The sequence below is a fragment of the Bacteroides stercoris ATCC 43183 genome (assembly GCF_025147325.1).
GTDB lineage: Bacteria > Bacteroidota > Bacteroidia > Bacteroidales > Bacteroidaceae > Bacteroides > Bacteroides stercoris.
Genome location: NZ_CP102262.1, coordinates 3,863,183 through 3,978,525, shown reverse-complemented (window position 1 = coordinate 3,978,525; position 115,343 = coordinate 3,863,183). Strand labels below are relative to the sequence as shown.

General features: G+C 46.5%; 79 protein-coding genes and 1 tRNA gene (2 of these 80 running past the window's edge). 36 read left to right on the top strand and 44 right to left on the bottom strand.

Annotated features, from left to right (window positions below):
- The 5 genes from NQ565_RS16855 to NQ565_RS16835 all read left to right on the top strand — a co-directional run.
- On the top strand, window positions 1-881 hold the 3' end of the coding sequence (locus tag NQ565_RS16855) for a hybrid sensor histidine kinase/response regulator transcription factor (RefSeq protein WP_040316213.1). Its footprint begins 3,160 nt before the window's first position; the window shows 881 of its 4,041 coding nt (coding positions 3,161-4,041); its start codon lies beyond the left edge, outside the window; its stop codon occupies window positions 879-881.
- A gap of 33 nt (window positions 882-914) precedes the next feature.
- Entirely contained in the window at window positions 915-2,042 is a 1,128-nt protein-coding gene (locus NQ565_RS16850; protein WP_040316248.1) for an aldose epimerase family protein, read from the top strand.
- A gap of 23 nt (window positions 2,043-2,065) precedes the next feature.
- The gene (locus NQ565_RS16845) at window positions 2,066-2,518 is read left to right on the top strand and encodes a cupin domain-containing protein (RefSeq protein WP_005657291.1); all 453 of its coding nucleotides are present in this window, start codon (window positions 2,066-2,068) and stop codon (window positions 2,516-2,518) included.
- A gap of 248 nt (window positions 2,519-2,766) precedes the next feature.
- A complete protein-coding gene (locus NQ565_RS16840) occupies window positions 2,767-5,964 on the top strand; it encodes a SusC/RagA family TonB-linked outer membrane protein (protein WP_005657290.1) in 3,198 nt (1,065 codons plus the stop codon).
- 22 nt (window positions 5,965-5,986) lie between these two features.
- Complete coding sequence (locus NQ565_RS16835; protein WP_005657288.1) at window positions 5,987-7,654, top strand: RagB/SusD family nutrient uptake outer membrane protein; 1,668 nt, start codon at window positions 5,987-5,989, stop codon at window positions 7,652-7,654.
- On the opposite strand, the gene NQ565_RS16830 is transcribed toward NQ565_RS16835, so the two are convergent.
- A complete protein-coding gene (locus tag NQ565_RS16830) occupies window positions 7,645-7,812 on the bottom strand; it encodes a hypothetical protein (RefSeq protein ID WP_005657286.1) in 168 nt (55 codons plus the stop codon). The two genes, NQ565_RS16835 and NQ565_RS16830, sit on opposite strands and share 10 nt — an antisense overlap.
- Window positions 7,813-7,862: 50 nt before the next feature.
- Here NQ565_RS16830 and NQ565_RS16825 point away from each other — a divergent pair, with 50 nt between their 5' ends.
- The 3 genes from NQ565_RS16825 to NQ565_RS16815 all read left to right on the top strand — a co-directional run bounded on the left by NQ565_RS16825 (window position 7,863) and on the right by NQ565_RS16815 (window position 11,964).
- Window positions 7,863-9,155, top strand: a complete 1,293-nt coding sequence (locus tag NQ565_RS16825; protein WP_005657284.1) for a DUF4995 domain-containing protein — start codon at window positions 7,863-7,865, stop codon at window positions 9,153-9,155.
- Window positions 9,156-9,173: 18 nt separating this feature from the next.
- The gene (gene hepC / locus NQ565_RS16820) at window positions 9,174-11,174 is read left to right on the top strand and encodes a heparin-sulfate lyase HepC (RefSeq protein WP_005657283.1); all 2,001 of its coding nucleotides are present in this window, start codon (window positions 9,174-9,176) and stop codon (window positions 11,172-11,174) included.
- Window positions 11,175-11,328: 154 nt separating this feature from the next.
- Window positions 11,329-11,964, top strand: a complete 636-nt coding sequence (locus NQ565_RS16815) for a cytidylate kinase-like family protein (RefSeq protein WP_005657281.1) — start codon at window positions 11,329-11,331, stop codon at window positions 11,962-11,964.
- 116 nt (window positions 11,965-12,080) lie between these two features.
- Here NQ565_RS16815 and NQ565_RS16810 read toward each other — a convergent pair whose 3' ends face one another.
- On the bottom strand, window positions 12,081-13,742 hold the full coding sequence (locus NQ565_RS16810) for a putative transporter (protein ID WP_005657279.1): 1,662 nt from the start codon (window positions 13,740-13,742) through the stop codon (window positions 12,081-12,083).
- A gap of 265 nt (window positions 13,743-14,007) precedes the next feature.
- Here NQ565_RS16810 and mutA point away from each other — a divergent pair, with 265 nt between their 5' ends.
- Window positions 14,008-15,906 carry a methylmalonyl-CoA mutase small subunit gene (mutA, locus tag NQ565_RS16805; RefSeq protein ID WP_005657276.1) on the top strand — a complete coding sequence of 633 codons (1,899 nt, stop codon included), beginning with the start codon at window positions 14,008-14,010 and terminating at the stop codon, window positions 15,904-15,906.
- Between the two features lies 1 nt (window position 15,907).
- The gene (scpA, locus tag NQ565_RS16800) at window positions 15,908-18,055 is read left to right on the top strand and encodes a methylmalonyl-CoA mutase (protein ID WP_005657274.1); all 2,148 of its coding nucleotides are present in this window, start codon (window positions 15,908-15,910) and stop codon (window positions 18,053-18,055) included.
- A 249-nt stretch (window positions 18,056-18,304) separates the two neighbouring features.
- Here scpA and NQ565_RS16795 read toward each other — a convergent pair whose 3' ends face one another.
- From NQ565_RS16795 to NQ565_RS16765, 7 genes are all read right to left on the bottom strand, one after another.
- Window positions 18,305-20,269, bottom strand: a complete 1,965-nt coding sequence (locus NQ565_RS16795; protein ID WP_005657272.1) for a heparinase II/III domain-containing protein — start codon at window positions 20,267-20,269, stop codon at window positions 18,305-18,307.
- Window positions 20,270-20,285: 16 nt separating this feature from the next.
- Window positions 20,286-21,554: a DUF4995 domain-containing protein gene (locus NQ565_RS16790; RefSeq protein ID WP_005657270.1), complete on the bottom strand. Its 1,269-nt coding sequence runs from the start codon at window positions 21,552-21,554 to the stop codon at window positions 20,286-20,288.
- Between the two features lie 162 nt (window positions 21,555-21,716).
- Window positions 21,717-22,406, bottom strand: coding sequence for a DUF6250 domain-containing protein (locus NQ565_RS16785; protein WP_005657266.1), 690 nt, complete (start codon window positions 22,404-22,406; stop codon window positions 21,717-21,719).
- 194 nt (window positions 22,407-22,600) lie between these two features.
- A complete protein-coding gene (locus tag NQ565_RS16780) occupies window positions 22,601-24,010 on the bottom strand; it encodes an alpha-L-fucosidase (RefSeq protein ID WP_005657265.1) in 1,410 nt (469 codons plus the stop codon).
- A 245-nt stretch (window positions 24,011-24,255) separates the two neighbouring features.
- Complete coding sequence (locus NQ565_RS16775) at window positions 24,256-26,736, bottom strand: DUF4962 domain-containing protein (protein ID WP_005657262.1); 2,481 nt, start codon at window positions 26,734-26,736, stop codon at window positions 24,256-24,258.
- A 551-nt stretch (window positions 26,737-27,287) separates the two neighbouring features.
- Window positions 27,288-29,387: a BT4734/BF3469 family protein gene (locus NQ565_RS16770; protein WP_005657260.1), complete on the bottom strand. Its 2,100-nt coding sequence runs from the start codon at window positions 29,385-29,387 to the stop codon at window positions 27,288-27,290.
- A complete protein-coding gene (locus tag NQ565_RS16765; protein WP_155817347.1) occupies window positions 29,384-29,713 on the bottom strand; it encodes a hypothetical protein in 330 nt (109 codons plus the stop codon). Before NQ565_RS16765 ends, NQ565_RS16770 begins: the two co-directional genes overlap by 4 nt.
- A gap of 173 nt (window positions 29,714-29,886) precedes the next feature.
- Between NQ565_RS16765 and NQ565_RS16760 the strand changes: the two genes are divergently transcribed.
- On the top strand, window positions 29,887-30,495 hold the full coding sequence (locus tag NQ565_RS16760) for an HU family DNA-binding protein (RefSeq protein ID WP_005657257.1): 609 nt from the start codon (window positions 29,887-29,889) through the stop codon (window positions 30,493-30,495).
- A gap of 154 nt (window positions 30,496-30,649) precedes the next feature.
- Here NQ565_RS16760 and NQ565_RS16755 read toward each other — a convergent pair whose 3' ends face one another.
- The 15 genes from NQ565_RS16755 to NQ565_RS16685 form a co-directional block, all read right to left on the bottom strand.
- Window positions 30,650-31,225, bottom strand: coding sequence for a hypothetical protein (locus NQ565_RS16755; protein WP_005657256.1), 576 nt, complete (start codon window positions 31,223-31,225; stop codon window positions 30,650-30,652).
- Between the two features lie 21 nt (window positions 31,226-31,246).
- The gene (locus tag NQ565_RS16750; protein ID WP_005657253.1) at window positions 31,247-32,926 is read right to left on the bottom strand and encodes a RagB/SusD family nutrient uptake outer membrane protein; all 1,680 of its coding nucleotides are present in this window, start codon (window positions 32,924-32,926) and stop codon (window positions 31,247-31,249) included.
- A gap of 12 nt (window positions 32,927-32,938) precedes the next feature.
- Window positions 32,939-36,103, bottom strand: coding sequence for a SusC/RagA family TonB-linked outer membrane protein (locus NQ565_RS16745; RefSeq protein ID WP_005657252.1), 3,165 nt, complete (start codon window positions 36,101-36,103; stop codon window positions 32,939-32,941).
- Between the two features lie 117 nt (window positions 36,104-36,220).
- Complete coding sequence (locus NQ565_RS16740; RefSeq protein WP_005657249.1) at window positions 36,221-38,725, bottom strand: DUF4962 domain-containing protein; 2,505 nt, start codon at window positions 38,723-38,725, stop codon at window positions 36,221-36,223.
- A gap of 348 nt (window positions 38,726-39,073) precedes the next feature.
- Window positions 39,074-43,105: a hybrid sensor histidine kinase/response regulator transcription factor gene (locus tag NQ565_RS16735; RefSeq protein WP_005657247.1), complete on the bottom strand. Its 4,032-nt coding sequence runs from the start codon at window positions 43,103-43,105 to the stop codon at window positions 39,074-39,076.
- A gap of 141 nt (window positions 43,106-43,246) precedes the next feature.
- Complete coding sequence (locus tag NQ565_RS16730; protein ID WP_005657245.1) at window positions 43,247-45,805, bottom strand: DUF4962 domain-containing protein; 2,559 nt, start codon at window positions 45,803-45,805, stop codon at window positions 43,247-43,249.
- Between the two features lie 126 nt (window positions 45,806-45,931).
- The gene (locus NQ565_RS16725; RefSeq protein ID WP_005657243.1) at window positions 45,932-47,650 is read right to left on the bottom strand and encodes a DUF6562 domain-containing protein; all 1,719 of its coding nucleotides are present in this window, start codon (window positions 47,648-47,650) and stop codon (window positions 45,932-45,934) included.
- 42 nt (window positions 47,651-47,692) lie between these two features.
- The gene (locus NQ565_RS16720) at window positions 47,693-48,703 is read right to left on the bottom strand and encodes a DUF6562 domain-containing protein (RefSeq protein ID WP_005657240.1); all 1,011 of its coding nucleotides are present in this window, start codon (window positions 48,701-48,703) and stop codon (window positions 47,693-47,695) included.
- A gap of 14 nt (window positions 48,704-48,717) precedes the next feature.
- Window positions 48,718-49,497 (bottom strand): DUF3575 domain-containing protein, encoded by a 780-nt coding sequence (locus tag NQ565_RS16715; RefSeq protein WP_016661818.1) that lies wholly within the window; start codon window positions 49,495-49,497, stop codon window positions 48,718-48,720.
- Between the two features lie 13 nt (window positions 49,498-49,510).
- Window positions 49,511-52,129 (bottom strand): DUF4962 domain-containing protein, encoded by a 2,619-nt coding sequence (locus NQ565_RS16710; RefSeq protein WP_016661817.1) that lies wholly within the window; start codon window positions 52,127-52,129, stop codon window positions 49,511-49,513.
- A 168-nt stretch (window positions 52,130-52,297) separates the two neighbouring features.
- Window positions 52,298-53,983, bottom strand: coding sequence for a RagB/SusD family nutrient uptake outer membrane protein (locus tag NQ565_RS16705; protein ID WP_040316208.1), 1,686 nt, complete (start codon window positions 53,981-53,983; stop codon window positions 52,298-52,300).
- Window positions 53,984-53,996: 13 nt separating this feature from the next.
- Window positions 53,997-57,182 (bottom strand): SusC/RagA family TonB-linked outer membrane protein, encoded by a 3,186-nt coding sequence (locus tag NQ565_RS16700; RefSeq protein WP_005657232.1) that lies wholly within the window; start codon window positions 57,180-57,182, stop codon window positions 53,997-53,999.
- Between the two features lie 274 nt (window positions 57,183-57,456).
- On the bottom strand, window positions 57,457-59,676 hold the full coding sequence (locus tag NQ565_RS16695) for a glycosyl hydrolase family 95 catalytic domain-containing protein (RefSeq protein ID WP_005657228.1): 2,220 nt from the start codon (window positions 59,674-59,676) through the stop codon (window positions 57,457-57,459).
- Between the two features lie 24 nt (window positions 59,677-59,700).
- The gene (locus NQ565_RS16690; RefSeq protein WP_040316246.1) at window positions 59,701-62,331 is read right to left on the bottom strand and encodes a DUF4962 domain-containing protein; all 2,631 of its coding nucleotides are present in this window, start codon (window positions 62,329-62,331) and stop codon (window positions 59,701-59,703) included.
- A 44-nt stretch (window positions 62,332-62,375) separates the two neighbouring features.
- Entirely contained in the window at window positions 62,376-63,764 is a 1,389-nt protein-coding gene (locus NQ565_RS16685) for a sulfatase family protein (RefSeq protein ID WP_050759563.1), read from the bottom strand.
- 381 nt (window positions 63,765-64,145) lie between these two features.
- Here NQ565_RS16685 and NQ565_RS16680 point away from each other — a divergent pair, with 381 nt between their 5' ends.
- Window positions 64,146-66,299, top strand: a complete 2,154-nt coding sequence (locus NQ565_RS16680; RefSeq protein ID WP_005657222.1) for a DNA topoisomerase 3 — start codon at window positions 64,146-64,148, stop codon at window positions 66,297-66,299.
- 63 nt (window positions 66,300-66,362) lie between these two features.
- On the opposite strand, the gene NQ565_RS16675 is transcribed toward NQ565_RS16680, so the two are convergent.
- On the bottom strand, window positions 66,363-67,715 hold the full coding sequence (locus NQ565_RS16675; RefSeq protein ID WP_005657219.1) for a dipeptidase: 1,353 nt from the start codon (window positions 67,713-67,715) through the stop codon (window positions 66,363-66,365).
- A gap of 52 nt (window positions 67,716-67,767) precedes the next feature.
- Entirely contained in the window at window positions 67,768-68,844 is a 1,077-nt protein-coding gene (aroC, locus tag NQ565_RS16670; protein WP_005657216.1) for a chorismate synthase, read from the bottom strand.
- 369 nt (window positions 68,845-69,213) lie between these two features.
- Between aroC and NQ565_RS16665 the strand changes: the two genes are divergently transcribed.
- Window positions 69,214-71,040 (top strand): PCMD domain-containing protein, encoded by a 1,827-nt coding sequence (locus NQ565_RS16665; protein WP_005657213.1) that lies wholly within the window; start codon window positions 69,214-69,216, stop codon window positions 71,038-71,040.
- A gap of 490 nt (window positions 71,041-71,530) precedes the next feature.
- Here the strand turns inward: NQ565_RS16665 and NQ565_RS16660 are convergent, their stop codons facing one another.
- Together NQ565_RS16660 and NQ565_RS16655 are read right to left on the bottom strand one after the other, a co-directional pair.
- Entirely contained in the window at window positions 71,531-72,316 is a 786-nt protein-coding gene (locus tag NQ565_RS16660) for a porin family protein (RefSeq protein WP_005657211.1), read from the bottom strand.
- 9 nt (window positions 72,317-72,325) lie between these two features.
- A complete protein-coding gene (locus NQ565_RS16655) occupies window positions 72,326-73,459 on the bottom strand; it encodes a PCMD domain-containing protein (protein ID WP_005657209.1) in 1,134 nt (377 codons plus the stop codon).
- 166 nt (window positions 73,460-73,625) lie between these two features.
- Between NQ565_RS16655 and NQ565_RS16650 the strand changes: the two genes are divergently transcribed.
- Entirely contained in the window at window positions 73,626-74,906 is a 1,281-nt protein-coding gene (locus NQ565_RS16650) for an L-cysteine desulfidase family protein (RefSeq protein ID WP_005657207.1), read from the top strand.
- 149 nt (window positions 74,907-75,055) lie between these two features.
- Here the strand turns inward: NQ565_RS16650 and NQ565_RS16645 are convergent, their stop codons facing one another.
- The gene (locus NQ565_RS16645) at window positions 75,056-75,619 is read right to left on the bottom strand and encodes an FKBP-type peptidyl-prolyl cis-trans isomerase (RefSeq protein ID WP_005657206.1); all 564 of its coding nucleotides are present in this window, start codon (window positions 75,617-75,619) and stop codon (window positions 75,056-75,058) included.
- 496 nt (window positions 75,620-76,115) lie between these two features.
- On the opposite strand from NQ565_RS16645, the gene ilvD reads away from it, so the two are divergent.
- From ilvD to ilvC, 5 genes are read left to right on the top strand one after another with little or no spacing between them, the layout of a single operon-like run.
- Entirely contained in the window at window positions 76,116-77,918 is a 1,803-nt protein-coding gene (gene ilvD, locus NQ565_RS16640) for a dihydroxy-acid dehydratase (RefSeq protein WP_040316205.1), read from the top strand.
- Window positions 77,919-77,956: 38 nt separating this feature from the next.
- Window positions 77,957-79,651, top strand: coding sequence for a biosynthetic-type acetolactate synthase large subunit (ilvB, locus tag NQ565_RS16635; RefSeq protein WP_005657202.1), 1,695 nt, complete (start codon window positions 77,957-77,959; stop codon window positions 79,649-79,651).
- Window positions 79,652-79,678: 27 nt separating this feature from the next.
- A complete protein-coding gene (ilvN, locus tag NQ565_RS16630; RefSeq protein WP_005657201.1) occupies window positions 79,679-80,242 on the top strand; it encodes an acetolactate synthase small subunit in 564 nt (187 codons plus the stop codon).
- Window positions 80,239-80,988, top strand: a complete 750-nt coding sequence (locus NQ565_RS16625; protein WP_005657199.1) for an acyl-[acyl-carrier-protein] thioesterase — start codon at window positions 80,239-80,241, stop codon at window positions 80,986-80,988. Before ilvN ends, NQ565_RS16625 begins: the two co-directional genes overlap by 4 nt.
- Before the next feature lie 52 nt (window positions 80,989-81,040).
- Window positions 81,041-82,084, top strand: a complete 1,044-nt coding sequence (ilvC, locus tag NQ565_RS16620) for a ketol-acid reductoisomerase (protein ID WP_005657197.1) — start codon at window positions 81,041-81,043, stop codon at window positions 82,082-82,084.
- A gap of 189 nt (window positions 82,085-82,273) precedes the next feature.
- Here the strand turns inward: ilvC and NQ565_RS16615 are convergent, their stop codons facing one another.
- Window positions 82,274-84,169 carry an AAA domain-containing protein gene (locus NQ565_RS16615; RefSeq protein WP_005657195.1) on the bottom strand — a complete coding sequence of 632 codons (1,896 nt, stop codon included), beginning with the start codon at window positions 84,167-84,169 and terminating at the stop codon, window positions 82,274-82,276.
- 132 nt (window positions 84,170-84,301) lie between these two features.
- On the opposite strand from NQ565_RS16615, the gene NQ565_RS16610 reads away from it, so the two are divergent.
- The 6 genes from NQ565_RS16610 (at window position 84,302) to NQ565_RS16585 (ending at window position 92,217) form a co-directional block, all read left to right on the top strand.
- Window positions 84,302-86,545 (top strand): aconitate hydratase, encoded by a 2,244-nt coding sequence (locus tag NQ565_RS16610; RefSeq protein ID WP_005657193.1) that lies wholly within the window; start codon window positions 84,302-84,304, stop codon window positions 86,543-86,545.
- Window positions 86,546-86,548: 3 nt separating this feature from the next.
- Window positions 86,549-87,730 carry an NADP-dependent isocitrate dehydrogenase gene (gene icd, locus NQ565_RS16605; RefSeq protein WP_005657192.1) on the top strand — a complete coding sequence of 394 codons (1,182 nt, stop codon included), beginning with the start codon at window positions 86,549-86,551 and terminating at the stop codon, window positions 87,728-87,730.
- Window positions 87,731-87,737: 7 nt separating this feature from the next.
- Window positions 87,738-89,081: a citrate/2-methylcitrate synthase gene (locus NQ565_RS16600; protein ID WP_005657190.1), complete on the top strand. Its 1,344-nt coding sequence runs from the start codon at window positions 87,738-87,740 to the stop codon at window positions 89,079-89,081.
- Between the two features lie 223 nt (window positions 89,082-89,304).
- Window positions 89,305-90,075 carry a DUF1295 domain-containing protein gene (locus tag NQ565_RS16595; protein WP_005657188.1) on the top strand — a complete coding sequence of 257 codons (771 nt, stop codon included), beginning with the start codon at window positions 89,305-89,307 and terminating at the stop codon, window positions 90,073-90,075.
- 38 nt (window positions 90,076-90,113) lie between these two features.
- Window positions 90,114-91,337, top strand: coding sequence for an NADH:flavin oxidoreductase (locus NQ565_RS16590; protein WP_005657186.1), 1,224 nt, complete (start codon window positions 90,114-90,116; stop codon window positions 91,335-91,337).
- A gap of 40 nt (window positions 91,338-91,377) precedes the next feature.
- A complete protein-coding gene (locus NQ565_RS16585; RefSeq protein WP_005657184.1) occupies window positions 91,378-92,217 on the top strand; it encodes an SDR family oxidoreductase in 840 nt (279 codons plus the stop codon).
- Window positions 92,218-92,409: 192 nt separating this feature from the next.
- On the opposite strand, the gene pfkA is transcribed toward NQ565_RS16585, so the two are convergent.
- The 3 genes from pfkA to cmk all read right to left on the bottom strand — a co-directional run bounded on the left by pfkA (window position 92,410) and on the right by cmk (window position 95,027).
- A complete protein-coding gene (pfkA, locus tag NQ565_RS16580; protein WP_005657182.1) occupies window positions 92,410-93,390 on the bottom strand; it encodes a 6-phosphofructokinase in 981 nt (326 codons plus the stop codon).
- A 67-nt stretch (window positions 93,391-93,457) separates the two neighbouring features.
- A complete protein-coding gene (locus NQ565_RS16575; RefSeq protein WP_005657180.1) occupies window positions 93,458-94,321 on the bottom strand; it encodes a 4-hydroxy-3-methylbut-2-enyl diphosphate reductase in 864 nt (287 codons plus the stop codon).
- Window positions 94,322-94,337: 16 nt separating this feature from the next.
- Window positions 94,338-95,027, bottom strand: a complete 690-nt coding sequence (gene cmk, locus NQ565_RS16570) for a (d)CMP kinase (RefSeq protein WP_005657178.1) — start codon at window positions 95,025-95,027, stop codon at window positions 94,338-94,340.
- Between the two features lie 269 nt (window positions 95,028-95,296).
- Between cmk and NQ565_RS16565 the strand changes: the two genes are divergently transcribed.
- The 9 genes from NQ565_RS16565 to NQ565_RS16525 all read left to right on the top strand — a co-directional run bounded on the left by NQ565_RS16565 (window position 95,297) and on the right by NQ565_RS16525 (window position 101,279).
- Entirely contained in the window at window positions 95,297-95,983 is a 687-nt protein-coding gene (locus NQ565_RS16565; protein ID WP_005657177.1) for an energy transducer TonB, read from the top strand.
- A gap of 97 nt (window positions 95,984-96,080) precedes the next feature.
- A complete protein-coding gene (locus tag NQ565_RS16560) occupies window positions 96,081-97,055 on the top strand; it encodes a polyprenyl synthetase family protein (RefSeq protein WP_005657176.1) in 975 nt (324 codons plus the stop codon).
- Window positions 97,056-97,074: 19 nt separating this feature from the next.
- Window positions 97,075-97,782 carry a hypothetical protein gene (locus NQ565_RS16555; protein WP_005657175.1) on the top strand — a complete coding sequence of 236 codons (708 nt, stop codon included), beginning with the start codon at window positions 97,075-97,077 and terminating at the stop codon, window positions 97,780-97,782.
- Window positions 97,779-98,558: a TatD family hydrolase gene (locus NQ565_RS16550; protein WP_005657174.1), complete on the top strand. Its 780-nt coding sequence runs from the start codon at window positions 97,779-97,781 to the stop codon at window positions 98,556-98,558. Before NQ565_RS16555 ends, NQ565_RS16550 begins: the two co-directional genes overlap by 4 nt.
- Window positions 98,559-98,720: 162 nt before the next feature.
- Window positions 98,721-98,808, top strand: a tRNA-Ser gene (locus NQ565_RS16545).
- An 80-nt stretch (window positions 98,809-98,888) separates the two neighbouring features.
- Window positions 98,889-99,698, top strand: a complete 810-nt coding sequence (locus NQ565_RS16540; RefSeq protein WP_005657173.1) for a MotA/TolQ/ExbB proton channel family protein — start codon at window positions 98,889-98,891, stop codon at window positions 99,696-99,698.
- A 5-nt stretch (window positions 99,699-99,703) separates the two neighbouring features.
- Window positions 99,704-100,189: a hypothetical protein gene (locus NQ565_RS16535; RefSeq protein ID WP_005657172.1), complete on the top strand. Its 486-nt coding sequence runs from the start codon at window positions 99,704-99,706 to the stop codon at window positions 100,187-100,189.
- Between the two features lie 35 nt (window positions 100,190-100,224).
- The gene (locus tag NQ565_RS16530) at window positions 100,225-100,815 is read left to right on the top strand and encodes an ExbD/TolR family protein (RefSeq protein ID WP_005657170.1); all 591 of its coding nucleotides are present in this window, start codon (window positions 100,225-100,227) and stop codon (window positions 100,813-100,815) included.
- The gene (locus NQ565_RS16525) at window positions 100,815-101,279 is read left to right on the top strand and encodes an ExbD/TolR family protein (RefSeq protein WP_005657168.1); all 465 of its coding nucleotides are present in this window, start codon (window positions 100,815-100,817) and stop codon (window positions 101,277-101,279) included. Before NQ565_RS16530 ends, NQ565_RS16525 begins: the two co-directional genes overlap by 1 nt.
- 95 nt (window positions 101,280-101,374) lie before the next feature.
- On the opposite strand, the gene NQ565_RS16520 is transcribed toward NQ565_RS16525, so the two are convergent.
- Both NQ565_RS16520 and NQ565_RS16515 read right to left on the bottom strand, forming a co-directional pair.
- Window positions 101,375-101,908, bottom strand: a complete 534-nt coding sequence (locus NQ565_RS16520) for a GNAT family N-acetyltransferase (RefSeq protein WP_040316198.1) — start codon at window positions 101,906-101,908, stop codon at window positions 101,375-101,377.
- 25 nt (window positions 101,909-101,933) lie between these two features.
- Window positions 101,934-103,211, bottom strand: coding sequence for an IgA Peptidase M64 (locus NQ565_RS16515; RefSeq protein WP_040316245.1), 1,278 nt, complete (start codon window positions 103,209-103,211; stop codon window positions 101,934-101,936).
- A 189-nt stretch (window positions 103,212-103,400) separates the two neighbouring features.
- Between NQ565_RS16515 and NQ565_RS16510 the strand changes: the two genes are divergently transcribed.
- Complete coding sequence (locus NQ565_RS16510) at window positions 103,401-103,877, top strand: Lrp/AsnC family transcriptional regulator (RefSeq protein WP_005657160.1); 477 nt, start codon at window positions 103,401-103,403, stop codon at window positions 103,875-103,877.
- A 9-nt stretch (window positions 103,878-103,886) separates the two neighbouring features.
- On the opposite strand, the gene NQ565_RS16505 is transcribed toward NQ565_RS16510, so the two are convergent.
- The 6 genes from NQ565_RS16505 to NQ565_RS16480 all read right to left on the bottom strand — a co-directional run bounded on the left by NQ565_RS16505 (window position 103,887) and on the right by NQ565_RS16480 (window position 108,246).
- Window positions 103,887-104,375: a dihydrofolate reductase gene (locus NQ565_RS16505; protein WP_005657158.1), complete on the bottom strand. Its 489-nt coding sequence runs from the start codon at window positions 104,373-104,375 to the stop codon at window positions 103,887-103,889.
- Window positions 104,376-104,426: 51 nt separating this feature from the next.
- On the bottom strand, window positions 104,427-105,221 hold the full coding sequence (locus NQ565_RS16500; RefSeq protein ID WP_005657157.1) for a thymidylate synthase: 795 nt from the start codon (window positions 105,219-105,221) through the stop codon (window positions 104,427-104,429).
- 72 nt (window positions 105,222-105,293) lie between these two features.
- On the bottom strand, window positions 105,294-106,484 hold the full coding sequence (gene cls, locus NQ565_RS16495) for a cardiolipin synthase (protein ID WP_259301204.1): 1,191 nt from the start codon (window positions 106,482-106,484) through the stop codon (window positions 105,294-105,296).
- A gap of 223 nt (window positions 106,485-106,707) precedes the next feature.
- Complete coding sequence (locus NQ565_RS16490) at window positions 106,708-107,034, bottom strand: DUF5056 domain-containing protein (RefSeq protein WP_005657152.1); 327 nt, start codon at window positions 107,032-107,034, stop codon at window positions 106,708-106,710.
- Window positions 107,018-107,566, bottom strand: a complete 549-nt coding sequence (locus tag NQ565_RS16485; RefSeq protein ID WP_005657150.1) for an RNA polymerase sigma factor — start codon at window positions 107,564-107,566, stop codon at window positions 107,018-107,020. Before NQ565_RS16485 ends, NQ565_RS16490 begins: the two co-directional genes overlap by 17 nt.
- On the bottom strand, window positions 107,563-108,246 hold the full coding sequence (locus tag NQ565_RS16480) for a DUF6249 domain-containing protein (RefSeq protein WP_005657149.1): 684 nt from the start codon (window positions 108,244-108,246) through the stop codon (window positions 107,563-107,565). The genes NQ565_RS16485 and NQ565_RS16480 overlap by 4 nt, the downstream gene beginning before the upstream one ends.
- Window positions 108,247-108,392: 146 nt before the next feature.
- On the opposite strand from NQ565_RS16480, the gene NQ565_RS16475 reads away from it, so the two are divergent.
- A complete protein-coding gene (locus NQ565_RS16475; RefSeq protein ID WP_005657147.1) occupies window positions 108,393-109,871 on the top strand; it encodes a methyltransferase RsmF C-terminal domain-like protein in 1,479 nt (492 codons plus the stop codon).
- 16 nt (window positions 109,872-109,887) lie between these two features.
- On the opposite strand, the gene NQ565_RS16470 is transcribed toward NQ565_RS16475, so the two are convergent.
- The 3 genes in view from NQ565_RS16470 to NQ565_RS16460 are tightly spaced (at most 57 nt apart) and all read right to left on the bottom strand, a layout consistent with a single transcriptional unit that may run on beyond the window.
- On the bottom strand, window positions 109,888-111,117 hold the full coding sequence (locus tag NQ565_RS16470; RefSeq protein ID WP_005657145.1) for a TolC family protein: 1,230 nt from the start codon (window positions 111,115-111,117) through the stop codon (window positions 109,888-109,890).
- A 57-nt stretch (window positions 111,118-111,174) separates the two neighbouring features.
- On the bottom strand, window positions 111,175-114,321 hold the full coding sequence (locus tag NQ565_RS16465; RefSeq protein ID WP_005657143.1) for an efflux RND transporter permease subunit: 3,147 nt from the start codon (window positions 114,319-114,321) through the stop codon (window positions 111,175-111,177).
- 11 nt (window positions 114,322-114,332) lie between these two features.
- Window positions 114,333-115,343, bottom strand: partial view of an efflux RND transporter periplasmic adaptor subunit gene (locus tag NQ565_RS16460; protein ID WP_005657141.1) — the 3' portion only. It continues 216 nt past the right edge of the window; 1,011 of the gene's 1,227 nt are visible here — the last part of the coding sequence; its start codon lies off the right edge, out of view; the stop codon is at window positions 114,333-114,335.

The window sequence follows — 115,343 nt, the reverse complement described above, 5'->3', positions numbered from 1 at the left end:
CGGAGGAACTTGCGGAGAGCAAGGGAGAGATGGAGGAACAGCGTGTCTATTCGACAAATGCGCATGAGGTTTATACCGATGATGTAGAAACGGAAGTGGCAGAAGCCGGTGAAAAAGAGGCGGGAAGCAGGCATGGAACAATTCTTATAGTGGAAGACAATGAGGAGCTGCGGCGGTATTTGTTCAACGGTCTGTCCGCTCAGTTTAATCTGATAGAGGCGGAGAACGGGCAAAAGGCGTTGGAGGTGCTTAAAGAAAATGACGTAGACCTGATTCTTTCGGATGTTATGATGCCGGTTATGGATGGAGTCAAACTTTGTAAATCGGTGAAACAGAATTTGAGAACCTGTCATATACCGGTGTATCTGTTGTCTGCCAAGGTCGATATAAAGTATCAGTTGCAGGGGTTGCAGGTAGGTGCGGACGATTACATACCCAAACCGTTCTCGATGGATGTATTGATAGCAAAGATTTTGAATATGCTGCGTACCCGCTATCGTATTTTTGAGCATTATTCCAATGCGGCAGAGATAGAACCGGAGAAGATAGCAAACAATGCCATGGATGAGGAACTGTTGAGGAAAGCGATTGCTGTCGTGGAGAAAAACATGAGCAATGTGGAGTTCTCAACGGAGCAGTTTGCCAGCGAGATGAATATGAGCCGTTCCAATCTCCATTTGAAGTTGAAGGCTATAACAGGAAAATCGGCCATTGATTTTATTCATAAAATACGTTTTAACCGTGCTTGTCAGTTATTGAAGGAAGGTAAGTATACGGTTTCCGAAATCAGTTTTATGGTGGGATATAATACTCCTTCTTATTTCTCCGCCCGTTTCAAGAAGTATATCGGTTGTCTTCCTACGGAGTATGGAAAACAGTGATGTATGTATCATTTATGGAATATTATTATGAAGATGTATTTTTTTTCTCCCTTTCTTCTGATACTTGTTCATTCATTGCTGGTATCATGCAGCCGTACGGGCACACCCGGCTTTACGATAGCGAGGGAAGACAGTTTGCGGTATGAAGGCAAGACAGTTGAACTGTTCAGAATGACTAACAGGAATGGAATGACGGTTAAGGTTACCAATTATGGGGCTTCTTTAACATTTGTTTCCGCTCCTGATAAAGAGGGCGTTTTTGCTCCGGTAGTTTTAGGACTTGACAGCTTGCGATATTATCTGGGCAGACAACCCAAGCTTGGTGCTACGGTAGGGCGTTATGCAAATAGAATAAGGAATGCGGAACTTGTTTTGAATGACCGGGTCTATTATCTGGATAAAAACAATAAAGGGCATTCCATTCATGGTGGCGTCAAGGGATTTCATACCCGGGTTTTTAATACGGATACGTCCTATGTGGTGAAGGATACGGCAGTGATTCGCTTTAGTTATCTGAGCCCTGATGCGGAAGGGGGATTTCCGGGAAATCTGAATATATCGTTGGCTTATAAATTGACGCATAACAATGAAGTGATTCTGGATTACAGGGCATCGACCGACAAGCCGACTGTGGTTAATCTGACAAATCACAGTTATTTCAATTTAACGGGGTGTAAGGAGTCTGTACTGAACCATTATTGTATGATTGACGGGGATTCGATTACACCGGTTGATGCCGCAGGTATTCCTACCGGAGAACTTATGGCGGTGGCGGGTACGGAATACGACTTCAGAACCTTGCAGCCGCTTGGCGGGCGCATTGGAGAACTTAAAAAAGGATATGATACCAATTATAAACTCAATAAGCAGCCGGGAACTTTGGCGCTTGCAGCTAAAATTGTAGAGCCGGAATCCGGTCGGGTACTGAAGGCGTATACCACCGAACCGGGTATACAGTTCTATACTCCGGCAGCTAATCTGGACTATCTGAAAGGGCATGGCAAGCAGTCATATGGGCGGTATTACGGATTTTGTCTCGAAATGCAACATTTTCCGGATTCGCCTCATAATCCGCATTTTCCGACTACCGTGTTGCTGCCGGGAGAGACTTACCGGCAAACCACGGTCTACAGATTTGAAACATTATCCGAAACAGAATAAATTATTTAATTAAAACATTGGTTATGAAAACGAAAAGCTGGAAAAAGTACATGTGTTTAATGGGTATTTCACTTATGATGATGCCGGCTGTCTGCGCAATGCAAACGGCTGAAGGCGGAAATGGGGACAATCCCGTTAAAAAAACGCGTAGCACTACTTTTATTAGTGGAGAAAAGGCGTGGGAACCCGCAGGAGAAGGCGTGACCCGGCAGATTATGGGGTATGACGGACAGGTAATGCTGGTAAAAGTGAAATTTGAAAAAGGAGCGATAGGTACTCCTCATACTCACTACCATACCCAAACCACTTATGTGGCAAGTGGAAAGTTTGAGTTTACGGTGGGGAATGAGAAGAAAACGGTAAAGGCAGGTGACGGTATTTACATCGAACCTGATATTTTACACGGATGTGTCTGTCTGGAACCGGGGGTACTTATAGACTGCTTTGCTCCAATGAGAAGTGATTTCTTGAAATGAGTTTTGTATTGATGGGTATTTGATTTTATTAACAGATTTACAAATCTCTATCCCAAAAGGATAACCCCCTTTGTACATAGCTGTAGGGCTATATATTGTACAAAATTACTCTGTATTATACAAAATTGATATTTGGAAAGTGTAAAAGTGTAACGAATGAAAACAATACTTTTACACTTTTTTTAGCATTTGCAGTAAGTTTGCCCTCGAAAAATTATTTCTAAAGTAGAACCTTAGATTTATTTATTATGTACAAATTAAAAGAACTGTTTTTAATGTTTATCCTCGCCTTTGTGAGCATATCCGCATATGCGCAAAGTCTGACCGTTACCGGTAAGGTCATTGATAGTGAGGGTTATGAAGTAATCGGTGGTAGTGTTACCATTAAAGGCGCCGCCGGCGTTGGAACCGTTACGGATGTAAACGGTAACTACTCCTTAAAAGTAAATGACGCATCCAAAGATGTACTCGTCTTTTCGTACGTGGGTATGACTTCCCAAGAAGTAAAGGTCAATGGTAAGAATGTAATCAATGTAACGTTGAAGGCTGATGCCGTGTTACTGGATGAAGTAGTAGCAATCGGTTATGCCACGGTTAAGCGTAAGGACTTGACTGGGTCTGTGGCATCGGTGAACAGTAAGGAACTTTCCAAAGTGCCGACAAGTGATATTACCCAGGCATTGGCAGGACGTATGGCCGGTGTACAGGTAATGCAGAGTGAAGGTGCGCCGGGAGCTTCTATTTCGATTCGTGTCCGTGGAGGTATTTCTATTACACAGAGCAATGAGCCTCTTTATATTATCGATGGTTTTCCCAGCGAAGATGGTATGTCTACGCTCGACCCTGCTGAAATTGAGACTATCGATATTTTGAAGGATGCGTCTGCTACGGCTATTTATGGAGCTCGTGGTGCTAACGGCGTTGTAGTTATTACTACAAAAAGTGGTGGTAAAGAAAGCAAGGCTACGGTAACTTTTGACAGCTATGTCGGTTTCAAAAAAATAGCCAAGAAATTGGATGTTCTTTCTACGGCAGAGTTTGCAATGTTGGATTATGAACGCCGTGTGTACGATGCTACTACTCAAGAAGATTGGGATAAGGATATTACGGCTTTTGAAACATTGTACGGAAAATATAGTGATATCGGAACTAACTATTCCAATCGTAAAGGGATAGATTGGCAGGATGAAACGTTGGGGCGTACTGCGTTGACTCAAAACTACCGTGTAGGAGTTTCCGGTGGAACAGATAAGCTGAATTACAACTTGGCATATTCTTACTATGATGAAGAGGGTGCTATGGTGTATAGCGGTAATAAAAAACATAACATATCATTCAATATGAATCATAAATTGAATGACCGTTTAAGTGTTAATGCCCGTGTCAGCTATGATCAAATGAAAGTTTATGGTATGGGTACTTCTGAAGGTGGTGACCGTTTTAACAAGATGCAGCATATTTTGCAGTATCGTCCTATGATAGGAATTGGAGGTACAGATGATTTGCTGTTAGGAGATGAAGACCCGATTTTTGTGGACGATACCGGTAATGTAATGCAGAATCCTCTGCTTTCTGCTGCTGAAGAAACCAATGATCGTGAGTATCGTACTTTTCAAGCCAATGGTGGCTTTACTTTAAAGCTTTTTAAAGGATTTTCGTTCCGCAATACAACAGGTATGCGCTACCAGACACGTCGTAATGATATTTTTTACGGTGATAAGTCTATAACGGCAAAGCGTTCCAGTATTAATGGAAGCATTCAAAATCTGGAGAACAGCAGTTTCCAAACATCAAATGTCTTGAATTATACTTGGTCGGGTAAAGGACACGATGTAACAGCCATGGTTGGTCAGGAATACGTAAACCGTTGGAGTCGTAATTTCAAAGCGGCAGCCGCCAATTTCCCGAACGATGATATTGGTTTAGGCGACCTTTCACTGGGATTGCCGACAGCTGTTTCATCTGCTGAAAATTATGATGACAAGCTCCTTTCTTTCTTTACACGTGTTAACTATGGCTTTAAGGATAAATATTTGTTTACCGCTTCTTTCCGTGCAGACGGTTCTTCTAAATTTGGTAAGAATAATAAGTGGGGATATTTCCCGGCTTTTTCTGCAGCCTGGCGTTTGGGAGAAGAAGAATTTATTAAGAATTTGAATGTTTTTTCGGATTTGAAAGTTCGTTTAGGTTATGGTATGGCTGGTAATAATCGTATAGACAGTTATCTGAGTCTGGCAGTATTGAATTCCGTCACTTATCCTAATGGTGATTCTACTCAATCAGGCTATGTACCCAAGCAGATTCCTAATCCGGACCTTAAATGGGAAGCTAACAAGACATTCAATTTCGGTCTTGATTTTGGTTTCTTCAATCAGCGTTTGACTATTTCTCCCGAATTTTATATCAATCGCAGCAGTAATCTGTTGCTGAGTGCAAAATTGCCAACATCGGCAGGTTATGACAGTATGGTCATCAATGCCGGTGAAACAGAAAATAAAGGTATTGATTTGACTATCAACTCAACTAATATTATGACCAAGAACTTTACTTGGAATACTTCTGTAACCTTATCGCACAATAAAAATTCTGTAAAACAGTTGACGGGAGAAGAAGTGCAACTTTGGGAAGCTAATTTCGGATATAGCCAAAACACACATATTATCGGTATAAACCAACCGTTGGGGCAGATGTACGGTTATATTACAGAAGGCTTGTATCAGGTGTCTGATTTTGATTATGATGCAACCACCCAAACTTATACATTGAAAGATGGCATTCCTTATGCAGGCGATAAAGCCAATGTGAAACCCGGTATGTGGAAATTTAAGAATGTAGACGGTAGCGAAGACAATAAAATAACAGAGGAAGACAAGACTGTTATTGGTAATGCGTATCCTAAATTTTATGGCGGTATCAATAATACATTCACTTATAAAGACTTTGATTTGAGCATTTTCTTGACTTACAGCTTTGGCAATGATGTACTTAATGCAACTAAGTTGACTAACACAAAGACAGCTTTGCAGAATAAGAACGTTTTGGCTGCGGCCGATTCTCATAATCGCTGGGTTTTAGTGAATAAGTCAGGTGAATTAATTACCGACCCTCAGGAAATGGCTGAGATTAATAGAGGTAAGACCGTTGCCGCTATCTATGATAATGAAGTTGGTGATACTTATATTCATTCTTGGGCGGTAGAAGACGGTTCCTTCCTGAAACTTAGTAATATCACTTTAGGATATACTTTCCCGAAGAAAATAATCGAAAAGATAGGTATCAGTAAGTTACGTCTTTATGCAACAGGTTCTAATTTATTAACTTGGACTAAATATTCAGGTTTCGATCCGGAAGTATCCACAATGGGTAACGGTTTGACACCGGGCGTTGACTTCGGTGCTTATCCTAAAAGCCGTTCATTTGTTTTCGGTATTAATTTAGCTTTCTAATGAACCTCAAAAAGAAAATACAATGAAAAAATATAAAACAATTGCGCTTGGCGCACTGATTGCAACTGGATTTGCCTCTTGTGAACTGACAGAAAAACCAACTTCTTATTATGAGAAGGATACCTATTTTCAAACAGCCGACCAGGCAAAGATGTCAGTCGTGGGGATTTATGACTGTTTGGCTACAAACAACCATTACGGACAGTTTGAAATGGCTATGCCGGCGTCGGATGACACTTATTATATACAAGGTACTGGTACAGACAATACACGGCGTGATATAGCACATTATATGGTGAAACCGACGAATACTTGGATTGCTGATTTATGGAAGTACAAATATATGGGAATAGACCGGGCTAATTTTGCTATTGAAGGCATTGAAAATATGGCTGGGTATGAAGAAGATACTTCTTTGAAAGAGCTGGTGGCCCAGGCTAAATTTTTACGTGCATTTTTGGCTTTCGATTTAGTGAAATATTGGGGAGATGTTCCATTTAAGACCGACTACACCGCTGGATATGAAAGTGCCTTTAATGGTCGTATAAGCCGTGAGGAGATATATGATTATATTATTGAAGATTTGGACTTTGCGAAAGAAAATCTTCAGAAAGGGAGTGCTTCGCTTTCACCGGAGATACCTTCGCAGGGAGCTGCTCATGCAATGCTGATGCGTGTTTACTTGCAACGGGCAGGTTATAGTTTGCAGCAAGACGGTAGTTTGAACCGACCGGCCGACGACAAGAGAAAGGCCTATTTTGATGCTGTAATTGCCGAATGGACTGCTTTCCAGAATAAAGGTTATCATAACTTTCACCCGGGCGGTTATTTGAAGTTGTTCCAGGGTTATTCCGGAGGAGTTTTGAATTCGATGGAAAATCTGTGGGAGATAGCTTTTAATCCGACAGGAAGTGGTTATAAGGATAATTCCGGTACTTGGGCTACGTATAATGGTCCTGCGGTAGAAGCGCCGGGCAAGGGTGCTCCTGCTGAATCAATGGGGCGTGCCAACGCGTTCTTCCGTGTGTTACCTGTCTGGAAAGATTTCTTTGAGGCAAATGATGAGCGTAGAGATGTAATGGTATGTACTTACCAATATAAATGGGATGCCGATAAGAAAGCACATAAGTTGGTTGAAAATAAGAAACTGACGGATTGGTATCCGGGCAAATGGCGTAGGGAGTGGATGCCGAAAGGCTTTGTAGATCCTAATAATACAGGGGTAAATTATTGTCCGTTGCGTTATGCTGATGTGGTATTGATGGCAGCCGAGGCTTATAATGAGATTGGCAATACTCCGGAAGCCTGGAGGTTATTGAATGAAGTAAGACATCGTGCCGGAGCTACTGAAACCAATTCATTGCAGGCATACAAGACTGCACAGCCTAATCTCTATGAACTTCCCTATTTTAACAGCGGTGATGAGGCAGACAATTTCCGTACTGCTCTTTATTGGGAACGCGGTTTTGAACTGGCTTTTGAAGGTCAGCGTAAATATGACTTATTACGTTGGGGTATTTTGGGTGATGCTTTAAAATTATTCCAAAGCAAAATGGATAAATCGCTAAAAGGCAAATATGTTGCAGGCGACAAATTTATAAAAGGCAAACATGAACTGTTTCCTATACCTTTGGGCGAGTTGCAGGCCAATCCCGCTTTAAAAAATCAGAATAATCCGGGTTATGAATAAATAGGTATTATTGCCATAAATGGCAGGATGCAATGTCCTGTTTGAAATGTTGAAAGATGTTTCGGAGCTGGTTGAAAATAGTAAGCCTGTTTTTTATCAGCTCTGTTAAACATCTTTTCTATTTCAAAGCTATATGATGTTGTATTGCCGGTTGCCATGTGGTGAAATTTTATGAGATGATTGTGGTAAATAGAAACCTTTATAAAAGATGAAGAAAATATCATTATCTTGTTTTATTGCTGTTGTCGCATTATGCGTATTTTCTGGCTGCTCTCCCAAACAACCGGAAAAAGATTATACCTGGCTGAAACAGGGAATAGAAACGGCTGCGTTACAATTGAAATTTACCGTGGCTGAAATCGGAGATTCAATCCGGTTGCCCCGTTCCATCTGGACGGGCTATGACACGGACTTTTTATGTCGTCAGCTGGATAAGAAACAGTTGACAGGCAAAGACTCTGCCCGGCTGAAACCCATACATGATAATTTGGGCTCCCGCCGTTATTGCTTTTCCATTTACGATTGGACAAGCGGTTTTTTCCCCGGCAATCTTTGGCTCGCTTATCAACTTACCGGCGATGAAAGCTTGAGGGAAAGCGCTGTGAAGTTCACTAATTATCTTTATCCGCTGCGTGAGTACAAAGGTACGCATGATATAGGTTTTATGATGAATTGCAGCTACGGTAACGCCAATCGTTTATCTCCTGCCGACAGCGTCCGCAGTGCATTGATACAAACAGCGGATAACCTGTGCGGCCGTTTCAATCCGGAGATAGGCTGTATCCGTTCCTGGAACTTCGGGAAGTGGAATTTCCCCGTTATCATAGACAATATGATGAACCTGGACCTGCTGTTTTATGCCACTCGCCTGACCGGTGATGATAAATATAAGGAGCTTGCCTTGACACACGCACGGACTACGATGAAAAATCATTTTAGAGATGATTATTCATCCTACCATGTAGTCAGTTACAATAACGATGGAACGGTGGAAAAAAAGTGCACGCATCAGGGAAAGAGTGACGCATCGTCATGGGCGCGCGGACAAGCATGGGGATTATATGGCTACACATCCTGTTATCGCGAGTCTAAGGATGTGCAATTTTTGCGGCAGGCCGAAAATATAGCCTCGTTAATCATGCGGCGCGTAAAGACGGAAGATGCAGTTCCCTTGTGGGATTATGATGCGCCCGACACGCCTCAGACGCCTCGTGACGCATCTGCTGCCGCTATTACCGCTTCCGCCCTGATAGAACTGAGCACGCTTGTTGAAGACGGACAAGCCTATATGGAGTATGCCGGGAAGTTGCTCAAAAGCCTTTCGTCCGACGGGTATTTGGCAAAACCGGGAACCAACCGGGGCTTTATACTGATGCATTCAACGGGCTCATTGCCGAACGGCTCCGAAATAGATACGCCGCTCAACTATGCCGATTATTATTATCTGGAGGCATTGCTCCGTTATATGCAGGTAAAAGAGATTGATTATAAGCATATTTAAATTCATTATTACCATATCATGAAGACAATAAGATACATTTTTAGCATTTTCTTGCTTATGCTTGCTGTTGTTGCAGACGCACAGCAACTAAGACAGGAGGCTTTTGAACTGATAAATTTGGATTATCCGGGTTTGGAGAAAGTAAAAGCGGCATGCTCCCGGCAGAAGTGGGAGGTGGCGGCACAGGAACTGTTGAATTATTACCGTAGCCGTACCGGTATTACACATCCGGATATAGACTTGAAAAAACTCACTATATCCAGGGAAGAACAGAAATGGGCGGATGATGCTTTGGAGCATACCTTCTTTGTACATAAAGGCTATCAGCCTTCCTACAACTACGGCAAAGATATTAACTGGGAGTACTGGCCGGTAAAAGACAATGAGTTGCGTTGGCAGCTTCATCGTCATAAGTGGTTTACGCCTATGGGCAAGGCATACCGTATCTCCGGAGATGAGAAATATGCAAAGGAGTGGGTACATCAATATATAGATTGGGTTCAGAAAAACCCGCTGGTGAACATGAAGCAGGATGAGTTCGAACTTGTCAGTGCCGGTGAGGTAAAGGAAGATGCCGACAATGTATATTTTGCATGGCGGCAACTGGAAGTCAGCAACCGTTTGCAGGACCAGACCTGCCAGTTCCTTTTGTTTTGTTCCGCATCGGCGTTTACTCCGGAGTTCCTGACCGAGTTTATCGTCAATTATCACCGCCATGGCGTACATCTCCTGAAAAATTATTCTGCAGAAGGTAACCACCTGCTGTTTGAAGCCCAACGTATGGTTTATGCCGGTGTTTTCTTTCCGGAACTGAAAGATGCCGCCATTTGGAGAGAAAGCGGAATCAATATCCTGAATCGTGAAATCAAGAAGCAAGTATACAATGACGGCGGACAGTACGAGCTGGATCCCCATTATCACCTTGCGGCAATCAACATATTCTGCAAGGCCTTGCGCATGGCAGATTGTAACGGTTTCCGCAATGAGTTTCCGTCGGAATATCTGGATACGGTCAAGAATATGATCGCTTTCTATGCCAACATTTGTTTCCCCGACTATACCAATCCTTGTTTCAGTGATGCCAAGTTGGGCGATTATCAGGCAGAACTTGCCAACTACCGCGATTGGCTTGCATTGTTCCCCGACTGCGATTGGATACGTTATTATGCGACAGAAGGGCGTGAAGGCGCTCCTTTCCCTTATCTTTCCCACGGGGCATTGACATCCGGTTTCTTTACTTTCAGAAACGGTTGGAAGCAAGATGCAACGGTCATGGTAGTTAAAGCCGGACCTAAAGGAGAGTGGCATTGCCAGCCGGATAACGGTACTTTCGAACTCTGGTTCAACGGCAGGAATCTGTTTCCCGATACCGGTGCATACGTCTATGCCGGAAGTGCCGAAGTGATGAAACTGCGCAACTGGTTCCGCCAGACACGTGTACATAACACCCTGACCTTGGACGGATGCAACCTTGAAACCACGCAGTCCGTAACCGGATTGTGGCAGCCGGAAGGTAAGGAGCAGATACTGGTAACGGAAAATCCCGGTTATAAGGGGTTGAAACATCGTCGTACCGTTTTTTTTGTGGACCAGGCCTATTTTGTAATAGTGGACGAAGCCACAGGTAATGCCAGAGGAACCGTGAATTTGAATTATCATTTCCGTGAAGGTGCGGTAAACGTTGATGCGGAGAAGAATATGGTGACTACGGCTTATGAGGGTCCGAGTAATGTGAAGTTGCAATGTTTTCCGGAAAAAAGCGCGTCTTTAAGAGCGGAAGAGGGCTGGCGTTCCACTGCCTACCGTCAGCGCGTAGCCCGTACTTCGGTAGCTTTCGATACCAATAAGGATGATGCGGAGGCCGTGCGCTACATAACGGTTATCTATCCGGTGAAGGATGTTGCCGCTTACCCGGCACTTGAAGCAAAATTCCTGAACAAAGGTTATGATGAGAAAGGGGTTGAGGTCGAAGTTTCCGTCAACGGTACGGTACGTCGGTTGGCATCGCGGCTGAACTGAATCATGAATGCGGCAGAATGTTTTAAGGCAGACAGTTGCTTTGTGAACAGTAACCGTCCTGATATACAGGAAATGGATTTATTTTCATTATTTTGATATTTAATGGAAGAATACCTATATTTGCTATCTGCAAAACAGATAGATTAAATAAAGTATGGACAATAAATTTATAGTAAATATAGGTCGCCAGTTAGGCAGTGGCGGACGGGAAATCGGAGAGAAGCTGTCTGCCCGGCTGGGTATTGACTTCTACGACAAGGAATTGATTAACCTTGCTTCCGAAGAAAGCGGATTATGCCGTGAATTCTTTGAAAAAGCCGATGAAAAGGCTTCGCAGGGAATTATAGGCGGTCTGTTCGGGATGCGTTTCCCGTTTATCAGTGACGGGGCTATGCCGGCTGCCAACTGTTTGAGCAACGATGCGTTGTTTAAGGTGCAAAGCGATGTGATACGGAAACTGGCTTCCGAGAAATCCTGTTTGTTCGTAGGGCGTTGCGCCGACTACATTTTGCGGGATAATCCGCGTTGCGTCAACATCTTCATCTCTGCTTCGCGCGAGGATCGTATAGCCCGTTTATGCCGTCTGCACTCTATTTCGGAAAGTGCGGCGGAAGAGAAGATGAACAAAGCGGACAAGCGGCGTGCCGAATATTACAACTATTACAGCTATAAGACATGGGGAGCGGCTGCTACCTATCATCTTTGCGTCGATTCGTCCGTATTGGGCATTGACGAAACGGTCGGCTATATAGAAGAGTTCGTAAGGAAGAAACTGAAACTGTACGAATAAACGCTATGACCATTGCAAATGAAATCGGGAAGAATTTTACTGCCATCCTAACGGAGATTATAGTAAAATTCTTCCCGATTTTATTGATAAGAGCCTGAAAGTTCCTTGAACTGATTTTACATCATTGCCAGCAATATCATCTGTCCGGCGAGGATGCGCAGGAACATCGTCAGCGGATAAACCGTAGAGTAACCTACCGACGGAGCGTCATTGCCCGATGCCTGGTTGGAATATGCCAATGCGGGTGGGTCGGTGTTACTGCCGGCAATCAGTCCCATCAGCGTGAAATAATTGACCTTGCAATAGAACCGGGCAATCATACCGATTATCAGCAACGGGATGGTGGTAATCAGGAAACCGTAGCCTACATACGCCAGACCGCTTCCTTCCACGACCGTCTGTACAAAATGCTCACCTGCCTCTATGCCTACGCTGGCAAGGAAAAGTACGATACCTATTTCGCGCAGCATCAGGTTGGCACTCATGGTGGTATACGTTACAAGATGCATCTTATGTCCGAAACGTCCGATAAGGATAGCTACCACCAGCGGACCGCCCGCCAGACCTAATTTCACCGGTGTCGGCATGCCCGGAAATGCGATGGGAAGGCTGCCTAACAGGATACCGAGGAAGATACCGACGAAGATGGTAACGATGTTCGGCGTATCCAGACGTTTCAATTGGTTGCCCAGTACACCGGCCACACGTTCCACCGCATCCTGCTGGCCTACAACCATTACACGGTCACCCACCTGGAGCACCAGGTTGGGATCGGCAAACAGGTCCATACCCGAACGGTTGATACGTGTCACGTTAACTCCGTACATACTGCGGAAGTGCATGCTTCCAAGTTTCTTTCCGTTGATTTCCGATTTGGTCACCAGAATACGGCGTGAGACCATCGGAGTGTCCTGCTTCTCCCAGTCCACTTGAATCTCCCTTCCGATAAAGGCGGTAACCGCTTCGGCGTCTTCCTCGGAACATACGATGAACAACTGGTCGCCGATGTGGAATTCCGTATCCTGGTTCGGAATGCTGACGTGACCTTCGTGACGGATGCGCGAGCATACGAAAGAACGTCCCAGAAAATCTTTCACCTGAATCAGCTTTTTGCCGTCGATAGCCTCATTGCGCACTTCCAGATGCAGCATATGCGGCATGTGCTTCATGTCCGTTTCTTGCGTATTAAGTTCCTCCTCTTCTTTTTTCAGGTTGATGCGGCAGATATAACGCACGGCGATAATAGAGCCGATGATGCCGACCACACCGAGCGGATAGGCGCAGGCATATCCCAATGCGATGGGGTCTCCCGTATAATTCAGCTGGTTCAACGCTTCCTGAGCCGCACCCAGACCGGGAGTGTTGGTTACGGCACCGTACAGGATACCTACTATCATCGGCAGGTCTATATTTCCATCGATGAAATAAATGCCCAGTGCGACCACTATGTTCAGTGCCACAATGCCCACGGCAAGCATGTTCAGCGTCATACCCCCTTTCTTGAAAGAGGAGAAGAACGACGGCCCTACCTGCAGACCGATGCAGAATACAAATAAAATCAAACCAAATTCGCGGATGAAATGTAAGATGTGTATTTCACCTGTAAATCCGAAATGTCCCATCAGAATACCGGTAAAGAGGACAAACGTCACTCCCAGCGATACTCCGAAAACTTTAATCTTGCCCAGCAGCACCCCCACGGATATAACGAATGCGTACAGGCAAACGATATGTGCGACGGATGTCGGGTCCCAAAGAAGACTTTCTAACCAATTCATAGTACCTTATTTATTGCTTTTTAAAATTTTGCGCAAAATTACTTAATAAAGGGGAGCTGGCAAAGGGTTTTCTTTTCTTTTTGTAATACCAGCTTTGCAAAAGCAAGGTATCTATGGAGGGATGCCGGGAATAAGGATGGACATAGTGTTATCCGTAAGTGCAATTTTCCCTAAAAAGCCTTTTTGTTTGAAGTATTTCCTTATATTTGCAAGTCTCTTGATGACAAAATGAATACTATTCATCTATTTTAATTTTAAATAAACTATGGCAGACAGTAAAGAAAAACTCTTCTCGGACTTTTCTCCGGTTTCTACGGAACAGTGGATGGAGAAAGTAACCGCAGACTTAAAGGGTGCGGACTTTGAGAAAAAGCTCGTTTGGAGGACGAATGAGGGATTCAAGGTAAAACCTTTCTATCGTATGGAAGACCTTGAAGGTTTAAAGACCACGGATGCTCTTCCCGGTGAGTTCCCTTATCTTAGAGGTACAAAGAAAAACAATAATGAGTGGTTCGTCCGTCAGGAAATAAAGGTGGAATCTCCCGAAGCAGCCAATGCCAAGGCGTTGGACATTTTGAACAAGGGTGTCGATTCACTCTCTTTCCACGTGAAAGCCAAAGAACTGAGTGCGGAGTATATCGAAACTTTGCTGAAAGACATCTGTGCGGAGTGCATAGAGTTGAATTTCTCCACCTGTCAGGGACACGTGGTGGAATTGGCACAACTTCTGGTCGGTTATTTCCAGAAGAAAGATTATGACCTCACGAAGTTGCAAGGCTCCATTAACTACGATTATTTCAACAAGATGCTTGCCAAAGGCAAGGAAAAGGGCGATATGGTGGCTACTGCCAAGGCTCTGATTGAAGCTACCGCCATGCTTCCGAAATACCGCGTCCTGAATGTGAATGCGCTGACGTTGAACAATGCCGGTGCATATATCTATCAGGAATTGGGCTATGCGCTGGCTTGGGGTAATGAATACATGAACCAGCTGACCGATGCCGGACTGCCGGCAGCTTTGGTAGCCAAGAAGATTAAGTTCAACTTCGGTATCAGTTCCAATTATTTCCTTGAAATAGCAAAATTCCGCGCTGCCCGTATGTTGTGGGCCAATATCGTGGCTTCCTATAACCCGGAATGCCTGCGCGACTGCGAAAACAAGGGCGAACATAACGAATGCCGCTGTGCTGCCAAGATGAGAATACATGCGGAAACGTCCACTTTCAACCTCACTTTGTTCGATGCGCACGTAAACCTGTTGCGTACGCAGACCGAGGCTATGAGTGCCGCTCTTGCAGGCGTTGACTCCATGACGGTCGTTCCGTTCGACAAGACGTATGCCGTTCCCGATGAATTCTCCGAACGTCTGGCACGCAACCAGCAGCTGCTCCTGAAAGAGGAATCGCATTTCGACAAGGTTATCGACCCGGCTGCCGGTTCTTACTACATCGAGAACCTGACCGTGGCTATTGCCAAGCAGGCTTGGGAGCTGTTCCTTGCAGTGGAAGAAGACGGCGGTTTCTACGCATCCGTAAAATCCGGCAAGATACAGGCTGCCGTGAACGAGAGCAATACGGCCCGCCATGCAGCCGTTGCCAAGCGTAAGGAAGTGCTGTTGGGTACTAACCAGTTCCCGAACTTCAACGAGAAGGCGGGCGACAAGAAACCGTTGGAAGCTTCTTGCTGCTGCGGCGGACACAGCACTTGCGAAAAGGATGTTCCGTCACTGAACTTCGACCGTGCAGCCAGCGAATTTGAAGCGTTGCGTCTGGAAACGGAAGCGTCCGGCAAGCGTCCCAAAGCATTTATGCTGACTATCGGCAACCTGGCTATGCGTCAGGCACGTGCCCAATACTCTTGTAACTTCCTGGCCTGTGCCGGATATGAAGTTGTTGACAACCTCGGTTTCCCGACCGTAGAGGAAGGTGTGGAAGCTGCAATGGCGGCTAAAGCCGATATTGTGGTTCTCTGTTCGAGCGATGATGAATATGCGGAATATGCAATTCCCGCTTTCAAGGCCTTGAACGGCCGCGCCATGTTCATCGTAGCCGGCGCTCCCGCTTGCATGGACGAGCTGAAAGCGGCAGGTATCGAGAACTTTATCCATGTTCGTGTCAACGTTCTGGAAACATTAAAGGAATTCAACGCTAAACTTTTGAAGTAAGATGAGAAAAGATTTTAAAAACTTAGATATATATGCCGCTTTCCAGCCCGCCAATGGTGCTGAGTGGCAAAAGGCTAACGGCATCAAAGCCGACTGGAAGACTCCGGAACACATTGAAGTGAAGCCTGTTTACACCAAAGAAGACCTCGAAGGTATGGAACACCTCGACTATGCGGCAGGTATCCCGCCTTATCTGCGCGGTCCGTACTCTGTAATGTACACCTTGCGTCCGTGGACTATCCGCCAGTATGCTGGGTTCTCTACTGCCGAGGAGTCCAATGCTTTCTATCGCCGTAACCTGGCTTCCGGACAGAAAGGTCTGTCCGTGGCATTCGACCTGGCTACTCACCGCGGCTACGACCCCGACCACGAACGTGTGGTAGGCGACGTCGGTAAGGCAGGTGTGTCCATCTGTTCACTGGAAAACATGAAGGTGCTCTTCGATGGCATTCCCTTGAACAAGATGTCCGTGTCCATGACCATGAACGGTGCGGTGCTTCCTATCATGGCATTCTACATCAATGCCGGTCTGGAGCAAGGCGCCAAGTTGGAAGAAATGGCGGGTACTATCCAGAACGATATTCTGAAGGAATTCATGGTGCGTAACACCTATATCTATCCGCCTGCATTCTCCATGAAGATTATCTCCGATATCTTTGAATACACATCTCAGAAGATGCCTAAGTTCAACTCTATCTCTATCTCCGGTTACCATATGCAGGAAGCCGGCGCTACGGCGGATATCGAGTTGGCTTACACCCTGGCCGACGGTCTGGAATATCTTCGTGCAGGTGTTGCCGCAGGTATCGACATCGATGCATTCGCACCGCGTCTGTCATTCTTCTGGGCTATCGGCACCAACCACTTCATGGAGATAGCCAAGATGCGTGCCGCACGTATGTTGTGGGCGAAGATTGTGAAACAGTTCAACCCGAAAAACCCGAAATCACTCGCATTGCGTACGCACTCCCAGACTTCCGGCTGGTCGCTGACCGAGCAGGACCCGTTCAACAACGTGGGCCGTACCTGTATCGAGGCTATGGCTGCCGCTTTGGGACATACCCAATCCTTGCACACCAACGCTTTGGACGAGGCTATCGCATTGCCTACCGATTTCTCTGCACGTATTGCACGTAATACGCAGATTTATATCCAGGAAGAAACTTACATCTGCAAGAATGTCGACCCGTGGGGCGGTTCTTACTATGTAGAGTCTCTGACCAATGAGCTTGCGCACAAGGCTTGGGAGCTGATTCAGGAAATCGAGAAGCTGGGCGGTATGGCGAAGGCCATCGAAACCGGTATCCCCAAGATGCGTATCGAAGAGGCTGCCGCACGCACGCAGGCACGTATCGACAGCGGTTCGCAGACCATTGTGGGTGTAAACAAATATCGTTTGGAGAAAGAAGCTCCTATTGATATTCTTGAGATTGACAATACGGCTGTCCGCCAGGAACAGATCCAGAACCTGAAGATATTGAAGGAAGGCCGTGATGAGGCTGCTGTGCAGAAAGCACTCGATGCCATCACCAAATGTGTGGAGACGAAGGAAGGCAATCTGCTGGAACTGGCAGTGGAAGCAGCACGTGTCCGTGCCACATTGGGCGAGATTTCGTATGCTTGCGAAAAAGTTGTAGGACGTTATAAAGCAGTAATCAGAACTATTTCAGGCGTGTATTCATCAGAAAGTAAGAACGACAGCGACTTCCACAGAGCTTGTGAGTTGGCTGAGAAATTTGCGAAGAAAGAGGGACGTCAGCCCCGTATCATGGTAGCTAAAATGGGTCAGGACGGTCACGACCGCGGTGCCAAAGTAGTGGCAACGGGTTATGCCGACTGCGGTTTCGACGTAGATATGGGACCGCTGTTCCAGACTCCTGCCGAAGCTGCCCGCGAAGCGGTGGAAAACGACGTTCACGTAGTGGGTGTTTCTTCATTGGCTGCCGGACACAAGACATTGGTTCCGCAGATTATTGAAGAACTCAAGAAGTTGGGCCGTGAGGATATTGTAGTGATTGCAGGCGGTGTGATTCCCGCACAGGACTATGATTTCCTTTATAAGGCCGGCGTAGCTGCCATCTTTGGTCCGGGTACTCCGGTGGCAAAGGCTGCTTGCCAGATTCTTGAAATCCTGTTGGATGAGGAATAATCCGCAACGATAAATGTTAAAAAAAGGACGGTGTGCGTTTGCATATCCGTCCTTTTTTCTTAATCTGTGTTATAAAACATACTTTTTTTCTTGGATAATTTGCAGATTTAGCAAATGTCCGTATCTTTGCAATGTGTTTTTCATAGTATTAGATTTAAGGTTAACAAAGGTTGGAGTACAGCGGTACTCCTTTTTTTATGCCCGTACGTCAGGATGAACTTAGGGGAGAGATTATGAAATCAATGATTATCAATCGTTCAAGGTCTTATGATACTGAGCCTTCCTTATCACCAGTTTGCTTTCACCGGAAATTTGTTGCGACACAATTGTGAAACGGATGCGCGTCAGCTTTTTCCGGTTCCAGGAGTGGATTAATTTCGGATCGGTCAGTTCGACGGTATCCGTTGCGGGCGATAAGAGTTTTTTATCGTATTCCACTTTGAACCTACCTGCCTCTCCTGTCAGAGTAATGTTTTTGTTGCGGTCGATTTCGACTTCGCAGCAGGTCATCAGGTTTAATACACTCGGTTCGTTGCATGCCGAAAGTTTCCATTTGTCGGTGATTGTGAAATCCTTTTTCCTGTGCAGCGTATAGTTGCGAATCCAGCTTTTTACATTTGCTTCCTGCGGATAGGCACGGGCAATGTCCACCTGGTAGGATACGGTTTTGGCGGTGGCTTTGTATTGCTGGTTGTGTGCGGCAAACTCCCGGCCGTTCTTCTGCGGGGTTCCGTTGATGAGGGGTAGGTTGTGATAATCGGACTGCATGGTCCATATCGTGTACCGCTCCGGTCCGAAAGTCTGTCGGGTATAAGTACCTACGCCTGCATCGATAAGCACCGGCAGGGCATTGTAGTAAAGGATGCACGACCCCACATCGTTGTGGTTATGGCTTTCCTGATTGTTTCCGCCTTTCGCTGCGAAGAAGAAGCCGTCGCTTTTGCCTTCGGTGTCGCGTGCCACGCAGATTTGGGTGTCTTTAAACCAATAAGTGCCGGTAAGCGGTTCGCCTTGCGGATGGTCGATGATGTCTTTGTACATAAAAAGCTCGTCCAGGGCAGAAGCGAAATATCCGTTTACCCCGTCCTTGAAACTTTGGTTTTGCTGTGCCATGAATGAGGCGAATTTCATCATGGCGGGGTCTCCGGTCAGTTCGCCGTACCGGTAGAGGATACCCGGGCTTGGACTTACTTTGGGTGCGGAGTCGGCGAAGTTTACAAAATAGTTGTCGCCGATGTGTACCCGGTAAATGTATTGCGCCATATTGCGCAGGAGGGGAGCGTTGAATATGTTCACCTTGTTTCCGGTTACTTTAGCCAGCAAATCCAGAAACTTCAGGGCATAGCCGGAAGCCCCGCTCCAATAGGTGGGACCCTCGTCGCAGGCTCCGTCCTCGTGATACATGCTGAAAAAGAAATCAGTGGATTTCATCAGCTTCCAGACTCCTTGCCGCACACGTTCCGGGTCTTTCTCTATCAGCATCAGGGCTTGCAGCACGTTGTAGTTAATCCACGGATTCCAGTTATTTACCTGCTGGCCGCCGAATCCCATCCACCAGTAATCATCCCGTGCGAAGTAGGGGTTTATCAGGTTTCTGTTGACTTCCTCGATAATCCGTTCGTTAATCAGCGGGCTCACCTTGTCGAATTCGTCTTTCAGGAAATAGTAAGTCCATGCCATTTGCGCGCCGATGTCGGCCACTACCAGTTCGATGGTCGGTTCATGCCTGTCGGGCAGTCCGGAGCGGTCTTTCTGAAAGCCGAGGTGTGCCGAGTGTATCCAGGACGTCTCGCACAGAAACCATACACCGTCTATGATAGCATCCATAAATCTGCCTTGTCCCTCTACCAGTTCTGCGAGGGTCAAGGCTTGCAGGGCTTTGTGGTTGGCGCGTCCGGTGCGGATTTCGCCGGTGCGCTTAAAGGCAAGGTAGTCGGAGGCAAGGTCCGGTTTCCATTCGTGTTTCAGGGCGCGTTCGCCGTTCCTGATGATAAGCTCCCTCATTTCGGGGGCTGTTTTCTCTTTCCAGGATTTACGGTCGGTATAGGCGGGATAGTCCACCCAGCTTTGCCGGTAGCGGAGTACATTGCCCAATTCCTCATAGGAAACGGTCTGTTCAAGAAGATGCCTTTCGGTTGCGTGGGCGGGAAAATTGATACAGACAGTTGCGATACATAATGAACTTGCCAGTAACAGGCTTTTTATTTTTGACATTTGCGGAATGTATTCTTTACCCTTTATTTTTCAAATCGATGTATCTTTTTAATGCTTCCATATAGTAGTAATCCGCGTAGTTCAGCGGTACGTCTATTTCAGAGCCATGCGGCAGTGAGCCGGTGGAATGCATCAGCACGTAACCTTGATTGCTGCCTTTGGCTGCCAGATATTTCGGACCGGACAAGTTTTTCAGGATTGTTTCGGCATAGTCGGAATATTTTTTGCCGTCGGGCACAAATGTGCTGAGCTCCAGGAAGGCAGATGCCGTGACAGCCGCGGCAGACGCATCACGCGGAGTCTTTTCACCTGCCGGGGCATCATAGTCCCAGTAAGGAATCAGGTCGTCCGTCTTTACACGTTCCATAATCATGTCTGCAATGTGAACGGCTTCCTGCAGGAAAGCCGTGTCCCGGGTTTCGCGATAGCAGGAAGTGTAGCCGTATACTCCCCACGCTTGGCCGCGCGACCAGGCCGATTCTGCATTTTTACCCTGGTGTGTCTGTTTGATTTCCACGCTTCCGTCATTGTTATAGCTGACCACGTGATAGGAGGTGTAGTCCGGACGGAAGTGGTTTTTCATAGTGGTTTGTGCATGCTTTACAGCCACATTCTTATACTTCTCATCTCCTGTCAGCTTATATACGTTGAACAGCAGGTCCAGGTTCATCATATTGTCAATGATTACGGGGAAGTTCCACGCACCGAAGTCCCACGAGCGTATACAACCGATTTCCGGGTTGAAACGGGCGCACAGATTATCCGCTGTTTCTACGAGTACGGCTTTAATGGTGTCGTTAGGGGCGAGGCGGAGGGCATTGCCATAGCTGCAATTCATCATAAAGCCCACGTCATGGGTACCTTTCAGCTCACGTATCGGGTTCAGGATGTTGGTATATTCGATGGCACGTTTTTTCAACTCTTCATCACCGGTCAGTTCATAGGCATACCAAAGGCTTCCGGGGAAGAACCCGCTGGTCCAGTCGGCAATGCCGCAAAGACGTTTTTGTCCTAATTGCAGGGCTTCGGGATTGGGGTGTAAAGAGTCGATGTATGCTTTGTTCTCGCGCTGCAACTGAGTATCAAGAAAGTTTACATCATAGCCGGAATATATGGAACGTGGGAACTTGTTTGTTCCGGAGAGTTCCTCGGCGGTTGATTTCAACTGATAGGAAGCGGCATCGAGTGCGTTGCTTATCCAGGCTTCTTTCTGGACCGGAGTGTTTTTGCAGCCTGTCATGCCTATGAGCAGAGCGGTTGCAAGCAACAGAGAGTTTCTTTTCATATCAGTAAGTATTTAGTGATTTTTGTTCACCGGCAAAAATATGGATATTCGTGAAATATCCTGTGCAGGATTGTTGAAAGGTGTTTGGGTGTAGTTTAAAGGTATGTTACTTTTGTCGAATACTGTTTTAATTCTGTATTTTCTTGGGTGAAAGCATTGCATTTACCTCTTCAGGCTTTTTACCTGAAAGCCTGTAAATAGTGTGTGGTTTTCCAATAGGCGGAGTCCGAAATATCCGTCTCCCTCATTCTTTTTAACCGGCAGTCGGAACAGCTCCTCGCCGTTGACACTGTAAGTTGTGATTCCTTTTTCCACACGGATTTTGATGTCGTACCATTTATTGGGAATCAGCAAGTGCGCCTTGTCCGTATATTCTTTGATTACGGGGCGGGCTATGGCATCACTGGTATCCGCCGCTTTGGCAAAGTACTGGCGGAAACGGGTAGTGGAGTTGTGGTTTCCGCCATATCCCACATAAAACAGGCTTAGTGTTTTATAATGTTGGAAAATTCCGTTTCGCCATTCGCTGCGTGCGAAGAGATTGTCGGGGTATTCTGGGTCATTGGCGCCCCAAAAGCAGTTCAGGTCGCTGAGGCGGTCGTATTTTCCGCCTTGCATCAGCATCTTCACACGATAGCCGATTTCATAATCACCGGTAAGGCGTTGGTTGTACCAAAGTGTAAGACCGTCGGGTGCGGTAATTTCCAGCGTATCGCTTGATACAAGGATTTTTACTTTTCCGGAGTGGTCTTCGATGGTCCAGTTCTTTAAAACGACCTGTGCCTGAACCGTGAAAGGAAGTAACATCAGTACACTTCCCAATAGTAATTTGTGAAAAGAGCTTTTTGTCATAAATATTACTTTAGTTTACAGTTGATATTCAGATAGTAGTTACAAGTAACACATAAGATGAAATGCTTCATGTTGGGTAGTGATTGTCATCTTCTTTATAATCTGTATCTTTTCTTTTGACAAAGATAACCAAATATTTATAAATGATATATTACTTTAATTCCTGAAGCTGTGTTAGGACGTGGATATATTGCCTATTTTTTCACTCTAAAGCTGAAAGCTAATGCTTCATTTTTTAATCCTTGTGGCAATATAACTGTTACTTTTCCGTTTTCACAAGTGTATTTTACCTGTTTCCCGTTTTGCAGTAATGTCATTTTGCCACTTGGTTCATTACCTTCCCATTCAATGCTTGCCGGAAGTTTTTCTCCTTCGGGAAGCGCATAAATGGCATATAGTGTTTTTCTATCCTTATTGGCGGTGAACCATACATTGCCATAATTGTAGTTGGGAGTGATACGGGTTGCATAAATAGCTTTTCCGTTTTTCCTTAGCCATTCTCCTATCTGTTTCAATCTTATGATTGCTTCTTCTTCAATGACGCCTTCACCGGTAGGACCTACGTTCAAGGCTAGGCAGCCGCCTTTAGCAGTAATTTCTGCTAATGTATTGATAATCCGGTTGACGGATTTGTATTTAGGAGTTGGGTTCCAACCCCATGAATTTGCCAGTGTGATGCAGCTTTCCCATGGGTGTGTCTGTTGTGTTTTGGGTACATTTAGTTCCGGTGTCTGATAATTTTCATTTCTTCCGGGAATCGTTCTGTCTACGGCAATCAGTCCCGGTTGTTTTTTGCGTGCATTATCTACGATTTCATCCAATTTGATGTCTTGTCCTTTGTCCTTTCTGACCCAACCGCCGTCTAACCAAAGAATATCTATTCTGCCATAGTTTGACATGAGCTCGTCAATTTGATTGGCGGTGTATTGTTGATATTTAGTCCATTTTTCAGGATATTTTTGGATGTCATAGTTTGGATTACGGGTTGGAGTGGAAAGCGCAGGATCCCAATAATATTCACAGTGCCAGTCCGGTTTGGAAAAGTAAGCACCAATCATAAAACCTTGTTGACGGAAAGCATTGAACAGATGATAGGCTACATTTTTGTATTTCCCGTTTTTATAAGGACCTTGTGCAATGTTATAATCTGTATATTTAGAGTCGAACATACAGAAACCGTCATGATGTTTGGTCGTAAATATTAAATATTTGAATCCGGCATCTTTCATGATGGCTGCCCATTCCGTCGGTTCGAATTTGGTAGGATTAAAAGATTCTGCTAATCCCCAATACCATTTTTTGAAGTCACCATAAGTGGCTCCCGGGAGTATCTTTTTTCGGCGGTCGGTAAATCTATCTTCTGAGCATAAAGCCCATGACTCTGAGATACCGGGCACCGAGTATATTCCCCAATGGAACATGATACCGAATTTAAGGTCTTGCCATTGTTCTAATTTTTTCAGCACTTCAGGATCGGTGGGCCATTCATATTCTTTTGAAATTCCGTGTACGAATCCATGTTCTTTGGTGATAAAGTTGTTTTGTGCAAAGAGTGTAACAGACAGACAGGTTCCTGCAATTAAGGATAAAAATCTTTTCTTCATCGTAGATAAGTGTTTTTTTTGATATAGATTAATAATAATTTATGTGCAAAAGTAACGGGAACTTTGTAGAACGAAGTGCGCTAGTGTTGAAAGGACTTGCATTATTGCCTTGTTCTGTTTTGAATTTGTTTGATTATATTTCAAAAACGTCTAATATCGATTATTATTATTTTCATGACTGAGTTTTAAATATAGATGGGATATGTTTTGAAATCACATTGGTATAGTTATCATTATGTGTATTCTTACCATTTTCCCATTGTCTGTATTCTCTGGTCACTCATTTCCTGAGTTTCCCATTTTCCATTAATACTATCAAACAGGACAGAAGCGTCTTTCTCTTTACACGAATAAGTCTCTCCATTTATTTCCGGTTTTTTGTTTCCATAACTGAATACTGCATTGTTCCGGTTATTACGGATGTACAGACGCCCCGGACGCTTTGCATCCAGTTCGGCTTCGATAGTCCATTCACCGCATCGGAAAGCATTGCCTTCTTTCATGATTTGTACTGCCTGCATACCATCGGCTTCAACCTGAATAATGGTAAGTATGCGGTTGCTCTTGCTCGGTCCGAAGCTTGCAGTAAGCGACCAGGGAGCAGTGAAGTCCTCACCACGCTGGGCGTCTGCGTCATTCGGAGGCGCTGCAAATTTATCCGTCTGGGTAATAGTCGCTTTTTGCCCACTAAACAGTTGGGCAACAGAAGTGAATCCTTTTTCTTTGTTTACGGTTGTGAGCGTGGCTGTGACTGGATTTATATCGAATTTTACAGGACTATGCAGCAACCAGTCCCAATGTACCTTTTCACTGGCTTCCAGTTCGTCGTAGATAACCACCTTGTTGGGATGCAACAGAAAAATATGACGGCGGTATTTCTTCAATGGCGTTTCACCGAAACCGTTTTCTGGAGTTTGTGTCAGGTGATACTTCTTGAAACTGTTTTTCCACAGGCGGATGTCACTGATGCCACAGTATGCCGCCGAGGCGTCCCCCAAGGCATAAGAGATATTGTCGCCGTTGAACATGCGCACAATGTATCCGTAGGCATCGGGCGTAAAAGGTTGGCCGATACCGTTTATTAGTAGGGTGTTATGGGCGCGGGTATTGCGATAAGACAGCAGATTATGTGGATCGGAAAAATTCATATAATGGCCTACGGCATGGTAAACCGCTTCCCCGCCATAATGCAGATTGAACGCATTCTGATTGGAGTGCGTGTGGTTGCCCGAACCGAAAGGGCTGGAACGGAAACTTAGGCTGACATTCTTTTTTAAATCTCTCAAATTGCTGTTGGCTACCATTTCACCGCAATCTCTGAACCAGACAGCCTTTGGCGCATCTGCCGGCAGTTCGCAATCGGCAGGACGTTGCTTGCCGGAGGCAAGACGGTAAAGGCGGGTTTCAGATTCGGTATTGTATCGGTTGTTAGCGGCTGAATACCAGGCGGCATACGGGTCATTGGTGGTGCGGGCCAGAAAATCGGCAAAGGCACTTCGGATACGCAAAGGCTTGCCGTTCCTTTTTTCGTGCCCGTCGCCGAATCCGGCACTTAAGGAACCCGGAAGCCAGGTATACGCAGTACCGATTCCTGCATTTTTATACCAGGGATGTTGCAGAAAATCAAATCCGGTGAGATAACTGAATAGTGTGGGAAGATAACACAGACTGACAGCGTTGGCGCTGAAATAGTTGGCGCCATTGTGCCATGCCCCGTCGCGATTGAAACCTGTACCCGGTCCGCGTGTATTCCAAAGTTCATAATAGTATTCCAGGTATTCTTTTGCAGCAGGATATTTGTCATACATCACTAACGAGGCTTGTAAGAAACGGCGTATTTCGAATTGCCAGATGTGTTCATCGAAAAACATATTCTCAGTACGTCCCAAAAGGCGGTCCTTATAATAGAAGTCCAGTACCTTCATCACAATTTCTTCTATCCTCTGGCGTTCCTGAGCCGTAAAGCGGTCATAAAAATTCTCATAAGTAGCCGCCAATAAGTAGACCAGTTCGCCAGCCTTGAAGTCGTTGCCCATAAAATTCTTTGTCGGATTCTGTTTCAGCAGACAACGTACGTTGGCCAGCATTTTCTCTACATAAAGATTGTACTGTAACATCTGATAGGCAGTGTTCAGTTTATCAAAGTTTTCAGACATGGCAAAAACATGCTTGTACGGTTGCGTATCGGTGCTGAAGTCCATGGCAAGCGCACTGCGGGCATCGTCAATCATCACTTCAAATTCCGGATTGGAACGTACATTTTTCCGTGCATCCTCCAACCGGTCATTCAGAAAGCAATAGATACGCGGACTGTTTTTAGGAATGTTGTTCAGGAATACTTCGAACGGAGGAGTTGCAAACCGTGGAGTGCTTTCTTCTACAGTAAAACTGTATGTCTTGCTCCAAGGCATCTCTTCACCGGTCTTGCTGACCGAACGGAAACGCCAGTACCAGAGTCCTGTGTCCAATATTTTATGCGGATTGAACATGCACCAGGGCACTGGCTTGGATAATATGTCATTGTCCCCTTTAAAGTTCTTGTCCTGCGAGAGGTTGAATTGTAGATAATCCGACTGTTTCATACTTGGCGGTACCAATAATGGTGCTGGGTTCAAATAGATAATATTGTCTTGTTGCGGATAGGGAGCTTTTCGTAACGGATTATTGGCATATGCAGGTATTAACAACACGCATAATATCCCGATTACTGCGAGTCTTGTTTTCATAATCTTGAAATTTTATTTTTTAATGGTCTACTGACTTTTGATTTTTATAACTTATAGTCCAATATTTTCTTTACTCCATCCAGTGTTACTTCCACTTTCAAAGAATTTTTGTTTTCATGATATGCAATTTTAAATCTTTGTATGTTAACAAAGTTACGTGATAATAGTAGAAAGCCTTGTCGGTACTGTTTAAGATTTTAATATTGTGGTTTATAATACTTATACTTTCGTTTAAAGTACTTTTGATTTTGTTTAGTTTGCAGGATATATCTCGCTTTTATTCATGTTGGGTCGGATATATCTGTTGTCAGAGGTTGTTAGTTTGAGGAAATATATAGATGAATCATGTGAGCGGTTGCTTCAGGTGTGCCTTTTTGTTGAATTCCGAGTCATAAGGCAGGAGATGAGAGTTACTAATGGAGTGAAGTGAAATTTGCTCATCACTCGTCACTTTTAATATAATCCATTAAAAATAAGATTGTTATAGAGTGATAATAACGTGATGAGGAGTGATGACTGAAAGTTAGTCATCACTCCATAAATATGAAATATTATAACTTGACAATTCGATACACAACTCCCTTATTGGTATGTTTACCTTCTATATCGTTCTTTTTCAGTATCCTTCCGAAGTATTTTGCATACCCTTCTGTCAGCTTCGTTGTACCGTTTTTTGCATGCAGAATTTCCAAAATCTGTATCGGCGACATCCATTCTCCCTCTTCCCCTTCTTGTGGTAAACGGAAATGACAATGGAACAACTGTTCAATCGGACTGATTTGCTCGAATTCCCGGTTATTTTCTTTCAAAACGGCTTCATCCTTGTCATTAAACCAGTATCTTTCACCGCTGCGTATCGCTTGCATGGCTTGTGCATACAACTGGCGGTAGTTTATCGTCACGTTCGTATCAATGGGGGCAGTCACTTCCACACATACAAAACGGCGGCTGCCGCTGCTGTCCGTCAGCAGGTCTTTGTGGTTGCTCGTCCCGATGAACGAGGCATACCGCCTTATCTCCTGGATACTGCTTCCGTAGGGCTTGCGCAGGTTGGCAACGGGCTTTTGCAGAAGGTGTTTCAGAAAGCCTTGCTGATGGATGCTCACCTGGTCGAACTCGTCGATATTCACCAGCAGAAAGCGCCCCAGGTACATTTCCGCATCGCGTTTGCTGCCAAAATCCAGACTGTCGGTATAGCCGAAGCGGAGTTCGGGAGGAAGGATGATGCGGCAGAAAGTGGACTTGCGGTAACCCTGTGCACCTATCAGTAGCGGTGATGTGCTGTTGGCGTGCATCCTGTTGCCCAGTCCGCGCCAATGCGCCACCATGTTCAGAAACCAACGGTAGAACAGCTCACGCCAATACGGATTGTTGCAGGGAACAAGTCCGGCAAGCGCACGGATGCGGTCTTTGCCGTCCCAACGGCCTACGCCGCACAGGTATTCTTCCACCGGATTGTACAGCGGCACGCGGTTAGAGGTCAGGTAGCGGTTCACGTCTCTGTCCCACACACGCAATCCCTCTTGCAGGGCATCCATAGCCACGCTGTTGCGCGCTCGCTGGTCCATTACATGAAAATAGAAGTGGATGGAGTCGCGTTGGCGATATTCCAAATCACCCATTAGCTGGTTGTACCGGAATTCGTAACGGCGTTCCATGAACTCGTTCAGTTTCAGCATCGTGTCCTGTTCGGGAGTCAGTACGGATTTTCTGCCGAATCCCCGGCACTCGCGGTAGAGATTGTGCAGTGCGGTGCGCACCGTCTGTTCGTCTGCCTGCCGTCGGTAGTGCATCATTACCTGCCGGACGGCTTCCTCTTCGGGGATACCGCTTTTGAAGCATTGCTCGCCTATGGAGATGAGTAGCGGGTGAAAATCATCCCGGTCGCGCTGCCAGTTCTCCACTTCGTCCAGCGCACGACCCAGGACTGTTTCAAACAGCAGAGTGAAAGTTTGCGAGGAGTCGAATCCCGGCTGCAACCGCTTTAAAGGGTTGTTTTCTGCCAATTTTCGTTGGTTGAATGTCCGCTCGCCGGGCATCGTCACGGGTTGTTCGAGACAGAAAGGCACGGCATCGGGAGCAAAGTAAGGCGTTTCGTCCAGCGTCATGCGGAAAGTATCGGCAGGCGAGGGCTCTTTCAACGTTACGGGAAACGGAAGCAGGGGTTGGTAACATTGTACCGCCATGCGGTAAGCATGTGCATGGAACAGGCTGATTTCTTCTTCCCGTTGCGGAAGTTTGCCGTTCGGCAAGGCAAACAGCGCCCATATCTTCACGCTCCGTCCGCTGCTTCCTGCGAAAGCTGCATAGGTTTGGGGAAGGAGTGCCGCCTGTTCTTTCACCAGTTCCGCTTCGGACATGCCGGACAGTCCGCCTACCTCCAGCAGTACAATACCGTTGTAGCGTTTCATCCGCCGTTCGCCCTCGCGGCTGCGTCCGTACTCCATAGCGGGGCATATGCGGGGAAGCTTGTCGATATGTCCGTAGGTTCCGCCGCTGCCATGGCTTGTATATTCGAGCATGGTGCGTAATGCACTGACATGTCCGGGCTTGGTTTCCGACTTGATTTTGGTAATAAATGCGGCTGTATCGCAGGTGCTGATACTTTCCGTGCCCGCGTCACGGTTTTCCTTGATAAAGGTTATTCTCATTCCGGTGTTGGTTGTTTGGAAAAATTTAGTGGAGATAAGAGCGTTTCTCTTAGACTCTGCAAGATACGCATAAAACGGGCTGGAAGCAAGCAAATCCGCCCTTTTGTTTTAAGATTTTTGCCAGTATTTATCTCCGGAAATAAATGGAAATAATCGGAAAACAAACCGTTGAAAACTTGACTTTTCCTGATGGATTTTGTATCTTTACAAGGTGTAAAACCCCGTTTTGCAATTGCGGGCCGAAGAGCCTTCATATGCGGGCCCCACAGCCCGCAGCCGGCAACCGCCGGGCCTGCAACTGCAAAACGGGGTTTTACTGTAAGCATAACGGCATTTTGCATGGTCCGGACAAATAAAAACAACGAAGCAAAACGTTGTTTATCTTCCAGCTTTTCCCGAACGGACCGCGGAGAATATCCGAATTTATGCGGCCGAATGGCGTAAGCTACCGATACAACAGGATTTTCAATTATTACATAACTAAAAAAACAGAACGACAATGGCAGCAGAGTATGATTTCCAGAGAAAGCCCAACCCGAAAGGAGACGGCGAATTACAACCCATGTATCCCCGCATCGTGAACAAGGGGACTATCACCGGCAAACGTCTGGTCAGCGATATTTCACAGGCAACCAGTTTTACTCCCGGAGACGTAGAGGGAGTGCTTGCGGCATTGGAAAGCCGCATTTCCTATTACCTTTCCGAAGGGCATCATGTACAGTTGGGCAATATGGGGTATTTTTCGGCGGGACTGACAGCACGTCCCGTCATGGACAAGAAGGAAATCCATGCGCAGACGATATTTTTCGGCAAGGTGCATTTCCGCGTATCGCCCGGCTTCCGGAAACAGTGTGCAGGATTTGTGGAACGTGTAAGGGCAGGGTATGGCTTCCGGCACAGTGAGGACATCAGCGGTGCGGAACGTTACCGCAGACTGTGCGCGTTTTTGGATGCAAATCCATTCATTACGCGCAAGGATTACAGCGGAATTACGGGACTTTTGAAGAACAAGGCGTTGAATGACCTCAATTTACTGGTGGAGAAAGGTATTTTAACAACATTGGGGCAAGGGTCGCATAAAGTGTATGTAATGGCTATAAATCAATGAGTTAAAGTAATATTGAGGATAAAAATTTAAAAAAAACAGTGACGACCGGTATTCGGTCATCACTGTCATAACGCTTCTTATAACCAATTAATAATCTTGATTATAGGCGGTTAGCTATAAAAAAACGTGTGATGAGAGAATAATCATTAATAGATTATTCTATGATTACTGTAACACGATAATTTTCAGACATTGCCCGTACTTCATATTCATCCGTTTTAATAATGGAAGTGGTTGTGACATCAGTTACATCCATTTTTTTGTTAGGATCAAAAGTCAGTACATGGAAAGACCCTTTTTTACCGTTCAAAGCTTTTATATATATGTTTTGTACTCCTCCTTTTGCATTTGGCCAAATCATCTTATAGGCTCCTGATGCATCCGGGGTTAATTCATTACCGTCTTTATCAGTGACAATATAGTCTGTTCCGCATATCAGGGGTGTTTTGTCGGAAATCGCAGAAGTATAATAATATACTTCGGGACTATATGAACGGACAAACTTGCTGTAGAATTGTGTAGGTATGGCAAGTGTCTCTCCTTGCTTTACTGTGTAAGTAACATCATTCCCTACCGGGATAGTTCCCCATTTTTCAAAACAATAATAGTAAACATGAGCCAATGCTGGGTCTCCATCTTCCCATTCTTCATGCGATTTATCACAACTGCCTAAGAGGCAACACATTGTAAACAGTAGCAAAAAGGATATTTTATTTTTTAATGTTTTCATATCATTTATTCTTTTAATTTATTATTTCCAATATGGATTTTGTTTAATATTTCCATTAGATGTAGCAATCTCGTAACTTGGAATAGGATATAAATAGTCACGCTGAGGATCGAATTTACGACTGTCAGCTTCCTCTATTACATAAATATTAGCTTGATCGTACACTTTCACTTCGTTGTAAGCACCATTTGCATCTGTAAATTTATAACCCAGCTCTTTGGCAGTTTTGGCACTTTCATCGGGATTGAACAGAATACCCAACATTGTTTGGGGAAGTACTTTTTCTGCTGTTTTCCAACGAATTATGTCATCATAGTGTATGTTTTCATCAATGAATTCGACAATACGCTCTCTTCGAATTTCGTCTAACATGTTCAATTGATGATCAGATACGAATCCATTAGTTAGTTTCGTATTAAATCCGGAACGTTTTCTAATATAGTTGACAGTAGCTTCCAATTGGTCATCACTGATTTTTCCATTATATTCATAAAGTGCTTCAGCATATGAAATCAAGATTTCGGCATAACGAATATGCATTTTATCAACGGTTTCTTTAGAATTAGTATCATACTCTTCCTGCATATACCCTTTCTTGATGGGATACCCATAGCCGCTGTGGTTTACGTTATCAAAGGGTAAGTATTCCGCATTCTTGAAAGATATTTCTTTGTAGGAAAATACGGTCATTTCCAAACGGGGATCACGATTACTGAATATGTCATCAAAATTGGTTTCTTCTTGATAATGAACCGAAACTTTTCTGGGTAATCCGTCGATGTATAAAAAGTTATCAATCATTTGGCGTGTTATGGTTGCTTGTCCGGCTTTTGAGCTACATTGGTTGTGCCATGTAATTGCATTGTTAACTCCATTTGGTCCATACACTTTTACAAAGATGTTTTCTTTATTTTGGCGTCCTTCGCCATCAAAATAAAACAATTTCTGGAAGTCAGGATAAAGGTCGTGTTTATTTTCCTTAAACATAGTCTCAGCTGCATCGATAGACTTTTTCAAGTGACTTTGGCTGTCTCCTTCCGTTAAATTGTGATACTTGATATAAGTGCCCTCATAGAGTCCGATACGTACAATCATTGCCAGTGCAGCAGAGCGGGATACACGTCCCCAGTTTGCATTATCTGCCAGTTTATCAATATCGGGAAGCCATTGTGCTGCAAAATCCAAATCTTTATAACATTGTTGTATGACAGCTTCGCGTGAATCCCTGCCTTTCTTTATTTCTGGGTCACTGGTATTGTTGAAGACTTTCAGAATAAGTGGCACGTCGCCATATTTCTTTACCAAGTCAAAATAATAGAAGGCACGAAAAAAATGTGCTTCTGCTAACCAGCGGTTTTTTGTCGTTTCGTTGATATCTATATTCTCTCCCTTGACAATGATGTTGTTGCAGACGCCTATCTTGTTATAAGGATCAGTCCACTCTTTATCAGTTTCCGGGATACTGCGATTTCCGGAAGAAATCTCATCGGGAGTATTTCCTATTAATTCTTCCGAACGCAAATCATGTCCTCTACCCGTTAAGAAGCCCGGCAGATCAATATATAAACGATTACAAGCACCTCTCAAGTCGGCCTCACTTCTCCAAAATTTGACATCGCTTAATGTCGTTTCCGGTTCTCTGTCTAATGAACAACTGCTGACTAATAGAGCACCGATAAGCAGTAAAAATATATTTTTCATCGTAGTGTATTTTTAGAATGTAACATTTAAACCTAAAGTCCAACTGCGGAAGAAAGGATACATACCTCTGTTGGCGTTGCTTTCGACTTCCGGATCCATCACTTCCAGTATATCGGAAATTTCGAATAAATCTTGTCCGGTTACATAAACCCTTAATTTTTCCATATACTTCTTAGAAATAGGAATTGTATATCCTAATGTTACATTTTTCAAACGGAAATAAGATGCATCCTGTATCCATCTGTCAGCTGGTTTAGAATTGAAGTCATCTCCTTTATATTGATAAAGACGCGGCCAATAGGCATTAGGATTTTCTTCTGTCCAATAATCACGGTGAATAGTCCAGGGCATTTCAGCGTCATTGGCTATCGGAAACATTCTTCCATTCAATACCAGGTCGCGTTTTCCTACTCCCTGGAATATGAGTGACAAGTCAAAACCTTTCCATTGTGCCGCTAAGTTTATACCATAGAGGAAACGGGGTGTTGTGTTTCCTAACATAACCAAATCACCGGAATCTTCGGGGCTGCCGTTTCCTACTCCAATCTTATGATCAGGTTTTCCTTGGGCAACATATTTTACGTCTCCACCGCTGATAATACCATCTTGGAATGATTCATATCCTGGATGATCGGCTTTATATTGCAAATATTCTTCACGGCTGGACCAGAAACCATCGGTTTGATATCCCCAGATAGTATTGATAGGATAGCCTTCCAACAATTTTACAACACCGGCGTTTACTACGCTGGCTCCATCATATTTTAACAGTTCATTTTTGCTATCTGAGATATTGAAACCGATTTGATAGCTGAAGTCTTTAATTTGGTCTCTCCAGTTGATATTAAAGTCCCAACCCCATGTTTTGAGTTTACCTACATTCATATTTGGAACATTAATTCCGATCTGATGAGGCAATTGAAGTGCGGATAACATATCGTTATTAAACTTCCAGTAATATTCGAAACTACCGGTTAGGCGGTTATTGAGAAGTCCGAAATCAAGTCCGATATTAGTAGTTTCTACGGTTTCCCATGTTTTGTCTTCAGATGCCATGCTGCTTTGGTAAAGCCATTTTTCACCTTGATAGCTTGCCGGTATATCTTTCTGTGAATAGGTTATCAAGGGAATATAGTCGTATAATCCCAAAACGGCTCCATTACCAAGCTGTCCCCAAGACATTCTGAGTTTTAAATTGCTGACCCAATCAAGGTTAAACCACTTTTCTTCGTTAACACGCCATGCTGCAGAAACAGAAGGAAAAGCTTTCCAACGGTGTGAGGGGGCAAGACGTGAACTGCCGTCATAACGTACATTGGCTTCCAGCAAATATCTTTCCTTGAAGTTGTAGTTTATACGACCGAAGTAAGACATCATGGCCCAAGTGTCAATCTGATCGGCTAAAATGCTATTGGTAGCTTTGGAGGTATCATAATAGTTGAAAGAGAAAAAATCATTGGATATCATGTTGTTGGCTGTTCCTTTGATTTGATTCATCCGATAATTTTCGTATGAACTACCTGCCAATATATTAAAGTTGTGCTTCTCCTTTAGGTTGAAACTATAATTTATGGTAGCTTCCAGCAAGTCGTGGTATTCTTTATATTGAGATTTGTATAGTGAGTTAGGAGAATTGGTTGTTCTACGTACATCACCTACATAATTATAATAAGTCAATGTTCTCTTATAACTCTCCTGATGATAGTATCCGGCACGGCGCGAAGCGCTTAAATTGATGCGTAGATTCTTGATAAAATCCTTGATAGTCAATTGTGCTTTACCTGTATATGACTCGTATTCAGTTGATTTTTCCCCACCGTTTTTCATAATATCAATAGGATTATCTTGTAAGTCGCCATTATAAGGGCTGGGATAATTCTCTGCTTCCGGTTGGTAAATGGGTTGCCGGCCACGGTTTTCATATAACAGTCTGAAGATTTCTCCTGCACCGAAAGAGTTTTCGGACATGTCATCGGCATTATATTGTACATTAACTCCTAAGTCAACATATTTATTGAGTTTAGCATTTAATTTGGCTAATAAATTGTATCGTTCATAGTCGTCCGGACCATATTTCAATAAACCGTTTTTATAGTAATAGTTGGCAGATAACATGTAATTTATTTTATCTGTTCCGCCACTGACCGATACGGAATGATTGTGCTGCAGAGTACTGTTTTTAAGACCTTCGCCTAACCAGTCTACGCTGTCGAACAAGTCCCAACGTCCATTGCCTAATGGACGATAATTGAAGTTGGGATTGCCAATCCATGATGATTTCTCGGCATTCCACTCCGGGCCACCCCTTGGAATTCTCGTCCTATTAATGAAATCTTGTTCTTCCCATGCAGGAACACGTTCCGGCATATTACCAGGAATATTGAATGATACATAACCATTGTATGAGATTTTGGGCTTTCCTTCCGTACCGTTTTTGGTTGTAACCAAAATTACACCTGCTGCTGCCCGTGCTCCATAAATAGCGCAGGATGCTGCATCCTTCAATACGGAAATAGATTCGATGTCATCAGCATTTAACATGGACATATCACCCTCTACTCCATCAATTAATACCAAAGCTTTAGTATCGTTGACAGAAGAGTAACCTCGAATTTGAACTCCGGTTCCTTCCGCACCCGGTTGTCCGCCACCGCGTGTAATGGTAACACCGGGCATTTCTCCTTGTAATGCAGAAAGGACATCGGTAGAAGGCTTACTTGCAATCTGCTCTCCTTCAATTGCTGATACAGAACCTGACAAGTTAACCTTTTTCTGGGTTCCATATCCCACAACTACAACTTCGTCTAACAGCTCAGTATCTTCTTTCAATGTAATAATAAACTCGTTTTTACCTTTTACTGGAATTTCTTGAGTTGTATATCCGATAAAAGATACGACAAGTATTCCATTTTCAGGAGCGTCAAAACTAAATTTTCCGTCCATATCGGTAATGCTACCAATGGTAGTTCCTTTTATGGATACATTAGCACCGACAACAGGACCGAAATTGTCATTTACCACGCCTGAGATTCTTCTGTTCTGCAAGATGCTCTCAACGGATTCCGTTTCTCTCACTAAGGTAGACTTATTTGTTGTTGCATAACTGTGAATGCAACAAGCACTAGTCAATAACGAAAGCATTAGCATTCGTTTCATGTGATTTTTTTTGTTTTTCATAATACTTTAATTAAAAAATGCTTCTTTCATGTTATACAGTTTAAAAAATACATATTCAATAAGTGACCCCAAAAAAGGGTTTCGTCTATAGAGTACGCTTTAATTAGTAAAAGCTTGCTATTTTATTTTACCGGTAATTTGTGCGGGACAGTCTTGCATTTCCCGCACTTCCCATACTCCGTTAAAACTGTCGTATAATACGGAAGACTGTTTCTCTTTGCGTTCATATACCTTTCCGTTGATTACCGGTTTTTCCTTTCCGTAACTGAAGGTGGTTTCTGTTTCATTATTCCGGATGTAGAGGCTTGCCGGACGTCGGGCATTCAGTTCCGCTTCAATCTTCCAGTCGCCGCATTGGAAACTGTTGTTGTTGCCGCGTTCTATCTCTATTATCCGGTTACCGTCTGCCTCCACCTGGATGATGGTGAGGATACGATTGGCCTTACAAGGTTCATAGCTGGCCGTCAGCGACCAGGGAGCTGTGAAATCTTCACCGCGTACGCCTATTTTCTTGTTGGGTTCGGCTGCAAATTTATCCGTTTGGCCGATAGTACATTTCTGTTCGCTGAACAGGCGGGCGACAGAGGTATATTTACTCTTTTTGTTACGGGTGGTCAGGGTCGATGTCGCCTCGTCTATTTCGAATTTTACCGGGCTGTGCAGCAGCCAATCCCAGCTGACCGCCTTGTCGGCTTCAAGCTCGTCATAGATAACCACAATATTGGGATGCAGCAGGAATATATGACGGCGGTATTTCTTCAGGGGAGTTTCTCCAAAGCCGTTTTCCCGCGACTGTTCAAGTTTATGATTGGCGAAGTTTTTCTGCCACATGGGGTATTCGCTGATGCCGCAATAGGCGTTGGATGCATCTCCCAGGGCATATGATATATGCTCTCCGTTGAACATGCGTACTATGTTTCCGTATGCACGCGTGGTGAATGGCTGGCCGATACCGTCAACCAGCAGGGTGTTGTGGGCGCGTGTATGGCGGTAGGACAACAGATTGTGCGGATCGGAAAAGTTCATATAATGGCCTACTGCATGATAGATGGCTTTGCCGCCGTAGTGCAGGTTGAAGGCGTTTTGATTGGAATGTGTGTGGCTGCCGGAACCGAACGGGCTGGAACGGAAGCTGAGGCTGATATTGTGTTTATAGTCTTTCAGATTGCTGTTGGCTATCATCTCACCGGTATCCTTAAACCATACGGCTTTGGGGGCATTTGAGGGTAATTCAGCCTTTCGGGGGCGTTGCAGGCTGCATGCCATGCGGAACAGACGTGTTTCGGATTCCGTTTTGTAACGGTTGTTGATGGACGAATACCAGGCTGCATAGGGGTCTCCGGTAGTACGTGCCATGAAGTCGGCAAAAGCGCTGCGAATGCGCAGGGGCTTGCCGTTGTTCTTCTCATGTCCGTCGCCGAAACCGGCGCTCAACGAACGGGGCTGCCAACTGTATAGCATGCCAAGACCGGCATTTTTATACCAGGGATGTTGCATAAAGTCTGTCTTCGTAAGATAACCGAACAAAGTGGGGACATAAGCCAGGGTAACGGCGTTGGCGCTGAAATAGCTTGTGCCGTTGTGCCATGAGCCGTCGCGGTTGAAACCGGATGCCGGAGCACGCGCCGTCCACAATTCGTAGCTGTATTCCAGGTATTCTTTGGCAAGCGGATATTTATCGTACATCACTAATGCCGCTTGCATGAAATGGCGAAATGCGAACTGCCAGAAGTGATTGTCGAAGATGTGGGTTTCTTCGTTTCCTATCATGTGTTTCTTGTAATAGAGCGAAAGGATGTCCATGATGATGCCTTCTATCTGTTTGCGCTCTTGCGGTGTGAATCGGTCATGACAATTTTCATAAGTGCATGCCAGTGTATAAATCAATTCTCCTGCGTTGAAATCGTTGTTGATGACTTTCGGGTCGGGTTCTACGGCCAGCAGGCAACGTACGTTCTGTACCATCTTTTCTGCGTATACGTCCAGTTGCAGCATTTGGTAGGCTGTATTCAGATTGTCGCATTCGGCAGCCATACGGGTGATTTGCCTGTATGGTTTGGTATCATTGGTATAGTTTGAACTGAGTGCATTGCGTGAGTCGTCAATCATGTTCTCGAATTCGGGATGGGAGCGTACGTTCTTGCGTGCTTTCTCCAGATTATCGTTCAGAAAACAATAGATGCGGGGATACGTTTTGGGGACATTACTTAGAAAGACATCGGCTTCGGGAGTGACAAATTGAGGAACACCGTCCGTTACGGTAAAACTGTAGGTTCTGCTCCAGGGAAATTCTTTGCCTTCTTTGCTTACAGAGCGCACGCGCCAATACCATGTACCGTTTTCCAGTATCTTATGCGGATTGAACATGCACCAGGGTTTGGGTTGAGATAAAACAGTGCTTGCATCCGAAAAGTCTTTGCTTCTGGAAAGGTTGAATTGCAGATAGTCTGATTGCCTGGTGCTTTGGGGAACCAATAGCGGTGTGGGATTTATATATAAAGTGTGTCCGTGCTGCGGATACGGGGTTTCCCGTACATTTTCGTGTATGCGACTGACATTTCCAGCCTGTGCAGTAATCAGTGTCAGGCAGAATGCCATGAGAATAAAAAGCTGTCTTTTCATAATTATATTGGTCTTAAAATGATTCGAAGCTAACCGATGCAAAGGTATCGGGTTGGAATGAAAACAGCTTATAATGGCGTAGAGCAAATTGTTGCTTGCGTATAAAGTGCTTGCATTTCTGTACAAAACACTTTCAAATTTGTATAAGTAAATAAAAGAATGTGTGTCAAAACTAAAATCTGCTTACTATTTGTTTTTTTTAGGCACGGATTACACGGAAAACACGGATTCACAGATTTTCTTTATTCTTTTTCTGTGAAATCCGTGTAATCCGTGCCTAAAAGAAATCGTCAAGTGTATTTTGACACATCCCCTTTTAAGATTCGTATGTTAAGTATGTCCGGATAACTATTTCCCGTATTCCGACGGCAGGCAGCCGAAGTATTTCTTAAAGCTGGTTGCGAAATAGGACGGGGTGTTGAAACCGACTATTCCACTGATTTCGGATACGGTATGCCGGCCTTCCTGTAATAGTTTGCATGCCTGGTTAAAGCGCATTTTACGGATAAAATCGTTGGTTGATTCTCCAGTCAGTGCTTTCATCTTGATGTGCAGGTTGGAACGGCTCATGCACATTTCACGTGCGAAGTCGTTGGTAGAGAATTCCACATTGTCCAGGTTTTTCTCTACAATGGCCATTGCCTTTTTCAATAGTTCTTCATCCAACGGATTGAGCGCTACTTTTTCGGGCTCTATTTCCAAAGAGTGCGAATAATGCTCAATAGCCCGGTGGCGCGTACGGAACAGGTTCTTGATTTTCGCAGCAACCATTGCCATTGAGAAAGGTTTGGGGATATAGTCGTCCGCACCCACCTGTAATCCTTCCAACTGCTCTTTCAAATCGGTTTTGGCAGAGAGTATGATGACCGGTATATGACAGGTACGGAGACTCTGTTTTATCTGTTTGCATAACTGCAACCCGTCCATGACAGGCATCATGACATCGGTCAGTATAAGGTCTGTATCCTGTTCCTTTAGGATGGCCAATGCTTCCTCACCGTTGCTTGCCTGCAATATATGATAACTTTTGCCCAATTCTTCACAGAGGTATTGGCGGATATCGGTATTGTCCTCTGCAATCAGAATGGTTTCTTGGCGTTGTTCCTCTTTGACTGTTGTCTCTTCCGTGATTTCTTCCTCTTCCGTGTCGATAACATACATATTCCGGTCGTTGGTGGTGTAGACTCGCTGCTCTTCTGTGGAGTCGGGTGCTGTCTGTCTCTCTTCCGGAAGATATGCCGACTCTTCTGTCGGGAGATAGACGGAGAAAGTGCTTCCGGCACCTTCTTCGCTTTCCAGTTCGATGCGTCCGTGGTGCAGGTCGACAAGCCGTTGCACCAATGACAATCCGATACCACTGCCTAAATGCTCGTTGTCTATCTGGTAGAAGCGTTCGAATATTTTGCCTTGTTTGTCGAAAGGAATGCCGTCTCCCGTATCTTTGACCTGGAGAAGCAATTCATGGTTCTCTTCTTTCAATGTAACGGTGATGCTTTTGCCTTCACCGGTATATTTAAAGGCATTGGACAGCAGGTTGTTTACGATAAGCTCCATGTAATCCGGGTCGCATAGAATCTCACGCCCTTCCGCGTTGGAGTGGAGGTTGTAGGCTATCTGCTTGCGTTGTGCCAGACGTTCGTAGAACGAGAAATCTTTTTCGATTACGTTATGTATGGGATTGGGCCTGACTTTCAGATTGAATACGCCCAGTTCGGCACGGCGGTAGTCCATTAGCTGATTAACCAGATGCAGCAGGCGGTTGGTGTTTTTTTGTACATATTCCAACTGTTTGTGTAGCCAGCGGTCGCTTACTTTATCCAGCATTTCCTGTACCGGAGCCAGAATAAGGGTAAGCGGAGTACGCAATTCATGGGAAATGTTGATGAAAAAGCGCAGTTTCATTTCATTCACCTCTTTCTGACGCTCTTTATCCATACGTTCCATTTTCAGCTGCGCTTCCATGCTTTTGCGCATCCAGAAGTAGCGGAATATAAAGACTGTGACGGAAACAAAAGCGGTGGCGAATAGCAGGGAGGCCCACCATGTCTTGTACCAGACGGGTAGTACCACGATTTCCAGTTCGGTAGGTGTCTCATTCCATTTGCCGTCGCTGTTGGCGGCTTTTACAAGGAAATGATAAGTTCCTGCCGGCAGGTTGGAATAAGATACGGTACGTAGGACATTGGAATAGTACCAATCCCGGTCATAGCCTTTCAGCATATAGGCAAATGTGTTCTGATTGCCCGATATATAGTTTGACACGACAAAATCAAGCGAAAACATGGATTGCTTGCTCGATAATGTGATGCTCTTCGTATTGCTGATGCTGTTCTGTAGTATTCCGGTGCCGTCGTTGGGGAAAACCGTCTGATTGAACAGATGCAATTTTGTGATAAGGACCGGAGGAGTATAGGGATTGTCTACTATTTGTTCCGGGTGGAATGTGGTAATGCCGTTGATGCCGCCGAAGTACATTTGTCCTTCTGCGGTCCGGTAATAGGCATTGTTGGTAAACTGGTTGCTTTGCAGTCCGTCATTGTTGGTGTAGTTGCGGAATTTTTCGGTTTCGGGATGAAAACAACTCAGTCCTTTGTTGGTGCTCAGCCACAGTTTGCCGTACTCGTCTTCCAATATTCCATGGATGACGTTATTGGGAAGTCCGTCGGCAACGGTATATTGCTTATATTCTTTCCGGGCTTCGTCAAAACGGAAAAGTCCGCTTCGTGTTCCTATCCAGAAAATTCCGTTATACGCTTCGTAAATGACATTGATAGCTTTATGTTTTATGGGGCATGCCTTTGGCAATAGGGGGCATACCGATAGTCCGTTTTCATGTTCCGTATATATGTCCAGTCCCTTTTCTCCGCTCAGCCAAAGACGTTGTTTGCTGTCGCGCAGGATATATTTGAATTCGTCCAGACCTAAAGGCTGTCCGTTGCTCAGGGAGGTAACGGGAGTGAATGTCTTTTGCCGGGGATTGAAACGTAGAAGATCCGACATGCCGGTCAGCCATAAATCACCGTTGACAGCCGGTTCTATATCGTACAGATTTCTCGTTTCCCTGCTATTGAACGTTTCGATACGGCCGGAATTGCGGTGCAGGATACTGAGTCCGCCGGTATGAGTACCGATATAGACCAGATTCTGGGTATCATCTATATATATGGCTTTTATGTCATTGGAAGCCAGTCCTTCTTTCTGCGTGTAATTTGTAATTTGATGTGTTTGCGGGTTGTAGTAGTTTATGCCGCCGTTGTTGGTACCTATCCAAAGTCCTTTTTGGGAGTCCTCTTTAATACATTCAATGGTATTGTGGCTCAGCAAACTCCCTTTTGTTACAGGCAGGATGCTATGAAAACGGTTCTTCAACGGGTGATAATAGTTTAACCCACCGTAGTATGTGCCTAACCACATTCCTTTTTGAGAGTCCATAAAGATGTCACGGACGGATGTTTGTGAAAGGCTGCCGTTGATTTCCGAATTGCTGGTATAGTTGTCGAAAGAATCGGTTGCTTCATTGTAGATGTTCAAAGAATTGATGCTGCCTATCCATAGGACGTTTTGGGAATCGAGTGTCAGTGAGCGGATGTAGTTGGAACTGATGCTTCCTTTTTTTCCGGGAATATGGACGTAGTTGGTTATTTCTTTGCTTTGCGGGTTGATTTTGTACAGTCCGTTTCCCTCTGTTCCTATCCACAGGCAGATTGGGGATTGTTGCAGAATGGCGAGAATCTGTTTGCCTTGCAGTTCATCAGGCATTATATGTTCAAGGGTGTTGTGTGGAATCGAGTAGATGAATATTCCTTGATAACTTCCTATGTATATATTGTCTCCTTGTCTGGAGATGGTTGTGGGAGACACGGATGAGAGCGAAGGATGCAGGGGAGCGTTTGAGAACCGGCGGGTTTCGGTATCAAAAAGCAGAAGTTGCTTGTCATTACCGTCGGTGAACAGAAATAACCGGTGTTCATCGACTTCCACGATATTGGTAATTGGTGTGTTCTTTTTATTTTTCTGATAGGTATAATTATAGAATTTATCCTGTTCTGCATCATAGAGTGACAACCCTTCTTGTGTGCCTGCCCATAGCCGTCCTTGCGAATCGGTTGTGCATACCCTGATTATATTGCTGCCGATGCTGTATGGATTCTGTTCGTCATTTTGGTATACGGTAAAATCGTAACCGTCGTATCTGTTCAGTCCGTCGTAAGTGGCAAACCACATATTGCCCTGCTTATCCTGAGTGATGTCGAAAACTGTATTTTGCGACAGTCCTTCGTTTACTCCGAGGTGAATAAAATTTATGCGGTTGGCAATTTGAGCATGAAGTGGAGATATGAATGTCCAAAGCAATGCGAGTAATAGAACGGGTTTCATCATGGTTTATTAACGCGTAAGGTTGTTCTTATACAACAAAGATACGAATAAATCTTCATTTTTACCGGAGATTTTGTAAAAATGAAGATTTATTATCAAGCGGAATGCAGTATCATCAGTATGCGATTGTTTCGTCTGTTGCTGTCAGCGGGTTATACGGGTGGATGCAGGCTGGTAGTCTGCTTGTTCCGTAACGGTGTAGTCCCCGTTTACCTTGTCGTAGAGTATGGAAGCGTCCGGACAGGCAGGCATGTAGGGTTGTCCGTTCAGGACAGGAGATGTATCTCCGTAGTGGAAAGAGGATTTCTTCATGCTGTGCGTCACGTTTAGCATGGCAGGCGAGGATGCGTCTAATTCTGCTTCTATGGTCCAATGACCGCAAGTCAGGATATTCCCCATTTGGTGTATTGGGGTAGGAGTGTCATTGTCGGTTTTTATCTGGATGATAGCAAGGATACGTACTTTTTCTTTTCCATCAATACAAGCCGTCAGATGCCACTGGTTAGGATAGGTGGTATCGGACGAACTGGCGGGTGGTACAGTAAAACGGTCGGTCTGCGACAGGGTTATCTGTTCATTGCTGAACAGGCTGGTGGTGGCGGTGAAAACTTTCTCTGTGTTACAAGTGGTTACTGTTTGCAGGTTGTTGTCGATACTGAACTTGGTGGGGCTGTGCAACAACCAATCCCACCGTGCGGTTTCTTTGGCTTCCAGTTCGTCGTAGAGTACTACGATGTCGGGATGCAGCATCAGTACGTGCCGACGGTATCGGGTGAGTGGTGTGGGTCCGAAACCATTTTCGGGCGTTTGCGTGATGCCGGCGGCTTCGAAGGCAGATACCCACATGGGATCCTTGCTGATTCCGGAATAGGCTTTCGAAGCATCTCCCAGACAATAGGAAATGTGTTCGCCACCCATGGCACGTACAATGCAGCCGTATCCTTCGGTGGAGAAAGGCTGCCCGATGCCGTTGACCAGTATCGTGTTATGGGCGCGGGTATGACGGTAAGACATCAGGTTGTGGGCATCCGAGAAGCTTGTGTAATAACCGCTGCTACGGTAGACATCCGTGCCACGGTACAGCAGATTGAAAGCATTCTGGTTGGACACGGTGTGGCTTCCCGAACCGAATGTGCTGGAACGGAATGCCAGAGCCAGATCGTTTTCCGTATCGGTGAGATTGCTGTGTATGGCTACTTCACCTGCATCTTTGTACCAGACGAGTTTCGGCGTGTCTTCCGGCAATTGTGTGCTATAGCCGATGTGGCTGCTTGCCATGCGGTAGAGCCGCATATCGGAATCGCGGACCAGTGTTTTTGCCGCTTGTTGTGCATACCAGCCCGCATATCCGTCGCCTGCCTCGCGTGCAAGGAAGTCGGCAAAGGCGGCATATTGGTAGGTTGCCGCAGTGTATTTTTCACTACCGTCGCCGAAACCGATGTTTTTGCTTTCGGGCGGGCAGGTAAAGGCGAGCGACTGTCCGGCATTCCGATACCAGGGATGCAATAGAAAGTCTTTGTGTGTGATGTACGAAAGGAGCATCGGCATGTAGAACAGGGTACGTGCGTTGTTGTTGAAATATCCCGTTCCGTTGTGCCATACTCCGTCCCGGTTGAATCCTGAAGCCGGAGCGCGGGCGGTCCATAATTCGTAGTAGTACTCCATGATTGGCAGCACTTCGCTTTTGTAGTTGTCATTGTCGTATAGCAGAAAAGCAGCCTGAAAGAGTATACGGAGATTTTGTTGCCAAAAGTGGTTGTCGAAGATATGATTTTCCTGAATGCCGCACTGTTGCGGATAGTAGTGATGCAGTACACGCATCAATAACTTTTCTGTATTCTGGCGTTCTTCGGCAGACAGCCGGTTATAGAGCAGGTCATAAGGTTTGAGAAAACAGAAAGCGATGTCGGTACTCCTGAAATTGTCGGCAAACAGGGTGGCGTCGCTTGCCGGAGTATCGGTTAACAGTTGCAGCAGTTCATGCAGTCGTTGGGCATATTTTTCCTGTTGTGTCAGGTAGTATGCCTGGTAAAGGTCTTGGATGTATTTCTTTAGGTCTCCGATTTGGTCGTAAGGGTTGACGATAGTTGTCAGGTCGGCATCGACGGCATTGTCGGCATTACCTGTCAGCCGTTGGTATTCGCTATGTGAGGTTACTTCTTGCCGGGCTGTCTGGATACGGTCGTCCAGAAAACAATAGAGGCGGGGGTAGGTGTGAGGGGCGTTTTTTTGAAATGTATCGAAAGGGGGAGTGACAAAAACGGGAGTGGTTTCTTTCACTTCAAATGTGTAGCTTTCGCTCCATGTCTCTTCAGTGCCGTCGGCAGTGATGTTGCGGAAACGCCAGTACCATGTTCCGTTTGCCAACTGTTTATGGGGGTTGAACATACACCATTCTACAGGTTCGGAAATGAGTGTTTCGGGGGTATCGAAGTTCTGGCTGCGTGAAAGGGAGAATTGCAGTTTTACACCGGTTTTCATGGCCTGCGGCACAATGAGGGGAGCGGGGTTCAGATAAAGTTCGTTGTCTGCTTTTGGGTAAGGCTGCTCCCGAATCTTGTCATGGTAGGCATCGGGCATTTCGGAACTGTCGGTACCGTCGGTGGCAGGCAGTTTGGGCATTGCGTCGTCATGGCAGGCACTGAATATCAGTAGGGCGGTAGAAAGACTGACTAATAGTTGCAGACAGGAACTTGTTTTCATAATGGTAGATTCTAAGTTGTTGCAGATACTTTGGGAATAGTGGCTTGTATGCTGGAAAGAATGAAGAAAGGCAAGGTATAAAGGGGCCTTGCCTTTCTTTTTTTATGACTGCTATTAAGGTCGGATTTAATTTATAGCTTTAAATATGGTGATTATAGGACGGATATTTACATTGGAAGGTGCATAACGATATATTTGATTATAAGTTTCTGCCGGTATTTGTTCTTTGTTTTCAGGAGCTGCTGTTGTACGTTGAAGTTGTATGCCGTATAAGTTTTTTGCATCGCAGGCTGTACTTGAGATAATATTGGCTAATCCTGAGCCATTTGCTCCGGTGCTGAATAAACCGCTCCAAATGTTTGATTGATTTTGGTAGGCAGTGAGATAGGCTTGTGCTAATTTCTCATTTTTTGTAATAGCTGGGAAATTTATTTCTGCATTATTAAAGTAAGTAATTGCTTCATTTCGACCTATGGTGATTTCAGTCATCTCCAATAATTGGCAAGCGGAGGGAATATACCATTGGCTTAGATTATTAGCATTAATGGGATTGGAAGTATTCCACTGCGTCCAATCATTAAAGCCATCTCCGACATTTTCAATCAGAGATTTGGTATAAGTAAAACCATTATAATCTTTAAACCAAGCATTATTTACGTTTATAGTATTTGACAGATTAAGTTCTCCTTCTGTTATATTAGTACGTGCTGTACTGATGTTTGTCAGTGCCATAGCATACCCATAGATTTTCATGCCATCTTTACCATATTCAGAATTATCTGTTTTATCTTTTGCATCAGCGAAGATAATGCCTATACTTTTTTGTTCTCCTTCAGCATTGTAAGTATCTCCCCAAGTTCCATCAGCATAGAGGTATTGTCCTACTTTCGGTGCATTCGGGTCTTCCTTTTCTCCGTCAATGGTTACATCTACATTGATGTCTTCTTCTTTGGAAAGGTTAGCTTCACCGTTAATTTCAGTATTCGGTTTAACTGTAAATCCGGCTTTGATAGTTCTTTCCACAGGAGTCTGACTTTCTGCAACATTGAACTTTATTTGGATGTCGCTATTAAACTTTGGTTCTGGCATTGTAGGATCTTCAATGAACAAATATGTTGAGAAATAAAGAGCATCATCCGCTTCTCTTGTAACTCCGGTTGCTTTTACGGTAGTCTTGGTTCCGGCAGCTTTGCCTGTCAGCATGTTGAATTCTCCCGGCATGTTGAATTCAATGTCCATTGTCGTAATCTGGTCTTTCCATTTGTCGTCAGCAGTAGGCTTCAGATTCAGTTGGGCGAAGGGGCGTTTCAATGCTATGCTCGGCGCTTCCGAATCTGCAATCATATCTTTGGACAATACACCGCAGAACGCATCGGCAGCGGCATTGTTGAAGAGTTTGACATTGTTGGCTGCGTCGGTTTCGTCTACCTTAACGCTGATGGCTTGCAGATTGGCGGTGTTGTAGTATTTATCGGCATATTTGCCTTCTGCTTCATTGGCATTTAAGTCTATATAATCAGCCCAAAACAGACAACTGTAGTCTATGCCGCTCTCTACCGAAAATGTGAATGAAATTTTGGTATCATCCGCACCTACCGGCTTTTCTATACGGGTAATTTCAGATTTGTCCTGATTGTTCACAACAGAAAGGATACAGCGTAACTGATTGTCATTAATTACGTTGTCTACACCTACGTTACGTGTTGCTGCTCCGGCAGGTATTTGTGCCGTAACAGTCACTTCTTTTGGGGTTCCGTTTTGAGTGGAGATAATCTCCTCTTCACTGCAAGCTGCAAAACAACCGATGAATGCAGCCATTACGATGTTTAATAATCTTCTTTTCATAATCTTAGAAAAATTAAAGTGTTATATAATTATTGTTGTTTCTTATTCTACAATCAAGTCTTCATCGATTGTTCCGTCAAAACCGGGGTCGATACCGATGCCGCCGGAAGGGTCGGCGGTCAGGAAGTTAGAATGCTTCACAATACGGTCGCCTTCTTTGCAGGCAATTGTAAGGTAAGTGCGTGCCAATAGTTTTTCTTTGCTGTCCAGCAACTCTACGGCAATAGGTATCTCACCGTTTTCCGGTACGAATACATAGTCGAATGCAGCACTTATTTCTTTTGTTCCTGCGGCAGGTACGGTAAGTGTACGGTTGAACGTGATGTATTGCAGACCGTGCTTGCTGACACCGTCCAATGTGTGGAAGCCGGTATTGTAAAAACCTAAATAGCGGACGCGCAGATTGTATTTGTCACCGGCTTTTGCACCGTCTGTCATAAATTTTTCAACGTCATTGGCGATTAATTCGTAACGGGCTGTAGGACGTTTCATTTCTGGATTTAAAGTAATCGAGGCATTCCACTGGTTGCGGTATTTGCTTAGGTTCAAGTCCTGGCAAGAATAGAGCACATCTTTATACTCGGTGTTTCCACGATAGGTCTCGGGAGAGATTACCGGTGCCAGTGTAGTGGTATTGTAATAAAGATCCTCATCGCTGTCAATGCCTACGTAGTCTGCCCATATTACCAACTGATAGTCGCGTGCGTGGAGTTTCATGCTGATTTCCGCGTTCAGTTGTGGTGCATCGGTTATATCTTTGTAGATAATCTGTCGTTTGGAGAGGATACGGTTCTGGTAAGCATCCACGATGATACGGTGGCGATGTCCGGCATCGGCACGGGTGAGGAGTTTGTTTTCTGCACCATTCTCTGCTTCCGGCTTCAATTGCAGTGATAAATCGATGTTTATGTTCACTTCGGTGGGGTCGATGCCCGGTTCGCCGTCTTCTGTCAGTTCGGGATGTTCGTAGAGACTGCATGCCGTTATTAATGCCGGCAGCAATAAAAGAAGACAAATGCTTTTGACAAACGGTAAATATATGTTCTTTTTCATGACTTTTTCGGATATTAGAAGCGGTAAACCAATGATGCGCCTGCGCGGGTAATCCCCCAGTAATTACGTTTACGGGTATCCAGTTTGGCACCGTTTTCTATGTTGTAATAAGTATTGTATTTCATGTTGGCATAGCCTGCACCAAGTGTGAATTCGGCTCCCCAATGTCTGGAGAAAGGCAGCTTATAGCCGTAGCTGATACCGGTGCCAAGTAAAGGCCATTTCTCTGTCTGGTAACGTGTATCTTCCCATTTCAGATTAAACCAGGCTGCATGAACATGCAAACCGAAAAAATGACCTTTTCCCGCCGATTTTAACCACCAGCGTCCTTCAGGCTGGAAAGCGATGGTGCGTAACCCGTGCTCGCGTTCGATGTCACCGATACTCCACATAACCGGAAAGTCAATGGAGATGTGGCTGTGTACTTTAACTTCCACAGCCAGGTTTTGTACGGCTACGGCAAGGAAAGGAAGATTGGTTTTCAGGACAATATAGCTTCCTGAACCTTCAGACCGGGTTGAGTTCTTTGATTTTATTTTATTTTTTGATGATGCCTGTTGCCCAGTTCTACTTTTGGACATATTGTCAAGAGAGGTCTGTGCCGTTTTTTTTGAAACTGCATTTTTGCCTTTCAGTTCGGTTTGCATCTCTTCCCAAGACTTGTATACGGTTTCTGCCGGTGAAGCGGAAGTTTGCATACGGGGCTTTCGGGGAGTTTGTGCCCAGATGGACAAGGAAGCCGTCAGGCATACTATGAAGACAATTCCTCGTTGCATATATGTATCAGGTTTCATATTTTTTTGTTTATTAGATTTCCAGTTCAGGTAATTTGTCTCGTAATGTCGTTTCATAACCGTCTTCGCGCACTATGGTTACTTCACCGTCGTAGGTTACTGCCGCATCGTATTGGGGTCTTGGAAAACGTACGTCGAATGAAGGCTTGCCTTCGGAAGATACATTGGCCTTGATTATCCAGCTTCCCATTTTGATACTGCCGTCTTTCAGACGCTGCGGCACGGCAAACGGTTTGTCCGGCGTAGTCTTGTTGACATGTGTATTGATAATGGTGACAAAGCGGTACACTTTATGTTTGCCTGAAGTAGCGGTAAAATGCCAATGGTTGGGATACTTCTTGAAGTTACCTTTATCATCTGCACGTAGCCAGTTTACAGCAGGCGTGAAGAATTGGCTGGTGGTATCGGTTTTCAGTTCGTCGCTTCCCAGAAGGTAGGCGTCGGAAACACCGTTCTTGCTGGTGGCCTGTACGTGTACGAAATCTTTTTCCCTACCTACATTCATCGGGTTGGTTACCGTGTGCAGCAGGTAGCTCCAAGTAACGGGTTCTTCCGCTTCGAGTTCGTCGTAAATAAAGGTAAATCCGGTCTTGCCCAATTCTACGATATGACGGCGGAATGTTTTCAGCTTCACGTCATCCCAGCCGGCTTCCGGACTGAAAGTAAGCTCTTCTTTTCGGGCTCTTGCCAGCCAGTTTTGGGAAATGACTTTCCCGTAGGCGTTGGAAGCATCTCCCAATATATAACCTATCTTTTCACCTACGTAGTAACGTGGAATCCAACCGTAACCTTCGGTTCCGATGCGTTGTCCGATGCCATTCACAAGAATTGTGTTATGTGCACGCGTAGCACGGTGGCTGAACATACTGTGGCTGTCGATAAAACTGATGTGATGGCCGCTGCTGTAGAAAAGCGGCTGTCCCGACCAGAAAGTGTTAAACGCATTCTGATTGGCAAGTGCATGCGAGGTGCTTCCGTAAGGACTGCTCCGGAAACTGATCATGGAGCTGCGTCCCAAGCGTTCCAGACTGGTGGAGAATGAAGCAAGCCCGGTTTCGGGGAAAACATATCCGAATGGCATATCCTTGAGTCCGGGACCTTCGGGCAACGGCTTGTTGCATTGCAGACGGAACCAGCCCAGACCGGCTTCTTTGCTTACGTTGTCCTCGGTTAATATATCGGCACGGCCTGCCTGAATGGTGCGGACATAGCTGGCGGCATACGTATTGCCCGTCATACGTGCCAAAGCATCTGCATAACCCACTCTGGAGCCTCTGGGGCGTGTAACGTTGAGATGAGCGCTTCCGTTTCCGGCTGATTTGGAGAAAGGCGGCTGCTGGTAAATAACATACATGGCATTTCCCTGATACCATGGGTCGCTGAAAAAGTCGAAACCGGAAATACGGCTGTAGAAGTAGGGAACCTCTATCAGCGTACGGACATTGACGATGAAATAGGAGTCTCCGTTGTGCCAGCCTCCATCTTTATTCAGTCCGGGGAAACGGGCTACCCAGAGGTTGTAGCAATAATCCACCCATGTGTCGGCTTCTGGCAGTTCGCCATATACGGTAAAAGCAGCCATTGTAAAGATGCGGAAAGTCATTTGCCATACATGGTTGTCGGCAATATGGTTCTCCAATCGGTTATTGAAATTAGCGAACATTTTGCTGCCGTTTACTTTTATGGCATCCAGCAGCATTTTGCGGGTGTCGGCATCAAGCAAATCGTATAAAGTATCGTAAGCGGTGGCACAAAGAGATACGAATGTGGCGGCGTTGAAATCGCCTACAATATTCTTGTCGCCGCTCCAACTCAGCATTTCCTTGATACGTTTCATGGCTTCATCGGAATAGCGACGGTCTTTAGTCAGCAGATAGGCGCGTATCAGTACATCTACATTGATTTCTTCATTGTCGATGATGCGGCGGCTTTCGCGCGTCAACATAGATTGGCGTTGCGAAGGATTGGTGAGTTTCTCCGCCAGTTTGCTGTTGATATCTTTGGTGGTTTTCATAGGAGTGGCGAGTGCTTTATCCGCACGCGTGATAAAGCTTTTGCGGTCTGCGCTTCCGGCACTGCGCCTGATGAGGTTGTCCCAATCGTTTTTATCCATATAGACGCGCGGATGTGCTTTGGGTAATCCGGCAAGTACGGTTTTCAGTGCCGGCGGACAAAACTTTCGGGCATTTTTTCCGATTGTGACTTGTTGTGTGCTTGCCCAATATGTTTTACCATTTACAATGTAGCCGAACTGCCAATGCCATACACCGGGAGCAAGGTCTTTTTCCGGATTGAAAAACGGCCAGCGTGTTTCTACTTGCGTATTTCCTTTTTTAAAACCGGGATCTTGTGACCAGCGCAACGCATAACGTAATTTGTTTTTGTCGGTTTTGGTACGTGCGGCTTGCGCAATCAAAGCTTTCAATGTTTTGTCTTGTGTATCAAGGTCGACAAGAAGCGGCCATTGGAAAGATATGCTCCGGTCACTTATTACGGCTTTGTCTTGCGGATATGGAGTGGCTCGCATTTCGTGCATCAATGTGGTATCGGTCAGCCGGATACGGGCAGGGTCCTGTGCTTCTACCGTTATGTTTGTTAGAAATAGTATTACTGTAAATAAGGTTGTTCTCATAAATATATTGTTTTGAATATTTTTCTCTGTCGGCAAAGCTATAGTATTTATTGCAGTAGCAATTTTTGCCTTGTCTATCAATTGTTTGACATTGGTGATTTTCCTTTTAATTTCGTTCGGGTTTCTTACAATTTTGTTTAATAATCGCTTGTATAAACACCTATAGCGTTAATATCCAGGGTTATTTACTCCTTCCAGTTTACCATTAATCTGTAGTTCATCTTCAGGAATCGGAAACAGTTCGTGCTTTCCTTTCTTGAAGTTTTGATAGGCAGGGTAGGCGGTATTGGTAGAAGTGTTGACTGCCGTATTTTCTCCGAATAGAGTCAGTGCTTCCTTTAATATACCCCAGCGGATAAGATCGAACTTACGCTGTCCTTCGAAAGCCAGTTCAAAACCACGCTCCCAATAAAGGGCGGTACGGAATTTGCCGGCATCGTCGTTATCATCGATGAAGTCGAGCTTTTTCATAAGTTCATGGGTCTTGAACAAACTTTTATAGTTGCGGGCAGTAATTTCTGTGGCACCGGCACGCTTGCGTACACTGTTCAGAAGTTCCCAGGCTTTGGCTGTATTGCCTGTTTCATTATAAGCTTCAGCCGCCATCAGTACGACATCCGCATAGCGCAACATGCAATAGTTGACGTCTGTATAGTTGGGGTCTTTATAGCCGGCAGGCATCCATTCACGTCTCCATTTTGCTGGAGTCCAGTTTCCTTTTTTCTTTGATAAGTCTGTCTTTTCGTGCATGCCGGTTTCTTTATTCCATGTCCAGCTATGCCTTCCGATGGCGACATCCCGGCGTGTATCCTGTGCCTCATAGAACTCATACCATTCGGGTATGGCGCGGTAGGAAACCGCTGCACGTCCCATTACTTTGTTCGCGTCTGCCGAATTTGCCGGTGCGTCTGCAAATATACCGATATAGGTTCCCCAATACCCTTTAGTGCCGGGATAGTAGAAAGATACTTCAAACAGGCTTTCCCGGTTGTTCAGAATGCCGGCAGAGAAACTTTTGAACAATTCTTCGTATCCGCCGTTATAAAAACCGTGATACTGTCCTTTTTCGGATTGAAAAGCTTCCCACTCGCTGATAACCGAATTAAAATATCGGGTGCGCAGCGTTTCGCCAGGGCGGGTCGTTTTGCCGTCCAGTTGCAGGCTGTATCCGGCGCGGGTCAGCAACACGCGCATCAGCAAAGCACGTGCGCTTCCTTGGGTGGCACGTTCGGGGGAAGAACTGTCATTGGCCCATTTCAGGTGTTCTTTAGCGAAATCGAGATCTTTGATGATTTGTTCGTATATTTCTTCGCGTTCTGTACGCGGTTTATACGAAGCCTCATAATCCGTTGTATAGTTTGTACTAAAAGGTACATCACCCCAATAGCGCACCAAATCGAACGCAGCTTGTGCACGTAAGAATTTCGCTTCGGCTACGAACGCTTGCAATACTTCGCTTTCACTATATCCGTCCATATTCTCGATACCCGCAATGGTATAATTGGCACGGTTGATTTGCTGGTATTTTCCTACCCATACCGCGTCTACCCATGTGTTGGCGGGACGAATGGTATAATGGCAGATATCACGGCGGGTGTTGTCGCTATTGGTTCCGCTGGCATAGTATGTATCATCGGAGCAGGGAAAAGCCATGCCGTCCTTATCTCCATAAATAGTGGGCAGTACGCTGTAGATTCCCAATACCGCCATGTCAGCCTGTTTATCGGTAATGAAGAAGTCTTTACGTTCGTAAGATGAATCGGGAGATTCGCTTAAGGTATCTTCGCAGGCAGTGTTGATGCACATGCTTGCCAATAAGAAGCAGATAGTATATAACGTATTATTTCTTTTCATGGTTGTATGTTGTTTAGAAAGTGATGTTAAGTCCGAATACATACGAGCGGTTACGGGGATAAGCGCCATAGTCCACACCCGGTGTCAGGTTGTTGCCTTTGGTGGATACTTCGGGATCAAAGCCGCTATAGGGTGTCCATACGAAGAGGTTACTGCCTGTAAAGTAAAGGCGGAGACTTTGAACGTTAAACTTACGTAGCTTTTTACGGTCGAAAGTATATCCCAGGCTTAGATTGCTCAGTCTTAGGAAAGAGGCGTCTTCTACTGCCCATGAGTGTATGTATTTGTCGCCTGCTTCCATATCATATATACATGCAACTGTTTTTCCGGCGTTGATTGCTGCCATTTCTGCCGGGTCGGTTATCGGTTGTCCTTCACTGTTGACAGTCATCCAGCGGTTGCTGCTATTGGCTATGTCCAATACGCTGTAATTGGTGGTGGCTGTTTTGGTGTTGGTCAGTTTGGTTGCATTCAGCACCTCACCGCCATAGCTGAAAGTGAAGAAGAGGCTAAAATCCCATTCTTTGTATTTGAATTGGTTGTTCAGACCACCGTAGAAGTCGGGATTGGCATTGCCGATGACAGTCATGTCCGAGTCGTCGATGATTTTGTCTCCATTCCGGTCTTCAAATTTCCACATACCGGGGCGGACGTCGTTGCGGTTAAACGTGCCGCTCATGTAAGGAACACCTTCTTTCAGGGTATATGTCTGGTTTTTGGCATCATAATCAAAGTCCTCTATCTGATATAATCCTGACGTTTTGTAACCATAGAATTGTCCGATGGGCTTGCCCACCTCGATTTTATGTGTTTTCTGGTCATAACCGAAACGGGCTTCTTCAAGGAAATACCGTTCTCCGGATAGAGCTTCAATCTTGTTGCGGTTGTGAGATATGTTGAAGTTTGTGGTCCATGTAAAGTTTTTCTTCTGTATATTGACGGAAGTAACGCTGAGATCAAAACCGATGTTGCTGGTCTTTCCGATATTCCGCATCATGGTTTTGTGTCCGGAAGAGGTCGGTACACGTGAATTCAGTAGCAGGTTGGAGCTTTTGTTGAGGTAAAACTCCGGAGAAACAATTATCCGTTGTTCCAAAAATCCCATATCTATGCCGATATTCAATGTTTTGTTCGATTCCCATTTAAGGTCGGCGCTGGGAATTCCGGATGTGGCGTATCCCGGTGACAGTGATTCACCGATAGGATAGCGGGTGGAGGTTAGTAAATCAAGCGATGTATAGCTTGCTACGCGGTTATTGCCGGCCAAACCGTAACCTATTCTGAGTTTCAGATCGGAGAAAAGATTCAGTTTTTTGACGAATTCTTCTTCGCTCATGCGCCATGCAACGGAAACAGACGGGAAAAAGCCCCACTTGTTATGGTCGGCAAATTTGGAAGAACCGTCGGTACGCACTGTGGCTGTCAGCAGGTACTTTTCCCGGAAGTTATAATTGGCACGTGCAAAGAAAGAGAGCAAACGGTCGTCGTCGTTGACGCTGGAGCGTATTTCGCTCGGAGTTCCCAAGTTCATGTCGTTCAGTCCGATGTCATTATTCGGGAAATTGGTAGCATACGCTCCTAAGTATTTGGCCCAGCGTGAAATCCACTCTTGACCCGCCATTACATTCAGTTTATGAATCTTGCCTCTATAATCGTAAGTGAATACATTGGAGGTCTGGAAACTGCCGTTTTCGTTGTAGGCAATGTTTCCGTTGATACTGGAGCGTTTGCCGGTAACGGACTTTTCTCCGTAGAATATATCCTGACGTGAAATTTGATAACGCATACCGGTACTGTTACGGAAGCTGAACCGTTTGGTGAAATTGAAAGTAAAACCACCGTTTGCCTGCATACTGCGTATCTTTCGGATTTTAGTCTCTTCTTGTGCGGAGAGGATGGGACTTTGCATGGGATTGGATTCATCGTCAATCAGGTCATCGTCTCCCGTTATCAAGTCGCGGTCATTACCGCTCAATGAGTTGACAGGACGGTATTGTAATATATGCTCCATTTTATTGAAGCGGTTATTACCTTCTGAAGTTCCCATGCCGTATGTTTTCGATTCATCGTAATTGAGGCGTGCGTTTGCCTGAAAGCGGCTGGAAGCTTTGTGTGAGATGTTAAAGGATATGTTATGGCGATCCATACCGCTTTTTATCATGGCGCCCAAATCTTTTACGTAGTTATAGGAAAGGCTGTATTTCAGTTCTTTATTCCCGCCGGAAATATTTATGCGGTAATTCTGGGAGGTTGTTACTCGTCCGAATGCTTCTTCCTGCCAGTCTACACCTTCCCGGTTTCCATAATTCTCGTCTATCTCCCGGAAAGAGCCGTAAGCATTCTGGAAACGCCGTACGCCACTTTCGCCATATAAGGCGAGATTGCGTTCGTAATCGAGCAATACATACTCCTTGGATGACAATACATCGAGTTTTTTGCTTACCTTCCGTATACCTATATAACTGTTAAAACTGACATTCATTTTAGAAGCGTCCTTAGCGCCTTTCTTTGTGGTAATCACTACTACGCCGTTGGCTCCGCGTGCTCCGTAAATAGCAGTGGAAGAAGCGTCTTTCAGGATGTCTATGGTTTCGATTTCACCGGGATCCAGGCTGTTCATGCCGTCTTCGCTGGGGAATCCGTCAATAACGTAAAGCGGTTCGTTACTTTGGGTAATGGAGATGCCGCCACGTACACGGATCGATACAGATGCTCCCGGTTCGCCTTCGCTTTGCATGACTTGTACACCTGCCACGCGTCCTGCCAGTGCTTGTGCTACGTCAGAAGTAGGGGTTTGCATCAGGTCTTCATTTTTCACAGACACTACGGAACCGGTCAGATCGCTTCGTTTGCTTGTTCCGTAACCGATGACAACAACTTCGTCCAGAATCTTACTGTCTTCTTGCAAAGTCACATTGATTTGTTTTTGTCCTTTTACCGCTACTTCCTGTGTTCTCATTCCTATATAGGAAATTACCAGTACATCTTTGGCAGGGTTATTGACTTTGAGGGTGTATTGCCCGTCGATATTGGTGATTGTTCCAACTCCCGTACTTCCTTTTATGGAAATGTTGGCGCCGATAACTTCCAGCCCGGTATTGTCTATGACTTTTCCGGTAACGGTGAAATCTTGAGCGTGAATACCCGGTATGCAGAGTAAGCAGGCCATTACAAGGACGATTCTTCGGATGTTTTTCATATGGAATCTATGATAGTAATAACAATTTGTTTTTGCGTTTGCTAAATTAGGTTCTTTCCCATTTAATCGCTTTTTAGTGTGTGTTGTAATTCTACAGTATCGTTGATTTGGCTTTTAGTTCTGTCCAGTTTTCTTATATTTTTGTAGAAAAAGTATGGGACAGGTATATAAAAACAGCCTGGGTTTACGTATTCAACGTAATCCCAGGCTGTTTTTACGGGTATTTGCGGGGGCTTGTTTACCGATTGTTTTTTATTCCGCCAAAGTCGCCCTTCTACTTCAGTCCGAAATAATTTTCTCCTTCTCCGTCGATAGGACTTATGACGGGAATATTCCCTCCTGCGGCAGTCAGGATTACGCTTTCTCCTTTCTTTAAATCCAATAGGTACTCACCCTCTTTTTGCAGGGTCAATGTGGCATTGCCTGCCTTTACAACCGGATTTGCCATATCGGTGCGTAGGATACACGGTTCTCCGGCAAGGCTTTTGATACGGATGAAGCTTGTCTTTCCGCCTTTCCGCACAGCGGATACGAGGAAAGCGCCTTCGGTTCTCAGGTCCTTGAACTGTACATCTTTCCATTGGGAAGGTACGGCAGGGAACACACGTATCTTTCCGCCCCAGCTTTGCAGCAACATATCGTGTATGCACTGTGCGCCCGACAACGGGGTCTCGATAACCGGTCCGCTTTCCATATACATGGTGTTGGGGCGCAGGGTGCGGGCAAACAGGCCGTTGAGTTTCTCCAGCGCCTTGTCTCCCTCGCCGAATGCCGCATACAGCGAAGAAGCCCCCGTATAAGTATATCCAAGGATATTGCCCGGCAGGCTGTGCCAGTGCTCTACGGATTTTTCCATAAGTTCCTTGCTGCCGTTCTGCTCGGCATTCAACAGGTAGAGCGGATAGAACATCAGCAGGTGCGAGTAGTGGCGGTGCGAGCGGCTGAAAGGTACATCCTTGCCTATCATCATGCCGTTTTCGTCTTGCGGGTAGTCGGTCAGGTATTCTGCAACTTGTTTCCAGCGGGGTATCAGCTCGTCATCGACAGATAGAATCCTGCTTGCCTCGAGCAATGTATTGCATCCCCAGCGCAACAGGGCGATGTCGTAGTTGCAGTCTTCGGCAGTACCGTACTCCGGAGAATAGGTTCTTTTCAAATGAAGCTTGCCCGATTTGTCTTCTGTCAGGAAAGGCAGATAGAAATTGACGGCCCGTCTCAGTGTAGGGTACAGGGTATTCCTCAATATCGATTCGTCCATGCTGAAGCGGTATTGTAGCCAGAGGTTATGGCAAATCCACGTCAGGTTGCCTACCTGGGCTTTCTTTTCGGTTCCGGGAACATTCACCGTTGCTCCCGTCAGGGTAAAGTCGGTGGCTACGGGCAGTGCGGCGGCATCTTTCCGGTAGGGTTCGGGAACGTTGTTTATCAGGTTATCCAGATTGTTTCCTATCGCATCCACCAGCGGCATGCCCAGTTCCAGCCGGTTGGATGGGTATACGGACCAGTAGCTCAGTTGCACATTCAGGTTCCACCAGGCATTGGGCCAGGGAGTCAGCACTTGCCAGGGACCGCTGTTGTCGAGCAGTCCGCCGCCGGTGCGGGTGGCCGATGCCAGCTTGTACATCTGCGCCCAGTAGAAATTCTCCATCTTCTTGTCGGGAAGGTTCACGAAACTTTGCGGATAGTAGTTATGCCACCATTCCCGGTGTACTTTCCGGAGCACGGGCAGGTCGGCTTCCTGCAGGCTTGCCAGTGCCGTTTCCGCCTTTTGCAAAGCCTCTGTTCCGGGAAAGGAATGTGCGTTGCTTACGATAAGCGTGCTTGTATTCTCTTTCCTTATCTCTTTCCAGGCTGTGGCAGTACCGCCGCCGGCAAGCAGGGGCTGCCAGCAGAGGTTCAGCCCATTGCGTGCGGACAGTTGCGGGGCGGGATTGGACACATAGTCTTTTTTGAGGTGGTTCTTGTTACCCTTCCGGATTGCATTCAACTGCCTCGGCGAATCCGTGTTTTCCGGATAGAATTTCCAGGTGAACTCCTTTTCGCCTGCCGTAGCTTCGGCTTCGACCAGAATATAGGGACTCTCGGAAGTGACACAGGCTCTTAGCTTTATCTCTCCCCGGGTGGTACGGATACACCCGGTGGTTTCAGCGTTCCATAAGTCCAGCCTCAGGTCGCCGGATTTTATTTCTCCCACGGGATGCAGGAGAAAATAACCGATAAGCAGCCGGCCTCTTCCATAGATGCTCGCATCGTCTGTGCGGTGGTCGTGTACCATACTGTTGCCTACATCTACCCGTATGGCGTTTTTTCCGGGTTCTTTGCAGATATAGGAACCCATGCTGCCGTTTCCCATGAAGGGGGCTTCGTACCAGGTTTGGGGCAGGCGGGTCCAGGTCATGTCCTGCCGGGACATGAAACTTTTCCAGTCTGTCTGGCTGTAACAGCCGGCTGTCAGGTACCAGATTGCGATTGTGAGCAGTAGCAGTTTCTTCATGTGTCCGTATATGTTTTCTTGCTGTTAGATTTCCAGTTCGGGAACTTCGTCTTTCAACTCGGTCTTTTTGCCGTTATCGTGTATCACGGTTGCACCGTAATCCTTGTAACTGATGCTTGCGTCGCAGTCTTTGCGCGTGTTGCGTACCTCGAAAGAAGGCTTTCCGGCAGTGGATATGTTTGCTTTGATATTCCAGTCACCGATTTGGATACTACCGTCTTTCAGTTTGCGGGGAGCGGCTTGTGCGTTTTCCGCATCATTTTCTTTGGCATGTGTGTACACAATTGTAGCGAAGCGGTACACTTTCTGCTTGTCCGATGTTGCGGTGAAGTGCCAGTGGTTGGGATAGGGTGCGAAGTGCCCCTTTTCATCGGCACGCAGCCAGTTGACGGCAGGTACGAAGAACCGGGAGGTCGTATCCGTCTCCAGCGTTCCGGAGGAGAAGAGATAGGCATCGGACGCACCGTCCTTGCTGGTGGCCCGTATGTGTACGTATTCCCGGGTCTTGTTCACATTCATAGGGTTGGTAACCGTATGTAGCTGGTAGCTCCAGGTCACGGGCTCTTCGGCTTCCAGCTCGTCGTATATAAAGGAATAACCGCTTTTGCCTAAAGTTACGATGTGGCGGCGGAAGATTTTCAGGCTGGTATCGTCCCAACCGTTTTCAGGAGAAAATTCCAGGTTGCTCTGTTTGCCGCGCAGCAACCAGAGCGGCGAGATAACCTTTCCGTAAGCATTGGAAGCATCGCCTGCCACATAGCTGATATTGTCGCTGACATAGTAACGGGGAATCCAGCCGTAACCTTCCGTTCCGATGCGTTGTCCCATGCCGTTCACCAGAATGGTGTTGTGGGCGCGGGTGGCGCGGTGGCAGTAAACGCCGTGTATGTCGGTAAAGCTGGTATGGTGTCCGCTACTGTAAAAGAGCGACTGGCCGTTCCAGAAAGTATTGAAAGCATTCTGGTTGGCTATGGCGTGCGAGGTACTGCCGTAAGGACTGCTGCGGAAGCTGAGCATGGCGCTTTTGCGGGTATCGTCCAGGTTGGTGGAGAACGAGGCCAGTCCGCTCTGCGGGAATACATGTCCCATGGGAAGGTCTTTCAAACCCGGCCCGTCCGGCAAGGGCTTGTCGCATTGCAGGCGGAACCATGCAAGGCCGCCGGCTTTCGAGGTGCTTCCCTGTTCGAGTATGTCGGGCTGGCGGGCGCTGATGTGGCGCACGTAATCTGCGGCAAATGTATTGCCGGTCATACGCGCCAGAGCATCGGCGTAGCCAACACGCGTACCGCTCGGGGTAAGTATCTTCTGGTGCGAGCTGCCGTTGCCGCCCGATTTGGAGAATGGCGGCTGCTGGTAGATGACGTACAGGGCATTTCCCTGATACCAGGGGTCGGAGAAATAGTTGAAGCCGGTGAGGCGGGTATAGAAATAGGGCACTTCCACAAGTGTACGGATGTTGACGTGGAAGTAGGAGTCGCCGTTGTGCCAGGCTCCGTCCTTGTTCAGACCGGGGAAGCGGGCGAGCCACAGGTTATAGCAATAGTCCGTCCACGCATCGGCTTCGGGCAGTTCACCGTAAACGGTAAAGGCTGCCATGGTGAGGATGCGGAAAGTCATCTGCCACACATGGTTGTCGGCGATGTGGTTTTCCAGGCGGTTGATGTCGTGCATGTACATGCTGTTGCCGAATTCCTTTATTTCGTTCAGCAGGAATCTGCGCGTGGCATTGTCCAGAACATCGTACAGTGCGTCGTATGCCATGGAGCAGAGCGAGAGCAGGGTGGCTTCGTTGAAGTCGCCCACTACGTTTTTGTTGTCTCCCCAGGTGGCCATCTCCTTGACGCGCTTCACGGCTTCGTCGGCATAGCGGCGGTCTTTGGTGAGCAGGTAGGCGCGGATAAGTACGTCGGTATTCGCTTCTTCGCTGTCGATGATGCGGCGGCTTTCGCGGGTGAGCATGGCATTTTTCTGCACCTCGTTGGTCAGTCCTTTTGCCAGGTCCGAGTTAATGTCGTTTACCGACTTCATCGGGGTGGCAAGTACTTTGTCGGCACGTTTGAGGTAAGTCTTGCGTTCGGTTTTGCCCTCGCTGCGCTTTATGAAACCGTCCCATTCGTCCCTGTCGAGCCATACGCGGGGGTGGTGGGCAGGCAGGTTCTTAAGTACGGCATCCAGTGCGGGCGGGCAGAACTTCCGGGGATTGTTCTTTACCGTAAATTGCAGCGTATCGCTCCATTCGGTCTTTCCGTCCGTAACATAGCCGTATTGCCAGTACCATGTGCCCGGAGCCAAATCCTGTTTGGGGTTGAAGAACGGCCAGCGCGTATCGGCTTGTACGGTCGCTTTCGGCTTGAATGCCGGAGTTTGCGAGTAGCGCAGGAAGTAGCGTAGCTTGCTTTTGTCTGTTTCTTTTTTGGGGGTGTTCTCTTCCGCACCGTCCAGTCCGCTTCGCAGGATGTTGAGACCTGCCGGCAGCGGCCATTGGAAGGACACGGCACGGTCGCTGATTTCAGCGCCGTCCAGCGGCGAGGGAGTTGCACGCATTTCGTGCATCAGCGTTGTGTCGGTGAGCCTGATGGTGGCTTCTCCGGCCGTTTGCGCCTGTGCAGTGGCTGCAAGACTGAAGAAAATGATGGTGGATACTATTTTGTTCATATACAGCATTATATAAGTTTATTGATTCCTGGTCTGATGGCGGATTAATGTTTGGTTGCTTTTGTGAGCACCTTTCCCGGCACGTCGTGCAATTTGGGACGCGTCGGTCTGATTTTATGGCTATTCATGAATTTCTCAAGAATATCACGATGTTCCTGCGCCACTTTTGTATAGGCGTTCTCCATCATCAGGTTTCTTGTCTCGCCCCGGTCGTTCTGCATGTCGAACAGTTGTTCGCGGTGTCTTCCTTTGTCGTACAATACATATTTGTAGCGTGCGGTGCGTACCATCCAGCCCCGTGTCTTGCTGCCGTCGAATTGTGTTTCGGTAATGACATACTCCTGGTGGGGAGCTTGCGGATTGCCTTCTTCGGCTATTTTGCGGAACGACTTTCCGTCAGCGTCTTCCGTCAGTTTGGCGCCTGCCCAGTCGCAAACGGTAGCGAAGAAGTCTACACCGTTACTGATGAGCTGCGGCAGCTTCGTGCCGGCATGTTTCTTGCCGGGCAGGGTTACGATGAACGGGATGTTTACCACTTCCTCGTACAGGGCCGATTTCTGGTTCCAGTGGTGGGCGCCTATTCCGTCTCCGTGGTCGCTGGAGAAGATAACGACGGTATTTTCCCACAAGTTATTCTTGTCGATGGCATCTACAATCTTGCCGATTTCACGGTCTACTTTCTCTACGAGGCGATAGTATGTGTAGCGGTACATACGCCAGTCTTCGGGGGTGAAAGTGGCGGTGGGGTAGACGTTGAAATTGTTTTCCCTTTCTTTCTCGATGACATCGGCATCGTATGGGTTCTTGGCAAAGTTAGGGGGAAGTCCCGGACAATTGCGTATTTCGGGTATGTCCAGGTTGCCGTAGGGAAGATTCTGGCTGCGTGCATATTCGCAGATATTATGCGGATTGTCATAAGAAGCTACCAGGAAGAAAGGCTTGTTGTGTTTGCGCGAAAGGAATTCCACACATGCTTCTGCCAGTCCGTCATCGCTGTGTTTGTAAATTTGGTCGAATCCTCGCACTTTATCCGGAATATCGAGTTCGGGCACATGCCATTTGCCGCCGTAGGCGCATTCGTATCCAGCATTTTTTACCAGTGTGCCCAGGGTTCGCGTCTGGAGTGATTCTTGTAGCGGAGCACCGTTGACCAACAGTCCTGTTGTGCCTGGGTAGCATCCCGTGAACATGGCGCCGCGTGAAGGGCCGCTGAGCGGTGCGGTACAGTAAGCATTCTGGAACATGATACCGGCGGCAGCCAGTCTGTCCAGATTGGGCGTGTGCAAGTCCGGGTTTCCGGCGCAGCTCATGGCGTTTGCCGTATGCTGGTCGGTAAAGATGTAGATGATGTTGGGACGTTCGGCAGCGTGTGCCATTGATGTACTGAGCAGGGATAGGCAGGCTATGTGCTTCACTGAGATTTGTTTTACCATATTATTAGTTTTATAATTGTTTTTTCGGAGACTGTTCCTCGATTGCTAAATTACGCCTTTTTCCATGTATCTGCGGACTCTAATGTTTTTTTTATGGTACGGAATGTTTATTTGATTGCTAATTTTGTATAGTTCTGTTTTAATTTTGTGCTAAAAGAGGGATACGGAGGCACTGAAACGCAGGGAGGGATGTGAACGCGGAGATGCGGAAAAACAGAGCAGGAGAGGGGACAGGGAGAGGAACAGCCTTACATGAAAAGAGCCGTTTTTAAGACTCTGTGTCTCTGCATCTCTGTGTCTGAAACAAGAACAACTTCCTTCCCCGGCTCGCTTAATCGAATTTTTGCATTATCTTTGCATTGCCTAAAAAAAGAAAAGCGAATGATAGTTTGTATTGCCGAAAAGCCTTCCGTGGCGCGTGACATAGCCGATGTACTCGGAGCGAAAGATAAGAAAGACGGGTACATCGAGGGAAACGGATACCAGGTGACCTGGACGTTCGGGCATCTCTGTACCCTTAAGGAACCGCACGAATACACACCCAACTGGAAGTCGTGGAGCTTGGGCAGCCTGCCTATGGTTCCGCCCCGCTTCGGCATCAAGCTTATCAGCAACCCTACCTACGAACGCCAGTTCCACGTAATCGAGAACCTCATGCAGCATGCCGACATGATTATAAACTGCGGTGATGCCGGACAGGAGGGAGAGTTGATTCAGCGTTGGGTGATGCAGAAAGCCGGTGCGCGTTGTCCGGTGAAGCGTCTGTGGATTTCCTCGCTGACGGAAGAAGCCATCCGCGAAGGGTTTGCCAAACTGAGGGATGCGTCCGATTTCCAGCCGTTGTACGAGGCGGGGCTTTCGCGTGCCATCGGCGACTGGCTGTTGGGCATGAACGCCACCCGCCTGTACACCATGAAGTACGGGCAGAACCGGCAGGTACTTTCCATCGGACGTGTGCAGACGCCTACGCTCGCGCTCATCGTAAACCGACAGCTCGAAATACAGAACTTCGTTCCCAAGCAATACTGGGAACTGAAGACGGTGTATCGCGACACCACCTTCTCCGCCATTCTCCGCAAGAGCGATGAGGAACTGGTGCTGGAAGCGGAAAAACAGAAAGAAGGGGCAACCGCCAAAGCTGCCAAACCCGAAGATAACCGGGGAATAGAACCTATCACAGACCGGGAACGGGGTGAGGCTTTGCTGGAACAGATAAAGAATTCTCTTTTTACCATAACGAACGTTACCCGCAAGAACGGGAAAGAGGCTCCGCCCCGTCTGTTCGACCTGACGTCCCTGCAGGTGGAGTGCAACCGGAAATTCGCTTTCTCTGCCGATGAGACGCTGAAAACCATCCAGTCGCTTTACGAAAAGAAAGTAACGACCTATCCGCGTGTAGATACCACTTTTCTGAGTGACGACATCTATCCCAAATGTCCCGGCATACTGAAGGGGCTGCGCGATTACCAGGCGTTGACTGCTCCGTTGGACGGGGCTACTCTGCCGAAGTCGAAGAAGGTGTTCGACAACTCGAAAGTGACGGACCACCATGCCATCATTCCTACCGGCCAGCCGCCCCAGAACCTGACGGATATGGAGCGCCGCGTATTCGACCTGATTGCACGCCGTTTCATTGCCGTGTTCTATCCGGACTGTCTGTTCGCTACAACCACCGTAATAGGCGAGGTGGAGCAGATAGAGTTTAAGGTTTCGGGCAAGCAGATACTGGAACCCGGCTGGCGTGTGGTATTCGGCACGCCCTCGGCACAGTCGCAGGAGGAAAAAGAGGAGAAGGGCGGCGAAGAAGAGAATGTGCTCCCCGCCTTTGTGGTGGGAGAGAGCGGCCCGCACCTGCCCGACCTGTACGAGAAGTGGACGCAACCGCCGCGTCCGTACACCGAAGCCACCTTGCTGCGCGCCATGGAAACTGCCGGCAAGCTGGTGGACAACGACGAACTGCGCGATGCCTTGAAAGAGAACGGTATCGGCCGTCCTTCCACGCGTGCCGCCATTATCGAGACGCTCTTCAAGCGCAACTATATCCGTAAGGAGAAAAAGAACCTGATAGCTACCCCTACGGGTGTGGAACTGATTCAGATTATCCACGAAGAGTTGTTGAAATCTGCCGAACTGACGGGTATATGGGAAAAGAAGTTGCGTGAAATAGAGAAGCGTACCTATAATGCCGGACAGTTTTTGGAGGAGTTGAAGCAGATGGTATCGGAGATTGTGATGAGTGTACTTTCCGATAACAGCAACCGTCATATCACAATACAGGCTCCCGTGCCGGAAAAGGGTAAGGGAGAAAAAGCCGCTGCCGCATCCGATAAACCGAAGAAAGAACCGAAGAAAAGAGCGCCGCGGAAGTCTGCAACGAAGAAAACGGAGCAGGCAGCCGGTGAGAACCAGCCTGCCGATGCGCTGGTAGGCCAACCTTGCCCACTTTGCGGAAAAGGAACGGTTATTAAAGGAAAAACGGCTTACGGTTGTTCCGAATGGAAAAGCGGTTGTACATTCCGCAAGCCGTTCGAGTAAAGTTATATCCGGTTATAATTCTTTCCGTATTTTCCGGTTGCTGCTCTGAAATCTTTTCAGGTGTCAGTAGTTCAGATGGAATTCAACAACCGCCTCGATTCCTTTGCGCAGTATATCCAACGGAATGTTCTCGTTGGGAGAATGGATGGCGTTGGACTCTAGACCGAATCCCATCAGTATGGTTTTGATGCCCAATACCTGCTCGAATGTGGAGATAATGGGAATACTGCCACCGCGACGTACTGCCAACGGCTTTTTGCCGAAAGCTTTGGCGAAGCCTTTCTCCGCAGCCTGGTATGCCGGGAGCGTGATGGGGCATACGTATCCCTGCCCGCCGTGCATGGGGGTGACTTTTACCTGTACGGTATCGGGGGCGATAGCCATGATGTAATCGGCAAACAGTTGCGAAATCTTGTGATGATCCTGATGCGGAACCAGTCGGCAGGATACTTTGGCGTATGCCTTGGAGGGTAGTACGGTTTTAGAACCTTCGCCCGTATAGCCGCCCCAGATGCCGCATACATCGAAAGACGGACGGCAACTGTTGCGCTCCAGCGTGCTGTATCCTTTTTCACCGAAAAGGGCGTTTACGCCGATAGCCTTTTTGTATTTCTCCTCGTCGAACGGGATGTGCGCTATCATTTCACGTTCCGCCTGCGGCACTTCTTCCACATCGTCGTAGAAGCCGGGAACAGTGATACGTCCGTCGGCATCCGTCACCTTGCTTATCATTCCGCAAAGCACATTGATGGGGTTGGCCACCGCACCGCCGAAATGTCCGGAGTGCAGGTCGCGGTTCGGACCGGTTACTTCTATCTCCCAATAGGCAAGTCCGCGCAGGCCGGTAGTTAGCGAGGGAAGGTCTGCACCCAGCATGCTGGTGTCGGACACGAGGATTACGTCGGCTTTCAGCAGTTCTTTGTGTTCCCGGCAGAAGCCTTCGAGGCTGGGCGAGCCAATCTCTTCCTCTCCTTCAAAGATGAACTTGACGTTATGAGTCAGCAGGTTGTTCTTTACCAGATATTCAAAAGCCTTTACCTGGATGAAGGACTGTCCTTTGTCATCGTCCGCACCGCGCGCCCAGATGTGGCCGTCGCGTACTTCGGGCTCGAAGGGATTGCTTTTCCAGAGTTCCAGCGGTTCGGCGGGCATTACGTCGTAGTGTGCGTATATCAATACGGTTTTGGCTTTCGGGTCTACAATCTTCTGTCCGAATACGATGGGATTGCCAGCCGAAGGCATTACCAGTGCTTCGTCTGCACCGGCGGCGAGCAGCAGTTGCGCCCAGCGTTCGGCACACGCCAGCATGTCGTCGTGGTGTTCGGGTTTGGCACTGATGCTGGGGATACGGATAAGGCTGAACAGCTCTTCCAGCATTCCGGATTCGTTCTCTGCGATATATTTCTTTATTTCCATAATAATAATGTGAAATGATGAGGTGATATCCTATCACTTTATCACCCGTTTGTTATAATTGTGTAGTACGGTCAATCAAGTAGAAATCGAGCAGGGTCATGGCTGCCATGGCTTCCACGATGGGCACGGCGCGGGGCAGTACGCAGGGGTCGTGACGTCCGCGGGCTTTGAGGGTGGTGTCCACGCCGTCCATGTTTACGGTGTGCTGCTCCATGAGTACGGTTGCCACGGGCTTGAAGGCTACGCGGAAGTAGATGTCCTGTCCGTTGCTGATGCCGCCCTGAATGCCGCCGGAGTGGTTGGTATGCGTTTCGATGCGTCCGTTGTTGTTATAGAACACGTCGTTCTGTTCGGAGCCTTTCATCTTCAGTCCTTTGAAGCCTTCGCCGTATTCAAACGCTTTTGCGGCGTTGATACTGAGCATGCCGGCGGCAAGGGCGGATTGGAGTTTGCCGTAAACGGGTTGTCCCAGTCCGATGGGGCATCCTTTGATAACGCAGGTCACCACGCCGCCGATGGTATCGCCTTCGCCCTTTATCTTGAAGATAAGCTCTTCCATTTCTTTGGCTTTCTCCGGGTCGGGGCAACGCACCGGGTTGGTATCAATCAGGTCGAGGTCGTAGGCGGTATAGTTTTCTTCCAGTTTGATGGGACCTACCTGCGAGGTGTATGCGGTGATGCGGATGCCAAGCTGTTTTAAGGCGAGTTTTGCCAATGCGCCTGCCACTACGCGCGAAATGGTTTCGCGTGCCGATGAGCGTCCGCCGCCACGGTGGTCGCGTATTCCGTATTTTACATTATATGTATAGTCGGCGTGCGAGGGGCGGTATACTTCTTTCAGGTTGTTATAGTCGTTGGAGTGTTGGTTCTCGTTCCACACGATGAATCCGATGGGGCATCCGGTGGACTTGCCCTCGAAGATGCCGGAAAGGAATTCCACCTTGTCGGATTCTTTGCGTGAGGTAGTGATGCGTGATTGCCCCGGTCGCCGGCGGTCGAGCTCCGATTGTACGAAGTCCATATCGATGGTGATTCCTGCGGGGAATCCGTCTATTACGCCACCTATGCCTTTACCGTGTGATTCTCCGAAACTGGTAAGGCGGAGAATATTGCCGAATGAGTTGAACATATCAATTGCTTTAAGGGTTTATAATGAGGTTAATGTGCCAGTTTGCCTTGTTATAAAAGGCTTTGACTTTATAAAGGTAACAATTTTTTTTGTAAAACGTTTCAAAAATGACAATAAATCTTTTATTTCCCGACTTTTAGAGAATAAAAATACTGTTTGAAACCGTATCTTTTTGCGGAAATATGTAAGAGTATTTAATAATGTAAAGAATGCTTATAATTCTTCCTATATGAAAAAAAGGACATCTATTTTTTATTAAAGACCTTGTTTAAAGGCTTTAAAAACTGTTATTTTGCACCCTCGATATAAAAGAGAATATTAACTAACCCTTAACTATGTAGGGATTTTATTAACTAAACAAGTATTTGTATGAAGAAAAATTTGTTTTATTTATTCGCATTGATTTGTTCAATGAGTTTATTTACCGCTTGTAGCGATGACGATGAGGCGCCGGGCAATTCTGGAGTAGTTGGAGAGGTTGTCGGTGACTACAAGGGCTTGATGGATGTTTACTATGAACCAAATGTGGAAATAGCCAAAGGCATGCAGCAAAAGATAACTATCAAGAAGTCTTCCGACACTTCAATCGGTTTGGAATTGAAGAACTTTGTAATAACGGTTGGCGGTGCTCCGATTACTATTGGGGATTTAGCTATTGATAATTGTCCTTTGAAAGTTGAGGGGGATAAATATTCATTTACCGGTAACGCAGATTTAGATTTGGTTGTCGGTAAATGTGCGGTCTCTGTGGAAGGAGCTATCAATGGTGAAGATATTGAATTGATAATTAAAGTGAATGTGAATAATGACCTAATGAAAGTTCGTGTAGAATATAAAGGTAAAAAAATGACAGGGAACGAAAGTTCGGAAGCTTTGATTAAGGAGTTCAAATTCGATAGCGATATTATTGCGGAGCAACCTGTAATCAATGAAGATAAAACTATCACTTTTAAAGTGGCTGAAACCGCAACAGATGATGATTTGAAAGCATTGAAGCCGATAATTACAATTTCTGAAAATGCAACGGTTACTCCGGAATCGGGTGTGACGCAAGACTTCTCCGGAAATAAGGTAGTGATTTATAAGGTTACTTCTGAGGATGGTACAACAGTGACGGAGTATAAGGTTTCTGCTCGAAAGAGTTCGGATGCTTTGATTACAAGTTTTGTTTTCGAGAATAATCCTATTGTTGCAGAACAACCAGTAATCAATGAAGACAATACGATTACTTTTAAGGTGAAAGCCTCTGCTACTGCTGATGATTTAAAGGCTTTAGTGCCTACAATTACTTATTCTCATAAAGCAACGATAGCTCCTGAGTCTGGTGTGGCACAGGATTTTTCTGATAATAAAAAGGTGATTTATACGGTTACTTCTGAAGATGGTACGGTTATAAAGGAGTATCAAGTTTTTATTTCAGGTACTGAAGATGTGTATGATTTTGAAAAGTGGCTTCCTGGAGTAGAAGGACAAGAACCTGAAAATACTTTCTATGAAGCGGAGGGATGGGCAAGTAGTAATACCGGAGCACATTTCTTGAAAGGGTTCAATCTTACTGATAGTTATGTCATAATGCAAACAGATGATTCTCATTCGGGAACTGCTGCAGCAAAAATTCAGTCTATTGATACAAAAGGACAAGATCTGGGTATAGCAAAAGCTCCTAAAGTGACTACAGGTTCTTTATTTCTAGGAAAATTTAAGACTGATATATTTAATACCTTAAATAGCACTAAATTTGGTATCCCCTGCAAAGAAAAACCTATTTCTTTGCGAGGATGGTATAAATATACTCCTGGTGATGTATATTATATTGTAAATACCAAACCATATAAAGAACATTGCCATGAAGCTGTAGTAGACGAAACTAAAGTTGATGAATTTATGATTAGCGTAGTTTTATATGAAACAACTGCTTATGATGAAATAGGCTGGTCTGATTGTCTAACCGGTACAGATGAAGAGGAAAAGAATATTTATACTTCAAGCCGTATTGCTGCTATTGGACAATTGATTGGTGGTGCTCAAACTGATTGGAAAAAGTTTGAGTTACCTTTGGAATGGAAAAAGCAGTATGATACCAATAAAAAATATCGTATGACTATTGCTTGTTCTTCAAGTAAGGATGGTGATAAGTTTTGGGGTGCTCCGGGTAGTACATTGATTGTTGATGATTTTGAATTGATAAAAGAGTAATTAGATCCTTTCGGTTAAAGTAATTGATATTAAATATAAAGGATACTTCTGTGAAGAAGTATCCTTTATATTTAATATGTGTCGTCCTAAGCGAAGTTGATTGATTATTATTAAAATCCTATATAGGGTTGTCTATCTAATTTCCATAAGCTATTGGATTGTTTGGGAGTTGTAAAGGGCTACTTGAGAGTTGTAAAGGTCAACTTTAGCATCATAAAGTTCTACTTGAGAGGATACAGTATGTTATGTATAATATAAGTACCAAACATTGGTACTCCAAATACCACGTAGCGGTATCTCATGTACCAAGCATTGGTATTTTAACTACCAAGTGTTGATACTAACGGAATACCCTCGTATAAAATGAAAAAGTGACGACCAAAAATCGGTCGTCACTGTATATAAGCTTGTCGTCACCAGATAACACCTTCGTCCTTAATGCATTAAGACGAAAAGTGACGAGTGACGACAAAAAACGAAAAAATCTTGTTTAGAATGCATACCCAAATCCTAAGTTCAGATAGATAGGATACATATTAAACGTTATCGTATCGAAGTCTTTCTGGAAGATATTGTTTAATCCCCACGTTACATCGGCATGCACGGTGAGATGCTTGAACGCTTTCCATTCGCCCCCAAATTGGATACCCCACTGGAACTTACGCAACTCGTTGGAGAAATCGTAAGTTGCGATGCTTTCACCGGTAAACTCCACTTTGGAACCGGTCTGGTCGGGTGTGCGCAAGTGACCCTCGTACACGTGTCCGGAGAAGTTGCCTTCCAGCAGATAGGAGAAGTACGGACCTGCCGATACTATCCAGCGCTTGCTGATGCGGTAGTCGGCAAGGATGGGAATGGTGAGATAGGAGTTTTTCACTTTGGTTTTGACTCCACCCGTCCAAAGACCTGCCAGCTCTCCGCCGTTGGTATTGATGATTTTCATACCGTAGTTCTTTACGGTGGCTTCGGTAGTCATGTTCTTGTTCTCCAACCGCAGTCCCAGGGTAAGTCCCCACTTTTTCTTTTCGTCGAACCACTTGGTGGCATTACCTTCGATGGCAATGGCGATTCCCGGTGCGTAGCTGTCTATCTTGCGTATCTCCTTGGGCAGGGGAATGGGAGATGTACCGCCGATATTGAATCCGGCTTTAATGTTGTATTCCCAACCGTGCAGATAGGAGTTGATAAGACTTTTGTTTCTCTCTTCTTGTGCCTGTACGTTGGCTACCATTGCCAGCAGTACGGCTATCGTGCAAATAAAATGATGCTTTTTCATATTCTATAATCAGATTTCTTCGCTTATAAGTTCTAATTCGTCTACGTATAATGTGCTGCCGACTGCCCCTTTGAAGTACGCACCTTCCACGCTGGAGGAGAGGACGATGCTTAATTTGTACTTTCCGTTTTGCAGTTTCGACTTGTTTATCTCTTTACCGTTCATAGGTTCGAAAGGTAACTCGAATGCTGTCCATTCGTCGGTTTCTACAGCAGCCGCTTCACTGATTTGGGCTTTGGCTACAATGTTTTCGGAAGTCAGGCTGTTGCTGCCGTCCAGCATAAAGGAGTTCTCGTTTGCTTCGTACAGTATGGCGTAAATGTCGAAACGGTCTTTCATGTCTTTCTGTACTTCGCCTTCATCGGTATAAACTTCTCCTGCCTTGAATTTGAAGTAACCCTTCAACGCTATGGGGCGTTTGTAATACTGTATGCCGAACTTGGTGGCACGCAGAGGATCTTTCAGTGCGTTTGCCAGGTCGAAGGAACCGATAAACAGGTTTCCGGCGGCAATATACATTTGCACCATGGCTCCGAAACTTCCGGTGTCGCAAGTGGTCAGTTTCAGTCCGTTGCCGCGGTAGCCGTCGGCAACCTGCTGCGTAGGATAGCCGGTGCGGTTGTCTGTCATGCCTGTAAGTTTGTAGCCGGGGTTGCCGCTGGACCATTGCGCTACGCGTGAAACACTGGTTGAAGTTCCGGGTTCGAATTCGTAGAAAATGTCGTATTCGGTACCGGCAGAGGGGAGCAGGTCTTCGAAATGGAATGTTTCCGGCATTTCGGCAGGTACTACTTTTACGGTATAGGTAGCGGTCCATTCGCCGTCTTCGGAAGTGACGGTGAAGGTGCGGGAGTGAGACTCGTTGCTGAAATCGTAATTGTTAAGGATGTCATTCGGTGAATGTTCGTCTGCCTTGATGGTAGCACCGTCGGGCAGCGTAAACAGCAGTTGCTGTTTGGCAAGGTTTGCCCCTTTATGTACATATATGTTTATTTCTTTAGAGTCACTGTTGATGTGAGCCAATTGTACATCCGCGCCTGTACAGGCGTCAATGGCTGCTTCGGAGTTGAGCGCTTCGTCTTGTATGCAGGACGAAACGGCTAAGGCAAGCATGAGAGCAGTAGTCCACTTCTTAAAATTCATATCCTTCTTTTTTGAATGTTGATAAATAAATACAGTTTAGCAGTTTGCAAAAATACGCTATTATTTTGTAATAACAGATACAAGAAGAAAAAAGTGCGGTAAACTCTGGTATTTATTTGTTATTCCGTATATCTTTGTATAAAGATTGAATAAAAATATATATGGTATGACTGAAGCCGAAAGAAAACAAATAATTGCTTTGGTACAGCGCGAAGTAGTTCCTGCCATTGGCTGTACGGAACCCATTGCTGTTGCCTTATGTGTGGCGAAAGCAACCGAAACCTTGGGTGCAAAGCCGGAGAAAATAGATGTCTTGTTGAGTGCCAATATCCTGAAGAACGCAATGGGAGTGGGCATTCCCGGCACAGGTATGATTGGACTGCCCATAGCTATAGCCCTGGGAGCGCTGATAGGCAAGTCGGAGTATCAGTTGGAAGTGCTGAAAGACAGCAATCCTGCCGCCGTAGAAGAGGGAAAACGCTTTATCGGCGAAAAACGCATTGATATATCGCTGAAAAAGAATATCACGGAAAAGCTTTATATCGAGGTGTGCTGCAAATCAGGCGGGAATAAAGCCACTGCCATTATAGCCGGCGGCCATACCACCTTTATATATATAGCCCGTAACGGCGATGTCCTTTTAAACAAGCAAAGTGCGGGTTGCGGAGAAGAGGAGGCGCAAGTCGCAGGCCTGACCTTGCGGAAGGTATATGACTTTGCCATGAATGCCCCGCTGGACGAAATCCGTTTTATCCTTGAAACCGCCCGTTTGAATAAAGCCGCCGCCGAACGTTCTTTCGACGGGAACTACGGTCATGGACTGGGCAGAATGTTACGTGGCAATTATGAACACAAGATTTTGGGCGACAGCGTATTCTCCCATATCCTTTCTTATACGTCCGGTGCATGCGATGCCCGTATGGCAGGTGCTATGATACCGGTAATGAGTAATTCGGGCAGTGGAAACCAGGGTATTTCCGCTACATTGCCCGTGCTGGTCTATGCCGAGGAGAATGGCAAATCGGAAGAAGAGTTGATCCGTGCCCTCATGCTCAGCCATCTGACCGTGATTTATATCAAGCAAAGTCTGGGACGTCTGTCTGCCCTGTGCGGTTGCGTAGTAGCCGCCACCGGCTCCAGTTGCGGCATTACCTGGCTCATGGGCGGTACTTACGAACAAGTATCCTTTGCCGTTCAGAACATGATTGCCAACCTTACCGGAATGATTTGCGACGGCGCCAAACCCAGTTGCGCCTTGAAAGTAACTACCGGCGTCTCTACCGCCGTCCTCTCCGCCATCATGGCAATGGAAAACCGTTGCGTTACTTCCGTTGAAGGAATTATTGATGAAGATGTAGACCAAAGTATCCGAAACCTCACGAAGATAGGCTCCAAAGGAATGAATGAAACCGACAAAGTTGTCCTGGAAATAATGACAAGTAAGTGATTAGGGGTTAGCGATTAGTGATTAAGGGGGAATGATTAGTGATTAATGGTTAGCGATTAATCGCAGCATTATGAATATGTGCCATTGATAAACCAAATCACCACCTCTTAATCACTAACCACTAATCGCTAACCCTTAATCACTAACCGTTAACTACAGCATTCGCTGCTACAGTCTCCGCAGTTGCATCCGCCACCGCATCCGCCGCTGCATCCGCCGCCGCTCATCATGCGTGCCATTTCCGACAGTTCGTCGTTGGTGGCAGGACGGTTTTCAGTGATTTCACCTACGAAGTTCAGGTCGCAGCCTGCCAGGGGGTGATTCATGTCCATTACTACTACATCGTCCTTTACTTCGACTACGCTTCCGTTGATACGTTGGCCTTCCGAGGTCATCAAGGGGATTACGGCGCCTTCTACTACGCGTTCGCTGTCGAACTTGCCTTCTATCTCGAAGATGTTTTTGGGGAGGTCGATGACATGCTCCTCGTCATACTCGCCGTAAGCCTCTTCGGCTTTGATTGTAAAGTCGAATTTATCGCCTTTGTTCAGGTCTTTCACCTGGTTTTCGAAAGATTCCAATGTGAGGCCCAGTCCCGATATGAATTGGAACGGGTGCTCTGCGGGAGCTTCTTCTGTGAACTCTTTTTCTCCGTTTTCGATTGTGTACAACTTATATGCTAAGGTGATGTACTTGTTTTCTACTGTTTCCATTAATTTGTTATTTCTTTATTAGTAAATACTGCATTGTCTGTTTTGACAATGCGCAAAGATACGAATATTTTGCTTCGGGAGAGGAAGCGTCCCGGTAATTTTCAGATTATTAAGTGCTTTGTAAGTGTTTGGCATTACTTCTGCAAAGTATCCGAATCGTTTTATGGATAACCGTCAAGTGATAAAATAAGATTTTAAAGCACGGTTTCCTTACGATTATTCATGTTTATATCTTTTTTTTCTTCAATTTGTTTGGAGATTATAAAAAAGCATTTACCTTTGCAGCATAAATAACGGATAAGAGAATAATAAAGATAATTTAGTTATGAACCTGCATACATCCATAAACCTGGCAGTCCTGCATATTATTCGCGTCGTGGTGGTGGCATCAAGAGCGTGAGAAAGGTTGTGTATGTATTTGTACGGTAAAGATATTTATAGTAAGCCTTTCTCATTACGGTGAGAAAGGCTTTTTTCATAAAAGGAGACAGATAAGATGAAACATCAGTTACGCAGTTCGTTCAGCACACAAGGCCGCCGTATGGCAGGTGCCCGCGCGTTGTGGACGGCCAACGGCATGAAGAATGAACAGATGGGAAAGCCCATAATCGCGATAGTCAACTCTTTTACCCAGTTTGTGCCGGGACATGTGCATCTGCACGAGATAGGTCAGTTTGTAAAGGAAGAGATAGAAAAGCAAGGCTGCTTTGCCGCCGAATTCAATACGATTGCCATTGACGACGGCATTGCGATGGGGCATGACGGTATGCTGTACTCGTTGCCCTCGCGCGACATCATAGCCGACAGCGTGGAGTATATGGTAAATGCGCATAAGGCGGATGCCATGGTGTGCATCAGCAATTGCGACAAGATTACTCCGGGTATGCTTATGGCTGCGATGAGGCTGAACATCCCTACGGTGTTCGTTTCCGGCGGTCCTATGGAAGCCGGGGAGTGGAACGGACAGCATCTCGACTTGATTGATGCAATGATTAAGTCGGCCGACAACAGCGTGAGCGATGCGGATGTTGCCAAGATTGAACAGCATGCCTGTCCCACCTGCGGATGCTGTTCGGGTATGTTTACCGCCAATTCCATGAACTGCCTGAACGAAGCTATCGGACTGGCTCTTCCGGGTAACGGTACGATTGTGGCTACCCATGCAAACCGCAAGCAACTGTTTAAGGACGCTGCCAGGCTGATTGTTGAAAACGCTTATAAGTATTATGAGGAAGGAGACGAAAGTGTGCTCCCCCGCAGCATTGCCACCCGCGAGGCGTTCCTGAATGCGATGACGCTGGATATTGCAATGGGCGGTTCTACCAATACGGTGCTTCACCTGCTGGCGGTGGCCCATGAAGCCGGAGCGGACTTCACGATGGACGACATAGATATGCTGTCGCGCAAAACGCCCTGCCTGTGTAAAGTTGCTCCCAATACCCAAAAATATCATGTACAGGATGTAAACCGTGCCGGCGGCATCGTTGCCATTATGGGCGAACTTGCCAAAGGCGGATTGGTGGACACGGCCGTACGCCGCGTAGACGGAATGACGCTGGCCGAGGAGATAGACAGGTATTGCATCACCGGCCCGAACGTCTGTGAGGAGGCGGTCAGGAAATATTCCAGTGCCGCTGCCGGAAAGTTTAATCTGGCACTCGGTTCGCAGGATACTTATTATAAGGAATTGGACACCGACCGTGCCGAAGGTTGTATCCGCGACCTGCAGCATGCTTACAGCAAGGACGGCGGACTGGCTGTACTGAAAGGAAATATAGCGCAGGACGGCTGCGTGGTAAAAACGGCGGGAGTGGATGAAAGCATCTGGAAGTTTACCGGTCCTGCCAAAGTATTCGATTCGCAGGAAGCAGCGTGCGACGGTATTCTGGGTGGAAAGGTTGTCAGCGGCGATGTCGTTGTCATTACCCACGAGGGTCCGAAAGGCGGTCCGGGCATGCAGGAAATGCTTTATCCCACTTCGTATATCAAATCCCGTCATTTGGGCAAGGAGTGTGCGCTGATTACCGACGGACGCTTCAGTGGCGGCACTTCCGGACTGAGCATCGGACATATCTCTCCCGAAGCTGCTGCCGGAGGCAATATCGGTAAGATTCAGGACGGTGACATCATCGAAATAGATATACCGAACCGCTCTATCAATGTGAAACTGACGGATGAGGAGCTGGCTGCCCGTCCCATGACGCCGGTAACCCGCGACCGCCAGGTGTCGAAAGCATTGAAAGCGTATGCAAGTATGGTAAGCTCGGCTGATAAAGGGGCTGTGAGACTGATAGAATAATTGGGAATTCCGTACCCGAAAAACAATAATAAATAGATATGGAAAACTTAATAACAGGCGCAGAAGCATTGATGCGCTCTCTGGAGCATCAGGGAGTAAAGACCATTTTCGGTTATCCGGGTGGCAGCATCATGCCGGTATTCGATGCCTTGTACGATCACCGGAAGAATTTGAATCACATCCTGGTTCGCCACGAACAGGGGGCTACTCATGCCGCACAAGGCTTTGCACGTGTGTCGGGCGAGGTCGGCGTATGTCTGGTTACCAGCGGTCCGGGTGCTACGAATACCATTACAGGTATTGCAGATGCCATGATAGACAGCACGCCGGTTGTTGTCATTGCCGGACAGGTGGCTACGGGATTTCTCGGAACGGATGCCTTTCAGGAAGTGGATTTGGTAGGCATTACGCAGCCTATCACGAAGTGGAGTTACCAGATTCGCCGTGCGGAAGATGTGGCATGGGCGGTGGCACGCGCTTTCTATATCGCACGGAGCGGACGTCCCGGTCCGGTGGTGCTGGATTTTGCCAAGAATGCCCAGGTGGATAAGACGGAATACACGCCTGTCGAAGTGGATTATGTACGCAGTTATCTGCCTGTGCCCGAAATGGAACCGGAAGCCATACAACAAGCCGCCGAACTGATAAATGCGGCGGAGCGTCCGTTGGTATTGGTGGGGCAGGGCGTGGAACTCGGCAATGCGCAGAACGAATTGCGTGCTTTCATCGAAAAGGCGGATATGCCTGCGGGATGTACGCTGCTGGGGCTTTCCGCATTGCCCACGGCTCATCCTCTGAACAAAGGCATGCTGGGCATGCACGGCAATCTGGGACCGAATATCAATACCAATAAATGCGATGTGCTGATTGCAGTGGGTATGCGCTTTGACGACCGTGTTACGGGCAAACTGGCTACGTATGCGTCGCAGGCAAAAATAATCCACTTCGACATCGACCCGGCGGAGATAGACAAGAACGTAAAGACGGATGTAGCCGTATTGGGCAACTGTAAGGAGACTCTTGCCGCAGTAACCGAATTGCTGAAACCTGCCGGACATAAAGAGTGGCTGGACAGCTTCCTGCCCTACGAGCAGATGGAAGAGGAGAAGGTTATCCGTCCCGAACTGCATCCGGCAGGAGATAAGTTGAGTATGGGCGAAGTGGTGCGTGCCGTCAGCGAGGCTACGGACAATGAGGCTGTTTTGGTGACGGATGTAGGTCAGAACCAGATGATGTCCGCCCGTTACTTTAAGTATAGCAAGGAACGCAGCATCGTCACTTCCGGCGGCTTGGGCACAATGGGATTCGGTCTTCCTGCCGCTATCGGCGCTACTTTCGGTCGCCCCGACCGCACGGTTTGCGTCTTTATGGGTGACGGCGGTTTGCAGATGAACCTGCAGGAGCTGGGTACGGTAATGGAACAGAAAGCGCCCGTCAAGATGATTTTGCTGAACAATAACTTCCTCGGTAATGTTCGTCAATGGCAGGCCATGTTCTTCAACCGCCGCTATTCGTTCACTCCGATGATGAATCCCGACTATATGAAGATTGCTTCCGCCTACGAAATTCCGGCACGTCGGGTATTTACCCGCGAGGAATTGGCGAAAGCCATCGGTGAGATGATTGCAACAGACGGCCCGTTCCTGCTGGAAGCTTGCGTAGAGGAGGAAGGAAATGTGATGCCGATGACACCGCCGGGCGGCTCGGTGAACCAGATGTTGCTGGAATGTTAGAGAATTATGAATTATAATTAAACCAACGTGGACAAGACATTATATACAATCATCGTTCATTCGGAAAACTTTGCAGGTTTGCTGAATCAGGTAACGGCTGTATTTACCCGCCGGCAAATCAATATCGAGAGTTTGAACGTTTCGGCATCCTCTATCAAGGGGGTACATAAATATACCATTACAGCCTGGACGGATAAGGATACTATCGAAAAGGTGACGAAGCAAATCACCAAAAAAATAGATGTGCTGCAGGCGCACTATTTCACGGACGATGAAATCTACCAGCATGAGATTGCGCTGTATAAGATAACGACCCCCATACTGGAAGAGAAACCGGAAGTGTCCAAAATCATCCGTAAATACAACGCGCGTATCGTGGAGGTGAATTCCGTGTTCTCCATTGTAGAAAAGAACGGCATGAGCGAGGAGATAACCAACCTCTATGAAGAGCTGAGTGCTTTGGAGTGCGTACTCCAATTTGTACGTTCCGGCCGCGTGGCCATCACGACAAGCTGTTTTGAACGCGTAAACGAATATCTGGCGGACCGTGAAGCAAAATACCGCCGGAGTAAAGAACAAGAAGGACTATGAGTGAGAATAATAAGATAGGAACTTATAAATTTGTAGCCGAACCGTTCCATGTGGACTTTACCGGCCGCCTGACAATGGGTGTGCTTGGCAACCATCTGCTGAACTGTGCAGGGTTTCATGCCACGGAACGCGGTTTCGGTATTGCTACCTTGAATGAGGACAATTATACGTGGGTGCTTTCCCGCCTGGCTGTCGAGTTGGATGAAATGCCGTATCAATACGAGGATTTTTCTATCCGGACGTGGGTGGAAAACGTGTACCGTCTCTTCACCGACCGTAACTTTGCCATTATCGACAAAGACGGAAAGAAGATAGGGTATGCCCGTTCCGTATGGGCGATGATTAGCCTCAATACCCGTAAACCCGCCGACCTGCTGGCTTTGCATGGCGGCAGTATCGTGGATTATGTGTGCGACGAGCCTTGCCCCATCGAGAAGCCATCGCGTATAAAAGTGACTTCTACGGAACCGGCTTCTTCCCTGAATGCCAAATATAGCGATATTGATATTAACGGACATGTGAACAGCATTCGCTATATCGAGCATATTCTTGATTTGTTTCCGATAGAGTTGTATAAGGAGAGCCGCATCCGCCGTTTCGAAATGGCATATGTGGCGGAGAGCTATTACGGTGACGAGCTTACCTTTTATAAGGACTATGTAGGAAACGGCACGTATGATATAGAAGTAAGAAAGAATGGCGGCGAAGCGGTTTGCCGTTCTAAAGTGATATTTGTAGAGAAATAATTTATTAATCAATCGGTTGGCATAAGCCACAAATAAAAATTAAAACTAAAAAATGGCACAATTGAATTTTGGCGGTGTTATTGAAAATGTAATGACCCGCGAAGAGTTTCCTTTGGAAAAGGCACGTGAGATTTTAAAGGATGAGACAATCGCAGTTATCGGTTACGGTGTACAGGGTCCCGGTCAGGCTTGCAACCTGCGCGACAATGGCTTCAACGTTATCGTAGGCCAGCGTCAGGGTAAGACTTATGAGAAAGCGGTTGCAGACGGATGGGTTCCGGGCGAGACGTTGTTCAGCATCGAGGATGCTTGCCAGAAAGGTACTATCGTTATGTGTCTGTTGTCGGATGCGGCTGTAATGTCCGTATGGCCTACTATCAAGCCGTTCTTGACTCCTGGAAAGGCTCTTTACTTCTCTCACGGTTTCGCTATTACCTGGAGCGACCGTACGGGTGTGGTTCCTCCCACGGATATTGATGTTATTATGGTTGCCCCCAAAGGTTCGGGTACGTCACTGCGTACAATGTTCCTCGAAGGCCGTGGCTTGAACTCTTCTTACGCTATCTATCAGGATGCTACGGGCAAGGCTTTGGACAGAACGCTTGCATTGGGTATCGGCATCGGTTCCGGTTATCTGTTTGAAACTACTTTCATCCGTGAAGCAACTTCCGACCTGACCGGTGAACGCGGTTCTTTGATGGGTGCTATCCAGGGATTGCTGTTGGCTCAGTACGAGGTGTTGCGTGAAAACGGCCATACTCCGTCGGAAGCGTTCAACGAAACGGTTGAAGAGCTGACCCAGTCATTGATGCCGTTGTTTGCAAAGAACGGTATGGACTGGATGTATGCCAACTGTTCCACTACTGCCCAACGCGGGGCACTCGACTGGATGGGCCCGTTCCACGATGCTATCAAGCCGGTTGTACAGAAACTGTATCAGAGCGTGAAGTCCGGTAACGAAGCCCAGATTTCCATCGACAGCAATTCCAAACCCGACTATCGCGAGAAACTGAACGAAGAGCTGAAAGCATTGCGTGAAAGCGAAATGTGGCAGACAGCCGTAATGGTTCGCAAACTCCGTCCGGAAAACAACTGATTCCCGGTGTAAATCGGAGAATGACAAAAGGGGGTGTGTCAAAATACGCTTGATGATTCCTTTTAGGCACGGAATTACACGGATTTCACGGAAGAAGATCTAAAGAAAACCTGTGTTTTTCCGTGTAATCCGTGCCTGAAAAGAAACAAATGGCAAGCGAATTTTAGTTTTGACATACCCTCTTTTCCATTACTTATCATTAATTGTCCTTACATATTCAAGCAGTTTCTTGTAGAAAGCATGGTGGCTTAGCGTAGCCGCTTCTCCCAGGATAACCAATTTCATGCGTGCCCTTGTTATCGCCACATTCATTCTGCGTAAATCGTTCAGAAAGCCGATCTGTCCTTCTTCATTGGCACGTACCAGACTGATAAAGATTACATCACGTTCCTGTCCCTGAAATCCGTCGACGGTATTGACTGTTATCAGACTGCGGTAGGGACGTAGCGAAGCGCTGCCTTTTATTTTTCCCCGCAAGTATTGCACTTGTGCCTTGTAAGGTGAGATGAGTCCGAAGTCGATACGTTCTTCGAGAATCCGGTTTCCGCCTATCCGTTGGATGTACGCTTCCAGCTCTTTCAGCAATAAGCCTGCTTCCTCTTTGTTGATACGCCCGAAGGTTTCTCCGACAAATTCTTCCTTGAAATCCATTTCGGATGTGTCGAGCCATGTAACGGGAGTATCCCAATCCAATATTCCCCGGTGACGTATTTCGGGAGCAGCTTCCAGCTCTCCGCCATAGAACCAGTCTGATGAGAAGCGCATGATGTCTTCGTGCATGCGGTATTGTACTTTCAATAAAGATACGGCAGACGGCTTGCCGGCTACGACTTTTTCCATTAAAGTCCGTTCCAGCCCGCCACGTGCGGCTTCGTAACATTTGATGGTAGGCGGAAGCTGGCAATGGTCTCCTGCCAATACTACACGGTCTGCTTTACGGATGGCTATCCAGCAGGCAGCTTCCAGGGCTTGGGCGGCTTCGTCGATAAACAGTGTGCCGAAACGGCGTCCATTTAAAAGGCGGTGATTGCTGCTTACAAGTGTGGAGGCTATGACGTGGGCGCTGTCGAACAACTCACTATTGATTTGTATTTCCAATGTGGTGGCACGGTCACGCAGACGGCTCATACGGTTGCGTATCCCTTCGCGTTCATCGTAACTGCCGCGGCGGGATTTACCGCCCAGTAGCCTCAGTTCTTTACGGATACTCCATAATTCGGGATAAAGCGGATGATTTTCGAAACGGCGTTCATAAGTGAAAGAGAGCATTTTGTCGTTGACGCGTGTGGGGTTGCCGATTCGTAGCACATTCACGCCTCTGTCCACCAGCTTTTCGGAAATCCAGTCGACAGCCATATTGCTTTGGGCGCATACCAATACTTGGGGTTCGCGGTGCAGGGTTTCGTAGATGGCTTCTACAAGCGTGGTGGTTTTGCCTGTTCCCGGAGGCCCGTGTACAATGGCTACATCGCGGGCGCATAGCACTTTATTGACGGCGCTCTCCTGAGTGGAGTTCAACCAGGGGAAGCGTACTGGATAAAGCTCACGGAAACCGGTTTTGACCGTACCCAACAGGATATCCCGCAATTCGGCAAGCCGGTTGCCTTTTGCACGCAGGACATCTTCCAGTGCCTCGAACATCGTGCGGTAAGAAGTTTCGTCGAAATAAAGCTGGACTCCGAGATTATCTGCGGATTGTATATCCATAATAGCTCCGGCACCGGGCATAATCACTACCATGCGTGCTTCGTCAGCATAACTGACGGTGGCTGTAAAATTGAAGTAAGTGATTTTACCGTCGGTAGATTGACGGAAGAAACAGACAGGGCGTCCGAACTCAAAGTTATGTTCTATATCGAGGTTCTCGGTATGTGTGATTTCTATTACTAATTGATTCAACGAGTTATAGTAACTTCGACCCGGTGAGGCAGGATACCAGCAAACTCCCCGCTTGACTTTTCGGGCGACGCCCATGTTCTCTGTTTGTCGCTTGAATTCTTCTTTTTCGTATTCATATTCCATACGCAACAGAAGCTGTTGTCGTTGGAGGTGTATAATAGGACTGTTTGTATCTTGTTCTTTCATACCTGCAAAGGTAATAAATCTCAGCCTTTAGGGGAAGAAATGCTTTATTTTGTTAAACTTTTCCTTATTATGATTTGTTTATTGTATTAATTTGTAATATTTACAATATTGAATTTTTTAAAAAGAGTGGTTATGGTATATGATTTAGCAATGCTTAAAGCGTTTTATACACTTTATGAGGGGAAAATAGAACGCATTCGGACGATATTGCAACGTCCGTTGACTTTAGCGGAAAAAATCTTGTATGCTCATTTGTACGATGAGAAGAATGTGAAAGACTATAAACGCGGCGAAGACTATGTGAACTTCCGGCCCGACCGTGTGGCTATGCAGGATGCAACTGCACAGATGGCATTATTACAGTTTATGAATGCAGGACGTGATGAGGTGGCTGTTCCTTCGACCGTACATTGCGACCATCTGATTCAGGCTTATAAAGGAGCGAAAGAAGATATTGCCACTGCAACCAAAACGAATGAGGAGGTGTATAATTTTCTTCGGGATGTTTCTTCCCGTTACGGTATCGGTTTCTGGCAACCCGGGGCAGGTATCATCCATCAGGTGGTGTTGGAAAACTATGCTTTTCCCGGCGGCATGATGGTAGGTACCGATTCTCATACCCCGAACGCCGGCGGTTTGGGAATGGTGGCTATCGGTGTCGGCGGTGCTGATGCGGTGGATGTGATGACAGGTATGGAATGGGAGTTGAAGATGCCCCGCTTGATTGGCGTGCGCCTCACTGGAAAATTAAACGGATGGGCTGCTCCTAAAGATGTTATCTTGAAACTGGCAGGAATTTTGACTGTAAAAGGCGGAACAAATGCCATTATCGAATATTTCGGTCCGGGTACTGCTTCACTTTCAGCTACCGGAAAGGCTACGATTTGCAACATGGGTGCGGAAGTGGGAGCTACGACTTCTCTTTTCCCTTATGATGAGCGTATGGCTGCCTATCTGAAAGCTACCGGACGTGCGGAAGTGGCAGATATGGCTACTGCCGTTGCCGAAGGGCTTCGTGCCGATGATGAAGTAGTTGCCAATCCGGAGAAATACTATGACCGTATTATCGACATAGACCTTTCCACATTGGAGCCTTATATCAACGGACCGTTTACTCCGGATGCCGCCACGCCTGTTTCGGAGTTTGCCGAGAAGGTTTTGAAGAACGGCTATTCCTGTAAGATGGAGGTAGGGCTTATCGGTTCCTGTACCAATTCATCCTACCAGGATTTGAGCCGTGCGGTGTCTTTGGCGCATCAGGTAACAGAGAAGCGGTTGCGTGCGGCTGCTCCGCTGATTGTCAATCCGGGTTCGGAACGCATACGTGCAACCGCAGAGCGTGACGGTATGATTGACGCTTTTGAAAAAATAGGCGCTACAATTATGGCAAATGCCTGCGGCCCTTGTATCGGACAATGGAAGCGTGTGACCGATGATCCTACTCGTAAGAATTCTATTGTGACTTCTTTCAACCGGAACTTTGCCAAGCGTGCGGATGGAAATCCGAATACGTATGCCTTTGTAGCCTCTCCCGAGCTGACAATGGCATTGACCATTGCCGGAGATTTGTGTTTCAATCCGCTGAAAGATACATTGCTCAATGCCGATGGCGAACAGGTTAAACTCTCCGAACCGATAGGCGAAGAGCTGCCGCCGGAAGGATTTACGGCAGGGAGCGAGGGATATATCGCACCTTCCCATGCAAAGACGGATATTGCGGTGGCTCCCCAGTCGCAACGCCTGCAACTGCTTGCTCCTTTCCCGGCTTGGGACGGAGAGGATTTGCTGAATATGCCTCTGCTGATTAAAACGCAGGGTAAGTGTACCACCGATCATATCTCGATGGCAGGTCCGTGGCTTCGTTTCCGCGGGCATTTGGAGAATATTTCGGATAATATGCTGATGGGGGCTGTCAATGCCTTTAACGGAGAAACGAATAAAGTGTGGAACCGTTCTACAAATACGTACGGAACGGTGTCCGGTACAGCCAAACTGTATAAGTCCGAAGGGATTCCTTCGATTGTCGTTGCCGAAGAAAACTATGGCGAGGGTTCCAGCCGTGAACATGCCGCTATGGAACCGCGTTTCCTGAATGTACGTGTCATACTGGCAAAGAGCTTTGCACGTATCCACGAGACGAATTTGAAGAAACAGGGCATGCTGGCGCTGACCTTTACCGATAAGGCGGATTATGATAAAATTCGGGAGCATGACTTGCTTTCCGTTGTCGGCTTGAAAGACTTTGCTCCGGGACGTAACCTGAAAGTGGTGCTTCATCACGAGGACGGCAGCAAGGAAAGCTTCGAAGTACAACATACGTATAATGAACAGCAGATAGGCTGGTTCCGTGCCGGCTCTGCATTAAATGCACGATAGAATATGGAAAAGATTACTGTACCTTTTATTACAGGTGACGGAGTAGGGGCAGAGGTCACTCCGTCCATGCAGGCTGTGGTGGATGCAGCCTTGAAGAAAGCCTATGGAGACAGCCGGAGTATCGGATGGAAAGAAGTGCTGGCAGGTGAGCGGGCATTTAATGAAACGGGTTCCTGGTTGCCGGAAGAAACGATGGAAGCATTCCGCACTTATAAAATAGGTATTAAGGGGCCGTTGACTACACCGGTCGGCGGCGGTATCCGTTCGCTGAACGTGGCGTTGCGCCAGACACTCGATTTGTATGTGTGCCTGCGTCCCGTGCGTTGGTATAAAGGCGTAGTTTCGCCGGTGAAAGAACCGCAGAAGGTAAACATGTGCGTATTCCGTGAGAATACGGAAGATATCTACGCCGGTATCGAATGGGAAGCCGGAACACCGGAAGCCGAAAAGTTCTATCGCTTCCTGCATGATGAGATGGGCGTGACCAAGGTGCGTTTTCCCGAAACTTCATCTTTTGGCGTGAAACCTGTGTCTAAAGAGGGAACGGAGCGGCTGGTGCGTGCGGCTTGCCGTTATGCGCTCGAAAACGGTCTGCCCTCTGTAACGCTGGTACACAAAGGCAATATCATGAAGTTTACCGAAGGCGGCTTCAAGAAATGGGGCTATGAGCTGGCGGAGCGTGAGTTTGGAAAAGATATAGCGGAGGGACGTCTTGTTGTCAAGGATTGCATTGCCGATGCCTTTTTGCAGAATACCTTGCTTGTTCCCGAAGAATACTCGGTCATTGCCACTCTGAATTTGAACGGTGATTATATTTCCGACCAGTTGGCTGCTATGGTGGGCGGCATCGGTATCGCTCCGGGAGCCAACATTAATTACAGGACGGGACATGCCATTTTTGAGGCCACTCATGGCACGGCTCCCAATATTGCCGGAAAAGACATTGTGAATCCGTGTTCCATGATTCTTTCGGCGGTGATGATGCTCGAACATCTGGGTTGGAAAGAGGCCGCCTTGCTGATAGAGGAAGCACTGGAGAACAGTTTCACAGAAGGTCGTGCTACAGTCGATTTGGCCCGCTTCATGCAGGGTGGTGTCCCGTTGTCTACATCGGCTTTTACACGGGAAATCGTGAACAGGATAGAAGCTTCCGCAAATAATTCCCCCATAAACCAGAAAAAATAAAAATATTATGAAGAAAGAATATTTGATTTACAAACTTTCCGAAGACCTGAAAGAAGCGACCCGGATTGAGAACGAACTGTTCAAGAAGTTTGATGTGAAGCGCGGATTGCGTAATGAAGACGGTACAGGTGTGCTGGTTGGGCTCACCAAGATTGGCAACGTAGTGGGGTACGAGCGCATTCCGGGCGGAGGTCTGAAGCCTATTCCGGGCAAATTGTTCTACCGTGGCTACGACCTTGAGGATTTGGCACATGCCATTCTCAAAGAGAAACGTTTCGGCTTTGAAGAAGTGGCGTATCTGCTGCTTTCAGGCCGTTTGCCCGACAGGGAAGAACTGGCTTCTTTCCGTGAGCTGATTAACGATAATATGCCGTTGGAACAGAAAACGAAGATGAACATCATCGAGCTTGAAGGGAATAATATAATGAATATCCTGGCGCGAAGCGTGCTCGAGATGTACCGCTTTGACCCGAATGCCGATGATACGTCGCGCGATAATCTGATGCGCCAGAGCATAGACCTTATTTCGAAGTTCCCCACCATCATAGCCTATGCTTTCAATATGCTTCGCCATGCCACTCACGGCCGTTCGTTGCATATCCGGCATCCGCAGGAGAATCTTTCTCTCGCGGAGAATTTCCTGTATATGCTGAAAAAGGATTATACGGAACTGGATGCCCGTACCCTTGACCTGTTGCTGGTGTTGCAGGCGGAGCACGGCGGCGGTAACAACTCTACGTTCACCGTACGCGTAACGTCCTCTACCGGAACTGATACCTATTCTGCTATCGCTGCGGGCATCGGTTCCCTGAAAGGCCCGCTTCACGGTGGCGCCAATATCCAGGTTACCGACATGTTCCACCATTTGCAGGAGAATATCCGGGATTGGACGAATGTAGACGAGATTGACACTTATTTCACCCGTATGCTGAACAAGGAGGTATATAACAAGACGGGATTGATATACGGTATCGGACATGCCGTCTATACCATTTCAGACCCTCGTGCCATACTTTTAAAGGAACTTGCCCGCGACCTTGCCCGCGAGAAAGGGAAAGAGCGTGAGTTTGCTTTCCTTGAATTGCTGGAAGAACGAGCCATCGAAGTTTTCGGCCGTGTGAAGAACAACGGCAAGACGGTTTCGAGCAATGTGGATTTTTACTCCGGTTTCGTATATGAAATGATCGGGTTGCCGCAGGAAATATTTACTCCGCTGTTTGCCATGGCGCGTATCGTGGGCTGGTGTGCACATCGTAATGAAGAGTTGAACTTCGAAGGTAAGCGCATTATTCGTCCGGCATATAAGAATGTATTGGAAGAAGTAGCATACATTCCTATTAAGAAGCGGTAGATCCGTTTCAAAGCACAGACCTCGGATTGCCGGGTCGTATAAGGTATCGTTGTTGCGGTTGGAAAGCCGGACAGCGATACCTTATTCATTTTCCCGTGGCGGAACGGATAAACATCCACGCTCTTTGCGTTATCCGTTTCTGTATGTTTTTGATAATTGCTGCGGGAAAACGATTTGATTGTTACAGGTTTTCCCTATATTTGTCACACTTAAACAAAAGAACATGAGCGAAGAAGGGTTTCATCTGTTTTTGGGAGTGATGTGCGTCATTGCGCTTTTTGTATTCATCGCTCTTTATTTCGTCAAAGCCGGATATGGGATGTTCCGTACCGCATCGTGGGGATATTCCATTAGTAACAAGGCGGCGTGGGTATTGATGGAAGCGCCGGTCTTTATCGTTATGTTTTGGTTGTGGGGCAGGAGCGGGGCAGGCTTTGCCGTGCCGGTATATCTTTTCTTTCTGCTGTTCCAGCTACACTACTTCCAAAGGTCGTTTATTTTTCCTTTTCTGCTGAAAGGAAAAAGCCGGATGCCGGTAACTATTATGATGATGGGCATTGTATTTAATGTACTGAACGGAATGATGCAGGCTGGCGGTCTGTTTTACTTTGCTTCCGAAGGGATGTATTCCGGTGGTTGGACTTATTTGCTGAAGACTCATGCGTGGTCGGGGCTTCTGTTATTTTTTGCCGGTATGCTTATCAATCTTCATGCCGACCATGTGATTCGCCATTTGCGTAAGCCGGGCGACACGAATCATTACCTTCCTGAGAAAGGTCTTTATCGCTATGTCACTTCTGCCAACTATTTCGGTGAATTGGTAGAATGGACCGGTTTTGCCATACTTACTGCTTCGCCTGCCGCATGGGTGTTTGTGTGGTGGACTTTTGCCAATCTCGTTCCCCGTGCCAATGCCATTTACGGCCGTTACCGGAAAGAATTCGGTGATGAGGCGGTAGGAAAACGCAAGCGTATCATACCTTATATCTATTGAAAGGACAAACCATAAATCATAAATCAGGAAACTATCACATGGAATCAAAATTATTCACTCCGGTTACTTTCGGACCGCTGACATTGCGCAACCGTACCATCCGTTCGGCTGCTTTTGAAAGTATGTGTCCCGGAAATGCCCCTTCGGACATGTTGCTCGATTATCACCGTTCGGTTGCGGCAGGAGGCATCAGTATGACTACTGTGGCTTATGCGGCTGTTACTCAGAGCGGGCTTTCTTTTGACCGCCAGTTGTGGATGCGCCCTGAAATAATTCCGGGGCTTCGCAAGCTGACCGATGCGATACATGCGGAAGGTGCTGCTGCCGGAATCCAGTTGGGGCATTGCGGAAACATGTCCCATAAGAGTATTTGCGGGTGTACCCCGGTCGGTGCCAGCAGCGGCTTCAACCTGTATTCACCTACTTTTGTGCGTGGTTTGCGTGCCGGTGAACTGCCGGAGATGGCACGTGCTTACGGAAAGGCGGTGAATCTGGCCCGTGAGGCGGGATTTGATGCAGTGGAAATTCATGCCGGACATGGCTACCTTATCAGCCAGTTCCTTTCGCCTTCGACCAATCATCGCAAAGATGAATTTGGCGGTTCTCTGGAAAACCGCATGCGCTTTATGGATATGGTGATGGATGAAGTGATGAAGGCTGCCGGCAGCGATATGGCAGTGCTTGTGAAGATGAACATGCGTGACGGTTTCCGGGGAGGCATGGAGATAGATGAGACGATGCAAGTGGCCAAGCGTCTTGAATGCTCGGGTGCACATGGATTGGTATTGAGCGGCGGTTTTGTAAGTAAAGCGCCTATGTATGTGATGCGTGGGGAAATGCCGATTCGCAGCATGACACATTATATGACATGCTGGTGGCTGAAGTATGGAGTACGCATGGCGGGCAGGTGGATGATACCGTCTGTGCCATTCAAAGAGGCCTATTTCCTGGAAGACGCCCTGAAGTTCCGTGCAGAGCTGAAGATGCCGTTGATATATGTAGGCGGACTGGTGTCGCGTGCCAAGATAGATGAGGTGCTGGACAATGGTTTTGAGGCTGTACAGATGGCACGCGCCCTGCTCAACGAACCGGGCTTTGTGAACCGTATGCGCAAGGAGGAGAATGCCCGTTGCAGCTGTAGGCATAGTAATTACTGCATAGCCCGGATGTATTCCATAGAAATGGCTTGCCATCAGCATTTGCAGGAAGAACTGCCTGCCTGCTTGAAAAAGGAGATAGAGAAAATAGAAGCGAAGGGGTGATTGAATCTTTCTTATTATTGGCAATTTATACTTGGTAAACATGAAACTTGCTATCATAACCGGTGCAGACGGTGGTATGGGAACGGAAATAACCCGTGCTGTGGCTACAGCCGGATATAAAATAATCATGGCCTGTTACCGTCCGGAAAAAGCGGAAAGGGTAAAGGATATGCTGGTGCATGACACCGGTAACCCATATATTGAGGTATTGGGCATTGACTTAGCTTCGCTTGCATCTGTGGCGGCTTTTGCCGAAAGAATGTTGAAAAGGGGGGATACCGTCAGTCTGCTGATGAATAATGCCGGAACAATGGAAACAGGGCGTCACATCACTGAGGATGGTTTGGAACGTACGGTGAGTGTTAATTATGTTGCTCCTTATTTGTTGACACGCAAACTTATTCCTCTGATGGAAAAGGGGAGCCGTATTGTCAATATGGTGTCTTGTACTTATGCCATAGGGCGTCTCGACTTTCCGGATTTCTTCCATCTTGGAAAGAGAGGAGGTTTCTGGCGCATTCCTGTTTATAGCAATACGAAACTGGCTCTGACCTTGTTTACCGTTAATCTGGCGAATCGGGTCAAGGAAAAAGGGATTGTGGTGAATGCGGCCGATCCGGGTATCGTATCTACCGATATAATAACGATGCACATGTGGTTCGACCCGCTGACAGATATCTTATTCCGGCCTTTTATCCGTACTCCCCGGCAAGGAGCTGCAACAGCCGTTCATCTGCTGCTGGATGAGGATGCCGGAAAACGTACGGGAACTTTAAATGCGAGTTGCCGTCCCAAGCATCTTTCCGGGAAGTATACCCGCCATGTGCAGATGCAGGAGTTGTGGAACAGGACGGAGAAGATTGTGGAGAAGTGGTTATAAATCCAAAAAACGGATAGAACACTTGTTGAGGAAAATTTAAAGAACCTCTTGCATTATGATAATTTTTCAGGCACGGAGTGCATGGATTTCACGGTTCCGGTTTGCAAGAACCATGAAATCTGTGCACTCCGTGCCTGAAAGAAAATGTTAAAATCACTTCGGCCCTCTTGGGTTTATCCTATCGGGACTTTATTAAATGGAAAGTTCCCTCAGTACATTAACCAGGTCTTTCTTGATCGGCTTGTCGTTTTTGATGGCTTTCGTGAAAGGTACATAAACCACTTCATCGTGTTCTATGCCTATCATCACATTACGTTGTCCTTCCATGATGGCGTCGATTGCGGCAGCACCCAATCGGCTGGCAAGGATACGGTCGTGTGCCGTAGGACTGCCGCCACGCTGCAAGTGTCCGAGGATTGTGACGCGTACGTCGTATTGGGGATATTCGTTTTTCACACGTTCCGCATAGTGCATTGCACCACCGGTCAGTTCACTTTCGGCAACGAGCACGATGCTGCTGTTCTTAGACTTCCGGAAACCGTTCTTGATGAACTCTTCCAATTGGTCCACTTCCGTGCTAAATTCCGGTATGATGGCAGCCTCGGCTCCGGATGCGATAGCGCCGTTCAAGGCAAGGAAACCGGCATCGCGTCCCATAACCTCGACGAAGAAAAGACGTTCGTGAGAAGTTGCGGTGTCGCGGATTTTGTCTACGGCATCCAAAATCGTATTCAGGGCGGTGTCGTAACCGATTGTGGTATCCGTTCCGTACAGGTCGTTGTCGATGGTTCCCGGCAGACCGATACAGGGCACATCAAATTCTTGCGCAAAGATGCGTGCACCGGACAGAGAGCCGTCGCCACCGATAACCACCAGGGCATCGATACCCTCTTTCTTCATGTTATCGTATGCTATCTGCCGTCCTTCGGGCGTGGTAAACTCTTTACAGCGCGCTGTTTTCAGGATAGTACCGCCCAATTGGATGATGTTACTTACATTCTGGCTCTTGAATTCTTTGATTTCACCGGTTACTAAGCCTTTGTAACCTCTATATATGCCTTTAACCTGAAGTCCGTTGTAGATAGCCGCACGTGTTACCGCACGGATAGCCGCATTCATTCCCGGAGCGTCGCCGCCCGATGTTAAAATACCGATACACTTAATTGTTCCCATAACAATCTCTTTATTTAGTGTTAATAATTACCTTAAAAAATCTGCTCGCAAAGATAACAAAAGCTTTTTAAATTCGTGATTTTATTGCCTTGGATATTTCTTCCATCAGCCATTTGGGAGTGGAAGTGGCTCCACAAATACCAATGGACTCTGTGCCAATGAGTAACCGGTTGTCTATCTCTTCCGCACTGTCGATAAGGTGCGAGTTGGGATTTACCTTCTTGCATTCGTTGAACAGGATTTTTCCATTGGAACTTTTCTTGCCGCTGACGAAGAATACCAAATCGTGCGAAGCTGCGAATTTCCGGATGTTGGGAATGCGGTTGGCTACTTGCCGGCATATGGTGTCGTAATATTCGAAAGTGACATCGGAGGATATATGTTCTTTTATGTATTCCACGATTTTTTGAAATTCATCCAGCGACTTGGTGGTTTGCGAGTAGAGGCGTATGCTCTTGCTGAAATCCAGTGACTTGGCTTCTTCCAGCTTTTCTATAACAATTGCTTTTCCTGTGGTTTGCCCCACCAGTCCCAGGACTTCTGCATGTCCGTTCTTTCCGTATATGACGATTTGTTTGTCCTCATTGTCTTCCTGGATATACTCCTGCTTGATTTTCTTTTGTAAGCGGAGAACCACCGGACAAGTGGCGTCGATTATTTCAATATTGTTGCGCCTGGCGGTTATATAGGTTTCGGGCGGTTCGCCGTGTGCCCGCAATAAAACTTTGGCATTATGCAGGCGGTTGAACTCCCCGTGGTTGATGGTGATAAGCCCCATTGCTTTCAAGCGCTCCACTTCACGGCTGTTGTGCACAATGTCTCCCAAACAGTATAATGTTCCGCTTTTGGATAACTCTTCTTCTGCTTTATTGATTGCGGTAACTACCCCGAAGCAGAAGCCGGAACCTTCGTCTATTTCCACTTTTGCCATATTGCAGCTTTTTGCGTTATGATTTGCACACTTTTTCGAACTGTTCTGCCAGCCATTCCTTTTGTTGGGAAATGGTCATGTGGCTGTTGTCGAGCAGCAGTGCGTCGTCGGCTTTGCGGAGCGGACTCACTTCCCTGTTCTGGTCTATATAATCCCTCTGCTTCACATTCTCCAGGATTTCGTCGAAACCGGCTTCCTCTCCTTTGGCTTTCAGTTCATCGTATCTGCGCTGTGCACGGATTTCGGGAGAGGCAGTTACGAATATCTTAAGTTCGGCATCCGGAAATACGGTAGTGCCGATGTCGCGACCGTCCATGACAATGCCTTTGGCTTTGCCCATTTCCTGTTGTTGGGCCACCATTGCTTCGCGCACAAAGTCGAGGGCGGCAATGGGACTGACGCGGGAGGATACTTCCATTGTGCGGATTTTCTTTTCCACATTGATGCCGTTCAGGTAGGTGTCGGGACGTCCCGTTTCCGGGTTCAGCTGAAAGGATATGCGGATGCTGTTGATCTGCTTTTTCAGTTTTTCCGTATCGATGCCCTCGGCTGTGAAGATACCGTTCTCCATACTATATAAAGTGACGGCACGGTACATGGCTCCGCTGTCGATATAAATATAGCCGATTTCACGGGCGAGGTCCTTGGCCATTGTGCTTTTTCCGCACGAAGAGAAGCCGTCGATTGCGATTGTTATCTTTTTCATATGAAATGATTTTATACCATAATTTATATAGGAATCTCTCTCTCGGTAGATTTTTTTGAACGTTTCATTTAAAATTCTTGCCAAAGATACGGTATTTTTAAAATATCTCGTTACTTTTGCGCTACAAAAGCTGACGAAGGCTTTTGAAGAATTAAAAAAATAAAAATGCCTTGTTTATTGTGTAAAAAAACACAGCCGGGCAAGAACAATCGTGGGAAAAGTGCTATATTTGCCCAAAATGAGAAACACTAATAATTATAGTATAAATTATGGAAATTAAAAAGACACCTAAGGCAGACTTGGAGAACAAAAAGTCGACTTGGCTGCTTGTCGGTTACGTGATTGTGCTCGCGTTTATGTTCGTTGCATTCGAATGGACAAAACGTGATATCAAGATTGATACGAGCCAGGCAATTACCGACCTTGTATTTGAAGAGGAAATCATTCCGATTACGGAACAACCCGAGCAGGTGGCTCCACCGCCCCCCGAAGCTCCGTCGATTGCAGAAACCCTGACAATCGTGGATGACGACGCAGATGTGGAGGAAACCACGATAGCTACATCTGAAGAAACCAATCAGGCTGTGGAAATCAAATATGTTCCCGTAGCTGTTGAAGAGGAAGAACCGGAAGAACAAACTATCTTCGAGGTAGTAGAACAGATGCCGGAATTCCCTAATGGTGGTATGGCTGGTTTGATGCAGTATTTGAGCAAGAACATCAAATATCCTACTATCGCTCAGGAAAACGGAACTCAAGGTCGTGTAACCGTACAGTTCGTTGTTAACAGAGACGGTAGTATCGTAGATGCTAAAGTGCTTAGAGGTGTTGACCCGTATTTGGATAAAGAGGCAATCCGTGTGATCAGCTCCATGCCGAAATGGAAACCGGGTATGCAGCGTGGTAAAGCGGTACGTGTTAAATACACAGTGCCTGTGATGTTCCGCTTGCAGTAATTTTGTTTTTTTTAGTTAATATATTTAAATATCGCGTAAAGAGGTTGCTTTTAGGCAGCCTCTTTTCATTCTCTGCCATTCCTAATTTGAAATACTTATGTTTACAGCTTCCGAACTTCTCGATAAAATAAATTCCCATATTGCGGATTTGCAGTTTGAACGTACTCCGAAAGGGTTGTACGACCCGGTTGCCTATGTTTTGTCCATGGGTGGAAAAAGAATCCGCCCCGTGCTGATGCTGATGGCTTATAATCTTTATAAGGAAGATGTCAGACCGGTATTCTCACCGGCAACAGGCATCGAGGTCTATCATAATTATACATTGCTGCATGACGACCTGATGGACCGTGCCGATAAACGCCGCGGAAAAGAAACGGTGCATAAGGTATGGAATGATAATACGGCTATCCTTTCGGGTGACGCAATGCTGGTGCTGGCTTATCAGTTTATGGCGCAATGTCCGGCCGAACACTTGAAGGCCGTGATGGATTTGTTCAGCCTGACGGCTCTTGAAATTTGCGAAGGTCAGCAGATGGATATGGATTTTGAGCAGCGGAGCGATGTGAAGGAGGAGGAATACCTGGAGATGATTCGTCTGAAAACATCCGTGCTGCTGGCGGCAAGTTTGAAAATCGGAGCATTGTTGGGCGGTGCCTCTGCTGAAGATGCGGAACGGCTGTATGACTTTGGCATGAATATGGGTGTCGCTTTTCAGCTGAAAGACGATTTGCTGGATGTGTACGGTGATACTGCCGTATTTGGTAAAAATATAGGTGGGGATATCCTGTGCAACAAGAAAACCTATATGTTGATAAAGGCTTTGGAACATGCGGATAAGGAGCAGGCTACGCAATTGAAGCATTGGATAACCGTTACGGACTTTGACCCGGCTGAGAAGATAGAGGCTGTAACCGGTTTGTATAACCGGATAGGGGTTAAACTCCTTTGTGAAAACAAAATGTCGGAATACAACAACAAGGCTTTGGAAAGCCTGGCTGCCGTGAATGTGACGGCTGAGAGGAAAAGAGAACTGGATAAGCTTATAAAGGAGTTGATGTACCGGGAAGTGTAATTGTCAGTAGCCGATAAGAATGCCTTACAGAAGATTACCAAATACAGATCAGGCAAGAATACGTGCGTTGAAAGCCGTTGTTGCCAAAGGTGACACATATAATGTGTATGATTTGGCTGTGTCTCTGAAGGTACTTACGGATGCCCGGAATTTCCTGGTAAAGTTTGAAGCGGCGCATTCGTATTATGTGGAATGTTTTGAGCGTCAGTCAAAGGCGGGACGTAAGCATCAGGCAAATGTAAAGACTGCCCGTCTTTACATATCGCATTTTATCCAGGTACTGAATCTGGCAGTGATTCGTTCGGAGGTGCGTACCGTTCATAAGGAGTTCTACGGCTTGGATATGAGAAACAATAATGTTCCGGATTTGTCTACGGAGGCAGCCCTTGCAGAGTGGGGACGTAAAATAGTGGAAGGCGAGAGCCGGCGCATTTCTCAGGGCGGAATTCCTATTTATAATCCTACCATTGCCAAAGTCAGGGTACATTATGATATTTTCATGGAGAGCTACGAGAGACAGAGGAACTTGCAGGCGCTGACGGCGCGCAGTCTGGAAGCTCTTGCTTCCATGCGCTCCGAAGCCGATGCTCTGATTCTGGATATCTGGAACCAGGTGGAGCGGAAATACGCAGAGGTTATGCCGAATGAAAAACGTCTGGAGTTGTGTCGCGCTTATGGCTTGATTTATTATTACCGTACCGGTGAAAAAGAAGAGATTGCAAAATGAAATTAGTAGATTCACATTCCCACCTTTTTTTGGAGGACTTCCAATCGGATTTGCCGCAGGTGATGATGCGCGCCCGGGAAGCAGGAGTCACCCATATTTTTATGCCCAATATAGACAGTACCACTATTGAACCCATGCTTAAGGTCTGTTCGGAGTACAAGGGGTATTGTTTTCCGATGATAGGGCTGCATCCCACTTCTGTGGATGCCGGTTATGAGAAGGAACTGGCTGTTGTGGCCGGACATCTGGCAATGCCGGACGGTTATGTCGCAATCGGTGAAATAGGCATGGATCTTTATTGGGATAAAACTTACCTGAAGGAACAGCAGATTGCCTTTGAACGGCAGGTGCGGTGGGCGTTGGAGTATGGATTACCCGTAGTGATTCATTGCCGGGAGGCGTTCGACTATATATATGATATATTGAAACCGTATAAAACGTCTTCTCTAAGGGGGATTTTCCATAGTTTTACGGGAACACGGGAAGAGGCATTCCGTATGCTGGAGTTTTCTAATTTCTTCATTGGGATTAACGGTGTGGTGACATTTAAGAAATCGGGATTGCCGGAAGTTTTGCAAAATATCCCCTTGGAACGGATTGTTCTTGAAACCGATTCTCCCTATCTAACTCCCGTGCCGAACCGGGGTAAAAGAAACGAGAGTGCGAATGTAAAGGATACTCTGTTAAAAGTAGCGGAAATATACGGAAATTCGCCTGAAGAAATAGGCGGTATCACTTCTGAAAACGCTTTAAAAGTGTTTGGAATGCTCAAATAACGTTCCGAAGATTTTAAAGTTTATTAATTTTGAGATTTTCTTGTGGATAAAACTTTGAGAATGCAGTGGAAGAACAAAAAAAAGAATACATTTGTAGCTGAAAACGCTCGCGGTTCGCATTTTTTTTGTAATTTGCACCCGATTTCAGAACAGATGTTGATTGGAGAGATGCTCGAGTGGTTGAAGAGGCACGCCTGGAAAGCGTGTATACCCCTAAAGGGTATCCGGGGTTCGAATCCCCGTCTCTCCGCGAAGTTTTAAAATAAGAGAAGAACAATAAATAAACATAATAAGTAATTTAATTAATTAATCTTAAAAATTAGACACACAATGAAAAAGTTATTTGCAATTGTTGCTGTGATGGGAGTCTTAACATTTGGCTCAACTCAACTTGCTCAGGCTCAAGATGCTCCTGCTGCTGAACAAACAGAACAAGCTGCTCCTGCAGCACAAGCAGCTCCTGCTGATGAAGCTGCCGCTCCTGTTGTAGCTGAAGAAGGCGGTATTCACAAAGAAATCAAGACTAAATTTATTGAAGGTACTGCATCTTTCATGAGTTTGGTTGCCATCGCATTGGTTATCGGTCTTGCTTTCTGTATCGAGCGTATCATTTACCTGAGTTTGGCTGAAATCAACACCAAGAAGTTTATTGCCGCTATCGAAGCTGCTTTGGAAAAAGGTGATGTTGAAGCTGCCAAAGACATTGCACGCAACACAAGAGGTCCTATCGCTTCTATCTACTATCAGGGTTTGATGAGAATCGATCAGGGTATCGATGTAGTTGAAAAGTCAGTTGTATCTTACGGTGGTGTACAGGCTGGTTACCTGGAAAAAGGTTGCTCTTGGATCACACTGTTTATCGCAATGGCTCCGTCATTAGGATTCTTGGGTACTGTAATCGGTATGGTGCAGGCATTTGATAAGATCCAACAAGTAGGTGATATCTCTCCGACGGTTGTAGCAGGTGGTATGAAGGTTGCCTTGATTACAACTATCTTCGGTTTGATCGTTGCTTTGATTCTGCAGGTATTCTATAACTATATCCTGTCTAAGATTGAAGCTTTGACCAGCGAAATGGAAGATTCTTCTATCTCACTGTTGGATATGGTTATCAAATATGACTTGAAATACAAAAAATAAGTAAAATGGCTAAGTTATCATATAAAGTATCATACTACGTACTGTACGTAATGTTCGCTGCCATTCTGGTAGTGTTGGGCTTGTTCTACTTCGGTGGAGATGCTCAGGGCGATGCAGTACTTATGAGCGTTGACTCTGAAATGTGGCAACCCGCCCAAACCGATGCACTGCTCTTCTTGATGTACGGTTTGTTTGGTATCGCTGTCGTTGCTACAGTGGCTGCTTTCCTGTTCCAGTTCGGAACTGCCTTGAAAGATAATCCGGGAAATGCATTGAAGTCTTTGATCGGTGTAATCGTATTGGTTGCAGTTGTTGTTATAGCATGGGCTATGGGTAGTGATGAACCGCTTAATATCCCGGGTTATGACGGTACGGACAATGTTCCGTTCTGGTTGAAGATCACTGATATGTTCCTTTATTCTATCTACATCCTGTTTGGTGCAACAGTGCTTGCTATCATCTTTAGTAGTATTAAGAAGAAATTATCATAATCAATTGAGATAACTCAATTTAAAGAGTAATTACAATGGCAAAAGGAAAAAGAAAAGTTCCTGATATTAACTCAAGTTCTACGGCGGATATTGCTTTCCTGTTGTTGATCTTCTTCTTGATTACAACGTCAATGGATACTGACCGTGGTTTGGCAAGACGTTTGCCGCCACCACCGGAGCAGAACCAAAAGAATGACGATATTAAGTTGAAGGAACGCAATGTGTTGCAGGTCTTCCTGAATATGAACGACCAGTTGATGTGCGGAAACGATTATATCACAACAGATCAGTTACGTGCTAAAGCAAAAGAATTTATTGCCAATCCGTATAACGATGAAACCAAACCGGAAAAACATGCAAAGGATATTCCTTTCTTTGGTAACATGATGATTACGGAAAAGCATGTAATTTCTTTGCGTTGCGACCGTGGTTCTTCTTATAAGGCATATCTTGCTGTACAAAACGAGCTGGTTGCAGCATACAATGAGTTACGTGATGAGTTGGCTCAGGAAAAATGGCAAAAGAACTATGTTGATTTGAATGACGATCAACAAAAAGCAATTCGTGACATTTATCCTCAGAAGATCTCTGAGGCAGAACCTAAAAAATACGGAGATAAGAAGTAATGGGAAAATTTAATAAGACTGGTAAAAAAGAAATGCCGGCGTTGAACACTTCTTCTCTGCCTGACCTTATCTTCACCCTGTTGTTCTTCTTCATGATTGTAACAACTATGCGTGAGGTAACATTAAAGGTTGAGTTTAAGGTTCCGCAAGCTACAGAGTTGGAAAAACTTGAAAAGAAGTCTTTGGTTACGTTTATCTATGTAGGAAAACCTACTGCTGAATTCCGTAAGAAATTAGGTAATGAAAGCCGTATCCAGTTGAATGACAGTTATGCTGAAGTTGCAGCAATCCAAGACTATATTATTGGTGAACGTGCCAGTATGAAGGAAGAGGATCAGCCGCAGATGACAGTGTCTTTGAAAGTTGACCAAGATACGAAAATGGGTATCGTAACAGATATCAAAGAGGCTCTTCGTAAAGCGTATGCATTGAAGATTAACTATTCTGCGCAGCCGCGTCAGTAAAGTTAGTTCAGACTATATTGAATAAAGGTCGCCTGTTTTTACAAGCGACCTTTATTTTCTTATGTATGGGAACCTTAAAAGAATGAGTTTCCTATTTATTTAGTATTGTATACTTCCCGATAGATGCACTTTTTAACCTGTTCGAAGTCTTTATCGCATTCTAAATCGCCATAAGCCATTAATAGCATGGGAAGGTAATCATCTCCGGATTTATAAGGCGGTTGCATGTACGGCTTTTCCCATAATGTAAAACCTTGCCGTTTGTAGAAATTGATTCGGCGTATTGCCATTTCTTCTTCCGGCATTTCCACTTCCAGGATAATGGGTTTCTTTAGCTGGTGACATAATTGGTTTAAAACGTTTTTGCCATGGCCTCCATTGCGTTGAGACGGGTCAATGGCAAAATGCTCTACATAGCAGAAATGTCCGAAATCCCAGTAGGTAATAAAGCCTACCGGAGTATTTTGATGGAGAATAATGTTACAGTAAAAATGCGGTTTGCTATCTGTATAATTACGCAATTCTTCCAATGGACGATATTCTTCAGAAGGGAAAGAAGCAGTCATCAACTGCTCCATGTACTTGTACAAGGCTGCATCTGTGGTGGTGATGCGTTGAAATTTAATCATAAGCAGGTTCTTTAAAATTTGTTTTTTATTCGGTATAAAACTCAATAATTCTGCGAAGAGCGCGTTGGCACACAGGGCAGAAAGCCGGATATTCATTGGTGCGCATGCGGCAATTCTCTGCCGGTCGGAAGATCCCTTTCGCTGAATAACCGCCGCCTTCATACACGCCTGTCGGATAGTTTTCGCTTACCTCTGCCGGAGTGGGAACGGGAGTATTTTCACTAAGCATGTCCTTCCACTTGGCTGCAAAGTCCACTTGTGTACTGATGTTCTGCTCCCACGGTTCTATATCCAAGGGGTAGGTATCGGTCATAACATCATTATCATAGAAGTATTCATCGGCAAGTCCGCCGAAACTGTGTCCGAATTCATGTACTACTACCGGCCGGAACATCGGATGATGGGCTGTTGTGAGGGTGTATGAGTTATAGATACCGCCACCACCATATTCTTCTGTATTAGCCAATATGATAATGTGTTCATAGGGTATTCCGGCTAAAGCATCATGAATTGCTTTTACGCGTGATGTTGTTAAATAACGGTCGGAATAGAACGTGCTGAAATGTGAACCGAAGGCAGTATGTTTCCACTCGTTCAATCTTGGCACGCTGACTCCGCTATCTGTGGAAGGACTGGCTACGGCTACTACATTGAACCGTTTCTTCATGGATTTGAAAGGTTCGTGGTCGAAAATGCTTTTGCAAGCGATATCTGCATCTTCATAGAATGTCTGTATTTCTTGGAGTGTATATCCTTCTGCAAGAATAGCTACATCGATGCACTTTTCCGGACTATCGTTGTGCAGCAGGTATTTATGCGGTGTGATGTGTGAATTTCCTTTTTGCTCTATCAATACATCGTTTGGATGCACGATGTGTTTCATGGACGCGCGGACATTGCGGCGTGGGTCGAGCAGGGTTATTTCTATTTCAACCGGCTGAAGAGGGTAGGGAAGGAGAAATGTATTTTCAAATCCTTTAGTTACATTCCGGGCTTCGTCCGTTTCCAGCCATTCCTGGAAGAGTGAGGAGAAAGAGGTAGTATAAATAGTCTTTCCGCTGGCTGCATTGCGCATAACAATCTGTCCGTTGCCTTGCAACGGGAGTTCTGCCAGATGATGCTTTCTTCCTGCCCAGGTGGGGAGAGCGGATAACCCGTCCAGACAGATAGCTTGCCCGGATGCATTGCCGTTAAAGATATAATCGACGCGAAGGGTTTTATCTGCAAAATGGTCGGCAAAGACTTGTGCGCGGGTAGATGCTACGGCTATTAAACAGAGTAAGAATAAGATATGCTTTTTCATGTCCATAATAATTTAATCATTTCACAAATATACGATTTTTGTCTGTATTCCCCTGCATGTATGATTATTCTCTTTTTAGCAAGAAAAGTTATAATTCGTATTTTTATTCATGAAAAAATCGCTAACTTTGCACATTGCCGTAGCGGAATACGGTAAAATAATTTATTTAATTAATTATTGAGATTAGAAATGGGACATCATCAATTGGATACTTTAGACGAGCAGATATTGCAGCTGATTGCCGATAATGCGCGTATTCCTTTCCTCGAAGTTGCCAGAGCTTGTAATGTATCCGGAGCAGCTATTCACCAACGTATTCAGAAACTGACAAATCTGGGTATATTGAAAGGGTCGGAATATGTCATAGATCCGGAAAAGATAGGATATGAGACTTGTGCGTATATCGGAATCTATTTAAAAGATCCCGCAACTTTTGATGCCGTGACAAAAGCGCTGGAAGCCATTCCTGAAATCGTGGAATGTCACTTTACTACCGGTAAATACGATATGTTTATTAAGCTGTATGCACGGAACAATCATCATTTGCTGAGCATTATTCATGATAAATTGCAACCGTTGGGGTTGTCTCGTACGGAAACGTTGATTTCATTCCACGAGGCAATTAAACGTCAGATGCCGATAGTGATAGACGATGTGGATGAATAATCCTACCGGTTATCGGCGGATATAATTGACAAAAGCATAAGGGCAGGGATGTTTTTCATCTATAGGATGGGATTCCCTGCTTTTTTCTTGCCATATTTCAGGGGATACTTCCGGAAAGTAGGCATCTGCTTGAGGAGCTTCGGCATCTATCTCTGTCAGGCAGAGTGCGTCTGCCAATGGCAAAGCCTGGCGGTATACGCTGGCTCCACCTATAATATAGATTTGTTCATCCTGTTCACAGTGCTTCAAAGCTTCTTCAAGAGAAGGAAAGATTTCCGCACCCGGACATAGGGTGTCGGGACGGGTAGACAATACAATATTGCGTCGGTTTGGCAAAGCTCCTTTAGGGAGTGATTCGAATGTTTTCCGTCCCATGATGATGGTGTTCCCGGTAGTAAGCGCTTTGAAACGTTTCAAGTCATTGGGAAGCCAGAATAACAGTTTGTTTTCATAACCGATAGCCATGTGTCGGTCTACTGCGGCGATAATGCTAATCATATTGTCTGATGTAATCAAGTGGTCTTTTAATGATAGAAGATGCTCTCTTTCCTATACTGCTACTTTTCCGGCAATATGCGGGTGAGGATTGTAATTGACCAATTCAAAGTCTTCATACTTGAAATCGAATATGTTCTTTACATCCGGATTTATTTTCATTTGTGAAAGTGCCCGCGGCTCACGGCTCAGTTGGAGTTTCACTTGTTCCAAGTGGTTCAGATAGATATGTGCATCTCCCAGGGTATGTACAAAATCTCCGGCTTTCAATCCCGTAACTTGGGCTACCATTTGCAAGAGCAATGCATACGATGCGATATTGAAAGGTACTCCCAGAAAAATATCCGCGCTGCGTTGGTAAAGTTGCAGACTGAGTCGTCCGTTGGCTACATAAAACTGAAAGAATGCATGGCAAGGCGGCAGATTCATGTTGTCCAAATCGCCGACGTTCCAGGCACTCACTATGATACGGCGTGAATCGGGGTTGTGCTTGATTGTTTCCACCGCTTCACTGATTTGGTCGATGGTTCCGCCTTTGTAATCTGGCCACGAACGCCATTGGTAACCGTAGATATGCCCCAAATCTCCATTCTCATCGGCCCATTCATTCCAGATGCGTACCCCGTTCTCTTGCAGGTATTTTACGTTTGTATCGCCTTTCAGGAACCAGAGCAGTTCGTGGATAATGGATTTCAAATGAAGTTTCTTGGTAGTCAGACAAGGGAAGCCCTCGTCCATATTGAAACGCATCTGGTGTCCGAATACGCTGATTGTACCGGTTCCGGTACGGTCGCTTTTTTCTATGCCTTCAGTCAGTACACGGTTGAGTAAGTCTAAATATTGTTTCATGGAGTTACTTATTAAAAGCCTTGCCAAAGGTAGGCAAAGTTCTCGGTATATTGAAAATTTGCGCTATAAGATTTACAGGAAAGGAGTCAGCAGATTTCCTACCCAGCCGAGAAACTTTTTCCAGCCGGAGCGCTTTTTCCACATCTCGGGCGTGAGCAAGGTACTGTTCTTTTTGTCCCTCTCGAACATGCTGTTCAACTGGTTCGTTGTTGAAGGGTCGAAGATGAAAGCATTGGTCTCATAATCGTAGCGCAAGCTGCGGCTGTTGAGGTTTGCAGTGCCTACCGTACAGAAAGTGCTGTCTACCATCATTACTTTGGAATGGTGAAATCCGTCCTTGAACAAGTAAATTTTGGCTCCCCGTTTCATCAATTTATGTGCGATATAAAAAGAGGCTTCGGGCGTAAAGGGAATATCCGATACAGCCGGTATCATAATCTCCACTTCCGTACCTTTCTTTAACGCTTTCTTGATAGCCTTACGGATGGATTTCGTCGGAACGAAGTAGGGGTTTACTATCTGGATATTTTTTTGAGCAGCTTCTATCGAAACGGCATAGGCATGGCTGATAGACCGGGGTGTTTCCCGCGGGGTGCGGTCTACTATTGCAATCTCCTCGGCTATACTGTCCGGAAATTGGGGCAGGTTGGGGAAGTATGCCGGACCGCCGATGTGTTGTCCGGTTTCCCTGTTCCACATAGTCAGGAAGATACCTTGCAGGTAACGTACGGCATCCCCTTCTATGTGCATGTGTATGTCGTGCCATTTACCGATTTTAGGCAAGCCGTTGATGTAATAGTCGGCAATATTCATCCCGCCCGTATAGCCGATTTTTCCGTCGATAACCACTATCTTCCGGTGGTCGCGGTGCATGGCATGGTTGATATAGGGAAAGGTGATGGGGTCGAACTTGACGAGTTCGATGCCGCGTGCCTTTATCGCCTGCAAATGATGTTTTTTCAACGGCTGGTTATTGGACCAGTTGCCGAACGCATCGAACATGGCACGTACCTCTACACCTTCTTTTACCTTTTCTGCCAGTAAATCGAAAAGGGCATTGGCGATGGAGTCGTTACGGAAATTGAAATATTCCAGATGAATGTGGTGCCGGGCATGGCGGATAGTTTCGAATAAATCAATAAACTTTTCACGACCGGTCATCAATAGTTCGACTTTATTGTTGTAAGTCAGCGGTATTTCCATATCTTGCATGTAGTTCATTACAAGAGAATCGCTGGTACTTTGCGCTCGGACGCTTCCAATAAAAAATGTAAATAATATGATGAATGAAATCTGTCTCAAAACTTTATAAGTTTATTTAGTTTTATGAGTTCGCAAATATACAATATATCATTGAGATATGTTCATTTGTTTATAAAAAAATCAACCCTTACCTTTTATTAACAAGGTAGGGGTTGATTGTATTGTTCTGTAAGGAAGTTTATTTATTCTATGAGGAAATTACCGTTTGCGATTTCCAAAGCGTTTAAGCCAATGAACATATTTTGCGATAGAGCAGGAAGAGTAATACTATGCCTGCAACCAATAAAGATTTGGGATCAAGTTCGGTGACTCCGTTTTGAACAGCGGCGGTGAGTGTTTCACGAAGTGTACCCAATACCTGTTGCAATCCGTCGAAAACAAAGAACAGCACTAATGCCAGCATGAAACAGAACGTAACCCATACTTGTGAAATCCGTCGGGTACGGTCGGGCAAATGGCGCATCACACGGCGGGTGAAGCCATTGTCGGGTATTTCCTGCCGGTTTTCGGCAAAGAAATCAATCAGGAGTTTATCATTGTTTTCCGTCATAACCATTTTGTTTTAAGTAGGTAGCCATTTTTTCTTTGGCCCGCGACAGGTGGCTTTTTACTGTTCCTGTCGGGTAGCCGGTAATGTCTGCAATCTTCTCTATACTTTGGTCTTCCATATAAAAAAGAGTGATACAGGTCCGTTCTGTTTCTTTCAGCATATTCAGCGCACGGTAAATGTCCATGTGCCGCCCTATGTCGTTTTGCTGCGTACTGTATTGAGCGTCTACCCGGAGTGTTTCCAGACTGTCGGTCTCCTTACGGGTGCGAAGATAATCATAAAATACATTATAAGCAATACGGTAGAGCCAGGTGGAGAAACTGGACAGGTTTTTGAATGAGGAGAGATTGGTGTATGCTTTAATGAATGTATCTTGCGCCAGGTCATCGCTCAATTCGCTGTCGCCACAAGTCAGGTGCAGAAAAAAACGCCGTACGGACGACTGGTACTTTCCTACTAACCGGTCGAAGGCCCTGGTGTTGCGAAACACCACGACCTGTGCGACTAACGATATATCATTGAGCTGACTCATTTTTCTGCATTCTTTTCCGGAAAGACGGTTCTTGCATTATCGGATTTATCATTGCTTTTAGGGGCTCTGTCTTGCTGCGTATAGTAGATGACGAGCTGTCCGAAGCCTGTGAACATGACAAGCAGGCCTATGCAGCCAAGTCCGAATTCTTCGGTAATGGCCCAGAGGAATATGAACAGCCCGATACCGACGAACACATTCTTGATTCCTTTACTGCGGATATCTGTCGAATCGGCTTCTTTAAACAGATTTTCCGGCAGCGGTTGTCCGCTGGCTAATGCTTGTTCCACCAGGCGGTATTTGGCCTTCCGGTTTTTGTAGCGGAAGAAAAAGATGATGAATACGATGATTAAAGGAAAGCCGAAAACGAACACAATGGCTGTAATCGCAATGACTGCGTCTCTCGTGGCATGTCCGATATTCCAGCCGAAATCGTAAGCACTGCTATGATGCTTGTAATCATCGTCACTTTCTGAGTTACTGTTTGAACTGTTTTCGTAAGTCATGATGCTAAGGGTGTCCGTAACGGCTTTTCCGTCAATCACGGTATCCTTCAATTCTATGACTCTTTGTTTGTTTCCCAGACTGTCATTCTCCGTAACGGTCCGGTTCTTTCCTTGTGCCAATGTGCAAAGCATTAAGGCGGTTGTCAGTGCGAAGATAATGCGTTTCATAATCATGCTGTTTTTTGTTTTTATAGGTTTCTTTGTGTGTTAGACGTACCCATTTGCTTGGAAAGTTGCAAAGAGACGACATTTTTTTTAGAAAAGCTATTATCAACCGCAAAATATTTATACTACCTTTGCGTATTTAAAAAGTAAAACCTATGGAACTACCCGTTTCTTTTGCAGACTATACCCGCACTCTTTTGGGAGATGAGGATTATAAGGAATTAGTGACTTCTCTGGAATCGGAGCAATCCGTCAGCATCCGGTTGAATCCGCTGAAACCTTTTGCTTTCCGCTCCGGAGAACATGCCGTTCCCTGGTGTACTTCCGGTTTTTACCTGGAAGAACGCCCGACATTTACTTTTGATCCCTTGTTCCATGCGGGCTGTTATTATGTACAGGAAGCTTCGTCCATGTTTGTTGAACAGGCTCTGAAGCAGTATATGGGTGAGGAACCGGTAGTGATGCTCGACCTTTGCGCCGCTCCGGGCGGTAAGTCGACGCATATCCGAAGCCTCCTTCCCGACAATAGTCTGCTGATAGCCAATGAGGTTATCCGCAACCGCTCTCAGATACTTGCCGAGAATCTGACCAAGTGGGGGCATCCCGATGTGGTGGTTACCAATAGCGATCCGTCGGACTTTACACCGCTGGAAGATTTCTTCGACGTGATATTGACGGACGTGCCCTGCTCCGGTGAGGGTATGTTCCGCAAAGACCCTGTTGCCATAAGCGAGTGGAACCCGGAGAATGTGGAAATCTGCCGGCAGCGGCAGCGGAGAATTATTGCGGATATCTGGCCTTGTCTGAAACCGGGCGGCATACTGATATATAGCACTTGTACTTATAACACAAAGGAAAACGAAGAAAACATCCGTTGGATAAGGGATGAATTCGGTGCAGAGGTGCTTCCGCTCGATGTTGCGGAAGAGTGGAATATAACGGGTAATTTGTTGCAGGGAGAATCCTTTCCTGTTTATCGTTTCCTGCCTCATAAGACGCAGGGAGAAGGCTTCTTTCTGGCAGTTCTCCGGAAGCCGGGCATGAGCGTCCGAAACTCCGGGGATAAGCAACTCATTTCCCTGGCAATTGCTCCTGAAACTCCAGGGCTCAGAGTAGAAAAGTCCAGGGAAAAAGGACGTAAAGTCCAGGGAAAAGGGAAGCAAACTCCGGGACTTTCCAAGGAGCAGCTTGCGATATTGCAGAAGTGGATTTTTACTGCGGATAAGTATGAGTTTATCCAGAAAGGCGGCAATGTCAGCGCTTTCCCAAAATGTTATCTTCCGGAACTGTCTGCATTGCAGTCGTCCTTACGTATTGTACAGGCTGGATTGGAGATTGCCGGACAGAAAGGCAAGGATTGGATTCCCTGTCATGCCTTGGCTGTGAGCGGGATATTGGTATCGGATGCTTTCCCTTGTGAAGAAATATCGTATGAACAGGCCATTGCCTATTTACGCAAAGAGGCTGTCACCCTTTCGGATGCAGCCCCTCGCGGAGTTGTTTTGCTGACATATAAGCATGTGCCTCTCGGCTTTGTCAAGAATATAGGTAACCGTGCCAATAATCTTTATCCGCAGGAGTGGCGTATCCGTAGCGGCTATTTGCCGGAGACGGTGGTGAAAGTGCATTCTTGACTTGATTCCACCTTCATCACAGTTCGTTCTTATATATCCGCGCCATTGCTTTCTGGTATTGGTTTTCCAGTTGCAGGAGATTTGTTTTGCTTTGGTAAACGACCGAAACTTCGACGAAATACTCTATCATACTGATTTGTCCGCCTACAAGAGCCTGTTTCAGTAAAGTCAGGTCCTGCTGTTCCTGAAAGGTCCGTTTGTATTCCTGCATGGAAGCGTCCAGGTTACGGGCTTCTTCGTAGAGCTGCCATAACTCGGAGCTTGCTTTTACTCTTGCATTATCTTTCTGGAAGTCGATGTTCATGGCTTGGGCTTTGGCTATCTTCACTTTTCCTTTATTTGAGAACAGCGGGAAAGAGAAGCCTACGACAACACCGTTCAGCGGATGTCCCGATTCGGTATTGCGACGATAGCCCAACTCCAGTTTCGGCAGCCACCCTTGCTTGCTTGCTGAGATGAACTTGCGGGCTGCGGCGCTTTCGCTGTCGAATGATTGCAGAGAGGGATCGGCGGCAAGCAGTTCGCTGCATACCCGATGGAAATCGGTTGGCAACGGAACCAGGGGATAGTCCGTCAGTCCGAGGGCTTTGGCGGTAGGTACGGTGGGGCCGTCGGGGAAGGGACGTCCGGGAGTAAGCGGCTGGTTGCTGTTCAGTACCAGCAGTTCCTTGATTTTATTGTTCAGGGCAGTACTGTTCATGCGCGATTCGGTACGTACGTTCAACAGTTCCAGATTGATTTTATTTGTTTCCAGGGCATTGGCATCTCCCGTAGCCAGCCGTTTGGCATACATGGCGGCCAGCTCCTCTGCATTCTTCAGCCGTGCATCGAGCAACTCCTGCTGGTGTTGCAGCATGATGATGTCCAGGCACACTTCTTTGGCTTGCAGCAATATCTGCTGGCGCATGGTTGCCGCCTGTGCATCCAGTGCTCCGGTTTTGAGACGGTTCATCTTTCCTCTTGTTATGTATAAGGTGGGAAAGTCGAAGCTTTGGGAAACCACCATTTCCCCTACGGTTTTGCCGCTGTTTTTAGAGTCCCAGAGATGGGCATATGAGAGGGTGGGATCCGGCAGGTTGTTTTCGGTCCTGCTCTTCAGCTTCTGTGATGAGATAAGTTGTGCATTGGCTTGCAACTCCTTGTTGTTGGCTTCTATCTGGCGAAGCACGGAGTCAATGCCGGTTTCCTGCGCCCTCATCCCCATGCAGGCGAGGATGGTGGCGGTGAATATAAATAGTTGCTTCATATCTTCTGTTATTAAATTATTTATTGATCGTTATAACGGGATGGCTGTCCGGAGCCATTACGGATGCATCTCTTCTTTCTTTCCGTGCATCATCAGGTAAACAATCGGAATGATGAAACCGTTCAGGAAAGTGGAAGTCAGCAATCCGCCCAGAATAACTTTTGCCATGGGACTTTGTATTTCATTGCCGGGCAGGTCGCCGCTGAGTGCCAACGGAATCAATGCAAGCGCACTGGACAGTGCCGTCATCAGGATAGGATTCAAACGGTCCAGCGAACCGCGTATCACGCTGTCGTACACACCGTATCCCTCTTCCTGCTGCAAGTGGTTGTAATGACTGATGAGCAGCATACCGTTTCGGGTGGCGATACCGAAGAGCGAGATAAAGCCGATGATAGCCGGAATACTGACTTCGCCCGTTGTGACGAGCAGGGCGAATACACCGCCAATCAGTGCCAAAGGCAGGTTGATAAGGATAATCGCACTTTCCTTTACGCTACGGAACTCATGGTACAGCAGCAGGAATATCACTACGATAGACATGAATGAAGTCAAAGCCAGCGTGCGGCTTGCAGCCTGTTCGCTTTCAAACTGGCCGCCGTATTCGATGTGATAGCCTTCCGGCAGTTTTATCGAGGCGTCCACACGCTCTTGTATGTCGTTTACCACGCTGCGCAGGTCGCGGTCGGCAACGTTGGCGGAGATTACGATTTTCCGTTTCACGTTCTCGCGGCTGATAGTGTTAGGTCCCATTGCCGAGCGTACTTCCGCTACATAGTTCAACGGTATCTTTTGTCCGTTGCCGGTATCGAGCATCAGGTTACGTATCTTTTCCATCTCATCCCGCAAATCATCCTTTACGCGTACGGTGAGGTCGAAACTTTTTCCTTTTTCATATACCTGGGATACGGTTTCGCCGGCAAGGCATACGTTGACAAACTCCGAAAACTCCGGTAAGGAGATGCCGTATTTGGCAAGCACTTCCCGTTTGGGAGCGATGATAAGCTGCGGACGTTCAATCTGTTGCTCCACGTTCAGGTCGGCAATGCCGGGAATGTCCTGAATGGTATTCTTTATCTCATTGCCCAAAGCGAACATGCGGTTCAAATCGTCGCCGAACAGCTTAATGGCTATATTGGCTTTCGTACCCGACAGCATGGCATCGATACGGTGGCTGATAGGCTGGCCGATTTCCACATTGGCGCCTACAATCGTACCCAGCTTTTCACGTACATCGGCCACCAGCTCGCTGCGCGAACGGTCTTTCAGCTCGAACGGAGCTTCGATTTCCGATACGTTCACGCCTAAGGCATGTTCATCCAGTTCGGCACGTCCCGTCTTGCGGGCTACGGTTTGTATTTCGGGGATGGAAAGCAGTAGTTCTTCGGCACGATGTCCCATCTTGTCGCTCTCTTCCAGTGAAATGCCCGGCAGGGATGATATGTTGATTGTGAACGAACCTTCGTTGAACGGCGGCAGGAACGAGCGTCCCAATGTGAAGAAGCAGGCAAGCGCCACTGCAAACAGACCGATGGTTCCGCCCAATACGCTCTTCTTATGACCCAGCACAAAAGCAAGCGCTGCACCGTACCACTCTTTCATCTTGCGTGCTACGGGCGAATCGCCGGTGGAATGCTTTTCGTCTTTTATCTTTTCTTTGCCCAGCAGGTAGGAGCACAATACAGGTGTCACCGTCAGTGCCACAACCGTAGAAGCTGCCAATGCCACGATGAAGGCAATGCCCAAAGGTACAAGCATACGGCCTTCCATGCCGCTCAGGAAAAACAGAGGAACGAAGCTTACCACGATGATGAGCGTGGAGTTCAGGATAGGCATACGCACTTCTTTGGAAGCGTTGAATACGACTTCCAGTATCGGCAGGCGTTCCGCTTCCGGTTTCATCCGGTTTTCCCGCAAGCGTTTGTACACGTTCTCCACATCGACAATGGCATCGTCCACCAGCGAACCGATGGCGATAGCCATACCGCCGAGGCTCATTGTGTTGATGGTGAATCCCATATAGTGCAACGCCAGCAGCGAAGCTATCAGCGATAAGGGGAGCGTCACCAGCGAGATTACGGTAGTCCGTACGTTGGCAAGGAACAGAAACAGTACGATAACAACGAATATACCGCCTTCAAACAGTGATTTCTGTACGTTGCCGATGGAACTTTCTATAAAGCGGCTTTGCCTGAAAATATCGGTGCTGACTTTTACATCGGGCGGCAGGTTCTTCTGTAAGTCCTTGAGGGATGTTTCCAGTTTGTCGGTCAGTTCAAGCGTGCTTGTGGCGGGTTGCTTGGTTACGGTCAGCAGTACGGCGGGCTTGCCGCGTTCGGAAGCCGTACCCAGCTTCGGCAGTTTGGCTCCGATACGTACATCGGCAATGTCTTCCAGCAAAATGGGGGAAGCGGAATACGGAGCATTGGACGTTGCGGGCTGGACACTGCCGTCCTGCAATTTGACAACAGCCTTTGCCAGTTGCTCCACCCGGTCGGTGGAGATGACACCGCGCACGATGTATTCGTTTCCGTATTCATAAAGCACTCCGCCGTTGGCGTTCAGATTCATTTCACGCGTAACGTTCATCACTTCGGTAAGGGTTACGCCATAATGCCGCATCCGTTCCGGGTCGAGTTGAATCTGATACTCTTTGATGTCGCCGCCAAGTACGGCAACTTGCGCCACGCCGCCGGTAGAAAGAAGGCGCGGACGGATAGTCCAGTCGGCTATGGTGCGCAGGTCGAGCATGGAAGTCGAGTCGGCGGTAAGTCCTACAATCAGCATCTCGCCTAAGATAGACGATTGCGGGCCAAGCGTAGGCTTGCCTACATTGGAGGGAAGGGACTCGCTGACAACCGCCAGTTTCTCGCTTACAATCTGGCGTGCCAGGTAGACATCCGTTTCCCAGTCGAACTCAACCCATACAACGGAAAACCCGTTGGTGGAAGAGGAACGTACCCGTCGTACTCCCGTAGCACCGTTTACAGCCGTTTCAACAGGAAAAGTAACCAACTGTTCCACTTCCTCGGCTGCCATACCGTTGGCTTCGGTCATGATAACCACGGTTGGCGCATTCAGGTCGGGAAACACATCCACTTCCGTGTGCATTGCGGTATACGTACCGCCTATCAGCAGCAGTACCGATGCCACCAGCACCAGTATGCGGTTCTGAAGAGAGAAATGTATTATCTTGTTTAACATGACTGTACTGTTTAGTGTTCGTGGCTATGTGCCGGAATTGCATTGGTAGCGCCTGCAAGTTTCACCTGATAAGCGCCTTGAGTCACCACTTTGTCGCCTGCCTTGACTCCGGAAAGGATTTGTACCCGTTCGCCGTTATCGGCTCCAAGAGTGACCAGTTGTTTCTTGTATCCTTCCTCATCCACTTGCAGGTATACGAAGAAGCTGCCTTGTTCCTCGGTCAGAGCCGTATGGGGGAGCGAAATAACATTCTCCATAGGCGAGGAGAGCAGGAATATCTCGACAAATGAGCCGGGAATGATATCCCCTTTGTTGTCGAATTCAAAAGTGATGGGCACATAATAACCGTTGTCGCCCGATGCCTTTCCGTAAGAGAGCAGGCGGCCGTTCAGGTCTTTCAGAGCATATACCTTATTGTTGTAGGGAGTGCAGAAGTTGGCGGAACCGATGGTGCGGAGATACGGATAGTATTTTTCCGAAACATCGGCGCGCAGGAACAGTCTGCGGTTTTGAGTGATGCTTACGAGCGGCTGTCCCACGGTTACATAATCGCCTTCCTTTACCAACAGGTTTTTCACGTATCCGCTGATGGGAGAGGTTACTGCCTGCCCTTGGGCCGAATGGTTCTTGGCAACGGCTTCATAGCTGATACGGGCATTCTCATACGTCTGTCGGGCTTGAGCAAAGTCTTTCTCCGAAACGATTTTATTGGGGAGAAGTTCTTTCATCCGTTCATACTCTTTTCGGGCTGTTTCGTAAGCGATGCGCGCTCTTTGTACGGGGTCGCCGTCCGCCATATTCTTGGACGACAGCACAACGAGGGGAGTATCTTTGCCGACACTCATGCCCTCTATGACTTTTCCGTGAAAAGAAACGACACCTGCCACGGTAGCTACGGCAACGCTTTCGTCGCCTTGTGCGGCCATAACCTGCCCGCTGGTTTTAATCACCTGATTGAAAACGTCCGGTTCGATGGTGCTTACGGCTACTCCGGCAGCCTGCGCTTTGGCCGGGGGCAATAT

What these genes read in the sequence shown, in the direction of transcription:
- NQ565_RS16850 (WP_040316248.1), top strand. Translation starts at nt 915, where the DNA reads ATGTATTTTTTTTCTCCCTTTCTTCTGATACTTGTTCATTCATTGCTG.
- NQ565_RS16845 (WP_005657291.1), top strand. Translation starts at nt 2,066, where the DNA reads ATGAAAACGAAAAGCTGGAAAAAGTACATGTGTTTAATGGGTATTTCA.
- NQ565_RS16840 (WP_005657290.1), top strand. Translation starts at nt 2,767, where the DNA reads ATGTACAAATTAAAAGAACTGTTTTTAATGTTTATCCTCGCCTTTGTG.
- NQ565_RS16835 (WP_005657288.1), top strand. Translation starts at nt 5,987, where the DNA reads ATGAAAAAATATAAAACAATTGCGCTTGGCGCACTGATTGCAACTGGA.
- NQ565_RS16830 (WP_005657286.1), bottom strand. Translation starts at nt 7,812, where the DNA reads ATGGCAACCGGCAATACAACATCATATAGCTTTGAAATAGAAAAGATG.
- NQ565_RS16825 (WP_005657284.1), top strand. Translation starts at nt 7,863, where the DNA reads ATGAAGAAAATATCATTATCTTGTTTTATTGCTGTTGTCGCATTATGC.
- hepC (WP_005657283.1), top strand. Translation starts at nt 9,174, where the DNA reads ATGAAGACAATAAGATACATTTTTAGCATTTTCTTGCTTATGCTTGCT.
- NQ565_RS16815 (WP_005657281.1), top strand. Translation starts at nt 11,329, where the DNA reads ATGGACAATAAATTTATAGTAAATATAGGTCGCCAGTTAGGCAGTGGC.
- NQ565_RS16810 (WP_005657279.1), bottom strand. Translation starts at nt 13,742, where the DNA reads ATGAATTGGTTAGAAAGTCTTCTTTGGGACCCGACATCCGTCGCACAT.
- mutA (WP_005657276.1), top strand. Translation starts at nt 14,008, where the DNA reads ATGGCAGACAGTAAAGAAAAACTCTTCTCGGACTTTTCTCCGGTTTCT.
- scpA (WP_005657274.1), top strand. Translation starts at nt 15,908, where the DNA reads ATGAGAAAAGATTTTAAAAACTTAGATATATATGCCGCTTTCCAGCCC.
- NQ565_RS16795 (WP_005657272.1), bottom strand. Translation starts at nt 20,269, where the DNA reads ATGTCAAAAATAAAAAGCCTGTTACTGGCAAGTTCATTATGTATCGCA.
- NQ565_RS16790 (WP_005657270.1), bottom strand. Translation starts at nt 21,554, where the DNA reads ATGAAAAGAAACTCTCTGTTGCTTGCAACCGCTCTGCTCATAGGCATG.
- NQ565_RS16785 (WP_005657266.1), bottom strand. Translation starts at nt 22,406, where the DNA reads ATGACAAAAAGCTCTTTTCACAAATTACTATTGGGAAGTGTACTGATG.
- NQ565_RS16780 (WP_005657265.1), bottom strand. Translation starts at nt 24,010, where the DNA reads ATGAAGAAAAGATTTTTATCCTTAATTGCAGGAACCTGTCTGTCTGTT.
- NQ565_RS16775 (WP_005657262.1), bottom strand. Translation starts at nt 26,736, where the DNA reads ATGAAAACAAGACTCGCAGTAATCGGGATATTATGCGTGTTGTTAATA.
- NQ565_RS16770 (WP_005657260.1), bottom strand. Translation starts at nt 29,387, where the DNA reads ATGAGAATAACCTTTATCAAGGAAAACCGTGACGCGGGCACGGAAAGT.
- NQ565_RS16765 (WP_155817347.1), bottom strand. Translation starts at nt 29,713, where the DNA reads ATGCTTACAGTAAAACCCCGTTTTGCAGTTGCAGGCCCGGCGGTTGCC.
- NQ565_RS16760 (WP_005657257.1), top strand. Translation starts at nt 29,887, where the DNA reads ATGGCAGCAGAGTATGATTTCCAGAGAAAGCCCAACCCGAAAGGAGAC.
- NQ565_RS16755 (WP_005657256.1), bottom strand. Translation starts at nt 31,225, where the DNA reads ATGAAAACATTAAAAAATAAAATATCCTTTTTGCTACTGTTTACAATG.
- NQ565_RS16750 (WP_005657253.1), bottom strand. Translation starts at nt 32,926, where the DNA reads ATGAAAAATATATTTTTACTGCTTATCGGTGCTCTATTAGTCAGCAGT.
- NQ565_RS16745 (WP_005657252.1), bottom strand. Translation starts at nt 36,103, where the DNA reads ATGAAAAACAAAAAAAATCACATGAAACGAATGCTAATGCTTTCGTTA.
- NQ565_RS16740 (WP_005657249.1), bottom strand. Translation starts at nt 38,725, where the DNA reads ATGAAAAGACAGCTTTTTATTCTCATGGCATTCTGCCTGACACTGATT.
- NQ565_RS16735 (WP_005657247.1), bottom strand. Translation starts at nt 43,105, where the DNA reads ATGATGAAACCCGTTCTATTACTCGCATTGCTTTGGACATTCATATCT.
- NQ565_RS16730 (WP_005657245.1), bottom strand. Translation starts at nt 45,805, where the DNA reads ATGAAAACAAGTTCCTGTCTGCAACTATTAGTCAGTCTTTCTACCGCC.
- NQ565_RS16725 (WP_005657243.1), bottom strand. Translation starts at nt 47,650, where the DNA reads ATGAAAAGAAGATTATTAAACATCGTAATGGCTGCATTCATCGGTTGT.
- NQ565_RS16720 (WP_005657240.1), bottom strand. Translation starts at nt 48,703, where the DNA reads ATGAAAAAGAACATATATTTACCGTTTGTCAAAAGCATTTGTCTTCTT.
- NQ565_RS16715 (WP_016661818.1), bottom strand. Translation starts at nt 49,497, where the DNA reads ATGAAACCTGATACATATATGCAACGAGGAATTGTCTTCATAGTATGC.
- NQ565_RS16710 (WP_016661817.1), bottom strand. Translation starts at nt 52,129, where the DNA reads ATGAGAACAACCTTATTTACAGTAATACTATTTCTAACAAACATAACG.
- NQ565_RS16705 (WP_040316208.1), bottom strand. Translation starts at nt 53,983, where the DNA reads ATGAAAAGAAATAATACGTTATATACTATCTGCTTCTTATTGGCAAGC.
- NQ565_RS16700 (WP_005657232.1), bottom strand. Translation starts at nt 57,182, where the DNA reads ATGAAAAACATCCGAAGAATCGTCCTTGTAATGGCCTGCTTACTCTGC.
- NQ565_RS16695 (WP_005657228.1), bottom strand. Translation starts at nt 59,676, where the DNA reads ATGAAGAAACTGCTACTGCTCACAATCGCAATCTGGTACCTGACAGCC.
- NQ565_RS16690 (WP_040316246.1), bottom strand. Translation starts at nt 62,331, where the DNA reads ATGAACAAAATAGTATCCACCATCATTTTCTTCAGTCTTGCAGCCACT.
- NQ565_RS16685 (WP_050759563.1), bottom strand. Translation starts at nt 63,764, where the DNA reads ATGGTAAAACAAATCTCAGTGAAGCACATAGCCTGCCTATCCCTGCTC.
- NQ565_RS16680 (WP_005657222.1), top strand. Translation starts at nt 64,146, where the DNA reads ATGATAGTTTGTATTGCCGAAAAGCCTTCCGTGGCGCGTGACATAGCC.
- NQ565_RS16675 (WP_005657219.1), bottom strand. Translation starts at nt 67,715, where the DNA reads ATGGAAATAAAGAAATATATCGCAGAGAACGAATCCGGAATGCTGGAA.
- aroC (WP_005657216.1), bottom strand. Translation starts at nt 68,844, where the DNA reads ATGTTCAACTCATTCGGCAATATTCTCCGCCTTACCAGTTTCGGAGAA.
- NQ565_RS16665 (WP_005657213.1), top strand. Translation starts at nt 69,214, where the DNA reads ATGAAGAAAAATTTGTTTTATTTATTCGCATTGATTTGTTCAATGAGT.
- NQ565_RS16660 (WP_005657211.1), bottom strand. Translation starts at nt 72,316, where the DNA reads ATGAAAAAGCATCATTTTATTTGCACGATAGCCGTACTGCTGGCAATG.
- NQ565_RS16655 (WP_005657209.1), bottom strand. Translation starts at nt 73,459, where the DNA reads ATGAATTTTAAGAAGTGGACTACTGCTCTCATGCTTGCCTTAGCCGTT.
- NQ565_RS16650 (WP_005657207.1), top strand. Translation starts at nt 73,626, where the DNA reads ATGACTGAAGCCGAAAGAAAACAAATAATTGCTTTGGTACAGCGCGAA.
- NQ565_RS16645 (WP_005657206.1), bottom strand. Translation starts at nt 75,619, where the DNA reads ATGGAAACAGTAGAAAACAAGTACATCACCTTAGCATATAAGTTGTAC.
- ilvD (WP_040316205.1), top strand. Translation starts at nt 76,116, where the DNA reads ATGAAACATCAGTTACGCAGTTCGTTCAGCACACAAGGCCGCCGTATG.
- ilvB (WP_005657202.1), top strand. Translation starts at nt 77,957, where the DNA reads ATGGAAAACTTAATAACAGGCGCAGAAGCATTGATGCGCTCTCTGGAG.
- NQ565_RS16625 (WP_005657199.1), top strand. Translation starts at nt 80,239, where the DNA reads ATGAGTGAGAATAATAAGATAGGAACTTATAAATTTGTAGCCGAACCG.
- ilvC (WP_005657197.1), top strand. Translation starts at nt 81,041, where the DNA reads ATGGCACAATTGAATTTTGGCGGTGTTATTGAAAATGTAATGACCCGC.
- NQ565_RS16615 (WP_005657195.1), bottom strand. Translation starts at nt 84,169, where the DNA reads ATGAAAGAACAAGATACAAACAGTCCTATTATACACCTCCAACGACAA.
- NQ565_RS16610 (WP_005657193.1), top strand. Translation starts at nt 84,302, where the DNA reads ATGGTATATGATTTAGCAATGCTTAAAGCGTTTTATACACTTTATGAG.
- icd (WP_005657192.1), top strand. Translation starts at nt 86,549, where the DNA reads ATGGAAAAGATTACTGTACCTTTTATTACAGGTGACGGAGTAGGGGCA.
- NQ565_RS16600 (WP_005657190.1), top strand. Translation starts at nt 87,738, where the DNA reads ATGAAGAAAGAATATTTGATTTACAAACTTTCCGAAGACCTGAAAGAA.
- NQ565_RS16595 (WP_005657188.1), top strand. Translation starts at nt 89,305, where the DNA reads ATGAGCGAAGAAGGGTTTCATCTGTTTTTGGGAGTGATGTGCGTCATT.
- NQ565_RS16590 (WP_005657186.1), top strand. Translation starts at nt 90,114, where the DNA reads ATGGAATCAAAATTATTCACTCCGGTTACTTTCGGACCGCTGACATTG.
- NQ565_RS16585 (WP_005657184.1), top strand. Translation starts at nt 91,378, where the DNA reads ATGAAACTTGCTATCATAACCGGTGCAGACGGTGGTATGGGAACGGAA.
- pfkA (WP_005657182.1), bottom strand. Translation starts at nt 93,390, where the DNA reads ATGGGAACAATTAAGTGTATCGGTATTTTAACATCGGGCGGCGACGCT.
- NQ565_RS16575 (WP_005657180.1), bottom strand. Translation starts at nt 94,321, where the DNA reads ATGGCAAAAGTGGAAATAGACGAAGGTTCCGGCTTCTGCTTCGGGGTA.
- cmk (WP_005657178.1), bottom strand. Translation starts at nt 95,027, where the DNA reads ATGAAAAAGATAACAATCGCAATCGACGGCTTCTCTTCGTGCGGAAAA.
- NQ565_RS16565 (WP_005657177.1), top strand. Translation starts at nt 95,297, where the DNA reads ATGGAAATTAAAAAGACACCTAAGGCAGACTTGGAGAACAAAAAGTCG.
- NQ565_RS16560 (WP_005657176.1), top strand. Translation starts at nt 96,081, where the DNA reads ATGTTTACAGCTTCCGAACTTCTCGATAAAATAAATTCCCATATTGCG.
- NQ565_RS16555 (WP_005657175.1), top strand. Translation starts at nt 97,075, where the DNA reads ATGCCTTACAGAAGATTACCAAATACAGATCAGGCAAGAATACGTGCG.
- NQ565_RS16550 (WP_005657174.1), top strand. Translation starts at nt 97,779, where the DNA reads ATGAAATTAGTAGATTCACATTCCCACCTTTTTTTGGAGGACTTCCAA.
- NQ565_RS16540 (WP_005657173.1), top strand. Translation starts at nt 98,889, where the DNA reads ATGAAAAAGTTATTTGCAATTGTTGCTGTGATGGGAGTCTTAACATTT.
- NQ565_RS16535 (WP_005657172.1), top strand. Translation starts at nt 99,704, where the DNA reads ATGGCTAAGTTATCATATAAAGTATCATACTACGTACTGTACGTAATG.
- NQ565_RS16530 (WP_005657170.1), top strand. Translation starts at nt 100,225, where the DNA reads ATGGCAAAAGGAAAAAGAAAAGTTCCTGATATTAACTCAAGTTCTACG.
- NQ565_RS16525 (WP_005657168.1), top strand. Translation starts at nt 100,815, where the DNA reads ATGGGAAAATTTAATAAGACTGGTAAAAAAGAAATGCCGGCGTTGAAC.
- NQ565_RS16520 (WP_040316198.1), bottom strand. Translation starts at nt 101,908, where the DNA reads ATGATTAAATTTCAACGCATCACCACCACAGATGCAGCCTTGTACAAG.
- NQ565_RS16515 (WP_040316245.1), bottom strand. Translation starts at nt 103,211, where the DNA reads ATGAAAAAGCATATCTTATTCTTACTCTGTTTAATAGCCGTAGCATCT.
- NQ565_RS16510 (WP_005657160.1), top strand. Translation starts at nt 103,401, where the DNA reads ATGGGACATCATCAATTGGATACTTTAGACGAGCAGATATTGCAGCTG.
- NQ565_RS16505 (WP_005657158.1), bottom strand. Translation starts at nt 104,375, where the DNA reads ATGATTAGCATTATCGCCGCAGTAGACCGACACATGGCTATCGGTTAT.
- NQ565_RS16500 (WP_005657157.1), bottom strand. Translation starts at nt 105,221, where the DNA reads ATGAAACAATATTTAGACTTACTCAACCGTGTACTGACTGAAGGCATA.
- NQ565_RS16490 (WP_005657152.1), bottom strand. Translation starts at nt 107,034, where the DNA reads ATGACGGAAAACAATGATAAACTCCTGATTGATTTCTTTGCCGAAAAC.
- NQ565_RS16485 (WP_005657150.1), bottom strand. Translation starts at nt 107,566, where the DNA reads ATGAGTCAGCTCAATGATATATCGTTAGTCGCACAGGTCGTGGTGTTT.
- NQ565_RS16480 (WP_005657149.1), bottom strand. Translation starts at nt 108,246, where the DNA reads ATGATTATGAAACGCATTATCTTCGCACTGACAACCGCCTTAATGCTT.
- NQ565_RS16475 (WP_005657147.1), top strand. Translation starts at nt 108,393, where the DNA reads ATGGAACTACCCGTTTCTTTTGCAGACTATACCCGCACTCTTTTGGGA.
- NQ565_RS16470 (WP_005657145.1), bottom strand. Translation starts at nt 111,117, where the DNA reads ATGAAGCAACTATTTATATTCACCGCCACCATCCTCGCCTGCATGGGG.
- NQ565_RS16465 (WP_005657143.1), bottom strand. Translation starts at nt 114,321, where the DNA reads ATGTTAAACAAGATAATACATTTCTCTCTTCAGAACCGCATACTGGTG.